At 71.6% G+C, this 112,794-nt stretch carries 107 protein-coding genes and 1 pseudogene (2 of these 108 running past the window's edge); 55 read left to right on the forward strand and 53 right to left on the reverse strand.

Going from position 1 to position 112,794, the window contains the following annotated elements; genetic code table 11:
- From AAFN69_RS09065 to AAFN69_RS09075, 3 genes are all read right to left on the reverse strand, one after another.
- A protein-coding gene (locus tag AAFN69_RS09065) for a S8 family serine peptidase (protein ID WP_347727829.1) crosses the window boundary here: on the reverse strand, window positions 1-733 show its beginning. The gene continues 1,877 nt to the left of window position 1, outside the view; 733 of the gene's 2,610 nt are visible here — the first part of the coding sequence; its start codon is at window positions 731-733; its stop codon lies beyond the left edge, outside the window.
- A gap of 463 nt (window positions 734-1,196) precedes the next feature.
- Window positions 1,197-2,204, reverse strand: coding sequence for a 1-aminocyclopropane-1-carboxylate deaminase (locus tag AAFN69_RS09070; protein ID WP_347727830.1), 1,008 nt, complete (start codon window positions 2,202-2,204; stop codon window positions 1,197-1,199).
- A 52-nt stretch (window positions 2,205-2,256) separates the two neighbouring features.
- Window positions 2,257-2,913: a GntR family transcriptional regulator gene (locus AAFN69_RS09075; protein WP_347727831.1), complete on the reverse strand. Its 657-nt coding sequence runs from the start codon at window positions 2,911-2,913 to the stop codon at window positions 2,257-2,259.
- Between the two features lie 191 nt (window positions 2,914-3,104).
- Here AAFN69_RS09075 and AAFN69_RS09080 point away from each other — a divergent pair, with 191 nt between their 5' ends.
- Window positions 3,105-4,130 (forward strand): threonine/serine dehydratase, encoded by a 1,026-nt coding sequence (locus AAFN69_RS09080; RefSeq protein ID WP_347727832.1) that lies wholly within the window; start codon window positions 3,105-3,107, stop codon window positions 4,128-4,130.
- A gap of 90 nt (window positions 4,131-4,220) precedes the next feature.
- Here the strand turns inward: AAFN69_RS09080 and AAFN69_RS09085 are convergent, their stop codons facing one another.
- From AAFN69_RS09085 to AAFN69_RS09105, 5 genes are all read right to left on the reverse strand, one after another.
- Complete coding sequence (locus AAFN69_RS09085) at window positions 4,221-4,712, reverse strand: peptidylprolyl isomerase (RefSeq protein ID WP_347727833.1); 492 nt, start codon at window positions 4,710-4,712, stop codon at window positions 4,221-4,223.
- A gap of 265 nt (window positions 4,713-4,977) precedes the next feature.
- Complete coding sequence (locus AAFN69_RS09090; RefSeq protein ID WP_347727834.1) at window positions 4,978-5,757, reverse strand: phosphatase; 780 nt, start codon at window positions 5,755-5,757, stop codon at window positions 4,978-4,980.
- Window positions 5,758-6,066: 309 nt separating this feature from the next.
- Window positions 6,067-6,717 (reverse strand): ATP-binding cassette domain-containing protein, encoded by a 651-nt coding sequence (locus AAFN69_RS09095; RefSeq protein ID WP_347727835.1) that lies wholly within the window; start codon window positions 6,715-6,717, stop codon window positions 6,067-6,069.
- Between the two features lie 40 nt (window positions 6,718-6,757).
- A complete protein-coding gene (locus AAFN69_RS09100; protein ID WP_347727836.1) occupies window positions 6,758-8,860 on the reverse strand; it encodes a hypothetical protein in 2,103 nt (700 codons plus the stop codon).
- A gap of 180 nt (window positions 8,861-9,040) precedes the next feature.
- Window positions 9,041-9,331 (reverse strand): lactococcin 972 family bacteriocin, encoded by a 291-nt coding sequence (locus tag AAFN69_RS09105; RefSeq protein ID WP_347727837.1) that lies wholly within the window; start codon window positions 9,329-9,331, stop codon window positions 9,041-9,043.
- A 588-nt stretch (window positions 9,332-9,919) separates the two neighbouring features.
- Here AAFN69_RS09105 and AAFN69_RS09110 point away from each other — a divergent pair.
- Window positions 9,920-11,335 (forward strand): glycosyltransferase family 39 protein, encoded by a 1,416-nt coding sequence (locus AAFN69_RS09110; RefSeq protein ID WP_347728095.1) that lies wholly within the window; start codon window positions 9,920-9,922, stop codon window positions 11,333-11,335.
- 82 nt (window positions 11,336-11,417) lie between these two features.
- On the opposite strand, the gene AAFN69_RS09115 is transcribed toward AAFN69_RS09110, so the two are convergent.
- Entirely contained in the window at window positions 11,418-12,029 is a 612-nt protein-coding gene (locus tag AAFN69_RS09115) for a TetR/AcrR family transcriptional regulator (protein ID WP_347727838.1), read from the reverse strand.
- An 81-nt stretch (window positions 12,030-12,110) separates the two neighbouring features.
- Here AAFN69_RS09115 and AAFN69_RS09120 point away from each other — a divergent pair, with 81 nt between their 5' ends.
- The 5 genes from AAFN69_RS09120 (at window position 12,111) to AAFN69_RS09140 (ending at window position 18,739) form a co-directional block, all read left to right on the forward strand.
- Complete coding sequence (locus AAFN69_RS09120) at window positions 12,111-13,724, forward strand: carboxyl transferase domain-containing protein (RefSeq protein WP_347727839.1); 1,614 nt, start codon at window positions 12,111-12,113, stop codon at window positions 13,722-13,724.
- Window positions 13,725-13,773: 49 nt separating this feature from the next.
- Window positions 13,774-15,717: a biotin carboxylase N-terminal domain-containing protein gene (locus AAFN69_RS09125; RefSeq protein WP_347727840.1), complete on the forward strand. Its 1,944-nt coding sequence runs from the start codon at window positions 13,774-13,776 to the stop codon at window positions 15,715-15,717.
- Complete coding sequence (locus AAFN69_RS09130; protein ID WP_347727841.1) at window positions 15,710-16,678, forward strand: hydroxymethylglutaryl-CoA lyase; 969 nt, start codon at window positions 15,710-15,712, stop codon at window positions 16,676-16,678. The genes AAFN69_RS09125 and AAFN69_RS09130 overlap by 8 nt, the downstream gene beginning before the upstream one ends.
- A gap of 6 nt (window positions 16,679-16,684) precedes the next feature.
- Window positions 16,685-17,851: an acyl-CoA dehydrogenase family protein gene (locus AAFN69_RS09135; RefSeq protein WP_347727842.1), complete on the forward strand. Its 1,167-nt coding sequence runs from the start codon at window positions 16,685-16,687 to the stop codon at window positions 17,849-17,851.
- A gap of 315 nt (window positions 17,852-18,166) precedes the next feature.
- On the forward strand, window positions 18,167-18,739 hold the full coding sequence (locus tag AAFN69_RS09140) for a GNAT family N-acetyltransferase (RefSeq protein ID WP_347727843.1): 573 nt from the start codon (window positions 18,167-18,169) through the stop codon (window positions 18,737-18,739).
- Between the two features lie 723 nt (window positions 18,740-19,462).
- Here the strand turns inward: AAFN69_RS09140 and AAFN69_RS09145 are convergent.
- Both AAFN69_RS09145 and AAFN69_RS09150 read right to left on the reverse strand, forming a co-directional pair.
- Window positions 19,463-20,497: a DeoR/GlpR family DNA-binding transcription regulator gene (locus AAFN69_RS09145; RefSeq protein WP_347727844.1), complete on the reverse strand. Its 1,035-nt coding sequence runs from the start codon at window positions 20,495-20,497 to the stop codon at window positions 19,463-19,465.
- Window positions 20,498-20,672: 175 nt separating this feature from the next.
- Window positions 20,673-22,112 (reverse strand): NAD(P)H-quinone dehydrogenase, encoded by a 1,440-nt coding sequence (locus AAFN69_RS09150; protein WP_347727845.1) that lies wholly within the window; start codon window positions 22,110-22,112, stop codon window positions 20,673-20,675.
- A 212-nt stretch (window positions 22,113-22,324) separates the two neighbouring features.
- On the opposite strand from AAFN69_RS09150, the gene AAFN69_RS09155 reads away from it, so the two are divergent.
- From AAFN69_RS09155 to AAFN69_RS09170, 4 genes are all read left to right on the forward strand, one after another.
- Window positions 22,325-22,762 (forward strand): gamma-glutamylcyclotransferase, encoded by a 438-nt coding sequence (locus AAFN69_RS09155; protein ID WP_258785081.1) that lies wholly within the window; start codon window positions 22,325-22,327, stop codon window positions 22,760-22,762.
- 123 nt (window positions 22,763-22,885) lie between these two features.
- Window positions 22,886-23,704, forward strand: a complete 819-nt coding sequence (locus AAFN69_RS09160) for a purine-nucleoside phosphorylase (RefSeq protein WP_347728096.1) — start codon at window positions 22,886-22,888, stop codon at window positions 23,702-23,704.
- A gap of 96 nt (window positions 23,705-23,800) precedes the next feature.
- Complete coding sequence (locus AAFN69_RS09165) at window positions 23,801-25,465, forward strand: phospho-sugar mutase (protein ID WP_347727846.1); 1,665 nt, start codon at window positions 23,801-23,803, stop codon at window positions 25,463-25,465.
- Window positions 25,466-25,648: 183 nt separating this feature from the next.
- Window positions 25,649-26,854: a hypothetical protein gene (locus AAFN69_RS09170; RefSeq protein ID WP_347727847.1), complete on the forward strand. Its 1,206-nt coding sequence runs from the start codon at window positions 25,649-25,651 to the stop codon at window positions 26,852-26,854.
- A gap of 13 nt (window positions 26,855-26,867) precedes the next feature.
- Here AAFN69_RS09170 and AAFN69_RS09175 read toward each other — a convergent pair whose 3' ends face one another.
- Window positions 26,868-27,494: a PH domain-containing protein gene (locus tag AAFN69_RS09175; RefSeq protein WP_347727848.1), complete on the reverse strand. Its 627-nt coding sequence runs from the start codon at window positions 27,492-27,494 to the stop codon at window positions 26,868-26,870.
- A 289-nt stretch (window positions 27,495-27,783) separates the two neighbouring features.
- On the opposite strand from AAFN69_RS09175, the gene deoC reads away from it, so the two are divergent.
- Genes deoC through AAFN69_RS09190 form a run of 3 tightly spaced genes read left to right on the forward strand, consistent with a single transcriptional unit; the run spans window position 27,784 to window position 31,106 of the window.
- On the forward strand, window positions 27,784-28,734 hold the full coding sequence (gene deoC / locus AAFN69_RS09180; protein ID WP_347728097.1) for a deoxyribose-phosphate aldolase: 951 nt from the start codon (window positions 27,784-27,786) through the stop codon (window positions 28,732-28,734).
- Between the two features lie 10 nt (window positions 28,735-28,744).
- Window positions 28,745-30,220 (forward strand): aldehyde dehydrogenase family protein, encoded by a 1,476-nt coding sequence (locus AAFN69_RS09185; RefSeq protein ID WP_347727849.1) that lies wholly within the window; start codon window positions 28,745-28,747, stop codon window positions 30,218-30,220.
- A complete protein-coding gene (locus tag AAFN69_RS09190; protein ID WP_347727850.1) occupies window positions 30,213-31,106 on the forward strand; it encodes an aldehyde dehydrogenase family protein in 894 nt (297 codons plus the stop codon). Before AAFN69_RS09185 ends, AAFN69_RS09190 begins: the two co-directional genes overlap by 8 nt.
- Before the next feature lie 82 nt (window positions 31,107-31,188).
- On the opposite strand, the gene AAFN69_RS09195 is transcribed toward AAFN69_RS09190, so the two are convergent.
- On the reverse strand, window positions 31,189-31,608 hold the full coding sequence (locus tag AAFN69_RS09195) for a hypothetical protein (protein ID WP_347727851.1): 420 nt from the start codon (window positions 31,606-31,608) through the stop codon (window positions 31,189-31,191).
- Between the two features lie 118 nt (window positions 31,609-31,726).
- On the opposite strand from AAFN69_RS09195, the gene AAFN69_RS09200 reads away from it, so the two are divergent.
- Window positions 31,727-32,425 carry an ATP-binding protein gene (locus tag AAFN69_RS09200; protein WP_347727852.1) on the forward strand — a complete coding sequence of 233 codons (699 nt, stop codon included), beginning with the start codon at window positions 31,727-31,729 and terminating at the stop codon, window positions 32,423-32,425.
- A gap of 230 nt (window positions 32,426-32,655) precedes the next feature.
- Here the strand turns inward: AAFN69_RS09200 and AAFN69_RS09205 are convergent, their stop codons facing one another.
- Window positions 32,656-33,399: a SigE family RNA polymerase sigma factor gene (locus tag AAFN69_RS09205; protein WP_347727853.1), complete on the reverse strand. Its 744-nt coding sequence runs from the start codon at window positions 33,397-33,399 to the stop codon at window positions 32,656-32,658.
- Between the two features lie 261 nt (window positions 33,400-33,660).
- On the opposite strand from AAFN69_RS09205, the gene afsQ1 reads away from it, so the two are divergent.
- From afsQ1 to AAFN69_RS09230, 5 genes are all read left to right on the forward strand, one after another.
- Complete coding sequence (gene afsQ1, locus AAFN69_RS09210) at window positions 33,661-34,338, forward strand: two-component system response regulator AfsQ1 (protein WP_323371832.1); 678 nt, start codon at window positions 33,661-33,663, stop codon at window positions 34,336-34,338.
- Between the two features lie 37 nt (window positions 34,339-34,375).
- Window positions 34,376-35,935 (forward strand): HAMP domain-containing sensor histidine kinase, encoded by a 1,560-nt coding sequence (locus AAFN69_RS09215; protein ID WP_347727854.1) that lies wholly within the window; start codon window positions 34,376-34,378, stop codon window positions 35,933-35,935.
- Window positions 35,936-35,979: 44 nt separating this feature from the next.
- Complete coding sequence (locus tag AAFN69_RS09220) at window positions 35,980-36,606, forward strand: hypothetical protein (protein WP_347728098.1); 627 nt, start codon at window positions 35,980-35,982, stop codon at window positions 36,604-36,606.
- Window positions 36,607-36,759: 153 nt separating this feature from the next.
- Window positions 36,760-37,374, forward strand: coding sequence for a VanZ family protein (locus AAFN69_RS09225; protein WP_347727855.1), 615 nt, complete (start codon window positions 36,760-36,762; stop codon window positions 37,372-37,374).
- A gap of 93 nt (window positions 37,375-37,467) precedes the next feature.
- Window positions 37,468-37,674: a PspC domain-containing protein gene (locus AAFN69_RS09230; RefSeq protein ID WP_347727856.1), complete on the forward strand. Its 207-nt coding sequence runs from the start codon at window positions 37,468-37,470 to the stop codon at window positions 37,672-37,674.
- Window positions 37,675-37,812: 138 nt separating this feature from the next.
- Here AAFN69_RS09230 and AAFN69_RS09235 read toward each other — a convergent pair whose 3' ends face one another.
- Both AAFN69_RS09235 and AAFN69_RS09240 read right to left on the reverse strand, forming a co-directional pair.
- Window positions 37,813-38,247 (reverse strand): ATP-binding protein, encoded by a 435-nt coding sequence (locus AAFN69_RS09235; RefSeq protein WP_347727857.1) that lies wholly within the window; start codon window positions 38,245-38,247, stop codon window positions 37,813-37,815.
- Between the two features lie 131 nt (window positions 38,248-38,378).
- Window positions 38,379-39,527 (reverse strand): adenosine deaminase, encoded by a 1,149-nt coding sequence (locus AAFN69_RS09240; protein ID WP_347727858.1) that lies wholly within the window; start codon window positions 39,525-39,527, stop codon window positions 38,379-38,381.
- A gap of 225 nt (window positions 39,528-39,752) precedes the next feature.
- On the opposite strand from AAFN69_RS09240, the gene AAFN69_RS09245 reads away from it, so the two are divergent.
- Entirely contained in the window at window positions 39,753-40,442 is a 690-nt protein-coding gene (locus AAFN69_RS09245) for an alpha/beta hydrolase (RefSeq protein ID WP_347727859.1), read from the forward strand.
- 973 nt (window positions 40,443-41,415) lie between these two features.
- On the opposite strand, the gene AAFN69_RS09250 is transcribed toward AAFN69_RS09245, so the two are convergent.
- Entirely contained in the window at window positions 41,416-42,378 is a 963-nt protein-coding gene (locus tag AAFN69_RS09250; protein ID WP_347727860.1) for a LysR family transcriptional regulator, read from the reverse strand.
- Between the two features lie 63 nt (window positions 42,379-42,441).
- On the opposite strand from AAFN69_RS09250, the gene AAFN69_RS09255 reads away from it, so the two are divergent.
- The 3 genes from AAFN69_RS09255 (at window position 42,442) to AAFN69_RS09265 (ending at window position 45,795) form a co-directional block, all read left to right on the forward strand.
- Window positions 42,442-43,800, forward strand: coding sequence for an MFS transporter (locus AAFN69_RS09255; RefSeq protein WP_347727861.1), 1,359 nt, complete (start codon window positions 42,442-42,444; stop codon window positions 43,798-43,800).
- Window positions 43,801-44,076: 276 nt separating this feature from the next.
- Window positions 44,077-44,709 (forward strand): L,D-transpeptidase family protein, encoded by a 633-nt coding sequence (locus AAFN69_RS09260; protein ID WP_347728099.1) that lies wholly within the window; start codon window positions 44,077-44,079, stop codon window positions 44,707-44,709.
- Window positions 44,710-44,778: 69 nt separating this feature from the next.
- Window positions 44,779-45,795, forward strand: coding sequence for a sigma-70 family RNA polymerase sigma factor (locus AAFN69_RS09265; RefSeq protein ID WP_347727862.1), 1,017 nt, complete (start codon window positions 44,779-44,781; stop codon window positions 45,793-45,795).
- A gap of 28 nt (window positions 45,796-45,823) precedes the next feature.
- On the opposite strand, the gene AAFN69_RS09270 is transcribed toward AAFN69_RS09265, so the two are convergent.
- From AAFN69_RS09270 to AAFN69_RS09305, 8 genes are all read right to left on the reverse strand, one after another.
- Window positions 45,824-46,186, reverse strand: a complete 363-nt coding sequence (locus AAFN69_RS09270) for an STAS domain-containing protein (RefSeq protein WP_347727863.1) — start codon at window positions 46,184-46,186, stop codon at window positions 45,824-45,826.
- 188 nt (window positions 46,187-46,374) lie between these two features.
- Window positions 46,375-47,652 carry a thymidine phosphorylase gene (locus AAFN69_RS09275; protein ID WP_347727864.1) on the reverse strand — a complete coding sequence of 426 codons (1,278 nt, stop codon included), beginning with the start codon at window positions 47,650-47,652 and terminating at the stop codon, window positions 46,375-46,377.
- A gap of 202 nt (window positions 47,653-47,854) precedes the next feature.
- Window positions 47,855-48,253, reverse strand: a complete 399-nt coding sequence (locus tag AAFN69_RS09280; RefSeq protein ID WP_347727865.1) for a cytidine deaminase — start codon at window positions 48,251-48,253, stop codon at window positions 47,855-47,857.
- Window positions 48,250-49,539, reverse strand: a complete 1,290-nt coding sequence (locus AAFN69_RS09285; RefSeq protein ID WP_347727866.1) for an ABC transporter permease — start codon at window positions 49,537-49,539, stop codon at window positions 48,250-48,252. Before AAFN69_RS09285 ends, AAFN69_RS09280 begins: the two co-directional genes overlap by 4 nt.
- Entirely contained in the window at window positions 49,536-50,648 is a 1,113-nt protein-coding gene (locus AAFN69_RS09290; protein WP_347727867.1) for an ABC transporter permease, read from the reverse strand. Before AAFN69_RS09290 ends, AAFN69_RS09285 begins: the two co-directional genes overlap by 4 nt.
- On the reverse strand, window positions 50,645-52,294 hold the full coding sequence (locus AAFN69_RS09295) for an ABC transporter ATP-binding protein (protein WP_347728100.1): 1,650 nt from the start codon (window positions 52,292-52,294) through the stop codon (window positions 50,645-50,647). The genes AAFN69_RS09290 and AAFN69_RS09295 overlap by 4 nt, the downstream gene beginning before the upstream one ends.
- Window positions 52,295-52,498: 204 nt before the next feature.
- The gene (locus tag AAFN69_RS09300) at window positions 52,499-53,542 is read right to left on the reverse strand and encodes a BMP family ABC transporter substrate-binding protein (protein ID WP_347727868.1); all 1,044 of its coding nucleotides are present in this window, start codon (window positions 53,540-53,542) and stop codon (window positions 52,499-52,501) included.
- A 407-nt stretch (window positions 53,543-53,949) separates the two neighbouring features.
- Window positions 53,950-55,287: an amidohydrolase gene (locus AAFN69_RS09305; RefSeq protein WP_347728101.1), complete on the reverse strand. Its 1,338-nt coding sequence runs from the start codon at window positions 55,285-55,287 to the stop codon at window positions 53,950-53,952.
- 556 nt (window positions 55,288-55,843) lie between these two features.
- Here AAFN69_RS09305 and AAFN69_RS09310 point away from each other — a divergent pair.
- Window positions 55,844-56,563: a CBS domain-containing protein gene (locus AAFN69_RS09310; protein WP_347727869.1), complete on the forward strand. Its 720-nt coding sequence runs from the start codon at window positions 55,844-55,846 to the stop codon at window positions 56,561-56,563.
- A gap of 112 nt (window positions 56,564-56,675) precedes the next feature.
- Here the strand turns inward: AAFN69_RS09310 and leuE are convergent, their stop codons facing one another.
- Together leuE and AAFN69_RS09320 are read right to left on the reverse strand one after the other, a co-directional pair.
- The gene (gene leuE / locus AAFN69_RS09315) at window positions 56,676-57,329 is read right to left on the reverse strand and encodes a leucine efflux protein LeuE (protein WP_347727870.1); all 654 of its coding nucleotides are present in this window, start codon (window positions 57,327-57,329) and stop codon (window positions 56,676-56,678) included.
- A 173-nt stretch (window positions 57,330-57,502) separates the two neighbouring features.
- Window positions 57,503-59,083 (reverse strand): methylmalonyl-CoA mutase family protein, encoded by a 1,581-nt coding sequence (locus AAFN69_RS09320; protein ID WP_347727871.1) that lies wholly within the window; start codon window positions 59,081-59,083, stop codon window positions 57,503-57,505.
- Between the two features lie 154 nt (window positions 59,084-59,237).
- Here AAFN69_RS09320 and AAFN69_RS09325 point away from each other — a divergent pair, with 154 nt between their 5' ends.
- Window positions 59,238-60,176: a L,D-transpeptidase family protein gene (locus AAFN69_RS09325; protein ID WP_347727872.1), complete on the forward strand. Its 939-nt coding sequence runs from the start codon at window positions 59,238-59,240 to the stop codon at window positions 60,174-60,176.
- 260 nt (window positions 60,177-60,436) lie between these two features.
- Here AAFN69_RS09325 and AAFN69_RS09330 read toward each other — a convergent pair whose 3' ends face one another.
- From AAFN69_RS09330 to AAFN69_RS09350, 5 genes are all read right to left on the reverse strand, one after another.
- Window positions 60,437-61,732: a hypothetical protein gene (locus tag AAFN69_RS09330; protein ID WP_347727873.1), complete on the reverse strand. Its 1,296-nt coding sequence runs from the start codon at window positions 61,730-61,732 to the stop codon at window positions 60,437-60,439.
- On the reverse strand, window positions 61,732-62,664 hold the full coding sequence (locus AAFN69_RS09335) for an RNA polymerase sigma factor (protein ID WP_347728102.1): 933 nt from the start codon (window positions 62,662-62,664) through the stop codon (window positions 61,732-61,734). Before AAFN69_RS09335 ends, AAFN69_RS09330 begins: the two co-directional genes overlap by 1 nt.
- A gap of 868 nt (window positions 62,665-63,532) precedes the next feature.
- Entirely contained in the window at window positions 63,533-64,171 is a 639-nt protein-coding gene (locus AAFN69_RS09340; protein WP_347727874.1) for a hypothetical protein, read from the reverse strand.
- A gap of 365 nt (window positions 64,172-64,536) precedes the next feature.
- Window positions 64,537-65,169 carry a DUF4328 domain-containing protein gene (locus AAFN69_RS09345; RefSeq protein ID WP_347727875.1) on the reverse strand — a complete coding sequence of 211 codons (633 nt, stop codon included), beginning with the start codon at window positions 65,167-65,169 and terminating at the stop codon, window positions 64,537-64,539.
- A gap of 405 nt (window positions 65,170-65,574) precedes the next feature.
- Window positions 65,575-67,245, reverse strand: coding sequence for a glycoside hydrolase family 20 protein (locus AAFN69_RS09350; protein WP_347727876.1), 1,671 nt, complete (start codon window positions 67,243-67,245; stop codon window positions 65,575-65,577).
- A 501-nt stretch (window positions 67,246-67,746) separates the two neighbouring features.
- Here AAFN69_RS09350 and sdhC point away from each other — a divergent pair.
- From sdhC to AAFN69_RS09375, 5 genes are all read left to right on the forward strand, one after another.
- Window positions 67,747-68,127 carry a succinate dehydrogenase, cytochrome b556 subunit gene (sdhC, locus tag AAFN69_RS09355; RefSeq protein WP_347727877.1) on the forward strand — a complete coding sequence of 127 codons (381 nt, stop codon included), beginning with the start codon at window positions 67,747-67,749 and terminating at the stop codon, window positions 68,125-68,127.
- A gap of 8 nt (window positions 68,128-68,135) precedes the next feature.
- Window positions 68,136-68,621, forward strand: coding sequence for a succinate dehydrogenase hydrophobic membrane anchor subunit (locus AAFN69_RS09360; RefSeq protein WP_347727878.1), 486 nt, complete (start codon window positions 68,136-68,138; stop codon window positions 68,619-68,621).
- Window positions 68,622-68,640: 19 nt separating this feature from the next.
- Window positions 68,641-70,395, forward strand: coding sequence for a succinate dehydrogenase flavoprotein subunit (gene sdhA / locus AAFN69_RS09365; RefSeq protein ID WP_347727879.1), 1,755 nt, complete (start codon window positions 68,641-68,643; stop codon window positions 70,393-70,395).
- On the forward strand, window positions 70,395-71,153 hold the full coding sequence (locus AAFN69_RS09370) for a succinate dehydrogenase iron-sulfur subunit (protein WP_347727880.1): 759 nt from the start codon (window positions 70,395-70,397) through the stop codon (window positions 71,151-71,153). The genes sdhA and AAFN69_RS09370 overlap by 1 nt, the downstream gene beginning before the upstream one ends.
- A 152-nt stretch (window positions 71,154-71,305) precedes the next feature.
- Complete coding sequence (locus AAFN69_RS09375; RefSeq protein ID WP_347727881.1) at window positions 71,306-71,896, forward strand: hypothetical protein; 591 nt, start codon at window positions 71,306-71,308, stop codon at window positions 71,894-71,896.
- A 45-nt stretch (window positions 71,897-71,941) separates the two neighbouring features.
- Here AAFN69_RS09375 and AAFN69_RS09380 read toward each other — a convergent pair whose 3' ends face one another.
- From AAFN69_RS09380 to AAFN69_RS09390, 3 genes are all read right to left on the reverse strand, one after another.
- Window positions 71,942-72,973 carry a hypothetical protein gene (locus tag AAFN69_RS09380; protein ID WP_347727882.1) on the reverse strand — a complete coding sequence of 344 codons (1,032 nt, stop codon included), beginning with the start codon at window positions 72,971-72,973 and terminating at the stop codon, window positions 71,942-71,944.
- Window positions 72,974-73,219: 246 nt separating this feature from the next.
- The gene (locus AAFN69_RS09385) at window positions 73,220-74,629 is read right to left on the reverse strand and encodes a GNAT family N-acetyltransferase (RefSeq protein WP_347727883.1); all 1,410 of its coding nucleotides are present in this window, start codon (window positions 74,627-74,629) and stop codon (window positions 73,220-73,222) included.
- Window positions 74,619-75,407, reverse strand: a complete 789-nt coding sequence (locus AAFN69_RS09390) for an alpha/beta hydrolase (RefSeq protein ID WP_347727884.1) — start codon at window positions 75,405-75,407, stop codon at window positions 74,619-74,621. Before AAFN69_RS09390 ends, AAFN69_RS09385 begins: the two co-directional genes overlap by 11 nt.
- Before the next feature lie 134 nt (window positions 75,408-75,541).
- On the opposite strand from AAFN69_RS09390, the gene AAFN69_RS09395 reads away from it, so the two are divergent.
- From AAFN69_RS09395 to AAFN69_RS09405, 3 genes and pseudogenes are all read left to right on the forward strand, one after another.
- Window positions 75,542-75,988, forward strand: a complete 447-nt coding sequence (locus AAFN69_RS09395) for a hypothetical protein (RefSeq protein ID WP_347727885.1) — start codon at window positions 75,542-75,544, stop codon at window positions 75,986-75,988.
- Between the two features lie 5 nt (window positions 75,989-75,993).
- Window positions 75,994-76,359, forward strand: a pseudogene (locus AAFN69_RS09400) (DCC1-like thiol-disulfide oxidoreductase family protein); the annotation flags it as partial.
- A gap of 347 nt (window positions 76,360-76,706) precedes the next feature.
- The gene (locus AAFN69_RS09405) at window positions 76,707-77,513 is read left to right on the forward strand and encodes a TetR family transcriptional regulator (protein ID WP_347727886.1); all 807 of its coding nucleotides are present in this window, start codon (window positions 76,707-76,709) and stop codon (window positions 77,511-77,513) included.
- A 26-nt stretch (window positions 77,514-77,539) separates the two neighbouring features.
- Here the strand turns inward: AAFN69_RS09405 and AAFN69_RS09410 are convergent, their stop codons facing one another.
- The 3 genes from AAFN69_RS09410 to AAFN69_RS09420 all read right to left on the reverse strand — a co-directional run bounded on the left by AAFN69_RS09410 (window position 77,540) and on the right by AAFN69_RS09420 (window position 80,835).
- On the reverse strand, window positions 77,540-79,093 hold the full coding sequence (locus tag AAFN69_RS09410; protein ID WP_347727887.1) for an ABC transporter substrate-binding protein: 1,554 nt from the start codon (window positions 79,091-79,093) through the stop codon (window positions 77,540-77,542).
- Between the two features lie 111 nt (window positions 79,094-79,204).
- Window positions 79,205-80,581, reverse strand: coding sequence for a metallophosphoesterase (locus tag AAFN69_RS09415; protein ID WP_347727888.1), 1,377 nt, complete (start codon window positions 80,579-80,581; stop codon window positions 79,205-79,207).
- 11 nt (window positions 80,582-80,592) lie between these two features.
- On the reverse strand, window positions 80,593-80,835 hold the full coding sequence (locus tag AAFN69_RS09420) for a hypothetical protein (RefSeq protein ID WP_347727889.1): 243 nt from the start codon (window positions 80,833-80,835) through the stop codon (window positions 80,593-80,595).
- A gap of 361 nt (window positions 80,836-81,196) precedes the next feature.
- On the opposite strand from AAFN69_RS09420, the gene AAFN69_RS09425 reads away from it, so the two are divergent.
- Complete coding sequence (locus AAFN69_RS09425; RefSeq protein ID WP_347728103.1) at window positions 81,197-82,471, forward strand: D-alanyl-D-alanine carboxypeptidase; 1,275 nt, start codon at window positions 81,197-81,199, stop codon at window positions 82,469-82,471.
- Window positions 82,472-82,478: 7 nt separating this feature from the next.
- Here the strand turns inward: AAFN69_RS09425 and AAFN69_RS09430 are convergent, their stop codons facing one another.
- The 3 genes from AAFN69_RS09430 to AAFN69_RS09440 form a co-directional block, all read right to left on the reverse strand.
- On the reverse strand, window positions 82,479-83,381 hold the full coding sequence (locus AAFN69_RS09430; protein WP_347727890.1) for a YihY/virulence factor BrkB family protein: 903 nt from the start codon (window positions 83,379-83,381) through the stop codon (window positions 82,479-82,481).
- Between the two features lie 86 nt (window positions 83,382-83,467).
- Window positions 83,468-84,445, reverse strand: coding sequence for a decaprenyl-phosphate phosphoribosyltransferase (locus tag AAFN69_RS09435; RefSeq protein WP_347727891.1), 978 nt, complete (start codon window positions 84,443-84,445; stop codon window positions 83,468-83,470).
- A 5-nt stretch (window positions 84,446-84,450) separates the two neighbouring features.
- Window positions 84,451-85,017 carry a phosphatase PAP2 family protein gene (locus AAFN69_RS09440; protein ID WP_347727892.1) on the reverse strand — a complete coding sequence of 189 codons (567 nt, stop codon included), beginning with the start codon at window positions 85,015-85,017 and terminating at the stop codon, window positions 84,451-84,453.
- A gap of 153 nt (window positions 85,018-85,170) precedes the next feature.
- Here AAFN69_RS09440 and AAFN69_RS09445 point away from each other — a divergent pair, with 153 nt between their 5' ends.
- Both AAFN69_RS09445 and AAFN69_RS09450 read left to right on the forward strand, forming a co-directional pair.
- On the forward strand, window positions 85,171-86,637 hold the full coding sequence (locus tag AAFN69_RS09445; RefSeq protein WP_347727893.1) for an FAD-binding oxidoreductase: 1,467 nt from the start codon (window positions 85,171-85,173) through the stop codon (window positions 86,635-86,637).
- 81 nt (window positions 86,638-86,718) lie between these two features.
- Entirely contained in the window at window positions 86,719-87,474 is a 756-nt protein-coding gene (locus AAFN69_RS09450) for a decaprenylphospho-beta-D-erythro-pentofuranosid-2-ulose 2-reductase (RefSeq protein ID WP_347727894.1), read from the forward strand.
- 15 nt (window positions 87,475-87,489) lie between these two features.
- Here AAFN69_RS09450 and AAFN69_RS09455 read toward each other — a convergent pair whose 3' ends face one another.
- Window positions 87,490-88,077: a 2'-5' RNA ligase family protein gene (locus tag AAFN69_RS09455; RefSeq protein WP_347727895.1), complete on the reverse strand. Its 588-nt coding sequence runs from the start codon at window positions 88,075-88,077 to the stop codon at window positions 87,490-87,492.
- Window positions 88,078-88,290: 213 nt separating this feature from the next.
- The gene (gene trpS, locus AAFN69_RS09460) at window positions 88,291-89,304 is read right to left on the reverse strand and encodes a tryptophan--tRNA ligase (RefSeq protein ID WP_347727896.1); all 1,014 of its coding nucleotides are present in this window, start codon (window positions 89,302-89,304) and stop codon (window positions 88,291-88,293) included.
- Window positions 89,305-89,627: 323 nt separating this feature from the next.
- Between trpS and rocD the strand changes: the two genes are divergently transcribed.
- From rocD to AAFN69_RS09475, 3 genes are all read left to right on the forward strand, one after another.
- Window positions 89,628-90,866 (forward strand): ornithine--oxo-acid transaminase, encoded by a 1,239-nt coding sequence (gene rocD / locus AAFN69_RS09465; protein ID WP_347728104.1) that lies wholly within the window; start codon window positions 89,628-89,630, stop codon window positions 90,864-90,866.
- A gap of 124 nt (window positions 90,867-90,990) precedes the next feature.
- Window positions 90,991-91,659, forward strand: a complete 669-nt coding sequence (locus tag AAFN69_RS09470; RefSeq protein ID WP_347727897.1) for a polysaccharide deacetylase family protein — start codon at window positions 90,991-90,993, stop codon at window positions 91,657-91,659.
- Window positions 91,660-92,167: 508 nt separating this feature from the next.
- Complete coding sequence (locus AAFN69_RS09475) at window positions 92,168-93,445, forward strand: hypothetical protein (RefSeq protein ID WP_347727898.1); 1,278 nt, start codon at window positions 92,168-92,170, stop codon at window positions 93,443-93,445.
- A gap of 227 nt (window positions 93,446-93,672) precedes the next feature.
- Here AAFN69_RS09475 and AAFN69_RS09480 read toward each other — a convergent pair whose 3' ends face one another.
- Together AAFN69_RS09480 and AAFN69_RS09485 are read right to left on the reverse strand one after the other, a co-directional pair.
- Window positions 93,673-94,854, reverse strand: a complete 1,182-nt coding sequence (locus tag AAFN69_RS09480; protein ID WP_347727899.1) for a glutathionylspermidine synthase family protein — start codon at window positions 94,852-94,854, stop codon at window positions 93,673-93,675.
- Window positions 94,855-94,869: 15 nt separating this feature from the next.
- Window positions 94,870-95,151, reverse strand: coding sequence for a hypothetical protein (locus AAFN69_RS09485; RefSeq protein WP_347727900.1), 282 nt, complete (start codon window positions 95,149-95,151; stop codon window positions 94,870-94,872).
- Window positions 95,152-95,672: 521 nt separating this feature from the next.
- Here AAFN69_RS09485 and AAFN69_RS09490 point away from each other — a divergent pair.
- The 8 genes from AAFN69_RS09490 (at window position 95,673) to AAFN69_RS09525 (ending at window position 105,023) form a co-directional block, all read left to right on the forward strand.
- Window positions 95,673-96,167, forward strand: coding sequence for a carboxymuconolactone decarboxylase family protein (locus AAFN69_RS09490; protein ID WP_347727901.1), 495 nt, complete (start codon window positions 95,673-95,675; stop codon window positions 96,165-96,167).
- A 176-nt stretch (window positions 96,168-96,343) separates the two neighbouring features.
- Window positions 96,344-97,081, forward strand: coding sequence for an isocitrate lyase/phosphoenolpyruvate mutase family protein (locus AAFN69_RS09495; RefSeq protein WP_347727902.1), 738 nt, complete (start codon window positions 96,344-96,346; stop codon window positions 97,079-97,081).
- 271 nt (window positions 97,082-97,352) lie between these two features.
- Entirely contained in the window at window positions 97,353-98,711 is a 1,359-nt protein-coding gene (locus tag AAFN69_RS09500) for a DUF1254 domain-containing protein (RefSeq protein ID WP_347727903.1), read from the forward strand.
- Between the two features lie 104 nt (window positions 98,712-98,815).
- On the forward strand, window positions 98,816-100,204 hold the full coding sequence (locus AAFN69_RS09505; protein ID WP_347727904.1) for a DUF1254 domain-containing protein: 1,389 nt from the start codon (window positions 98,816-98,818) through the stop codon (window positions 100,202-100,204).
- Window positions 100,205-100,471: 267 nt separating this feature from the next.
- The gene (locus AAFN69_RS09510; RefSeq protein WP_347727905.1) at window positions 100,472-101,686 is read left to right on the forward strand and encodes a serine hydrolase domain-containing protein; all 1,215 of its coding nucleotides are present in this window, start codon (window positions 100,472-100,474) and stop codon (window positions 101,684-101,686) included.
- Between the two features lie 157 nt (window positions 101,687-101,843).
- Window positions 101,844-102,719 (forward strand): SDR family NAD(P)-dependent oxidoreductase, encoded by an 876-nt coding sequence (locus AAFN69_RS09515; RefSeq protein ID WP_347727906.1) that lies wholly within the window; start codon window positions 101,844-101,846, stop codon window positions 102,717-102,719.
- A gap of 64 nt (window positions 102,720-102,783) precedes the next feature.
- Complete coding sequence (locus AAFN69_RS09520; RefSeq protein ID WP_347727907.1) at window positions 102,784-103,644, forward strand: helix-turn-helix domain-containing protein; 861 nt, start codon at window positions 102,784-102,786, stop codon at window positions 103,642-103,644.
- Window positions 103,641-105,023 carry an MFS transporter gene (locus AAFN69_RS09525; protein ID WP_347727908.1) on the forward strand — a complete coding sequence of 461 codons (1,383 nt, stop codon included), beginning with the start codon at window positions 103,641-103,643 and terminating at the stop codon, window positions 105,021-105,023. The genes AAFN69_RS09520 and AAFN69_RS09525 overlap by 4 nt, the downstream gene beginning before the upstream one ends.
- Window positions 105,024-105,041: 18 nt before the next feature.
- On the opposite strand, the gene AAFN69_RS09530 is transcribed toward AAFN69_RS09525, so the two are convergent.
- Both AAFN69_RS09530 and AAFN69_RS09535 read right to left on the reverse strand, forming a co-directional pair.
- On the reverse strand, window positions 105,042-105,494 hold the full coding sequence (locus AAFN69_RS09530; protein WP_347727909.1) for a hypothetical protein: 453 nt from the start codon (window positions 105,492-105,494) through the stop codon (window positions 105,042-105,044).
- A gap of 148 nt (window positions 105,495-105,642) precedes the next feature.
- Window positions 105,643-106,101 carry an ABA4-like family protein gene (locus AAFN69_RS09535; RefSeq protein WP_347727910.1) on the reverse strand — a complete coding sequence of 153 codons (459 nt, stop codon included), beginning with the start codon at window positions 106,099-106,101 and terminating at the stop codon, window positions 105,643-105,645.
- Between the two features lie 256 nt (window positions 106,102-106,357).
- On the opposite strand from AAFN69_RS09535, the gene AAFN69_RS09540 reads away from it, so the two are divergent.
- Window positions 106,358-106,651: a metalloregulator ArsR/SmtB family transcription factor gene (locus AAFN69_RS09540; protein ID WP_347727911.1), complete on the forward strand. Its 294-nt coding sequence runs from the start codon at window positions 106,358-106,360 to the stop codon at window positions 106,649-106,651.
- Entirely contained in the window at window positions 106,648-107,034 is a 387-nt protein-coding gene (locus tag AAFN69_RS09545; protein ID WP_347727912.1) for a VOC family protein, read from the forward strand. Before AAFN69_RS09540 ends, AAFN69_RS09545 begins: the two co-directional genes overlap by 4 nt.
- 15 nt (window positions 107,035-107,049) lie before the next feature.
- Here the strand turns inward: AAFN69_RS09545 and AAFN69_RS09550 are convergent, their stop codons facing one another.
- The 4 genes from AAFN69_RS09550 to AAFN69_RS09565 all read right to left on the reverse strand — a co-directional run bounded on the left by AAFN69_RS09550 (window position 107,050) and on the right by AAFN69_RS09565 (window position 108,450).
- A complete protein-coding gene (locus AAFN69_RS09550) occupies window positions 107,050-107,556 on the reverse strand; it encodes a hypothetical protein (RefSeq protein ID WP_347727913.1) in 507 nt (168 codons plus the stop codon).
- 69 nt (window positions 107,557-107,625) lie between these two features.
- On the reverse strand, window positions 107,626-108,051 hold the full coding sequence (locus tag AAFN69_RS09555; RefSeq protein WP_347727914.1) for a hypothetical protein: 426 nt from the start codon (window positions 108,049-108,051) through the stop codon (window positions 107,626-107,628).
- Between the two features lies 1 nt (window position 108,052).
- Window positions 108,053-108,274, reverse strand: a complete 222-nt coding sequence (locus AAFN69_RS09560; protein WP_347727915.1) for a hypothetical protein — start codon at window positions 108,272-108,274, stop codon at window positions 108,053-108,055.
- Window positions 108,271-108,450, reverse strand: coding sequence for a hypothetical protein (locus AAFN69_RS09565; RefSeq protein ID WP_347727916.1), 180 nt, complete (start codon window positions 108,448-108,450; stop codon window positions 108,271-108,273). Before AAFN69_RS09565 ends, AAFN69_RS09560 begins: the two co-directional genes overlap by 4 nt.
- A gap of 121 nt (window positions 108,451-108,571) precedes the next feature.
- Between AAFN69_RS09565 and AAFN69_RS09570 the strand changes: the two genes are divergently transcribed.
- From AAFN69_RS09570 to AAFN69_RS09590, 5 genes are all read left to right on the forward strand, one after another.
- Window positions 108,572-109,402, forward strand: coding sequence for a helix-turn-helix transcriptional regulator (locus AAFN69_RS09570; RefSeq protein ID WP_347727917.1), 831 nt, complete (start codon window positions 108,572-108,574; stop codon window positions 109,400-109,402).
- Window positions 109,399-109,644: a DUF397 domain-containing protein gene (locus tag AAFN69_RS09575; RefSeq protein ID WP_347727918.1), complete on the forward strand. Its 246-nt coding sequence runs from the start codon at window positions 109,399-109,401 to the stop codon at window positions 109,642-109,644. Before AAFN69_RS09570 ends, AAFN69_RS09575 begins: the two co-directional genes overlap by 4 nt.
- A 13-nt stretch (window positions 109,645-109,657) precedes the next feature.
- Window positions 109,658-109,879 (forward strand): DUF397 domain-containing protein, encoded by a 222-nt coding sequence (locus tag AAFN69_RS09580; RefSeq protein WP_347727919.1) that lies wholly within the window; start codon window positions 109,658-109,660, stop codon window positions 109,877-109,879.
- Between the two features lie 141 nt (window positions 109,880-110,020).
- Window positions 110,021-110,335 carry a type II toxin-antitoxin system prevent-host-death family antitoxin gene (locus AAFN69_RS09585; protein ID WP_347727920.1) on the forward strand — a complete coding sequence of 105 codons (315 nt, stop codon included), beginning with the start codon at window positions 110,021-110,023 and terminating at the stop codon, window positions 110,333-110,335.
- Window positions 110,332-110,583 carry a type II toxin-antitoxin system RelE/ParE family toxin gene (locus AAFN69_RS09590; protein ID WP_347727921.1) on the forward strand — a complete coding sequence of 84 codons (252 nt, stop codon included), beginning with the start codon at window positions 110,332-110,334 and terminating at the stop codon, window positions 110,581-110,583. The genes AAFN69_RS09585 and AAFN69_RS09590 overlap by 4 nt, the downstream gene beginning before the upstream one ends.
- 159 nt (window positions 110,584-110,742) lie before the next feature.
- On the opposite strand, the gene AAFN69_RS09595 is transcribed toward AAFN69_RS09590, so the two are convergent.
- Together AAFN69_RS09595 and AAFN69_RS09600 are read right to left on the reverse strand one after the other, a co-directional pair.
- Entirely contained in the window at window positions 110,743-111,732 is a 990-nt protein-coding gene (locus AAFN69_RS09595; RefSeq protein WP_347727922.1) for a malate dehydrogenase, read from the reverse strand.
- 348 nt (window positions 111,733-112,080) lie between these two features.
- Window positions 112,081-112,794 carry the 3' portion of a DUF2690 domain-containing protein gene (locus AAFN69_RS09600; protein WP_347727923.1) on the reverse strand. 414 nt of this gene lie beyond the right edge of the window, so 714 of the gene's 1,128 nt are visible here — the last part of the coding sequence; the start codon falls outside the window, past its right edge; it ends in the stop codon at window positions 112,081-112,083.

The following is a 112,794-nucleotide window of genomic DNA, read 5'->3' on the forward strand; positions in this document are numbered from 1 at the left end:
CGGTCGCGTCGTACCAGTTGTAGGCGTGGTCGTGGGTGCCGTCGGCCTTGCGCCCCCGGTAGGAGTCGCTGAGGTCGGGGTGGGTGTGGTCCACCCCGGCCTGGATGGTCGCGACGACGGCGCCCTCGCCCCGTACCCCGAATTGGGACCACACCTTCGGTGCGCCGATCCGGTCGATGTTCCATTCGACGGTGCCCGTGGCCGCCTTCGGCGCGCGGCCCTGCTTCGGCGGGTCGGTGTGGCGGAAGGAGTCGTCCGCTTCGAGGGCGGCGACCTCGGGGCGGGCGGCGATCCGCTGTGCGAGCGCCTTGTCACCGGTGACCTTGACGGTGTTCGCGATCCAGAATGACTCGTACGGTGCGCCGGCGTTCCTCAGCAGGGCGGTGAGCGGGGCCTGGGTCTTGCGGGCGTGGGCGCGTTTGATCTTGTGGAGCATGCGCGCCTTGCCGGCCTTGGCGCGCTGGGCGCGGGCCTCCGAGGTGTTCGCCTCGCCGGTGAGGGTGACCCAGAAGGTCACCCCCTTGCCGCCGTCGCGCCCGGCGCCGAGGGCGTCGAGCCGCGCGGCGACCCTGGCGTCGGTCTTCATCCGGTACGGGGAGGAGGCGCCGGATCCGGTGGTGTCGGGCGGGGGTAACGCCTGGGCCGGGGTGGTGCCGGCGATGAGGGGCAGGGCCATGAGCACGGCGGTCAGGGCGGCGGGGATTCCGCGCCGCACCCGGGTACTTCTCGCCATGAACTCTCCTGTGGGTGGGGGGTGTTCACATGGGCAATCGAATGGTGGGCGCCTTGACGGGTCCATGTAAAGATTGCCCCATGGGCAAGTTCAGGCCGATTACGCACCATCAGCACCTGTGGTCACAGCACAGGTCTCGGCCAGTTCGGCGGGCCGGTCCTCCCGACGGGGGCGGCCGGGAAAACCGGGCCGATGCCGGCCGGCGGCGGCGCGTCCGCACGGGCCGGCGCAGGGCGCCGTGCGGCCGGGGGGTGCCGCCGAGACGGCCGGCGGCGGTCCCGGAAGAGCGGTGATGAGACATTGTTCCGGGGTGACCACATGCCGTCACGCGGGACGGCTCGCACCGGCGGCGGGGCGGTGCGGAGCCCGTCTCGGGGGCGTTCCCCGGCGCGCCGGGACGTCACGGCCGGACGCGAACGCGGCACCGGTCACGCGTCGCCGCGCCGAGGAGACGCCCTGCCCCTCAGCCGAAGAGACCGCTGTACGCGTTGAGCGCGGGCTGTCCGCCCAGATGCGCGTACAGGACATTCGAATCCCGGGGAATCCCGCCGTCGCGCACCAGGTCGATCAGTCCGGCCATCGACTTGCCCTCGTACACCGGGTCGATGATCATCCCCTCCAGGCGGCCGGTGAGCCGGATCGCTTCCCGTGTGGACTCGACGGGGATGCCGTAGACATCACCGGCCCAGCCCTCCAGTACGGTGATCTCGTCGTCGCGCAGCTCCCGCCCGAGGCCGATGAGTTCGGCCGTGGCGCGGGCGATCTTCTCCACCTGGGCGCGGGTCTCGGGGAGCCGGGCGGAGGCGTCGATGCCCAGGACGCGGCGCGGGCGGTCCTGGCCCGCGAAGCCGGCGATCATTCCGGCCTGGGTGCTGCCGGTGACACTGCACACCACGATGGTGTCGAAGAAGACACCCAGCTCCCGCTCCTGCCGGCGCACCTCCTCCGCCCAATTGGCGAAGCCGAGGCCGCCGAGCGGGTGATCGGAGGCGCCGGCCGGGATCGCGTACGGCGTGCCGCCGGCCGCGCGGACCTCCTCCAGGGCCTGCCGCCAGGTCTCCTTGAAGCCGATGCCGAATCCGGCGCGCACCAGGCGTATGTCGGCGCCCATGACGCGGGAGAGCAGGATGTTGCCGACCTTGTCATTGACCGGGTCCGGCCAGTCCACCCAGCTCTCCTGGACCAGTACGGCCTTCAGCCCCGTACGGGCGGCGACCGCGGCGACCTGGCGGGTGTGGTTGGACTGCACCCCGCCGATGCTGACCAGGGTGTCCGCGCCCTGTGCGAGAGCGTCGGGCAGCAGATACTCCAGCTTCCGGGTCTTGTTGCCGCCGAAGGCGAGTCCGCTGTTGCAGTCCTCCCGCTTGGCCCAGATCCGGGCCCCGCCGAGATGGGCGCTGAGCCGGTCCAGGGGGTGCACGGGGCTGGGGCCGAAGAGCAGCGGATGGCGTTCGAAGGCGTCGAGGGACATCGTGAACTCCTTGATCGATGCGCGCCCGTGCGGGCGGATCCGGGTCAGGGCTTCAGGGCGTGTCGAACAGCGGTACGAGAGTTGACCAGTTGGCCCGGGCGGCGGCGGCCGCGGCCTCGGTCTCGCCCGCCGCGCAGAGGGCGATGATCCGGTCGTGCTGGGCCACCGATTCCCGGCCGCCGAGCGAGGAGAAGCGCAGCCGCTCCAGCCGGCGCAGAACCGGGGTGTACTGATCGAGGACGGTGCGGACGGCCCCGTTGGCGCAGGCCGTGACGGTGACGCCGTGGAAGTCGTCGTCGGCGGCGATCGCCGCGTCGACATCGCCGCGGCGCAGGGCATCGGCGAAACGGGCGTTGGCGTCCCGCATGTCGTCCAGCTCGGCGGCGGAGAGTCCGGGCACCGCCTCCCGGACGGCGAGTTCGTGCATGGCCGCCGTCACCGACTGCGCGGCCCGCACATCGCGGACGTCCAGCGGGCTGACGATGGTGTGCCGTCCCGGCTTGGTCTGTACGAGCCCGGCCTGCTCCAGCCTGGCCAGCGCCTCCCGGACGGGGGTGCGGCTGACGCCCAGCCAGGCGACGAGATCACCGTCGTGGAGCCGCTCGCCCGGGGCGAGGGTGCCGTCGACGATGGCGTCCCTGATCGCCCGGTAGGCGCTCTCCCGCAGAAGCGATCGTGATACGAGCCCTCGGCTCCCTGGTACCGGCATGCAATATATTGCACGCCGGTCGATCAGGGGTGTCAAGGGGCGGGGCACCGAGCTGTCCGCCCCGGGGCGCGCGCCCGCAGGCCGACGTGTGCGGGGCCGGGGCGGTACTCTGCCGGGAATCCACCGATACGGGAGCGTCCCGGCCGGCCGCCCGGCGGACCGGTGCCGAAGCGCTCAGCAAGGAGTCCGCCGTGCAGCCGCTCACTTATGGCGATGTGAAGGCCGCCGCCGAACGGATCGCCGGGCGGGTCCGGCCGGTCACCGTGACACCGGTCGACTCGGGAGCCATCCGGACCGGATACCGCGAGGGCTCCGGGGACCGCGAGCCGGAGCCGTCGGAGATCTGGCTGGCGCTGGAGCAGATGCAGCACACCGGGTCGTTCAAGGCGCGCGGCGCGCAGAACTTCCTCCGCGCGCACCGGGAGGCCGGGACGCTGCCCGACGCCGGTGTGACCATCGCGTCGGGGGGCAACGCGGGGCTGGCGTGCGCCTGGGCCGCGCGGTTGCAGGGAGTGACCGCGACCGTCTTTCTGCCCGAGACCGCGCCCGAGGTGAAGGTGGCCCGGCTGAGCGCGTACGGGGCGGAGGTGCGGCTGGTGGGGAGTGAGTACGCGGAGGCGCTGGCCGCCTGCGAGGAGTTCGCCGCGAGCAGTGGCGCGCTGGCGTCACACGCGTACGACCATCCGCTGATCGCGGCGGGCGCGGGCACCCTGCTGGAGGAGATCCGGCTGCGGATTCCCGGGCTCGACACGGTGGTGGTGGCGGTGGGCGGCGGCGGGCTCTTCGCCGGTGTGGAGGCGGCGGCCCGGCACCACGGAATCCGCACGGTCGCGGTGGAGCCGGAGAACAGCCGGGCGCTGAACGCGGCGATCGAGGCCGGCCGGCCGGTCGATGTGCCGGTGGACTCGGTGGCCGCCGATTCGCTGGGGGCCCGCCGGGTCACACTGATGGCGCTGTACGGGGCCCGGCAGGACGGTGTGCGGTCGGTGCTGGTCACGGACGCGGAGATCGTACGGGCGCGGCAGGCGCTGTGGGATCACCGGCGGCTCGCGGTCGAGCACGCGGCGGCCACTGCGCTGGCGGCGGTCACCGCCGACGGTGATCCGGAGGCGGGCCGGGCGTACCGGCCCGGCGAGGGGGAGAAGGTCGCCATCGTGCTCTGCGGGGCCAACACCGACCCGGGCTCGCTGATCGCGCGGCCCGGCGACGGGGGCTGAGCGGCGGAAGGCGGGACGGGCCCGTCCGGGGTCCACACGGTGCCGCTTCGGCACAGTGCGGGCCCCGGACGAGCCTGAGGCCGGACCGGACTAGACCGTTCCGGACTTCGCGATGAGGATCTTCGCGCTGGGGGTGCCCGCACGGCTGCCCAGGGACTCGATCTTCTTGACCAGGTCCTGGCCCGTGACGACCTCACCGAAGACGACATGGGCGCCGTCCAGCCAGGACGTCACGACCGTGGTGACGAAGAACTGCGAGCCATTGGTGTTCTTGCCCGCGTTGGCCATGCTCAGCAGGAACGGCCGGTCGTGCTTCAGGTTGAAGTTCTCGTCGGGGAAACGGTCACCGTAGATGCTCTTGCCGCCGGTGCCGTTGTGACGGGTGAAGTCGCCGCCCTGGAGCATGAACTCGGGGATGACGCGGTGGAAGCCGGAGCCCTCGTAGCCGTAGCCGTTCTCGCCGGTGGCCAGCTCGCGGAAGTTGCGGGCGGTCTTCGGGACGACGTCGTCGAAGAGCTTGAATTCGATCCTTCCGGCGTCCTCGCCGTCGATGGTGATGTCGAAGTAGACGTTCTCGCTCATCCTGCTCTTCCTCTCGTGTCGGACGACCGGCCGCCGCCGTCACGGTGAGGCGGCTCCGCCGTCGCCCGGAGTCCTCTTAGGGCGCCGCAGATCATAGGCGGTCCGCACCGGATGACCCGCATCGCGCCACGTGGGCGGGGGTCCGGGCGGATCGGCGCGGGAGCCGCACCGGGTGGAAAATTGCCCGGATTGCACCATTAGAACAGGCGCCGCGCCGGCCGGGGATCCCGGGTGCGGATCCGGCCCGGACCCATCCGCCGGAGGGTCAGCCCAGACCCGCCGCGTCCAGCAGGAACTCCGTCATCGGCCCGTAGAACCGGGGGTCCGTGACATGGTCGTCCAGCGGTACGGTCACCTGGAGGGTGCCCTCGGCCTCCCCGATGAAAAGGGCCGGGTCATTGGAGTCCGCGTATCCGACGGCGTCCAGACCCCGCCCGCCCGCACAGCCCGCCCAGCCGTGGTCGGCGACGACCAGATCGGGCTGCGGCCTCCCGTCCCGCTCCAGGCCGTCCAGGATCGCGGCCATCGGGGCCGGGGAGTGGGTGTGCCACAGGGTCGCGCCCCGCTCCAGCACCGCCACACCGCCGAACTGGAAGACGGATGCCTCGTCGGCGATCAGCCCGCCCGGGATGTCGACGATCTCGCACCCGGCCGCCGCCAGGGCCTCGCCCGTGCGCCGGTGGACATCGAGCAGGCCGCCGGGGTGCCCGGTGGCGATCAGTACGCTCTGCCGGCCCTCCGCGGCCTTACGGAGCCGGGCGGCCAGCCGCTCCAGGGCGGCAACGGTCAGTTCGGGATCGATGGTGTCCTGGCCGGAACGGTGCCGGGGGTCGTCGCTCACCCCGCACCGCTCGGCCATCACCGCCAGCACGTCCTGCTCATCGGTCCACCGGTCGCCCAGTTCGAGGCCCAGCCAGTAGTGGCGGTCGCCATTGGCGAGTTTGCGGTAGTGGGAGAGGTTGTTCTCGCGGGGTGTGGCGACATTCCCGGCGATACGGGTGCGGCGGAGGTGCTCGATGAGTTCTGCACGGCTGGGTATCGGCATGATTCCCATTCTGCCGCCGCCGGGTGAAGTGTGCGGGATCCCGCCGGAACCGACGCCCCGGAGACCCTCGCGCCCCCTCGGGACTCCCGCCGGAATGATCTCCGAGGCGGTTCGCCCGCCCCGGGAGCGTGGAGCGGGGTTCGGGGGGCGGCCGGGCGCCGGGCCGAGAGGAACCGGGGCATTGCCCGGGCCGCGCTCCTCGCGTCCCGGAGTCGCGGTGCCGCCGTACGCCGGGGCGAGTCGGGGCGCCCGTTCAGCCGTCCCACGGGCCACTGAAGGCATCCCGACTCGACCGCCTGTTTGTCCGGCTCACCGGGCCGCGAGCGGCGCTCCCACGGCAAACACGTTGTCACAGGCGTCACGGACGGTGTCGTTGTGTGTGGCGATCACCACCGCACACCCGGCTTGACTCATCTCCCGCAGGGAGTCCAGAACCATGCCGGTGTTGTCATGGTCCAGAGCGGCGGTCGGTTCGTCCGCGAGGACGAGTGCCGGCTGCTGGACGATGAGACGGGCGAGAGCCACACGCTGTTGCTCGCCGCCACTGAGGCGGTGGACCGTCTCCTTGTGCCGGCCGGCCAGTCCGACACGCTCCAGTGCTTCCGCGAGGGACGGGCCGGCCTTGTCCCGCGGCGCACGACGCGGCTTCACCGCAACTTCCAAGTTCTCCTCGACCGTGGCGTTCTCGATGAGGGCGTACCCCTGGAAGAGGTAGCCGAGAACGTCCCTGCGGAACAGGCGGGCCTCACGCCTGCCAAAACGGGTGATGTCATTCCCTTCGTGGCGAATAGCCCCCGAATTCGGTCTGTCGAGAAGCCCCAGGCAGTTCAGGAGGGTCGACTTTCCGGAGCCGCTCGGACCAATGAGGGCAAGCATTTCGCCACGACTGACCGTCAGGCTGACATCACGCCAGAGCATGCGCTTGCCGAAACCCTTCGACAGTCCCTCAATGTCAATCACAATTGCACTCCGGATGATGGGGGTTGTTTCGGTTCTGACGTCATGCCTCGGATGCGCCTTCCTTCACGATCCGGCGGTGGAAAGCCGACAGCGCAAGAAGGACAACGGCGAGTTCGACCACGGCAAGGCCGGCGATGACACTCAGATCTGCCAGTTCGACGCGCAACGGAGGGAAGGGAGCCGGCAGACCTGCTGCGGTGAATTCTGCAATCTCCCGGTTCTTCTGCCACACCTCGATGGGAATCCGTACCGCGAAGACGATCGCGATTGCCGTCTCCACCGCGAGAATGAAGCGATGGGATGCGGTGAACGTCCAGCCACTGATGTGCCGCACGAAGATGGCTTGGGCGTTCTTCCTCGTGTAGATGATGCAGATGCCGACCCCCGCGACCAGGAGCACCGCCACCGCGAGGGCCAGGTTGAACATCTGCAGCCGGAAGTCACCCACAGCGTCGTTCAGCTCCGCCGCGATCCGCTGCCCGACCGGGGAGACGGACGACACGTGGTCCCGCAGGCCTTCCGACGCGATGGCGTTCAGGACGTCATCGGGGTCGGAGAAGATGACGCCTTCCTGCGTTGCGAAGGTGGCGTAGGCGTCATTGGTGAGGAAGTCGGATCCGTTCGGGACCACGACCACGATCGGATCGCGCATCAGCGATCTGTCCTCGTCGGCAGGGTGTGTCGAGCTGTAGACCAGGGCACCTGTGTTGTACCCGAAGAGCTGCTGCCCGTTCTTCGCGCCGAGCGTCTCGATGGGGATGTTCCGGCTGCTCCCCGGGTCGAGCTTCCTGGACACCGCTTTGGTGATCGCTTCCGTGTGCGGGGCGTGGGACGCGGGAATGATCACCCGCACGGGGCGGGGCTGTGAGGCTCTCGTGCCATCCGCCGCAGGGAGGTACCGCCGGCCCTCTTGGTCGAGAACCGTCTGCTTCCGGACGTAGGTCTCGTTGACGATGAGGATCTCACCCGGCGGCAGGTTCGCATCCGGTGCCGTCATCCGGAGATCCCCTCGGCCGGCTACGACGATCTCGCCTCTCGCATCCGCCGCGCGGAGCCACGGCCCGACCTTTTGGTCCAATTCGTCGAGCCGGGTGGCGAACGCACCGCTGAGACGAATCGAGACGGCGTCTCCCACGCTTCGGTAGACGTCGCGGTTCTCCTGCCGTCTCAACAGGTCCTGGCCGGCCGTGGCGACGCTCAGCGCAATACTCAGAGCCAGGAGGAGAGCCGGCAGGCGCACTGCGTAAAGGCTGATGGTCGCCGCTCGTGAAGGCAGTTCGCCCTTCAGCGACGAAAGGATTCCGACCCGGAAGACGAGCGCGAGCACCGCGGCGTGGGAGCCGAGCACAAGGAGCGTCAGCAGGGCGGCGATTCCGAGGGCGAGCGAGCCGAAGAGGCCGAGCCCGGCCCAGCCGTTGTAGAGACCCAGAGCGCTGAGCGTCACCACCGCCACGCCACCGAAGCAGAGGACCCAGAAGCCCGCGGTCTGTTTCAGGTCGCGCTTCAGGATGTCCGTGTACGACATGCCCTGCAGACGCAGGACGGCGTATGTCTTCGCCCGGAGCAGCACACTCGCCCCGGTCAGCGTCACTACGGCGAGGGCCATGACGCCCAGCGACCAGAGCAGGGGATCGCCGGAGTAGTCGGTCGCCAGCGTCGCGTAGGACAGCGGGTGGGCCACATTCACGCGGAGCCCGAGCCCGCCGAACTCGCGGACGAGGGCGTCGACGGATTCCTGCGTCCCGAAGACGTGGTAGGCACCGCGGGGATCGAGGTGCTCGATCTCGGACAGGGGGTGGACACGGGTCTCGACGTTCCGGCTGAAGGACGGGTAGCCCTCCTTCAGCCACGCCGCCGTCGCCGAACCGCGGTCTCCCGTGGCGAGGTACAGATGCCGGAGACCCTCCGGGTTCCTCAGATCCGGAACCTCGCGGGCCACTCCGGCACGTCTCTCGGCCGCGAAGGACTCGACGGCGTCCACGACGCGCGCGGAGCTCACCGAGCCATCGGCGTCGATCACGTCGACCAGGGCGACACTTCCCAGAACTCGGCTCTCGTCGAGTCCTCGCACAAAGAGGAAGGAAAGGAGGGCGGAGAAAGCCAGTACGACGACGTGAACGAACCTAATACCTCGCTGAAGCATTGCCCATCTTATTTCGGAGTTCCGGGTATTCCTGCATTTCAGGCGAAAAGGGCGCGGCATGACGGGGCTGCGGGTGCGCAGCATGGCCTCACACCCGCAGCCGCGTCGGGGCCGGAGTCTCTGTTCACTCGGCGAGATCTACCGGCGGCACGCTCTCACGATCTGTGCGTGCGGGTGGAATCAGCAGCTGGGGTCGTAGTACCAGCTGATGGAACCACCGTTCTTGCCGCCGGACGCCAGCGACCAGCTACCGGGCGAGGTGCAGCCACTTCGGAAGATGTTGGAGCCTATCTTCACCGAGGACGCGTGGTTGTTGTTCGCGTGGTAGTAGTTGGACCAGGCGCTGTTCGCACCCTGATCGTAGGTCCACCGGCCGCCGCCGACGTCCACCGTGATCGCCATCGCCGGAGCGGCCGCTCCCATAATCAGCGCCGCGGAGGCGAGCGTGGCCTTCAAAGCACTTCTCTTCATCATGAACGCTTCCCCTTTACGTGGTGACCAATTTGCCACGACGAGATCTTGGGCGACGACCCAATAGGCAGTCAACCTGTATTACGTGGTGATCAATTGACCAAGGCGGAGCCCGTACCGGCGACCCAACCACCGGTCAACCCCTCGATGGCGGCAAACCGGATCACCGCGAAATTTCCACCACGCAGCGACCTCATATTCAGCCACCCCGGCCCAACTCGACGAACCCGGCTGGAATCCGTCGACACATTCACGCCACAACTATCATTTTCGAGCCGGCTCGCATACATCGTGGCGTGAAACAGTCACCCCACGCCGAGCCCCGACCCATGCCCTCGATCATCCCCCACCGCAGCTGCCTGTTCGGGCATGAAAGCCGACGAGCCCGGGGTGTTCCGGAAACCCTCGGGAGGGCCGGCGTTTCCTTGTCGGTAAGATCACGACCGCGCTGCCGACGTGCCGTCATTCGGATTCACGCCGAGCATCACATTTTGCGAACGACTGCGTAGATTGTCCGGCGCCGGGGGGCGACTGATTTTGACAGGACTGACCGATCTCCGCTCTCTGCGTGGCATTGCAATTTGGCTTATTCCATTCTTGTGGACTGTTGCGCTTGGCCTGTGGGGGCTGTCGCGGGAGAACAGTGTCTGGCGGGACGAGGCCGCGACCTGGCAGGTAGCACTCCGGTCCACCGGCGATATCACGCACATGCTGGAGCATGTCGACGTCGTCCACGCCCTCTACTACCTGTTCATGCACGCGCTGTTCGAGTGCTTCGGCCCTTCGACCACCGTGTTGCGAATACCCTCCGTGCTGGCGGTCGCGGCGGGAGCGGCATGTGTCGCGGAAATCGGCCGGCGGCTCTCCGGGAATCCGGTGGGCCTGGGCGGAGGCATGGCGTTCGGCCTGTTTCCCTCGGTGCAGTTCCACCTTCAGGAGGGCCGTCCGTACGCCCTGGTGGCGGCGGGCGCCGGGCTCTCGACCCTGCTGCTCGTGGCGGTGCTGCGGGGCGGGCGCGACCGGTGGTGGCACTGGACCGCCTACGGTTGCACGGTCCTGGTGTGCGGCCTGCTGAACTGGCTCTCGCTGCTGATACTGCCCGCGCATCTGGCGACCCTGGCGTGGGCGCGGGTGGCGCGCGGGACGTGGGTTCGCTGGACCGCGGCATCCGCGGCGGCGACGGCGGGCGTCACACCGCTGATCCTCTTCAGCCGTTCCCAGTCCGGACAGGTGTCCTGGATCCCGCCACTGACCTGGCACATGATGATCGGGCCGGCCGTCCTGCTCGCCATCGCCGGCGCGGGGGCCCTGCTGGACCGGCCCCGGGCGGGACGGCTCTCGGCGGCCGCCGTCGGACTGCCCCTGCTCGCGGTCCCGCAGCTCTCTCTGGCCGGGCTCTCGCTCTTCAAGCCGCTCTTTCTCGATCGGTATGTGCTCTTCAGCCTGCTGGGCGCGGCTCTGATGATCGGTGTCCTGCTCGGCGCGCTGGCGGGAGCGGTGCGGCGGCGGTCGCGGAGCGCCGCGCGCTGGGTCGTTCCCGTCGCGGTCGTCGTCGCATCGGCCGTGCTCCTTCCGCAGGCACTCGTGAAGCGTTCGCCGCAGAGCCGGGTGGACGACGTCCTGGCCGCCGCGGCTCAGGTGGAGCGGCTGAAGAGGTCCGGGGACGCCGTGCTGTTCGTCCCGGCGGCCCGGCGCGACACCGGGCTGGTCTCCCCGCGCCCGTTCGCGGACCTGCGGGACATCGCGCTGAGGGAGACGCCGATACGTTCCGGGACGCTCAAAGGAGTGGAGTGGGATGCCGCGCGCATCCGGACCGAGATGCTCGCCCGGCAGCGCGTCATTCTTGTCACCGACGCCGAGGACGTGTCCGGGCCGCCGCGTTCGGCGCGGGACAGAGCCAAGATCTCCACACTTCGGAAGCACTTCCGGCCGGTGGCCGATGAGCAGATCCGCGGCAGAAGAGTGACGGTCTATGAGATACGCCTGCCCGGGCGGCCGTCGTGACCTCGGGCCTCCGTACCGCGCGGGTCAGCGCCTCCCGTCCGGGCCGGCCGGCGCCCCTGAGGTGACCGGACCGTCTCCGAGATCATTCGGCCGGCTGTTCCTGCTCCCCCAGCGCCGCGAAAGCCCCGTGCGCCAGCCGCCGCAGCAACGTTTCGGTCGCCGCGCGGCCCGGCAGCCCGTCCCCGTACGAACCGAGGTGCGGGGTGGAGTTCAGCAGGCCGAAGACGGCGTGGACCGCCGCCCGGGCCTCCGCCTCCGCCACCCGGGGATGGAGCTCGCGCACGGCCGCCACCCACAGCTCCGCGTACTTCCGCTGGAGCTGGCGGACCAGCTTGCGGTCGCTGTCCCGCAGCCGGTCCAGCTCCCGGTCGTGCAGGGTGATCAGCGGGCGGTCGTCCAGCGCGAAGTCGATATGGCCGTCGATCAGCGAGGCCAGCAGCGCGGGAGGGTTCCCGGCCGATTCCGACACCCGCAGCCGGCCGCCGTCCAGCAGCCGCTCGCTGATGCCCACCAAGAGCTCGGCGAGCATCGCGTCCTTGCCGGCGAAATGGCGGTAGAGGCCGGGGCCGCTGATGCCGACGGCCGCCCCTATCTCGTCGACCCCGACGCCGTGGAAGCCGCGCTCCGCGAAGAGTCGAGCGGCCTCCCTGAGGATCTGCTCGCGACGGGTGGGCGCATCGGTCCGGGTGCTCATGGATCCGATTCTAGACAATGCCGTTAGCGGTCGTTAACCTGAAGACATACGTTAACGCTCATTAACAGGAGTGGGGCGACGATGCAGGCACCCGTGCTGACCGGCGCGGCCGACCCCGCCTCGGCCGCCTGGCAGGCCAATGAGGCGGCACACCAGGAGCTCGCCGGCGTACTGCGCGCCAAGCTCGCCGAGGCGGCGCTGGGCGGCGGGGAGCGGGCCCGCGCCCGGCACACCGCCCGGGGGAAGCTGCTGCCGCGCACCCGCGTGGACACCCTGCTCGACCCCGGCTCCCCCTTCCTGGAGCTGGCACCGCTCGCCGCGCACGGAATGTACGACGGACAGGCCCCGGCCGCCGGAGTCATCGCCGGAATCGGCCGGGTCAGCGGCCGGGAGACCGTGATCGTCGCCAATGACGCCACCGTCAAGGGCGGCACCTACTACCCGATGACGGTCAAGAAGCATCTCCGCGCGCAGGAGATCGCCCTGGAGAACCGGCTCCCCTGTGTCTATCTGGTCGACTCCGGCGGCGCCTTCCTGCCGATGCAGGACGAGGTCTTCCCCGACCGCGACCACTTCGGGCGGATCTTCTACAACCAGGCCCGGCTCTCCGGGGCCGGGATTCCGCAGATCGCGGCCGTGCTCGGCTCCTGCACGGCCGGCGGCGCCTATGTCCCGGCGATGAGCGACGAGGCCGTGATCGTACGGAACCAGGGCACCATCTTCCTCGGCGGTCCGCCGCTGGTGAAGGCGGCGACCGGGGAGATCGTCACCGCCGAGGAGCTGGGCGGCGGCGAGGTCCACTCCCGGGTGTCCGGGGTCACCGACCATCTCGCCGAGGACGACGCGCACGCCCTGCGGATCGTGCGGAACATCGTCGCCACCCTCCCCGCGCGCGGCCCGCTCCCCTGGTCCGTGGAGGCTCCCGAGGAGCCGAAGGCCGATCCGGCCGGGCTGTACGGCGCGGTGCCGGTGGATTCCCGTACCCCCTACGACGTGCGCGAGGTGATCGCGCGGATCACCGACGGCTCGCGGTTCGCCGAGTTCAAGTCCGAGTTCGGGCAGACCCTGGTCACCGGCTTCGCCCGGATCCACGGCCATCCGGTCGGCATCGTGGCCAACAATGGCATCCTCTTCTCCGAATCCGCCCAGAAGGGCGCGCACTTCATCGAGCTCTGCGACCAGCGCGGCATCCCGCTCCTCTTCCTCCAGAACATCTCCGGCTTCATGGTCGGCCGGGATTACGAGGCCGGGGGCATCGCCAAGCACGGCGCGAAGATGGTCACCGCCGTGGCCTGTACCCGGGTCCCCAAGCTGACGGTGGTCATCGGCGGTTCGTACGGCGCGGGGAACTACTCGATGTGCGGACGTGCCTACAGCCCCCGCTTCCTGTGGATGTGGCCCAACGCCAAGATCTCCGTGATGGGCGGCGAGCAGGCCGCCTCCGTGCTCGCCACCGTCAAGCGCGATCAGTTCGAGGCGCGCGGCGAACAGTGGCCGGCCGATGCCGAGGAGGCGTTCAAGGCGCCGGTCCGGGAGCAGTACGAGCGGCAGGGCAGCGCCTACTACGCCACCGCCCGGCTCTGGGACGACGGGGTGATCGACCCGCTGGAGACCCGCCAGGTGCTGGGGCTCGCGCTGACCGCCTGCGCCAACGCCCCGCTGGGCGAACCCGGCTTCGGCGTCTTCCGGATGTGAGGGGCCGACCATGACGCATTCGACACGGCAGCAAGGAGCGCGGGGCGCGATGTTCGAGACCGTACTCGTGGCCAACCGGGGCGAGATCGCCGTCCGGGTGATCCGTACCCTGCGCGCCCTGGGGGTGCGCTCCGTGGCCGTCTTCTCCGACGCGGACGCCGGCGCCCGGCATGTCCGGGAGGCCGACACGGCGGTACGCATCGGGCCCGCACCGGCCGCCGAGTCCTATCTCTCGGCGGAGCGGCTGCTGGAAGCCGCCGCCGCGACCGGGGCGCGGGCGGTCCATCCCGGTTACGGCTTCCTCGCGGAGAACGCCTCCTTCGCCCGCGCGTGCGCGGACGCGGGGCTGGTCTTCATCGGGCCGCCGCCGGAGGCGATCTCCCTGATGGGCGACAAGATCCGGGCCAAGGAGACGGTCCGGGCGGCCGGGGTTCCGGTGGTGCCCGGGTCCACCGCCGCCGGGCTGACCGACGCCGAACTCGCCGCCGCCGCGCGGGAGATCGGGCTCCCGGTCCTCTTCAAGCCGTCGGCCGGCGGCGGCGGCAAGGGCATGCGGCTGACCAGGCTGGAATCGGAGCTGGCGGCGGACATCGCCTCCGCCCGGCGCGAGGCGCGCTCCTCCTTCGGCGACGACACCCTGCTGGTGGAGCGGTGGATCGACCGGCCCCGGCACATCGAGATCCAGATCCTGGCCGACGCGCACGGCCGGGTGGTGCATCTCGGGGAGCGCGAGTGCTCGCTCCAGCGGCGGCACCAGAAGGTCATCGAGGAGGCGCCGTCCGTCCTGCTGGACGAGCGGACCCGGGCCGCGATGGGCGAGGCGGCGGTGTCGGCGGCCCGCTCCTGCGGCTACACCGGCGCGGGGACGGTGGAGTTCATCGTCCCGGGCGACGACCCGGACGCGTACTTCTTCATGGAGATGAACACCCGCCTCCAGGTCGAACACCCCGTCACCGAGCTGGTCACCGGGCTCGATCTGGTGGAGTGGCAGCTGCGCACGGCGGCCGGCGAGCCGCTGCCGTGGGCCCAGGACGACATCACCCTCACCGGGCATGCGATCGAGGCCCGGATCTGCGCCGAGGACCCCGCACGCGGGTTCCTGCCCTCCGGCGGTACGGTGCTGGCGCTCTCCGAACCGCGGGGCGGCGGGATCCGCACGGACTCCGGGCTGAGCGAGGGCACCGAGGTCTCCAGCCGCTACGACCCGATGCTGTCGAAGGTCATCGCGCACGGCCCCGACCGGGCCACCGCGCTGCGGCTGCTGCGCACCGCCCTCGCCCGCACAGTGACCCTGGGCGTACCGACCAACGCGGGCTTTCTGCGGGCGCTGCTGGCCCACCCGGCGGTGGTCGCGGGCGAGCTGGACACCGGGCTGGTGGAGCGCGACGCGCGGGACCTCGTCCCGGACGGGGTGCCTGACGAGGTGTACGCGGCGGCGGCGGCCGTCCGGCTGGCCCGGCTGGCCCCCGCGCCGGGCCCCGGCTGGGTCGACCCCTTCTCCGTGCCCAGCGGCTGGCGGCTCGGCGGCACCCCCGCCCCACTCGCCTTCCCGCTGCGGGTGCCGGGCCAAGAGCCGGTGCTGCGGGCGGCACCCGCCGGGGCGCGGGTCACGGACACCGAGGTCACCGTGGTCTCCGGCACGGTCGCGCACACCTTCCGGTACGCGGCCGACTGGCTCGGCCGCGACGGCGACTCCTGGCAGGTCCGCGACCACGACCCGGTGGCCGCCTCGCTCACCGGCGCCGCGCACGCGGGGGCGGACACCCTGGCCGCGCCGATGCCGGGCACGGTCACCGTGGTCAAGGTGGCCGCCGGCGAGAAGGTGTCGGCGGGGCAGAGCCTGCTGGTGGTGGAGGCGATGAAGATGGAGCATGTGATCACCGCGCCGCACGCCGGGACGGTGAGCGAGCTGGACGTGGTGGCCGGATCCACGGTCGCGATGGATCAGATCCTCGCCGTGGTCACCCCGGAGGAGGTGGCCTCCGATGAGTGACGGGCTGCCGATGCGGGTACCGGCAGAGGGGCTGCCGGCCCGGGTCCGGATCCATGAGGTGGGTCCCCGCGACGGCCTCCAGAACGAGAAGACCACCGTCCCGACCGGGGTGAAGGCCGAATTCATCCGCCGGCTCGCCGGCGCCGGGCTGACCACCATCGAGGCGACCAGCTTCGTCCACCCGAAGTGGGTGCCGCAGCTCGCCGACGCGGAGAAGCTGTATCCGGCGCTCACCGGCATCGAGGGCGTGGCGCTGCCCGTCCTCGTACCGAACGAACGCGGGCTGGAGCGGGCCCTCGCCCTCGGCGCGCGCCGGATCGCGGTCTTCGGCTCGGCGACCGAGACCTTCGCCCGGCGGAATCTCAACCGGAGCGTCGCGGAGTCGCTGGCCATGTTCGCCCCCGTGGTGGACCGCGCGAAGAGGGAAGGGGTGCATGTCCGGGGCTATCTGTCGATGTGCTTCGGCGACCCCTGGGAGGGCGCGGTCCCGGTCGGACAGGTCGTGGACACCGCCCGCCGGCTGCGCGACCTCGGCTGCGACGAGCTCTCGCTCGGCGACACCATCGGCGTGGCCACCCCCGGCCATGTCCGCGCCCTGCTCACCGCCCTGAACACGACGGGCGTCCCCACCGCCGCGGTCGGGGTGCACTTCCACGACACCTACGGCCAGGCCCTGTCCAACACCTTCGCCGCGCTGGAGCACGGTGTCACCACCGTGGACGCCAGCGCGGGCGGCCTCGGCGGCTGCCCGTACGCCAGGAGCGCGACCGGGAATCTCGCCACCGAGGACCTGGTGTGGATGCTGCACGGCCTCGGCATCGAGACCGGGGTCGATCTCGGCCGGCTCACCGCCACCAGTGTGTGGCTGGCCGGACGGCTGGGGCGGCCCAGCCCCTCCCGTACGGTCCGCGCCCTCTCCCCCGCCGGCACCCCCGGCTCCGCCGACTCCCACAAGGAGTGACGCACCATGTCCCTGGACCACCGGCTCTCACCCGAGCACGAGGAACTGCGGCGCACCGTCGAGCGGTTCGCGCACGAGGTGATCGCGCCGAAGATCGGCGATCTCTACGAGCGCCATGAGTTCCCCTACGAGATCGTCGCCGAGATGGGCCGGATGGGTCTCTTCGGGCTGCCCTTCCCCGAGGAGTACGGCGGGATGGGCGGCGACTATCTCGCCCTGGGCATCGTCCTGGAGGAGCTGGCCCGGGTGGACTCCTCGGTGGCGATCACCCTGGAGGCCGGGGTGTCGCTCGGCGCGATGCCGATCTTCCGCTTCGGCACCGGGGAACAGAAGCGCACCTGGCTGCCGAAGCTGTGCTCCGGGGAGATGCTGGGCGCCTTCGGGCTGACCGAGCCGGAGGGCGGCTCGGACGCGGGCGGCACCAGGACCACGGCGGTACGGGACGAGGCGGCCGGCGAGTGGGTGATCAACGGCTCCAAGTGCTTCATCACCAACGCCGGCACGGACATCACCGGCCTGGTCACGGTCACCGCGGTGACCGGCCGCACCCCGGAGGGCAAACCCCTCATCTCCTCGATCATCGTCCCCTCCGGCACCCCCGGTTTCACGGTCGCGCCCGCCTACTCCAAGGTCGGCTGGAACGCCTCGGACACCCGTGAGCTCTCCTTCGACGAGGTCCGGGTGCCGCTCGCCAATCTGCTGGGCGAGGAGGGCCGGGGGTACGCGCAGTTCCTGCGCATCCTGGACGAGGGCCGGATCGCCATCTCGGCGCTGGCCACCGGTCTCGCCCAGGGCTGTGTGGACGAGTCGGTGAAGTACGCCGGGGAACGGCATGCCTTCGGGCGGCCCATCGGCGCCAACCAGGCCATCCAGTTCAAGATCGCGGACATGGAGATGCGGGCCCACATGGCCCGGGTCGGCTGGCGGGACGCGGCCTCCCGGCTGGTGCTGGGCGAACCGTTCAAGAAGGAGGCCGCCCTGGCGAAGCTGTACTCGTCGACGGTGGCGGTGGACAACGCCCGGGAGGCCACACAGATCCACGGCGGCTACGGCTTCATGAACGAATACCCGGTGGCGCGGATGTGGCGCGACTCCAAGATCCTGGAGATCGGGGAGGGGACGAGCGAGGTGCAGCGGATGCTGATCGCCCGTCATCTGGGGCTGCCGGACTGACGGTGCCGCCAGGGGGTGACATGAATGGTTAGGTTAGGCTAACCTTCCTTTCACGTTGATCGTCCGGCTCCCGGCCTCACCGGGGGCGAGCGCTCACCTCACCTCCGACCCGCAGGACAAGGACACCGCCATGCGCGCACAACCGCCCGGCCCCGGTACGGCGGCCGTACGCCGCGTCGCCGCACGGGGTGCGGGCGCGCTCACGCCGGCGGTTGAGGGGTCCGGCGTTCCGGTGCGGCCCGGGCCCGGGCGGGCGGGGCTCCGGCTGGTGGCCGGGGGCCGCGCGGGGCGCCCCGGCCGGCCCGGGTGCACCGCGTGAGCGCCGCTCCCGGTCTGCGCACCGGCTCCGTCCGCGCCGCCGAATTCACCCTCCGCCCGCTCGACCCCTTCACCGACTGCGAGCTGGTCCTCTCCTGGGTCACCCACCCCAAGTCCGTCTTCTGGATGATGCAGGACGCCCGCCTCCAGGACATCGAGCGCGAGTACATGGCCGTCGCCGCCCACCCCCACCAGGACGCCTTCATCGGCTCGGCGCGCGGGCGGCCCGGCTATCTGATGGAGCGCTACGACCCCCGCCATGTCTGCCTCGCGGGCCTGTACGACGCCCGGCCGGGCGACATCGGCATGCACCTCCTGGCCGCGCCGACCGACACCCCCGTACCGGGCTTCACCCGGGCCGCGCTCGCCTCGGCGCTGCGGGAGCTCTTCGCGGATCCGGCGGTGGAGCGGGTGGTGGTCGAGCCCGACATCCGCAACACCCGGGCGCATGCGCTGTTCGCGCACGCCGGGTTCGAGATCCTCGGCCTGATCGAGAAGCCGGAGAAGGACGCGTATCTGGGTGCGTGCACCCGGGAGTCCTTCGAACGGAGCGCCTCGGGCGCCCTCTGAGCCGGGCGGGCGCGCGTGAAACGGTCCCTCACGCGCGCCCGCCCTTACCCGTGGCGGAGTGTTGTGCGCCCTCTCCCCGGGTGCCGGTCCTCTCCCGGGCCTCCGCCCCGGCCCCAGCGCGGCTGCCTCCGGCGGGGCGGAGTGTTGTGCGCCCTCGCCCTGGGTGCGGGTCCCTTCCCGGGGCTCCGCCCCGGACCCGGCGCCTCAAACGCCGGCGAGGCTGAGTTTGCGCGCCCTCGCCCCGGGCGTCGCCCGATAAGCGGCCCCCCACCGCCCCCGGGCTTGTTCTCGTACGGGAGCGCCCGCCCAGAAGCACCCGCCCACTCTGACGCCCATCACCCACCCACCCACGGGTGACGTTCCGGACCCGGCTTCCTCACCGCAAATCCGCTTCATCGGGACGCACGGACGGGCAGAGCACTGTCATCACGCACTGGGCTTACTCGCGGAAAGGGGGACGCGCAGGAGCGGTACTGGGGCGTCAAGCGTGATTTGTGGCGCAAACCCGAGTGAACAGAACAAGACCGGGTGCGCGCGCCGTAAATCATGCAGCCCCAGTACCGAACCGGAGCGGCACCCAACCCGCACCAACAAGCACCCGGCCCGGAGAAACAGGCAACCCGCACACCCAAGAGCCCCGCCGGCGATTGAGGCGGCGCCACCCCCGCGCAAGGGCGACCAAACCAAGCCCCACCAGAGGCACCCGCCCCGGAAGAACCCCGGCTACCGGCGACGCAGATCCGCAACCCGCGCCGCCCGCTCCATCCCCCCCACCCCCGAAGACGGACCCGGCGCCGGAGACGGCGACGGCTCCACTCCCCCCGCCGCCCCCAGCCTCTGCGGCCCCGCCCCACCCCGCGTGCGGCGCTGCACGGGAAGGGGGACATCCCGGCGCGGCGGACGCCCCGGCACCGTGCCGGGCGGCGCGGGCGCGGCGGCCGGGGTGTCCGGGTCGCCCGGCGCCGAGGAGGACGGGCCCGTGCCCGCCACGCTGATCTGAACGCCCTGGTCGGCAAGGGCCTGCAACTCGGTCACGGCCCGCTCGTCATGCGCGGGGGGCTCGTCGGTCACGAGGCGGGTGATCACATCCGTGGGCACGGTCTGGAACATGGTGTCCGTGCCGATCTTGGTGTGGTCCGCGAGGACCACCACCTCCCCCGCGGCCTGCACCAGCGCGCGGTCCACGCTCGCGGAGAGCATGTTGGAGGTGGAGAGCCCGCGCTCGGCCGTGAGACCGCTGCCGGAGAGGAAGGCGCGGGAGACCCGCAGGCCCTGGAGGGACTGCTCCGCCCCGCTGCCCACCAGCGCGTAGTTGGATCCGCGCAGGGTGCCTCCGGTCATGACGACCTCGACCCGGTTGGCGTGGGCGAGGGCCTGGGCGACCAGCAGGGAGTTGGTGACGACGGTCAGGCCGGGGACCCGCGCGAGCCGGCGGGCCAGCTCCTGCGTGGTCGTGCCCGCCCCGACGACGATGGCCTCGCCTTCTTCGACCAAGCCGGCGGCGAGGTCGGCGATCGCCGTCTTCTCGGCTGTGGCGGACAGCGACTTCTGTGGGAAACCGGCCTCCCGGGTGAAGCCGCCCGGGAGTACCGCGCCACCGTGACGGCGGTCGAGGAGTCCTTCGGCCTCGAGCGCCCGCACGTCGCGCCGTACGGTCACTTCGGAGGTCTGGACGACACGGGCGAGCTCTCGGAGCGACACGGCTCCATTGGCACGCACCATTTCAAGGATCAACTGGCGACGTTCTGCAGCGAACACGAAACTGACAGTAACGTGAACGGCCGATAGTTTTCAGCAGTATGCGCCGAATAACAAGTAATGCGCTCACCAAGAGCGGTCAAGTGGTATGTGGGAGCCAGGAGTTGACCGGGGGCCGGCCTTGGCTCCCGGGGATGTTCACATTAATCCCCGGGAACACCCGGCCGGTCGGAAATCATCCCTCGCCGGCCGCCTTGCGGGTGTGCAGCTGCCGCGCCACCTCGGCGATCGACCCGGAGAGGGAGGGGTAGACGGTGAAGGCGTTGGCGATCTGCTCCACGGTCAGATTGTTGTCGACGGCGATCGAGATCGGGTGGATCAGCTCGCTCGCGCGGGGGGCGACGACACAGCCGCCGACGATGATCCCGGTGCCGGGACGGCAGAAGATCTTGACGAAGCCGTCGCGGATGCCCTGCATCTTCGCCCGCGGGTTGCGCAGCAGCGGCAGCTTGACGACCCGGGCGTCGATCTTGCCCGCGTCCACGTCCGCCTGGGTGTAGCCGACGGTCGCGATCTCGGGGTCGGTGAAGACGTTCGAGGAGACGGTCTTCAGATTGAGCGGGGTCACCGCGTCGCCGAGGAAGTGGTACATCGCGATCCGGCCCTGCATGGCCGCGACGGAGGCGAGCGCGAAGACGCCGGTGACGTCGCCGGCCGCGTAGACGCCGGGCGCGCTGGTGCGGGAGACCTTGTCCGTCCAGATGTGGCCGGAGTCCTTGACGCGTACGCCGGCCTCCTCCAGGCCCATGCCCGCGGAGTTCGGGATCGCGCCGACCGCCATCAGGCAGTGGGTGCCGGAGATGACCCGGCCGTCGGCGAGGGTGACCTCCACCCGGTCGCCGACCCGCTTGGCGGATTCGGCGCGGGAGCGGGCCATGACATTCATCCCCCGGCGGCGGAAGACGTCCTCCAGGACGGCCGCGGCGTCGGGGTCCTCGCCGGGCAGCACCCGGTCGCGGGAGGAGACGAGGGTGACCCGGGAGCCGAGTGCCTGGTAGGCGCCGGCGAACTCGGCACCGGTGACACCGGAGCCGACCACGATCAGCTCCTCGGGGAGCTCGTCGAGGTCGTAGACCTGGGTCCAGTTGAGGATCCGCTCGCCGTCGGGGAGGGCGTCGGGGATCTCCCGGGGGTGCCCGCCGGTGGCGATCAGCACGGCGTCGGCGGTGAGCCGCTCCTCGGTGCCGTCCGCGGCCCGGACGACGACCGTGCGGGAGCCGTCGAGGCCCTGCTGGCCCTCCAGCCGGCCGCGGCCCCGCAGCACGCGTGCGCCCGCCCGGGTGACGGAGGCGGTGATGTCGTGCGACTGGGCGAGCGCGAGGCGCTTCACCCGGCGGTTGACCTTGCCGAGGTCCACGCCGACCACACGGGCGCTCTGCTCTATGTGCGGGGTGTCGTCGGCGACGATGATGCCGAGTTCTTCGTACGAGGAGTCGAAGGTGGTCATCACCTCCGCCGTGGCGATCAGGGTCTTGGAGGGCACGCAGTCCGTCAGCACGGACGCGCCGCCGAGGCCGTCGCAGTCGACGACGGTCACCTCCGCGCCGAGTTGGGCGCCCACCAGGGCCGCCTCGTATCCGCCGGGTCCGCCGCCGATGATCACGATTCGGGTCACTGGGGTTACGCCTCGCGCTCTCGTTGCTGCCGGGTGGGGGTCCGCTGGGCTGGAGTACGTACCCCATTCTCCCGCACGCTTCAACTCGCCCGCCTCCGGGGCCCTCCATTCGGCCCCGGCGGGCCCCGGCGCTCCCCGCGGCGTCCCGGGAGGGCCCCGTATACACGTCGGGAAAAGGCGACCACCCGCACCCCTCCCGTACCCTCAATCCCATGTCGCTCTATGCCGCGTACGCCGGCAACCTCGACGCGCGGCTGATGACCCGCCGCGCTCCGCACTCCCCGCTGCGCGGCACGGGCTGGCTCAACGGCTGGCGGCTGACGTTCGGCGGGGAGCAGATGGGCTGGGAGGGCGCGCTGGCCACGATCGTGGAGGCGCCGCGCTCACAGGTCTTTGTCGCGCTCTATGACATCGCTCCGATGGACGAGGACTCGATGGACCGCTGGGAGGGTGTCGGACTGGACATCTACCGGCGGATGCGGGTCCGGGTGCACACCCTGGACGGCGAGGAGCCCGCCTGGGTGTATGTCCTGAACGGATACGAGGGCGGCCTGCCGTCGGCCCGCTATCTCGGCGAGATCGCGGACGCGGCGGATTCCGCGGGCGCGCCGCACGACTATGTGATGGAGCTGCGCAAGCGTCCCTGCTAGCGCCTTCCACAGAGGTCACCGGCCCTTTGTCGGAAACGACAAGACAACGATCCGAGGACCGTACGCCCTGGCATCTACGCGCGTAGGGAATCAGCGGCTACCCTCATTCGCGTGAACGCACATGTGAATCCGGACCCCGCCGGCGCTACCGCCGACCCCCACGACACGGCCGGCGCCGCTGCCGCGCGCCTGCGCGAGCTGACCGGTGCCGAGACGCACGATGTCGCCCTGGTGATGGGCTCCGGCTGGGCACCCGCCGCGGACGCGCTCGGTGCCCCCGAGGCCGAGTTCCCGGTCACGGAGCTCCCCGGCTTCCCGCCCCCCGCGGTCGAGGGCCACGGCGGCAAGATCCGCTCGTACCGCATCGGCGACAAGCGCGCCCTGGTCTTCCTCGGCCGTACGCACTTCTACGAGGGCCTCGGCGTCGCCTCGGTCGCGCACGGGGTGCGCACGGCGGTCGCCGCCGGCTGCAAGACCATCGTGCTGACCAACGGCTGCGGCGGCCTGCGCGAGGGCATGCGCCCCGGCCAGCCGGTCCTGATCAGCGACCACATCAATCTGACGGCGGCCTCGCCGATCGTGGGCGCGAACTTCGTGGACCTCACCGATCTGTACTCGCCCCGGCTCCGGGCGCTGTGCAAGGAGGTCGACTCCTCGCTGGAGGAGGGCGTCTACGTCCAGTTCCCCGGCCCGCACTACGAGACGCCCGCCGAGATCAACATGGTCCGGGTGCTCGGCGGCGACCTGGTCGGCATGTCCACCGTGCTGGAGGCCATCGCGGCCCGTGAGGCCGGTGCCGAGGTGCTGGGCATCTCGCTGGTCACCAATCTGGCGGCGGGCCTCTCCGGCGAGCCGCTCAACCACGAGGAGGTCCTCCAGGCCGGCCGCGACTCGGCGGCACGGATGGGCGATCTGCTGACGCGGGTGCTGGCCCGCCTCTGAGACACCGGTTCCCGTGCGGGCGCGCCGCATCCGCGCGGGAACCGCGGCGCCGCCTCCTCCCGGACGGAGAGGGCGGCGTCTCCCCCGGACGGACAGATGGACACGAGAGGCGGAGCGACCGTGCAGCAGGACGTCATCGCGCGGGCCCGGCAGTGGCTGGCGGAGGACCCGGACCCCGAGACCCGCGAGGAGCTGGCCGGGCTGATCGAGGCGGGCGACACCGGCGAGCTGACCGCCCGTTTCAGCGGCACCCTCCAGTTCGGCACCGCCGGGCTCCGCGGTGAGCTCGGCGCCGGTCCGATGCGGATGAACCGCTCCGTGGTGATCCGCGCGGCGGCCGGCCTCGCCGCGTACCTCACGGCGCGGGGCGAGCGGGGCGGCCTGGTCGTCATCGGCTACGACGCCCGGTACAAGTCCGCCGATTTCGCCCGTGACACCGCCGCGGTGATGGTCGCCGCCGGACTCCGCGCCGCCGTTCTGCCGCGCCCGCTCCCCACCCCCGTGCTGGCCTTCGCCATAAGGCGGCTCGGCGCGGTGGCCGGGGTGGAGGTGACCGCCAGCCACAATCCGCCGCGCGACAACGGCTACAAGGTCTACCTCGGCGACGGGTCCCAGATCGTGCCGCCCGCCGACACCGGGATCGCCGCCGAGATCGACGCGATCCGCAGCCTGCACGACGTGCCGCGCGCCGAATCGGGCTGGGAGATCCTCGGTGACGAGGTGCTGGACGCCTATCTGGAGCGCACCGACGCCGTCCTGACCCCGGGCTCCCCGCGCACCGCCCGGGTCGTCTACACCGCTCTGCACGGCGTCGGCAGGGACGTCCTGGTGGCCGCCTTCGCCCGGGCCGGCTTCCCCGACCCCGTACTCGTGGCGGAACAGGCCGAGCCCGACCCCGCCTTCCCGACCGTGGCCTTCCCCAACCCGGAGGAGCCGGGCGCGATGGATCTCTCCTTCGCGACCGCCCGCGCGGCACGCCCCGACATCGTGATCGCCAATGACCCCGACGCCGACCGGTGCGCGGTCGCGGTCCCGGACGGCGCCGACTGGCGGATGCTCCGCGGCGACGAGGTGGGCGCGCTGCTCGCCGCCCACCTGGTGCGCTCCGGCGCGCGGGGCGTCTTCGCCGAGTCGATCGTCTCCTCCTCCCTGCTGGGCCGGATCGCGGAGGCGGCCGGGGTCGGATACGAGGAGACCCTGACCGGCTTCAAGTGGATCGCCCGGGTCGAGGGTCTGCGGTACGGATACGAGGAGGCCCTCGGCTACTGCGTCGACCCGGACGGCGTCCGCGACAAGGACGGCATCACCGCCGCGCTGCTGATCACGGAGCTGGCCTCCGTCCTCAAGGAGCGGGGCCGCACGCTCACCGACCTCCTCGACGACCTCGCCGTGGAGCACGGTCTGCACGCCACGGACCAGCTCTCCGTCCGGGTGGAGGATCTGGGCGTCATCGCCGGCGCGATGAGCACCCTGCGCACCTCGCCCCCGGCGGCGCTCGCCGGACTGACCGTGACCGGTGCGGAGGATCTGGCCGAGGGCTCCGGGGCGCTGCCCCCCACGGACGGGCTCCGCTACCACCTCGACGGCGAGTTCCGGGCCCGGGTCATCGTCCGCCCCAGCGGCACCGAGCCCAAGCTGAAGTGCTATCTGGAGGTCGTGGTCCCCGTCTCGGGCACCGACGCGCTCCCGGCCGCCCGGGAACAGGCCGTGGCGGTCCTCGCCGCGCTGAAGACCGACTTCGCGGCGGCCGCCGGCATCTGACCGGCCGGCTCCGCCCGCCCGCGACCGCCCCGGACACACCTTGTCCGGGGCGGTCGCGGTGTGCCGGGCCCGGCGGACCGTACGGGTGAATCTCGCCCGGCTCCGCCGCCGCGCGCCCCGCCGGCCGGCGCGGGCGGGCAATGGTGGCCCGGTAGCCGCACCGAGCCCCAGGAGCAGCCGCCGTTGTCACCCGCCGCGACCGTTCACGCCTTCGTCCCCGCCTCCCGCCGCCCCCCGGCTCCGGGTGGCGGCGGCACACCGGGCGTACGGGACCGGCTGCTCCGCTCCCTGCGCGCCGCCGCGCCCGCGCTCGCGGCGTATCTCGCGGTGCGGCTCTGCGGGCTGCTGGCCGTGGCCCGGCTGGCACACGCCCAGGGCCACGGGGTCTGGCCGACGCTGGCCGCCTCCTGGGACTCGAACTGGTATCTGGGCATCGCCGAGCACGGCTACACCGACGCCCTCGGCACCCGGGTCAACGCCAACAACCTCGCCTTCTTCCCGCTCTACCCGCTGCTGGTGAAGGCGGTCGCGGCCGTCACCCCCGGCTCGGCGGCCACCGCCGGACTGCTGCTGGCGATCGGCTGCTCGCTGGTCGCGGCCTGGGGAATCTTCGCGGTGGGCGAGCGGCTCCACGACCGCCGCACCGGCACCGTGCTCACCGTGCTCTGGGGTGCGCTGCCGGTGGCGGCGGTGCAGTGGATGGGCTACACGGAATCGCTCTTCACCGCCCTGTCGGCCTGGGCGCTCCACGCGGTGCTGGCCGGCCACTGGCGCTGGGCCGGTGCCCTGGCGTCACTGGCCGGGCTGACCCGCCCCACGGGCATCGCGGTGGCCGCCGCGGTCACCGTCGCGGCGCTGCTGGCGTGCCGCGCGGCACCCGGCCGCCGGGCCGCCGCGCTCACCGGCGCGGCCGTCGCCCCGCTGGGCTGGCTGCTCTTCGTCGCGTGGGTGGGCCTTCGGGTGGGCAGGATCGACGGCTACTTCGCCGTCCAGCGGCTCTGGAAGAACGAGTGGGACGGCGGCCGGGCGACCCTGCTCGAACTGCGCCAGCAGTTCGTCTACGCCAGCCGCCCGCAGCTCTTTCTGCTGATCGTCTCGGCCGTACTGATCGTCTCGGCCGTGCTCTTCGTGCTCTGCGCGCTGGACCGCCAGCCGGTCGCGCTGCTGGTCTTCACCGGCGTACTGCTGCTGGTGGTGCTGGGCAGCGCCGGTGTGTACTTCCCCCGGGCGCGCTTTCTGCTCCCGGGCTTCCCGCTACTGCTCCCCCTGGCCCGCGCCCTGGCCGGGGCCCGGCGCCGGGGCCCGGTGGCCGTGCTGCTGCTCTCGGCCACCCTGCTCTCGGCGTGGACCGGAGCGCACATGCTTCTCGTCTGGCCGGGGCCGCCGTAGCCCTTCGCCTCCGCTATCCGATCGCGAAGAGCACCGCGAGCAGGACGATCCCGGCGGCGGCGGGCGCCATCACCTCGTACGCCCAGCGCACCGCGACACTGCCCTGCGCGGCCGGCCGGGCGCCCTGCATCTCGACAAGCTGGCGGATCTCATCCACCGCGACATCGGAATCCGCCCGGCGCACCGGTACCGACACCCCCGTACCGTCACCGGAACGCCCGGCCTCGCGGGCCTGGCGCATCTGCTGCCGGTTGGCCTTCTTCCGCTGCCGCAGGGAGACGGGCACGGCCCACATCTGGTACTTGGCCCCGCTCTTGCTGAAGATCTCGGTGGAGTACCCCGCGCGGACGTCCTCGACCTCCCCCAGCGGCAGCGTGACCGTACGGAGCGGATTCCGGATCCGCACCCGGTCGTGATTGACGAACACGGCGGGCCGCAGCGTGAAGGCGACGATCACCGGCGCGGCGAGCAGCACGGCGGCGACGGCGAACCAGGGGGTGCGGCCGTATCCGCGTACGACGGCGTCCCCTCCGAGCCAGACCACGAGCGCGAGCAGCAGCACGCCGCCGGCCATTCCGGCGGGTGATCGGTAGACCCGATCGGCGTACGTGGGCTCCACGGGCGACTGCGAGCTGCTCATACCCCGATTCTGCCCCACCCCCGGGCCGGGGGCCCTCCCGGGGCGGGGCCCCTGCGGGTGCGGATGCCTGTGGGGCGGTGTCGTGTCCGCCGCGTGCTGTTCGGGTCGCCCGGGGTGCGGGCCTTCAGGCACCTTCGGCGCCTTGCGGTGCCCCGGGCCCTTGTTCCGTTTACTCCCTCCGGGTCCACCCTCGCCCGATAAGCGGCCCCGGTCGCCGTCCCGCGTAGGCGCGGGAGCGCCCGCCCCCTATACACACCGCTACGCGCGTAGATATGCTCATGTGGTGAGTATGCCCACCGCACCCACCCCCGCCCTCCCGGACATCACCGCCTCCGACCAGACCCTCCGCCGCTTCCTTCACGGGCTCCCCGGAGTCGATCCCGTCGGGCTCGAAGCGCGTGCCGCCTCCCTCGGTACCCGGTCGATCAAGACCACCGCCAAGGCGTACGCCATCGACCTCGCCATCTCGATGATCGACCTGACGACCCTCGAAGGCGCCGACACCCCGGGCAAGGTCAGAGCGCTCGCCGCCAAGGCGGTCCGGCCCGATCCGACCGACCGGCAGACCCCGGCCACGGCGGCGGTCTGTGTCTATCCGGACATGGTCGCCACCGCGAAGGAGGCCCTGGGCGACAGCGGGGTCAAGGTCGCCTCCGTGGCCACCGCCTTCCCCGCCGGGCGGGCCGCGCTGCCGGTCAAGCTCGCCGACACCCGGGACGCCGTCGCCGCCGGCGCGGACGAGATCGACATGGTCATCGACCGGGGCGCGTTCCTGTCGGGCCGGTACATGAAGGTGTACGAGGAGATCCTGGCCGTCAAGGAGGCGTCCGGCGCCGCGCGGCTGAAGGTGATCTTCGAGACCGGTGAGCTGTCGACGTACGACAACATCCGCCGCGCCTCCTGGCTCGGCATGCTCGCCGGCGCGGACTTCATCAAGACCTCCACCGGCAAGGTCGCGGTCAACGCCACCCCGGCCAATACCCTCCTGATGCTGGAGGCGGTGCGCGACTTCCGCGCCCAGACGGGTGTGCAGGTGGGTGTGAAGCCGGCGGGCGGCATCCGCACCACCAAGGACGCGGTCAAGTTCCTGGTGCTGGTGAATGAGACCGTCGGCGAGGAGTGGCTGGACAACCACTGGTTCCGCTTCGGCGCCTCCAGCCTGCTGAACGACCTGCTCATGCAGCGCCAGAAGCTGGCCACCGGCCGGTACTCCGGCCCCGACTACGTGACCGTGGACTGAGCGGACCGACATGACGAAGACGACGAACACCCAGACGAACACCCCGGCGAGCGGCGGCGCCTTCGCGTACGCCCCGGCCCCCGAGTCCCGCTCGGTCGTCGACATCGCCCCCTCGTACGGGCTCTTCATCGACGGAGAGTTCACCGAGAGCAGCGGCCAGGACCGGAACAAGACCGTCTCCCCGGCGACCGAGGAGGTGCTGGCGGAGTACACCCAGGCCAACGCCGAGGACGTCGACCGCGCGGTGCGGGCGGCCCGGAAGGCGTTCGAGAAGTGGTCGGTGCTGCCCGGTGCCGAGCGGGCGAAGTATCTCTTCCGGATCGCCCGGATCATCCAGGAGCGCAGCCGTGAGCTGGCGGTGCTGGAGACGCTGGACAACGGCAAGCCGATCAGGGAGACCCGGGACGCGGACCTTCCGCTGGTGGCGGCCCACTTCTTCTACTACGCGGGCTGGGCCGACAAGCTGGACCACGCGGGCTTCGGCCCGAACCCGCGCGCGCTGGGCGTCGCGGGCCAGGTCATCCCGTGGAACTTCCCGCTGCTGATGCTGGCGTGGAAGATCGCTCCCGCGCTGGCGACCGGCAACACCGTGGTGCTGAAGCCCGCCGAGACGACCCCGCTCTCCGCACTGTTCTTCGCGGACATCTGCCGTCAGGCGGGGCTGCCGAAGGGCGTGGTCAACATCGTGACCGGCGATGGCCGCACCGGTGAGGCCATCGTGTCGCACCCGGGCGTCGACAAGGTCGCGTTCACCGGCTCGACGGCCGTGGGCAAGGCCATCGCCCGGCAGATCGCGGGCACGGAGAAGCGCGTCACCCTGGAACTGGGCGGCAAGGGCGCCAATATCGTGTTCGACGACGCGCCGGTCGACCAGGCCGTCGAGGGGATCGTCAACGGCATCTTCTTCAACCAGGGCCAGGTCTGCTGCGCGGGCTCGCGCCTCCTGGTGCAGGAGTCGGTGCAGGAGGAGGTGCTGGACTCGCTGAAGCGGCGGCTCTCCACCCTCCGGCTGGGCGATCCGCTGGACAAGAACACGGACATCGGCGCGATCAACTCCGCCGAGCAGCTCGCCCGGATCACCGGGCTGGTGGAGACGGGTGAGGCGGAGGGCGCCGAGCGCTGGTCCCCGGCGTGTGAGCTGCCGGAGAGCGGCTACTGGTTCGCGCCGACCCTCTTCACCAATGTGACGCAGGCGCACACGGTCGCCCGGGACGAGATCTTCGGCCCGGTGCTGTCGGTGCTGACCTTCCGTACCCCGGACGAGGCCGTCGCCAAGGCCAACAACAGCCAATACGGCCTGTCGGCGGGCATCTGGACGGAGAAGGGCTCGCGCATGCTCGCCGTCGCGAGCAAGCTCCGGGCGGGTGTCGTCTGGGCCAATACGTTCAACAAGTTCGACCCGACCTCGCCGTTCGGCGGTTACAAGGAGTCGGGCTTCGGCCGCGAGGGCGGCCGTCACGGCCTGGAGGCTTACCTCGATGTCTGAGACAGCGCGACTCTCCGTTTTCAAGACCTACAAGCTGTATGTGGGCGGGAAGTTCCCGCGTTCCGAGAGCGGCCGGGTGTACGAGGTGACGGACTCGAAGGGCAAGTGGCTGGCGAACGCGCCGCTCTCGTCCCGCAAGGACGCCCGGGACGCGGTCGTCGCGGCCCGGAAGGCGTTCGGCGGCTGGTCGGGCGCGACCGCGTACAACCGGGGCCAGATCCTCTACCGCGTCGCCGAGATGCTGGAGGGCCGCCGGGAGCAGTTCGTCCGTGAGGTGGCGGACGCCGAGGGGCTCTCGAAGTCCAGGGCGGCGGCCCAGGTGGACGCCGCGATCGACCGCTGGGTCTGGTACGCGGGGTGGACCGACAAGATCGCACAGGTGGTCGGCGGGGCGAACCCGGTGGCGGGTCCGTTCTTCAATCTCTCCACACCCGAGCCGACCGGTGTGGTGACGGTGCTGGCGCCGCAGGAGTCGTCCTTCCTGGGGCTGGTCTCGGTGATCGCGCCGGTGATCGCGACGGGCAACACCGCCGTGGTGATCGCGAGCGAGAAGGCGCCGCTGCCCGCGCTCTCCCTGGGCGAGGTGCTGGCCACCTCCGACCTGCCGGGCGGTGTGGTCAATGTGCTCTCCGGCCGTACGGCGGAGATCGCGGCCCCGCTCGCCGCGCACCAGGATGTCAACGCGATCGACCTGACGGGCGCGGACGAGGCGCTGGCGAAGGAGCTGGAGATCGCCGCCGCCGAGAATCTGAAGCGTGTGCTCCGCCCCGGGGCGGGTACGGACTTCTCCGCGGACCCCGGCACCCGCCGGCTGACCGCCTTCCTGGAGACGAAGACGGTCTGGCATCCGACGGGCGCGCTGGGCGTGTCCGGCTCGTCCTACTGAGATCCGGGGACGACACCTGATCGGGAGCCCCGGCCGTCCCGCCCGGCGGCCGGGGCTCCTTTCTGTCCGGGGTCCCGGGCGGCTACAGCGGGAGCGACTGCGCCACGGAGCCGATCAGGGGCAGGTCCTGGATCGAACCGCCCCTGGCGAGAGGTCCGGTGACCAGCTCGGTGGAGATGGGCTTGAAGTCGGCGACCTGGGTGCCGACACCATTGGCGAGCGGGTCGCTGCCGGTCTTGGCCAGCGGGTTGAGCTGGTGGTCCTTGAGGTAGCCGACGCCGGCGACCGAGTTGGTGACCGCGCCGAGGACCCCTTCGGCCGGGCCGGTGAGGACCGGGCCGAGCGCGTCGGTGCCGGCGAGCGGGATGGGGGCGGCCGGAAGTGCCGCGGGGGCCGCGTGCGCGGTGCCCGCCATGCCGAGGCCGGCGGCCACCGCCGCGGCGGTGGTCAGTCCCGCGCGGAGCGGAAGGCGCCGGGGGTGAGGAGCTTTGTGACGTGCCATGAGGTTCCCGCCTGAGTGGGTAATCGGACGAGCACTCAGAGTAGTTGAGGTGTGATCCTCAATCCACCGCCCTCCCCGTGGGTCCCCTTCACGGGTCAATGCCTCAGACTGGTGTCCCGTGACCGCATCCCCCGCTTCCCCGTCCGCGCCCGCGCGCGTGCTGCTCCTCACGGGACCCTCCGGCTCCGGAAAGTCGTCGCTCGCCGCGCGCACCGGACTGCCCGTGCTCCGTCTCGACGACTTCTACAAGGACGGCGACGATCCCACGCTTCCGCTGGTCGCGGAGAGCCGGGACATCGACTGGGACTCACCGCTGTCCTGGGACGCCGAGGCGGCCGTCGCCGCGATCGCCGAGCTCTGCCGCACCGGACGGACCACGGTTCCGGTGTACGACATCTCCGCCAGCGCACGGGTGGACCGGGAGGCGTTCACCATCGGCCGCGCGCCCCTGTTCGTGGCGGAGGGCATTTTCGCGGCGGACATCGTGGCGCGCTGCGAGGAGCTCGGCATTCTGGCGGACGCGCTCTGTCTGCGGGGCCGCCCGTCGACCACCTTCCGCCGCCGGCTCGCCCGCGATCTGCGGGAGGGCCGCAAGTCGGTCGCCTTCCTGCTGCGGCGCGGCCTGCGGCTGATGCGGACCGAGCGGGGCATCGTGGCCCGTCAGGCCCGTCTGGGGGCGTACCCCTGCGGCAAGGAGGAGGCGCTGAGCCGGGTGGCGGCGGCGGACCGGCGCTGTGCCTCGCGCGCGGGCGGGAGTGCGCTGCCGCATGCCGGTGTGCCCCGTACGGCGGGATCCGCGCCGGCCGCCGAGGTGTGACCTCCCCGGCCGGGAACAGCCGGGAACAGCCGGCACACAAGAAGAGAGCGGGACCGGACAAGACCCCCCGGCCTGTCCGTTCCCGCTCGCTTCCCCCGTTGAACCACGTGACCCGGCGGGTTCCGGGAGCCCCCACGACTCCCATGAACCCCCGCGGGTCTCCCCCGTGATCCCCCCACATGCCCGCCGTCTCCCCCGAGACCGCGGCCCCCGCTCTTTCCCCCGTAGCCTCAGGCCACCAGCTCGCCGAAGGACTCCTCCTCGTCACGGCCGAAGCTGAGGACCTCGTCCTCGCGCAGCCGGCGGAGCGACCGCCAGATGCTCGACTTCACCGTGCCGACACTGATGTCCAGGATCTCCGCGATCTCCGGGTCGGTGCGGCCCTCGTAGTAGCGCAGGACCAGCATCGTCCGCTGGAGTTCGGGCAGCCTGGCCAGCGCCTGCCAGAGCACCGCTCGCAGCTCCGTGCCCCGCATCGCGTCGGTGTCGCTCGCCGTCTCCGGCAGCTCCTCCGTGGGGTACTCGCTGAGCTTGCGCCGGCGCCAGGCGCTGATGTGCAGATTGGTCATGGTGCGGCGCAGATATCCCCCGACCGCCGCCTTGTCACTGATCCGGTCCCACGCCCGGTAGGTGGAGAACAGCGCGCTCTGGAGCAGATCCTCCGCCTCGAAGCGGTCGCCGGTCAGGTGGTAGGCGGTCGCGTACAGAGAGGAGCGCCGCTCCTGTACGTAGGCGGTGAACTCCGCCTCCGACAGACCCGGCTTTCCCCCGTCCTCCCCGTACGCCGCCCCCGTACCCATGACGCCGGCCCCCGTGCCGGTGTCCACAACCGTCATGTACGACGGCTTGTGCTGACGGCCGATACCGCGAACGCACCCCCGTCCGTTCACGGCACCGGACTTCTCGGTACTCCGCCCGACGTCGTGGAGACGCGTGACAACTGCGCTTGAGGTGGTGCTGTGCAGTGCGTTCATCTCGCGCCCCCCGTCGAGTGGAGTGTGTTTCCGTCCGTGTGCCACAAAGCTTGCCCAGGCGATTTCATGGCGGTGTCCGCTCACTGTCACAGCACTGTCACAGGGATACGGCTGAGGCCGGCGCGGCCTCACGGGCCGTACGGGGAGAGGCGGACGGACCGCTTCCGGCGGGTGGCCGGACTCCGCCGCGAACCGCCCCCGGCGGGCGGGGGAAGGGGCGGCAGTCGTACTCCGGCGCAACCATGGGCCAGAATGACCTCCGTGCCTTTCCTGTTGCTGATCGAGGACGACGACGCCATCCGCACGGCCCTCGAACTCTCCCTGTCCCGCCAGGGCCACCGTGTGGCCACCGCGGCGACGGGCGAGGACGGCCTGAAACTGCTGCGCGAGCAGCGGCCCGACCTGATCGTGCTGGATGTGATGCTGCCCGGGATCGACGGTTTCGAGGTGTGCCGCCGCATCAGACGCACCGATCAGCTGCCGATCATTCTGCTGACCGCCCGCAGCGACGACATCGATGTGGTCGTCGGCCTGGAGTCGGGCGCCGACGACTATGTGGTGAAACCCGTGCAGGGGCGGGTGCTGGACGCCCGTATCCGGGCCGTACTCCGCCGAGGTGAGCGGGAATCGACCGATTCGGCCACCTTCGGATCGCTGATGATCGACCGCTCCGCGATGACCGTCACCAAGAACGGCGAGGATCTGCAGCTCACGCCGACCGAGCTGCGTCTCCTGCTGGAACTGAGCCGGCGGCCCGGTCAGGCGCTCTCCCGGCAGCAGCTGCTGCGGCTGGTCTGGGAGCACGACTATCTCGGGGACTCCCGGCTGGTGGACGCCTGTGTGCAGCGGCTGCGGGCGAAGGTGGAGGACGTGCCGTCCTCACCGACCCTGATCCGTACCGTGCGCGGTGTGGGCTACCGGCTGGACGCGCCCCAGTGACGGCTCCGGCACCGGCCGGCGGCACGGGAGGTGCCCGGTGACCGCGCCGGCGAAACGCGCGATAGTCGCCGGTCTGCGCCTGACCAGTCTGCGGCTGCGGCTGGTCGTGGTCTTCGCGGTGGTCGCGCTGACCGCCGCGGTCTCCGCCTCGGGGATCGCGTACTGGCTCAACCGCGAGGCCGTGCTCACCCGCACCCAGGACTCGACCCTGGACGACTTCCGCGACCAGATGCAGGACAGGGCGGCCTCCCTGCGGCTCTACCCCACCCAGGGCGAACTCCAGGCCGCCGCCGACCAGATGGCGGGCGGCAAGGCCGGCTACAGCGTGCTGCTGCTCGGGGAGCGCGCCAAGGACAAGCCGATCGTGGCCACCTCCGACGCGGACGCCTTCACCTATGACGACGTGCCGGTGCGGCTGCGCGAGGCGGTCAATGACAAGCAGGCGGTCGGCAAGGGCAATTCCGCGCCGTACCACCTCTACTGGCAGCGGATCCAGCGCGACGGCACACCGTATCTGGTGGGCGGTTCGCGGATCGTCAACGGCGGGCCCACCGGCTATCTGCTCAAATCCCTGAACCAGGAGCGGGAGGATCTCAACTCGCTGGGCTGGTCGCTGGCGATCGCCACCGCGCTCGCGCTGATCGGCTCGGCACTGCTCGCGCAGGCCGCGGCGACCACCGTGCTGAAGCCGGTGCACCGGCTGGGCGAGGCGGCCCGGCGGCTCGGCGAGGGCAAGCTGGACACCCGGCTGCGGGTGTCCGGCACGGATGAACTCGCCGAACTGGCGCGGACCTTCAACAAGACGGCGGAGTCGCTGGAGAAGAAGGTCGCGGACATGAGCGCGCGGGAGGAGTCCAGCCGGCGCTTCGTCGCCGACATGTCCCATGAGCTGCGTACGCCGCTGACCGCGCTGACCGCGGTCACCGAGGTACTGGAGGACGAGCTCGACAGCCTCGACCCGATGATCGCGCCCGCCGTGAAGCTGGTGGTCAGCGAGACCCGCCGGCTGGGTGATCTGGTGGAGAACCTCATGGAGGTGACGCGCTTCGACGCGGGCACCGCCAAGCTCGTCGTGGACCGGGTCGATGTGGCCGACCAGGTCACCGCCTGCATCGACGCGCGGGCCTGGCTGGACGCGGTGGAGCTGGACGCCGAGCGCGGGATCATGGTGCGGCTCGATCCCCGGCGCCTCGATGTGATCCTGGCGAATCTGATCGGGAACGCCCTCAAGCACGGCGGCTCACCCGTCCGCGTCTCCGTGCGGCGCTCCGGCGAGGAGCTGCTGATCCGGGTGCGCGACCACGGCCCCGGGATCCCGGCCGAGGTGCTGCCGCACGTCTTCGACCGCTTCTACAAGGCGAGCGCCTCCCGGCCGCGCTCGGAGGGGTCCGGTCTGGGCCTGTCGATCGCGATGGAGAACGCGCACATCCACGGGGGGACCATCACCGCCGAGAACTCCCCCGACGGTGACGGCGCCGTCTTCGTTCTGCGGCTGCCGCTGGACGAGTCCGGCCCCGATGACGAAGGGGACGGCACCGCCGCCGAGGCGGACGGCCTGCCGGAGGGAACCGAGCGGGGAGAGGAAGGCACTCAGTGAGGAAGTCCGCCCGCCCGGGCCGCCGGCGCACGGCCGGACCGGGGATAGGCACGGGGCCGGGCCGCTCCGCCGGGCGCGGGGCGGCGGCACTGCTGGCCGGTGCCGCGGTGCTGCTGGCCGCCGGGTGCGGCATCAGGACCACCCAGGTGCCGGTGGACGCCGGTCCGGCCCCCTCCCGTATGCCGTGCGAGGTCAGCGGCGAGAACGTCACCGACAGCCGGCCGCTGCCCGTGCGGGTGTATCTGGTCTGCGCGGCCCAGCTGAAGTCGGTGGACCGTACGACCAGTCCGCCCGCGGTGGGCTCCGCCGGGACCCGGCTGCAGATGGCGCAGGCACTCCTGGCCGAGCTCCAGCGCGATCCCTCGGCGGAGGAGCGCGAGGCCGGGTTCGACACCTTTGTGCGCGGGCCGATGGTGATCGGACCGGCGCGCGCGGGCGATCCGGACGGCACCCTGCGGCTCAGCCGTCAGCCGGAGGATCTGCCGGACGCGTCGCTGGCGCAGATCGTCTGCACCTTCGCGGACAGCCAGGCGGCGGCGCCGGGCGGCTCGGTGATCCTCGGGGGGCCCGGGGAGTATCCGCCGCGGACGTACGCCTGCACCGACCGGATCAAGAACCGTCCGGAGCGGGCCGTGCCGACGGTGGGGCCGGAACCCTCCCCCTCGTCCTGAGGCGGCGGGGGCGGCCCCGCCGTTCCCCGCCCGCCGTTCCCCGCCCGCCGTTCCCCGCCCGCCGGGCCGCGCCCGGATGTCCGGGCCCGGTGGTCGTCCGGGGCCCGGAAACGGAGCGGAACCGAAGCACCCGCGCCATGCGTCTTGTGTGTCGTGCAGCGTCAAGGTACAGGCGGCAGCGTCGCCATCCGCTCGCGCGCGGCGGGGATTCTTCTCCTCGCCGCGCATCTGCTGCTCGTCTCCTGGCTGGCCCTGCGGCCCCTGGACGTGCCCTGGGTGTCGGCCGCGAATCTCGAACCGCTCGCCGGGATCAAGGCGAATCTGGCGCTCGGCCCGGCCGAGGCCGTCCACCGGATCGGCGGGGGGCTGCTGCTGCTGGCGCCGCTGGGGATACTGCTCCCGATGGCGGGCGGGCGGCTGGCCGTCTCCCCGCTCTGGTCGCTGGCCCGGACGGTCACCGCGGGGGCCCTGATCTCGCTCACCATCGAGCTTCTCCAGACCGGGGTGCCGGGCCGGGTGCTCGATGTCGATTCGCTTCTGCTGAACACGGCCGGGGTGGCCATCGCCCATCTGCTGGTGGTGCCGCTCGGCCGCGCCCGGCTCCGCCGCCGCGGGCGGCCGGGTCCGCCGGTGCCGCGCGGACGGGGGCCGCGGCCGGCGCCGCGCCGGACGGCGGCCGGGCGCGGCCCCGAGGCCGGTGCCGTCCTCAGGGAGGGTGCCGCTCAGGGTGCGACCCCGACGATTACCAGGGTCGGTATCGCACCGTAGGCCGATCCGCCGGGGGTGGGGGCCGGGGCACCATGGATGTATCGGGAGCAGCCGCTCACCGAAACCACGAACGGTCTCGCGAAGGAGCCCACCATGGCCGCACTTGTCCGCCCCCGCGAAGGACGCATGATCGGTGGAGTGTGCGCGGCGCTGGGACGGCGCTTCGGCATCTCCGCACTGGCGATGCGAGGGATATTCCTGGCCTCGTGTCTGCTTCCGGGGCCGCAGTTCCTGCTCTATGCCGTGCTCTGGATGATGCTGCCCGCCGAGGGGCGGACCAGCCCCAAGACCGCCTGGTAGCCCGCTCGCGCCGACGCGTGAGAGCGGGGTGCGTGTCCTTCGACGGGACACACACCCCGCTCCACTGCCGAAACCGTGCGGGACGGTACGGCACCGGCCGGCAGCCGTTCAGGGGAAGGTTCGGCGGACGGCCCTGGATCAGATGAGGCCGGTTCCCACGGGAAGCCCGCCGGTCGGGAGGCCGCCGGTCGGCAGACCACCGGTGACGGCGTCGGTCGGCAGACCGCCGCCCGGGAGCACCTTGGTGAGGGAGTTGACCGGCAGACCGCCGAGCAGGCTGCCCACCAGGTCGGTGGGGGCCTCCGGGGCGAGCGCGCGCTGCCCGGCGCCCTGGAGGGTGCCCGGCGCGGTGGCCAGACCCTCCTGAAGAGCGCCCTGCGCGCCGGCCAGGGACTCGGGAGCACCCGCCGGAAGCTTGGTGAGCGTGTCCCCGACCGGCACCGCACCGGCGACGGAGTCCAGGGAGGGTTCGGGGAGACCGGCGGGCGCGGCGGTGGCCGTACCCGCGGCGGCGGCGGCGAAGGCGGCACCGAGCGCGGCGACGGCGAGAGTCTTGGCAGCAGACTGCTTCATCAGGGGTTTGTCCTTGGGACGGGGAATATGAGCGGCTCAGCAAGCTAGCCATACGCCCAGGGCCGAGGCAAACACCCGGAAGCGGCCGGGTGTTGCGTTTCCCGGCCGCTCCCGAAAATGTTCCGCGGCTGCTATTCGGCGGAAGAATCGCTGGTCGTGGCCGTCTGCCGGAACAGCCATTCGGATTTCAGCTCGGCATATCCCGGCTTGATGACGTCATTGATCATCGCGAGTCGTTCATCGAAAGGGATGAACGCGGACTTCATCGCGTTGACGGTGAACCACTGCATATCGTCGAGCGTGTATCCGAAGGTATCGGTCAGCAGCTCGAATTCACGGGACATGCTGGTGCCCGACATCAGACGGTTGTCCGTATTGACGGTGGCCCGGAAGTGCAGCCGCCGCAGCAGCCCGATCGGGTGCGTCGCGTACGACTCGGCCGCACCGGTCTGGAGATTGGAGGTGGGACAGAGCTCCAGCGGGATGCGCTTGTCACGCACATACGAGGCGAGCCTGCCGAGCCGCACCTGGCCGTCCGCGGAGACCTCGATGTCGTCGATGATCCGCACACCGTGCCCGAGGCGGTCGGCGCCGCACCACTGAAGTGCCTGCCAGATCGACGGCAGGCCGAACGCCTCGCCCGCGTGGATGGTGAAGTGGTTGTTCTCCCGCTTGAGGTACTCGAAGGCGTCCAGGTGCCGGGTGGGCGGGAAGCCGGCCTCCGCGCCCGCGATGTCGAAACCGACGACACCCGTGTCGCGGTAGCGGTTGGCCAGCTCGGCGATCTCCAGCGCGCGGGCGGCATGCCGCATGGCGGTCAGCAGGGCGCCGATCCGGATGCGGTGGCCGCTCTCCCGGGCGATGCGCTCACCCTCCCGGAAGCCCTCGTTGACCGCCTCGACGACCTCTTCGAGGGTGAGGCCGGCTTCCAGGTGCTGCTCGGGGGCGTAGCGGATCTCCGCGTACACCACGCCGTCCTCGGCGAGGTCCACCGCGCACTCGGCGGCCACCCGGATCAGCGCGTCACGGGTCTGCATCACGGCGCAGGTGTGCGCGAAGGTCTCCAGATAGCGCTCCAGCGAGCCGGAGTCGGCGGCCTCCCGGAACCAGACGCCGAGCTTGTCCGGCTCGCTCTCGGGGAGAGCGTCATAGCCCTGTTCACGGGCGAGTTCGATGATCGTGCCGGGACGCAGCCCGCCGTCGAGGTGATCGTGGAGGAGCACCTTCGGAGCGCGGCGGATCTGTTCCGCGGTGGGCGTATTGAGGGTCTGGCTCGTCATTTGCGCACTCTAGCCCCTACGCGCGTAGAGCGCCCCCGGTCGATACGTAACAGTGACCGCGCGTACGGGTGGCGTACCCCCGTACTTCTGAGACTGTTCTGGCATGGCACACGGTGCGCGGCCCCGACAGCGGGGCGTCCAGGCGAATGTCGGGCGGCAGCGGTGAGGCGCGAGGTCCGGCTGGGCCGGGCATACGGCCCACGCGGTGCGGAACCGGACCGGACGGTGGGCGGAGTCGTCCTGCTGCTCCCGGACGGCGAGGCGGAATCCGACCGGCCGCCCTCCCCGCTCTCCTTCACCCGGCTCCTCCCGCTCGGCCGGACACTGGCACGGGCGGGACGCCCGGAGGGGCTGGTGGTGCACTCGGTGCACTACGGCTCCCGGGGCTGGAACGGCACGGACGCCCGGCTCGCGGTGGACACCACCGAGGCGGCGGACGAGGTCGTGCGGCGGTACGGGGACGTCCCGGTCTGCCTGGCCGGCCACGGCTTCGGAGGCCGCGCCGCGCTCGCGGCGGCGGACCACCCGGCGGTCCAGGCGGTGCTGGCGATGGCGCCCTGGCTGCCGGCGGACGAGCCGGGGGCGGAGCAGGAGCCGGTGAAGCAGCTGGTGGGCCGCCAGGTGCTGATCGTGCACGGCACCAATGACCACCGGACGGATCCGGACCTCTCCTATCGGCTCGCCGAGCGCGCGAAGAAGGTGAACCGGAACATATGCCGGTTCGAGGTCCACACGGACGGGAACGCGCTGCGGCAGCACCATGCGGAGGTGCTCGCCCTCGCGCGGGACTTCGTGCTGGGCTCGCTCTTCCCGCACCCGTACTCGCGCCCGGTCGCGGACGCGCTGGCGGCGCCGCCGCCACTGGGCCTGCGCATGCCCTTGGCCGCGGGCTTCGGCAAGTCCCTCCGCCCGTAGGCCGCCTTCCTGTTCCTGGGGCTCGGCCCGGGGGTGTCCACCGGCGGCGGGGCGGTTTTGGTCACCCTGGTCCGGGGGTGCCGCCGCCTCAATCGCCGGCTGGGCTTGTGTGTGCGGGTTGCCTGATTCCCCGGGCCGGGTGCTTGTTGGTGCGGGTTGGGTGCCGCTCCGGTTCGGCACTGGGGCTGCATGATTTACGGCGCATGTACCGCCCTTGTTTTGGTCTTTCTCCTGTGCGCCACAAATCACGCTTGACGCCCCAGCACCGCTCCTGCGCGTCCCCCCTTCCGCGAGTAAGCCCAGTGCGTGATGACGGTGCTCTGCCCGTCCGTGCGTTCCGAGTCGGTTTCACAAGGCGGGGAACCCGGGTCCGGAAGGTCACCCGGGGGTGGGTGGGTGAGGGGCGTCAGAGTGGGCGGGTGCCTCTGGGCGGGCGCTCCCGCACCAGAAACAAGCGGTTCCGGGCCGGGGGCCGCTTATCGGGCGACGCTCGTGGAGGGGGTGTGCAGGGTCGTCCCCGGAAGAGCCGGCGGCAATACCCGGGTACGCAGGACAAGGACCCGAGTTCCGCCGGCTCTGAGGAGTCGAGCCCGGAGGACCCCCGGGCCGTCACGGAACAAGGTGTCCCGCTCCGTACCAACAGCACCAAACCAAGCCCCGCCGGCGTTTGAGGCGCCGGGTCCGGGGCGGAGCCCCGGGAAAGCACCGCACCCCCGGGACCCCGAACAACACGGGCAACGACGCGACACCGCCCCCACACCAACCCGCACCCGCGAACAAGGGCAAGCAAAATCAAGCCCCGCTGGGGGTACCTCCCAGGCGAAGCTCTGGGGGAGATTGAGGCGCCGGGTCCGGGGCGGAGCCCCGGAAAGGTACCCGCGCCCACGGGCGAGGGCGCACAACACTCCGTCCCGCCGGAGGCAGACGTCGCAAGGGCCCGGGGCGGAGCCACGGGAAAGGGGCCGCGCCCCCGTTAGTCCGGGAGGAGGCGGCCTCGCCGGGAGAGGAGGAACTTTTTGAAGGCGGCCACAGGGGCCGTGTCGGGGTGGCCGTCCAGCCACGCGACCCCGATCTCTCGCACCGCCCTCGGCGCGGTGACGGTCAGCTCGACCACACCGGGCCGCGCCACCGCCGGCGGTGGCAGCAGCGCCACCCCGAGCCCCGCGGCGACCAGCCCGCGCAGGGTCTCCGCCTCCTCGCCCTCGAAGGCGACCCGGGGAGTGAAGCCCGCCTGCGCGCAGAGGTCGTCGGTGATGCGGCGCAGCCCGTACCCGGGCTCCAGGGTGACGAAGACGTCGTCGGCGGCCTCCGCGAGCCTGACCCGCCGGCGCCCGGCGAGGCGGTGGTCGTCGGGGACGACCAGCCGCAGCCGCTGCTCGTCGAGGCGGCGCGCCACGAGATCGGGCGCGTCGGGCACGGGCGAGGTGAGGCAGAGGTCGAGATCGCCCGAGCGCAGCCCGCCGAGCATGGCCTCGCCGTAGTTCTGCACCAGGGTGAAGCGGATCCGGGGATGGTCGGCGCGGAAGGCGCGGAGCAGGCTGGGGACGGTCTCGGAGCCCATGGTGTGGAGAAAGCCGAAGGCGACCTTCCCGGCGTGCGGGTCGGCGTCGGCGCGTACGGAGTCGGCGGCCCGCTCGACCTCGGCGAGGGCGCGTTCCACCGAGGTGAGGAAGGTGCGGCCGGCCGGGGTGAGGGAGACGGTGCGGCCCTTGCGGGCGAAGAGGGCCACCCCCAGGTCCTGCTCCAGCCGGACGACGGCCCGGGAGAGCGTGGACTGGGGCACGCCGAGTTCCTGTGCGGCGCGGGTCACATGCTCGTGGCGGGCGACCCCGGCGAAGTACGCGAGGCGGGGGGCGAGCAGAAGCGATGTGTCCTCTTCGAATTCTGCGTAACTGCCCTGTGACAGCCGAGGCTGTGAGCTCTGCTTATGCACCATGGGAACGATTATCGCCGTTTCATGCATTGGACGCATGATCCTGGTCGGTCGTACGTTCGGGACATGCCTGCCAGTACCAAGGCGTCCACCGAGGTGGGCGCCGTCGCCATTGACCTGAACACCTCTTCTCCGGACGGGCCGCCCGCCGGGCGCGCCCCGCGCGGCGACTGCGCGGCGGAACCGCCCGCCCCGGCCTCCGGGCAGCTCTCCCCCGGCCGTCCCGGCTACCGCCGGATGAGCCTGGCCCTCTTCGCGGCCGGCCTGGCCGCCTTCGCGCTGCTGTACTCCACCCAGTCGGTGCTGCCCGCGATCTCGGGCGAGTTCGGTGCGAGCGCCTCGGCGGCGAGCTGGACGGTGTCGGCGGCCACGGGCGCGCTGGCCCTCTTCGTACTGCCGCTGAGTGTCCTCTCCGAGCGGTTCGGGCGGCGGACCATGATGACCGCCTCGCTGACGGTGGCGGTCGGGGTCGGGCTGCTGGTGCCGTTCGCGCCGAATCTGGAGTGGCTGGTGGTGCTGCGGGCCGTGCAGGGCGCGGCGCTCGCCGGGCTGCCGGCCTCGGCGATGGCGTATCTGGCGGAGGAGGTGCGCCCCCGGGCGCTGATCGCGGCGATCGGGCTGTTCGTCGCGGGCAACAGCATCGGCGGGATGAGCGGCCGGGTGGTCACCGGCTGGGCGGCGCAGCTGTGGGGCTGGCGGGCCGGGCTGGTGGCCGTGGGCGTGATGGCGCTGGTGTGCGCGGTGGCCTTCCGGCTGCTGCCGAGGGCCCGGCACTTCACGCCGGGGACCCTGAGCCCGAAGGCGCTGGCGGTGACGGTGCGCGGGCATCTCTCCGATCCGCTGCTGCGGCGGCTGTACGCGATCGGCGCGCTGTTCATGACGGTGTTCGGCGCGGTCTACACGGTGATCGGCTACCGGCTGGCCGAGGCCCCGTTCGGTCTGCCGCCGGGGGTCATCGGCTCGGTCTTCGTGGTGTTCCTGGTGGGTACGGTCTCGTCGGCGGCGGCCGGAAAGCTGGTGGGACGGCTGGGACGGCGCGGGGCGCTGTATCTGGCGGTCACCACGACCGCGGCCGGACTGCTGCTGTCGCTGGCGGACTCGCTGACCGCGGTGCTGCTCGGCCTGGTGCTGATCACGGCGGGCTTCTTCGCGGGGCACGCGGTCGCGTCGGCCTCGGTGAGCCGTACGGCGAAGACGGGCCGGGCCCAGGCGTCGGCGCTGTACCAGTCGGCGTACTACCTGGGCAGCAGCGTGGGCGGCACCCTCGGTGCCATCGCCTTCCACGCGGCGGGCTGGGCCGGGACGGTGGGTCTGGGCCTGCTGGCGGTGACCGGCGTCGTGTCGATCACGCTGTACGGGACGCGGGTGGCGCGGGCCGCCCGGCGGCGGACGCCGCTCGCGACGGTGCCGGCCACCGCCCGCTGAGGGTCCGGACAGGCCCGAAAAGCGGTGTCCGAAAATGCCGTATCCGGGGGCGGGCGCCGACTGTAGCCGGATTGAGACTGATTTCGCACAACTACGTCCCCGATCCACATGTCCAATAGGGCAACCGGCGTATTCGCGGCGGTTGTTGTTCCGGATGAGGATCGAGGGGGCGTGGCGACGGTGGGGAACGCGGTGAGAGGGACACGGGCGAAGCGGGCAGCGGGCCGCCGGGCCGGGGTGGCTCTGGGGCTGACCGGTCTGGTGGTGCCGCTGACCATGGCGCTGGGCAGCACTCCGGCCGCCGCGGCGGCGGCCTGCACGGCGGGCAAGGGCCCGTATCAGAAGCAGGTCGAGAAGTTCCTGGGACGGCCGGTGGACGGCAAGCAGTCGTCGGCCGACTGCAAGGCCATCCGGTCCTTCCAGACCAAGCACGGCATCGCCCCGGCCTCGGGTTTCGCGGGGACGCTGACCTGGCAGGCGATGGACACGATGCTCCAGCAGAAGGCCGCCGGGAAGACCCCGAACAAGGCCGGGAAGTGCCCGGTGAACAAGGGCCGGATCGCCTGTGTCGACCTGACCCGGCAGCTCTCCTGGATCCAGGACGGCAAGAAGCTGGTGTACGGCCCGGTCCCGGTGCGCACCGGGAAGAAGGGGACCGAGACCCGTACGGGCGCGAGGAAGATCTACTGGCGGAACATCGACCATGTGTCGTCGATCTACAAGGTGAAGATGCCGTACGCCCAGTTCTTCGACGGCGGGCAGGCGTTCCACTCGGTGACGAAGTCGATGTGGAATCCGCCGGGCTCCGCGGGCTGCGTCAACATGCGTCCGGCCGAGGCGAAGGCATACTGGAAGCTGTTGAAGAAGGGCGACGACGTGTACGTCTACGGGCAGAAGCCCGGTACCTGAGCTCCCGTTGTCAGTGGCGTCTTGTAGGTTCACGGAAGCTGGTGCCAATGGGCGACAGGGGTGGACCCGATGAGTGATCTGGCAGCACAACAGGATCTGGATACCGAGCTGGAGAAGTACCGGCGCGAGCTGACCGGTTACTGCTATCGCATGCTCGGCTCGTCCTTCGAGGCGGAGGACGCCGTCCAGGACACGATGGTCCGTGCCTGGCGGAACATCGAGAAATTCGAGGGGCGTTCGTCGCTGCGGTCATGGCTCTACCGCATCGCGACCAATGTCTGTCTGGACATGCTCAACGCGGGCAATCGGCGGGCCCGTCCGATGGATCTCTCCGGCCCCACGCCGGTGGCGCAGGCGCAGCTCAATGCCCGCCCCGAGGCCACCTGGCTGGAGCCGGTTCCCGACGGGCGGGTGCTGCCGGCGGTCGCCGATCCGGCGGAGCGCGCGGTGGAGCGGGAGACGATCCGGCTGGCGTTCGTCGCGGCGCTTCAGCATCTGCCGCCGAAGCAGCGGGCGGTGCTGATCCTCCGTGAGGTGCTGGCGTGGAAGGCAGCCGAGGTGGCGGAGTTGCTGGACACCTCGGTCGCCTCCGTCAACAGCGCGCTCCAGCGGGCGCGGGCGACCCTGGCCGAGTCGCCGCCGACCGCGAGTGATCCGGCGAATCCGCTGGACGAGGAGCAGCGGGAGCTCCTGGAGCGGTATGTGGCCGCCTTCGAGGGATATGACATGGAGGCCCTGAAGAAGGTCCTCCATGACGACGCCACCCTCTCCATGCCGCCGTTCGATCTCTGGCTCCAGGGCCACGAGAACATCGTGGGCTGGATGCTGGGCGTGGGCGCGGTCTGCCGCGGTTCGCGGCTCATTCCGACGGTGGCCAATGGCATGCCGGCCTTCGCGCACTATCACGCCGCCGAGGACGGCCGCGGTCACACGCCGTGGGCGCTGATGGTCATGGACATCCGGGACGGCAAGATCGCCGGTATCAATTCCTTCCTGGACACCAAGCGCTGGTTCCCGCTCTTCGATCTGCCGGCGTGGCTGGAGCCCCTCGCGCCGATGGAGCCCGCGCGGCCGGCCGAGTCCTGATGTCCGCCGGTCCGGCCCGGGAGTTCGCTCACCCGGGCCCGGACCGGGGCCGGGTGACGGTGTGCGGGCCGGGCGGCACCGTGTCGTCCGCTCCTGTCGCGCCGAGGCCCACGAGTTCGAGCAGGGAGAGCAGTTCGGGCCGGGCATTGCGCAGGGTCACTCCCCGCCCGGCCCGGCGGGCGGTGAGCCGCAGCCGGGCCACCGCCTCCACCGAGGCGAGGTCGGCCCGGGTCAGCGCGGCCAGATCGCACACCACCTCGCCGGCCCCGTCCCCGTAGAGCTCGCGCAGCCGCTCACAGAGCGGCGGCACATCGGCGAGGGTGACCTGCGCGGGCATGACGAGGACATAGGGCCCGGGGGGCACACCCGGGCCGGCGGTTTCCATGCTCATGTCTCATGAGACCGGCCGGGCGGGATGAACTCATCGGTGGGGGTCAGCCGAGGGGGGAGGGGCGGGGAGATGGATCATCTCCCCGCCCCTCCGCGCCCGGAGCCACGGGTCCCGAAGTGGCTCGGGCCGGGGCGCGGGCGCTGGGCCGGGGCGGTCGTCGGGGGCCGCTCCGCGTGAGCAACCGCAGGTCAGGCGATGCGGTCCAGCACGATCGGGTTGGCGGTGAAGCCGGTGCCGGCCGGGGCGATGTCGAAGGCGGACTTCAGGGAGTCCAGGGCCCAGCCGAACTTCTCGGGGGTGTCCGTGTGCAGGGTCATCAGCGGCCGGCCCGCCGTCACCGTGTCGCCCGGCTTGGCGTGGAGCTCGACACCCGCGCCCGCCTGGACCGGGTCCTCCTTGCGGGCGCGGCCCGCGCCGAGGCGCCAGGCGGCGAGGCCGATGTCGTACGCGTCGAGGCGGGTCAGCACTCCGGAGGACGGGGCGGTGACGACATGCGTCTCGCGGGCGACCGGGAGTGCCGCGTCCGGGTCGCCGCCCTGGGCGGCGATCATGCGGCGCCAGACATCCATGGCCGAGCCGTCGGCCAGGGCCTTCGCCGGGTCGGCGTCCCTGATGCCCGCGGCGTCCAGCATCTCGCGGGCCAGCGCCAGGGTCAGCTCGACCACATCGGCCGGGCCGCCGCCCGCCAGGACCTCCACCGATTCGCGGACCTCCAGGGCATTGCCCGCGGTGAGACCGAGCGGGGTGGACATGTCGGTGAGCAGGGCGACCGTCCTGACCCCGCTGTCGGTGCCGAGCGCGACCATGGTGGAGGCCAGCTCGCGGGCGTCGTCGATGTTCTTCATGAAGGCGCCGCTGCCGACCTTGACGTCCAGCACCAGGGAGCCGGTGCCCTCGGCGATCTTCTTGGACATGATCGAGGAGGCGATCAGCGGGATGGCCTCCACGGTGCCAGTGACATCGCGGAGCGCGTACAGCTTCTTGTCGGCCGGGGCGAGTCCGTCACCGGCGGCGCAGATGACCGCGCCGGTGGTGTCCAGGACGTGCAGCATCTCCTCGTTGGAGAGCAGGGCCCGCCAGCCGGGGATGGACTCCAGCTTGTCCAGGGTGCCGCCGGTGTGGCCGAGGCCCCGGCCGGAGAGCTGCGGCACGGCCGCGCCGCAGGCGGCGACGAGCGGGGCCAGCGGCAGGGTGATCTTGTCGCCGACGCCGCCGGTGGAGTGCTTGTCGGAGGTGGGGCGGGAGAGGGTGTCGAAGGACATCCGCTCGCCGGAGGCGATCATCGCGGCGGTCCAGCGGGCGATCTCCGTCCGGTTCATGCCGTTGAGCAGGATCGCCATCGCCAGGGCCGACATCTGCTCGTCGGCCACCTCACCGCGGGTATAGGCGTCGATGACCCAGTCGATCTGCTCGGGGGTCAGCTCGCCGCGGTCCCGCTTGGTGCGGATGACGGAGATGACGTCCATGGGGTTCCTCCAGATTGGCAGCACAGGTTCGCTGTGCGCTCCATGGGCTCTACGCGCATAGAGACGCTTGATGACGAGGGTAGACGAGGGAAAAGAACAAGGAGCGGGGAGGCAGGCGGCACCCCGGCGGGGAAACCGGCGGAGCACCGGCCGGGAAAGGTCGCGGCCCCTCCGCCGGGAGCGGAGGGGCCGCGAGAGGGTGCTACGCGAGATGGGCCGGCCCGAAGGGCTGCGGAAGTATCTCCAGCAGCGGCACGATCCCGGCGGGGCTGTCCACCAGGAGGGTGTCACCGCCGAATTCGTACAGCAGCTGCCGGCAGCGCCCGCACGGGACCAGTTTCGCGCCCTGGCCGTCCACACAGGTGAAGTGGGTCAGCCGGCCGCCGCCGGTGGCCTGGAGCTGGGAGACCAGCCCGCACTCGGCGCAGAGCGAGAGGCCGTAGGAGGCGTTCTCGACATTGCAGCCGGTGACCGTGCGCCCGTCGTCGACGAGCGCGGCCACCCCGACCGGGTAGCCCGAGTAGGGCGCGTACGCGTGGGTCATCGCCTCACGCGCCCGCTCCCGCAGAGCCTCCCAGTCGGCGGGCGGGGCCGTCGTCACTTGCCCTGGCCCTTCCGGTAGCGCATACCGTCCGCCTTGGGCATTCTCAGCCGCTGTGCGGAGAGGGAGAGGACGAGCAGGGTCACCACATACGGGGTGGCGGTCACGAACTCGTTCGGCACCGTGTCGGTGGAGAGGTACCAGACCAGGACCAGGGCACCGATGACCGCGCTGACCACTGCCTGGATCATGCTCTTGCGGTAGAACTTCCAGACCGCCAGGCCGATCAGGACGACGACCAGAAGCAGCAGCAGCGCGTGGACGGACTCGCCGCCGTTGCGGAGCTGGAGCGCGTCGGCGAAGCCGAAGAGGCCCGCGCCCGCGGCGAGACCGCCGGGCCGCCAGTTGCCGAAGATCATGGCGGCGAGACCGATGTAACCGCGTCCGCCGGTCTGTCCCTCGTTGTAGATGTGCGAGGTGACCAGGGCGAGGAAGGCACCGCCGAGGCCGGCCATACCGCCCGAGATGATCACGGCGATGTACTTGTACTTGTAGACATTGACGCCGAGCGATTCGGCGGCGATCGGGTTCTCACCGCAGGAGCGCAGCCGCAGACCGAAGGCGGACTTCCACAGCACCACGAAGGTGAGTACGAAGAGCAGCGCGGCCACGATGGTCAGCAGCGAAAGATTGGTGACCAGTCCGCCGAGGACACCGGCAAGGTCCGAGATGAAGAACCAGTGGTGTTTCTCGATCGACAGCAGCCAGTCGGAGAGCCCCGGAATGGTGATGTCGGTGATGCTCTCCGCGGGCGGGGACTGCTTGGGGCTGCCGCCCTTGGCCTGCGCCTCGCCGCTGTTGAACCAGAGCTTGGCGAAGTAGGTGGTGAAGCCCAGCGCCAGGATGTTGATCGCGATGCCGGAGATGATGTGGTCGACTCCGAAGGTGACCGTGGCGACCGCATGGAGCAGACCGCCCAGCATGCCTCCCGCGACACCGGCGAGGACACCGATCCACGGATCGGTCTGCCAGCCGGCCCAGGCGCCGAAGAAGGTGCCCAGGATCAGCATGCCCTCGAGACCGATGTTGACCACACCGGCCCGCTCGGCCCAGAGACCGCCGAGACCGGCGAGACCGATCGGCACGGCCATCGAGAGCGCGGCGCTGATCTGGCCCGCCGAGGTGATGTCCTGTGCGCCGGTGATGGCGCGGACCGCGGAGAGGGCGAGCAGACCGCCCGCGATGATCAGCAGGATGACCGGGAAGGAGAGCCGCTTGCGGCCTCCCTTGGCGCCGCTGACCCTGGGGGCCGTGGGCGGCGGGGTGGAAGTCGCCGTGGCGCTCACGCCGACACCTCCTGCTTGTCGGAGTTACGGGCCTGGGCGGCGAGTTTCGCGCCGACCTGCCGCTGCTGGCGCTTGAGACCGTAGCGGCGCACCACCTCGTAGGCGATGACGACACAGAGGACGATGACGCCCTGGATGACGCCGACGATCTCCTTGTCGTAGCCCTCGAATTCGAGCTGGCCGCTGCCGCGCTCCAGGAAGGCCCAGAGGATCGCGCCGAGGGCGATGCCGATCGGGTGGTTGCGGCCGAGGAGGGCGATGGCGATACCGGTGAAGCCGATGCCGACCGGGAAGTCGCCGCTGTACTCGTAGGAGTCGTTGAGCAGGGTCGGCATACCGATCAGACCGGCCATGGCGCCGGAGATCAGCATGGACGTGACGATCATCCGCTTCACATTGACACCGCTGGCCTCGGCGGCGGAGCCGGACTGGCCGACCGTCCGCAGATCGAAGCCGAAGCGGGTACGAGAGAGGGTGAACCAGTAGCCGATACCCGCGGCGACCGCGACCACGATGAAGCCCCAGATGGGCGCCGGGGTGGTCGGGAACTCGAAGAAGTGGGCGGATTCCGGGATCGGGTTGGTGGAGATCTTCGTACCGGCCTCGTCGAGGTGACCGAGGCGGCCGACCTGGAGGAGGTAGCCGATGATCGCGGTGGCGATGGCGTTCAGCATGATCGTGGAGACGACCTCGCTGACTCCCCGGGTGACCTTGAGAACGCCGGCGATGCCGGCCCACATCGCGCCGACGATCATGGCGCAGAGGATCATCAGCGGAATCTGGACCGGGCCGGGCAGCGTCAGCGCGCCGCCGAGAGCGGCGGCGAAGAAGGCCGCGAGCCGGTACTGGCCGTCGACACCGATGTTGAACAGATTCATCCGGAAGCCGATGGCGACCGCGAGACCTGCCAGGTAGTAGGTGGTGCCCTTGTTCAGGATGTAGACCTGGCTGTCCGACTTGGTGCCGTAGTCGAACATGATGCCGAACGCCTGGAACGGCTCCTTGCCGGTGGCGGCCAGCACCAGCGCGGTGACCAGGAAGGCGACCACGATCGCGAGAAGGGGGGCCGCGAGCCCCAGGAGCACCCGCTCCTTGTCGAACTTTTTCATCGGTCCTCTTCCCCGTGCCGGGGGGTGTCGCCCTGTGTGCCGGATTCGGTGCCGGACGCCGTGCCGGTGGCATTGCCGTGGCCGCCGGCCGAGCCGCCGGTGCCGGTGTCCTCCAGATGGCCGCTGACCGCACCGGTCATGGCCGAGCCCAGTTCCTCCGGGGTGATCGCGGCGGGGTCGGCGTCCGCGACCAGCCGGCCGCGGTACATCACCCGCAGACTGTCGGAGAGTCCGATCAGCTCGTCCAGGTCGGCCGAGATCAGCAGTACGGCCAGTCCCTCACGGCGCGCCTCCCGGATCTGGTCCCAGATCTGGGCCTGTGCGCCGACGTCCACACCGCGGGTGGGGTGGGCGGCGATCAGCAGCTTGGGGGCATGGCTCATCTCGCGGCCGACGATCAGCTTCTGCTGGTTGCCGCCGGAGAGCGAGGCCGCGGTGACGTCGATACCGGGGGTGCGCACGTCGTACTCGCGCACGATCCGCTCGGTGTCGGCGCGGGCGGCCTTGATGTCGAGGAAGGCGCCCTTGCTGTTGGGCTTCTCGGTGACATGGCCGAGGATGCGGTTCTCCCAGAGCGGGGCTTCCAGCAGCAGGCCGTGGCGGTGGCGGTCCTCGGGGATGACGGCCATGCCGTCCTCGCGCCGCTTGCGGGTCGGCCGGTGCGAGATGTCCTGGCCGTCGAGGGTGAGTGTGCCGTGGTCCGGGTGGCGCATACCCATGATCGCCTCGACCAGTTCGGACTGGCCGTTGCCCTCCACACCCGCGATTCCGAGAACCTCGCCCTTGTGGATCGTGAAGTCGATGCCGTCGAGCACCGCGCGCACGACCCCGTCGGGGTCGGTGGCGGTCAGCCGCAGATCCGCCACGGTGAGCATGGGGACATCGGTGACGGTGGACTCGCGGGTCTCGGGCGAGGGCAGCTCGCTGCCGACCATCAGTTCGGCGAGCTGCTTGGGGGTGGTGGTGGCCGGGTCGGCGGTGCCGACCGTGGTGCCCCGGCGGATGACCGTGATCTCGTCGGCGACCGAGAGCACCTCGCCCAGTTTGTGCGAGATGAAGATGACGGTCAGGCCCTCGGCCTTGAGTTCCCGCAGGTTGTCGAAGAGCGCGTCGACCTCCTGGGGCACGAGCACGGCGGTCGGCTCGTCCAGGATGAGAGTGCGGGCACCCCGGTAGAGAACCTTGAGGATCTCCACGCGCTGGCGGTCGGCGACACCGAGATCCTCGACATGGACGTCGGGGCGGATGTTGAGACCGTACGCGTCCGAGATCTCCTTGATCTTGGCGCGAGCCCGGTCGCCGATCCCGTACAGCTTCTCGGAGCCGAGGACGACATTCTCCAGAACGGTGAGGTAGTCGGCGAGCATGAAGTGCTGGTGCACCATGCCGATGCCGCGCGCGATGGCCTCGCCCGGGTTGGAGAACGTCACCTGCTCGCCGTCGATCGCGATGGTGCCCTCGTCCGGCTTCTGCATGCCGTACAGGATCTTCATCAGGGTGGATTTGCCGGCGCCGTTCTCGCCGACAAGGGCGTGGACGGTGCCACGGGCCACGGTGATGTCGATGTCGTGGTTGGCCACGACCCCGGGGAATCGTTTGGTGATGCCGCGCAGCTCTACGGCATGGGGACTGCTGGACGCTTTGATGGCGCACTCTCCAGGGCAGGGAGCGGACGAGCAGAGGCGGTGGTGGCGAAAACTACCGTGTAGCAGAAAAGCTACGCGCGTAGCTCCGCCAAATCGTTGAAGAGCCGGACTGGAACCGGCCCGTCAACGGAGAGCGGACGTGAGTCGGGGCCCGGAAGAGCGGCACATGGCCACTCATTCCGGGCCCCGATTCGGCGGGCCGGATCAGGTGGTGGTGCGAACCTTGATCGTGCCGTCGACGATCTTCTTCTTCGCCTCGTCCAGCTTCGCCTGGATGTCGGCCAGGTGACCACCGGTGGTGACCAGGCTGACGCCGTCCTCGGCGAGGGAGTAGGTGTGCGTACCGGTCAGCGGCTTGCCGTCCTTGACGGACTTGGCCAGCTCGAAGACACCGGCGTCGACGTTCTTGACGACGGAGGTGAGGATCGAGGCCGAGTACTTCGACAGGGCCGGGTCCTTGGCCTGGTCGGAGTCGACACCGATCGCCCAGGTGCCCTTCTTGGCGGCGATGGCCTCGATCGCACCGGCGCCGGAACCGCCGGCCGCCGCGTAGATCACGTCAATGCCCTTGTCGAGCATGCCCTGGGCGGCGGCCTTGCCCTTGTCGGGGGAGCCGAAGCCGGAGAGGTCCGTACCCGTGGTCAGGTACTGGATCTGCACCGTGGCCTTGGGGTTGGTCTCCTCGACACCCTGCTCGAAGCCGGCGGCGAACTTCTTGATCAGCGGAAGGTCGACACCGCCGATGAAGCCGATCTTGCCGTCCTTGGACTTCAGCGCGGCGGCGACACCGGCGAGGTAGGAGCCCTGCTCCTCGGTGAAGACGATGCTGTCGACGTTCTTGGCGTCGGAGACCGAGTCCACCAGGCCGAAGCTGGTCTTCGGGAACTTGGGCGCGATCTTGTCGATCGTGTCCTTGTACGCGAAGCCGACGGCGATGACCGGGTTGTAACCGCTCTGGGCCAGCGAGGAGAGACGGGCCTCGCGGTCCGCGGGGGTCTCGCCGTGCTTGGCGGTCAGCTCCTTCGTCTGGGCGCCCAGCTCGGACTTGGCCTTGTCCAGGCCGCGCGCGGCGGAGTCGTTGAACGAGTTGTCGCCACGGCCGCCGACGTCGTAGGCCATGCCGATCTTCAGCTCGCCGCTGTCCGAACCGGAGGACTCACCGGTCGAGGACTCACCACAGGCGGTGGCGGTGAAGGAAAGGGCCGCGGTCGCGATGCACGCGGCAGTGATCTTGGATACCCGGCGCAAGAGGAGGGGTCCCTTCGAGACTGACCGAAAGCGCCTCTTCCGGCGCTGGTTTTGCGGCGATCGTAACGCGCGTAGATGTCAGTTAAAGACCTGTTCATGAGTCGTTATAGGATCGTCGCAACCCGGCGGCGGATGCGACGCTGCGCAGCGCTCCCGGCACATGCGGCGACAGCGTACGGGAGGGGCCGCGGGGACCCCGCGCCGGAGGCGGCCGGGGTGCGGAACCCGGAGGGACGGAGAAGCGCGCAGCCGGGCCCGGTGGGGCGTGGTGGGCCCGGTGGTGAGCCCCGGTGGTGAGCCCCGGTGGGGCCGACCGCGCGGAGGGTACGCGGCAGGCCGCGCGGGTCGTCGGCTTCACGGGCCGGGTGGGCGGCCGGGGGTGGTCCGGCCGCGCGCCCGGGTCCGGGTCAGGAGCGCGCGGCGTCCAGCAGGACCGCCGCCGTGAAGAGCTCCACGCCGACCTGGATCGCGTACTCGTCCGCGTCGAAGTCGCCCCGGTGCAGATCACGCTTCGCGGTGTCACCCGGGGTGCGCACCCCGAGCCTCGCCATCGCGCCGGGGATCAGTTCCAGGTACCAGGAGAAGTCCTCGCCGCCCAGGCTCTGCTCGGTGTCCTCGACGGCGAGCGCGCCCCGGCGCGCGGTCTGCGCGTCCCGGAGGAGTTCGGTGACGACCGGGTCATTGACCACCGGCGGGACACCGCGGACATAGGTGATCTCCGACTTGGCGCGGTGCAGGCCGGCGATCTCGTCGATGGCGGCGTGGACCAGGTCGGGGGCGGCGCGCCAGCCGGGGAGGTCCAGGCAGCGCACGGTGCCGGAGAGCTCGGCCCGGCCCGGGATCACATTGCAGGCGTGGCCGGACTCGATGCGGCCCCAGGTGACCGCGAGACCCGAGCGGGCGTCCACCCGGCGGGCGAGCAGGGCGGGCACCTCGGTGACGACCTTCGCCGCGGCCGTGACCAGGTCGGTGGTCAGATGAGGCCGGGCGGTGTGGCCGCCGGGGCCCTCCAGGGTGACTTCGAGCCGGTCGCAGGCGGAGGTGATGGGGCCGGGGCGCAGTCCGATGATCCCGGCGTCGACCCGGGGGTCGCAGTGCACCGCGATGATCTTCCCGACGCCGTCGAGGGCACCCGACTCGATGGCGTCCGACGCGCCGCCGGGCAGCACCTCCTCGGCGGGCTGGAAGATCAGCCGGACCGGGCGCGGCAGGAGCCCCTGGCGGTGCAGCTCGGCCAGGACGAGCCCGGCGCCGAGGACGACGGTGGTGTGCACATCGTGGCCGCAGGCATGTGCCCGGTCGGGGACGGTGGACCGGTAGGGCACCTCGGTCTTGGTGTCCGGGATGGGCAGGGCGTCGATGTCGGCGCGGAGCGCGAACAGCGGGGTGTTCCCGGCCCGGCCCGGGCCCTCCCCCGAACCGCCGGCCGCGATGTCCGTGCTGTCGCCCGTGTCGTCGATGCCGGCGCCCGCGCCCGTGCCCGCGTCCAGGCCGATGTCACACACCAGGCCGGTGCCGACGGCGAGTACCCGCGGCCGGAGACCGGCCTGTTCCAGCCGGGCCTTGATGGCGGCGGTGGTGCGGAATTCCTGGTTGCCCAGTTCGGGGTGCATATGCAGATCGCGACGGAATGCGATCAATTCGGCACAGAGAGATTCGGACAGCGTGCCCGGCAGTGTGACGCTCCTGGGCAGGCCGGCCTTGTCGGATTCGCTGGACGCGTCGGCTTCGGACTCACGGGACATCAGTTGGTTCACCTGTTGAAGAGTAGGCCCAGGCGGGGTCCAACTGACCACTGATCAACAAAAGTTCAATCCGATAGGGGAAGGAAAGTTGGTCCCGGAGGCGCATGATCGCGCGCCTCTGTGGGTACACTCACGCCTCCTTTGACGGTACCTCGGCCACCGGGGCCGCGCCCGGGTCTTTCCCCGGCCTCCGGCGGTCCTTCAGCCCGGCCCGTGCCGGATACCACTCCGGCGCGATATCGACTCCAGGCCGGGTCCCCTCGGGGGCCATGACGGCTCCACGGGGTCCCACGCGCCGCTCACGTCGATTTCCAGCCGGTCGGCAGCCCGGCGGGCGGCTCCGCTCCACACGGCCGCGAGACCGGCCCCGGGCGGCTCCGGCGCCGGGCCGCAGGACCGGACACGGGTCGGACGGAGCCGCGCACTCGGACGAATGGGGCCTAAGGTCCCTGTGCGGAGGAGTCCCGGCGTATCAGGCTGGGGACCGTACGCCTCGGTGTCCGGAGAACACGGCCACCGAGCACGATGTCAAGAGTGCGGAAGGGACCGGCAAGCCATGAGGCACCGCAGGGTCGCCGACCTGATGACCCCCGTCGCCGTGAGCGTTCAGCGCGGGACGGCCTTCAAGGAGATCGCGCGGCTGCTGGACGAGTACGGGATCACGGCGGTGCCGGTGGTCGATGACGACGGGCGGCCGGTCGGGGTGGTCTCCGAGGCGGATCTGCTGCGCCGGCAGACCGCCAGGACCACCGCGAGCACCGCCGAGGCGCTGATGTCCAGCCCGGCCATCGTGGCGCAGCCGCAGTGGAGTGTGGTCCGGGCGGCCCGCGCGATGGAGGAGTACCGGATCAAGCGGCTCCCGGTGGTGGACGGCGCGGGGCGGCTGACGGGGGTGGTGAGCCGCAGCGATCTGCTCCAGCTCTTCCTCCGCCGGGACCGGGCGATCCAGGAGGAGATCCTGGAGGACGTCCTCACGCAGACCCTCGGGCTCTCGCCCTCCGCGCTGACCGTGGATGTCACCGACGGGCGGGTCACCCTCAGCGGCACGGTGGAGCACCGCAGCCTTCTCCCCGTCTTCGTCCGGCTGTGCGAGTCGGTGGACGGGGTGGTCGAGGTGATCGACCGGCTCTCCTGGCGGCTGGACGACACCGGCACGGCGGGCAGGGCGGGAGCGGTGCCCGGCCCCTCCCCCGCGGGGACGGTGGATGTCACCGGCGGGCCCCGCCCCGGGGACACCGGCGCCGGGTCGCGGCCGGACCCGGCACGCGAGGGCTGACGCGGCCGGCGCACGCGGCGGGGTCGTACGCGGGCCGGCGCACCCGGACAGGCGTACGCGGGCCCGGCAGCCCGACGCCGGCGCCGCGCTCACCACGACACGCCGGTGCGCTTCAGGCGCTGCTGAGCGAGAGCTTCACCGCGAAGCCGAGGAAGAGCGCGCCCACCGCCGAGGTGGCCCCGGCCGAGAGGCGCCTGCGGCGGCGGAAGGCCGCCGCGAGATGGGTGCCGGTGAAGATCAGCAGGGTGAGATAGAGGAAGCTGGCGATCTGGAGAAGGCCGCCGAGCACCACGAAGGTGATCGCGGGATAGGCGTAGGCCGGATCCACGAACTGCACGAAGAAGGCGACGATGAAGAGGATCGCCTTGGGGTTGATCAGGCTGATCAGCAGCGCCCTGCGGAAGGGCCGTTCGGTGTCCTTCTCCGCCTCCGCGGCCGGGGTTTCGGGCGCTTCCGCATGCCGGTTGACCCACATCGACCAGGCGGAGCGCAGCAGTCCTATCGCGATCCAGGCCAGATAGGCCGCGCCCGCGAACCGCACGATCGCGAAGAGCAGCTCATTCGTCCGGAAGAGCGAGGAGACGCCCAGCGCGGAGAGCACGATCAGGGTGGTGTCGCCGCACCACACGCCGGCGGCGGCGCGGTATCCCGTGCGCACACCGCGCCGGGCCGCGACCGAGAGCACATAGAACGAATTCGGCCCGGGGAGCAGGACGATGAGGATGAGACCGGCCAGATAGGCCGGAAGATCGGTGACACCCAGCATGAAAGGGAGTCTCGCACACAGGTACGACACTCCGGTCCTGTGTTCTTCCTCACGACATCCGGGGCGTGCGGGGCAGAAGGGACCAACCGCCGGCGGCGGGGGACGGAACGCCGGCAGCAGCGGCCCGTACCCCGGAACGCCGGCAACCGCGGTCCGGGGCACGGGCCGCCGGATCAGAAGCTCTCCGCCGGGACATGGGTCCCCCAGATCTCCCGCAGGGCGTCACAGACCTCGCCGACCGTGGCCCGGGCGCTCAGCGCGTCCTTCATCGGCGGCAGCACATTGCCGGTGCCCGCCGCCGTCTCCCGGAGCCGGTCGAGCGCCCCGCTCACCGCGGTCCCGTCGCGCTCCTCCCTCAGCCGGGCCAGCCGCTCCGTCTGCCGGGCCCCGATCTCCGGGTCGACCCTCAGCGGTTCATAGGGCTCCTCCCGGTCGAGCACATGGCGGTTGACGCCCACCACGACCCGCTCGCCGGACTCCGTCTCCCGCGCGATCCGATAGGCGGAACGTTCGATCTCGCCCTTCTGGAAGCCGCGCTCGATGGCGCTCACCGCACCGCCCAGCTCCTCCACCCGGCCCATCAGGGCGAGCGCCTCCTCCTCCACCGCGTCGGTCATCCGCTCGATCGCGTACGACCCGGCGAAGGGGTCGACGGTGGCGGTCACATCGGTCTCGTGGGCGAGTACCTGCTGGGTGCGCAGGGCGAGTCTGGCGCTCTTGTCGGTCGGCAGCGCGATGGCCTCGTCGAAGGAATTGGTGTGCAGCGACTGGGTGCCGCCGAGGACGGCCGCGAGTCCCTGCACGGCCACCCGGACCAGATTCACCTCGGGCTGCTGGGCGGTCAGCTGCACTCCCGCCGTCTGGGTGTGGAAGCGCAGCATCAGCGATCTCGGATTCCGCGCGCCGAATTCCTCCCGCATCAGCCGGGCCCAGATCCGGCGCGCGGCCCGGAATTTGGCGACCTCCTCCAGAATGGTCGTCCTGGCCACGAAGAAGAACGACAGGCGGGGTGCGAAGTCGTCGATCTCCATACCTGCGGCGAGCGCGGTGCGGACATATTCGATGGCGTTGGCGAAGGTGAAGGCGATTTCCTGTGCGGGTGTGGCACCGGCCTCCGCCATATGGTATCCGGAGATCGAGATGGTGTTCCATCTCGGCATTTCGGTACGGCAGTAGCGGAAGATATCGGCGGTCAGCCGCAGCGACGGGCCGGGCGGGAACACATAGGTTCCCCGGGCGATGTACTCCTTCAGCACGTCATTCTGGACGGTGCCGGTGAGCCGGTCCGCCGCCGTGCCCTGTTCCGCGCCGACCAGCTGGTAGAGCAGGAGCAGAAGCGCGGCCGGGGCGTTGATCGTCATCGAGGTGGAGACCTGGTCGAGCGGGATTCCGTCGAACAGGACACGCATGTCCTCGATGGAGTCGACGGCCACCCCGACCTTGCCGACCTCGCCGTGCGCGATCGGGGCGTCGGAGTCGTAACCCATTTGGGTGGGAAGGTCGAAGGCGACCGAGAGCCCGGCGGTGCCATGGGCGATCAACTGCCGATAGCGGGCATTCGATTCGGCGGCGGTCCCGAATCCGGCGTACTGCCGCATCGTCCACGGCCGGCCGGTGTACATCGTGGGGTGAATACCGCGGGTGAAGGGGTACGCGCCCGGCTCCCCCAGCTTCTCCACCGGGTCCCAGCCCTTGAGCGATTCCGGCCCGTACACCGGTTCGACGGGCAGCCCGGATTCGGAATGGCGTGTCATTTCTCTGCCTCCCCTTGATCCGCTCCGGAGTCTCTTCCCCATAATGCGCGCCATTGTGCAACCGGGCAGGACCCGATTCCATCTGGGGAGGAGGAGAAACCACGGAGCACCCGCGGGGGACGGCGGGAACCGTGCGGAACCGCAGGGGGTCACCATGCCGACCACACCATTCGGAACCTACGCCGCCGCCGCGCACCGGGCGGGCTTCCACCGGAGCCGGGCACACGGAGCGCTGATCCGCCGGGCCATCGCCGTACTCACCGTCCTGACCGTGGCCGGCGGCTGTACGGCGCGGGCCACCGAGCCGTCCGCCGGACCCGGCGGCTCCGCCTCCGCCGCACCGGGGCGGAACGACGCCGGGCTCTGGAGCCCGTCCGGAGATCCCGGCGCCGCGCCCCGCCGGACGGCCGGGGCGCGCCAGAGCCCGGGCTCATCGGCGGACACGGCGCCGGAACCCGCCGACGCGCTGATGCGCCGGGGGGACAGCGACCCGCTGGTACGGGAACTCCAGGCCCGGCTCGCGCAGATCGGCTGGTTCGACCACGCCCCGACCGGGTTCTACGGGCGGATCACGGCCGTCGCCGTCCAGGGTTTCCAGGGCAGGCGCGGACTGCCGGCCACCGGCGCGGTGGACCCCGTCACCTGGCGGCGGCTGCTCGCCATGACCACCGCGCCGACCCCGGACGAACTCAGCGGCACGGCCGCGGACAAACCGGCCGCCCGGCTGGATCCCCGGTGTCTCCGGGGCCGGGTGATGTGTGTCAGCAAGACCGGCCGCACACTCTCCTGGGTGGTGGAGGGCGTGGTGCGGTCGACGATGGATGTGCGCTTCGGCTCCCAGTACACCCCCACCCGCGAGGGCACCTTCACGGTGTTCCTGAAGTCGCGGAACCATGTCTCGACGCTCTACGACACCCCGATGCCGTACGCGATGTTCTTCAGCGGCGGCCAGGCGGTGCACTACTCGGCGGACTTCGCGGCCCGCGGCTACGGCGGGGCCTCGCACGGCTGCGTCAATGTCCGCGACCGGGGAGCGATCGCCGCCCTGTTCGCGGAGATCCGTACCGGGGACCGGGTCGTCATTCACTGGTGAGAACGGCCGGCGGGACGGGCGCGCGCCCGTGGCGGCGGCGGTACGGGAAGAGGTGGCGCGGACGGGACCGGGGGAACGTGTCCCGCCCGCGCCAATGCGCCCAGCCGCAGGTACGGGGGGAACCCCGGCTTCTGGCGCCGCCGATGACCAGTCGGCTCACTCCGTACTGCGTCACGCGCCCGGAAAATGTCACACCCGGCCGAGGTGCCCCGCGAAGCAACCGCCGGGAGACGGCCGCGCGCGGGACGGAGCGGGACGGGTCAGACCGTGTTCCGGGCCGGTTCGGCCGGGTCTCCCGGCGGGACGGGCCGGGTGAACCGGACGGTACGGACGGTCCCGGTGACGGTATGGACCACCGCGCCGGGGAGCGCCGTCACGGAGCGGGCCGCTCCGGCGGTGCATCCGTCCCGGGAGACGGTGAGGGCGGGCCCGAGGTCCTCGGCACGCGGAGCGGCTCCGGGCAGCGCCTTGGCCTTGCCGGGCTTGCTTCCCTTGCCGGGCTTGCTTCCCTTGGCGGGCTTGCTTCCCTTGGCGGGCTTGCTTCCCTTGGCGGGCTTGGTTCCCTTGGCGGGCTTGTTGGTCTTGCCCGGTCCGGTGTCCGCGGCGGGCCCGCCGCCGGCGGCCGGGCCCTTGCCCGGCAGGGACGGCTTGGCGGCATTGCCCGCGCCCGCACCCGCACCCGCACCCGCACCGGGCCGGCTCTTGTGACCGCTCTCCGCCTTGCTCCCGGGCTCCGGCTCCGCGCGCAGCACATGGTCGCAGAACTGCTTCACCTTCCCGGGCCCCTTCGCGGCACGCTCCAGCCGCCGCTCCCGGTGCGGTTCGAGCGTTCCCGCCCGGTGTTCCCGGCAGGCGGAGACAATCTTGCGGTGGCGCTTGGCCTTCCACTCCGCCCGCTCCCGGTCGGATCTGTCGCCCTGCCACCCCTCCCCCGGGTCCGCGGGCGCCGCGCCGCCGGGCCCGCGCCGGCCCGCGGGGCCGCCCGACTCCGCGTCCGGACCGCCGGCGGGGGGAGTGACCAGCGGATCCGTGCCCTCGGCACCCGGCCCGCCCGTACGTCCGCCGGAGTGTTCGCCGGCCGGGGGTCCGTGGTCGCCGGACCCCGAGACCGAGGTGGTCCGGCCGCCGAAAGGAGAGGGCAGCACCCCGGCGGCCACCGCGACCGCGCCCACGGCGAAGGCGGCCACCGCGGCGGCCATCGCGAACCGGGCGGAGGCGAGCCGGGGATTGGTGGAGCGGCGGGCGGGGAGCGGTGCCGGAGCCAGGCGTACGACTCCCAGACTGCCGCTCGGGGCGGTGTCGGCCTCGTGCCCGGTGCGGGGGCGCGGCACGGTGCCGGCCGCGCGGGCGTCCCTGGCCTTCCGGAAGGCGGCCGCGGCGGCGGCTTCGCCGGCCTGCTCACCGGCGGGGGTGTCCAGCCGGGCGGCCTCGCGCAGCACCCGGTTCAATCGTGCGGCCTCGGTACGGGGTTCGCCCTCGGGAGCTTCGACCGGCTCACCGCGCAACAACCGTTCCGCCGTGTCCTTGTCGAGCCACTCGTACCGCTCGTCGGCCATCACATGTCCTTCTGCGTCCTCAGCCGTGTATGCGTCACACCGGCGGGTGCCACCGCACCCGGACGTGGAACGCGTTGCGGAGGCAGACCGTTCAGATCCGCCCGGCGACCGGCGGGGCCGCCGCCCAGGTGTCCGCCGCCCTCGGAGGGGCCGTCAGAACCGTACGCTCCGGTGCCCGGATCCGTGTATTCCGGCCGTGCGCGACCGTCATATCCGGTCATGGCCGAATCGCTGTATCCGGACCTGGAGCGGCTCCCGTACCCCGTCCCCGGCGAGTCGTCGCCGAAGCCGGATCCGCCGCGCCCGGGGGTGTACCCCGCGCCGGTTCCGCCCGCCGGCCGAGGTGCGGCGGGCCCGTGTCCCCGGCGGCCGGGACTCTCGTACGGGGGAGGCGGGGCGGGCCGGCCGTCGGCGTACTCCATGCGCTCCCGGTTCCCGGCCGGTCCGGCGGGCTCGGCCCGGTCGGGGCTCTCGGGGCCCAGCAGCTCGGCGAGGCGCTTGAGTCCCCGGTGCGCCGCGGTACGGACCGCGCCGGGCCGTTTTCCCAGCGTCCGGGCGGCGCTCTTGGCGTCGAGGCCCACCACCACCCGCAGCACGACGGCCTCGGCCTGGTCCTGCGGGAGCTGGGCGATCAGCGCCATGGCGCTGCCCGTGGAAAGCGCTTCCATCGCCTCGTCGGCCGTGTCGGACCGGGCGGGCCGCCCGGTCAGCTCGGTCTCGTCGCCGCCGACCGCCGGGCGGCGACCGCGCATCCGTATGTGATCGAGCGCCCTGTTGCGGGCTATTCGGGCGGCCCAGCCCCGGAAACGGTCGGCGTCACCGCTGAACCGGTCCAGATCGCGGGCTATCTGGAGCCACGCCTCGGACGTCACGTCCTCGGCATCCGGATCCCCGACAAGCGTGCGTACATATCCGAGCAACCGCGGGTGCACTGAGCGGTACACAGTACGGAAAGCGCATTCGTCCCCGTCCTGCGCCGCGAGCACCGCGGCGGTCAGCTCCGCGTCGTCCCCCAGCACTACCTCAACCTGTTCCGAATCGCAGCTGGTCACCACTGCTCGCGTCCCCGGTACGCGCATCAGCACGCTACGGCGTGCGCCCGGGTCGCGTCCATGGCTTGGTACAACTTGCAACAATATGCCCACTCAGGGGGGTGTGACAGAAAAAGCCGACCCGGCGCTGAGTGAAGTACGGGGACGCACCGCGACCCCGTCGGACGGCGACCGGGGCCTCTCCTGTGGGGGGTGGCGGCCCCGGTCGTCCTTCCATCTGCCACACCACACGCGCGATAAACCTCGCGGCCCGGGACCGGATGTGCACACTCCGGCCCGGTGGGGCCGTACCGGGCGGGATGTCCGGGCGGCGGGTGGGCGGGCGACCTCGCCGGCGGGGGCCCATCGATCGGGCCCGGACCGCCACACCCCTGGAATCACGGGCCCCGGAGCGCTCGGGCGGCCGGGCCGCCGGCGATTCTCCCCGGTCTTCCCCGGTCTTCTCGGGCCCTTCGGACGGTCTCGCGGTGACGGAGTCCCGCGGCGCACCGCGACCGGCGCACTGTCGGCAGTTCGGGCGTGCGCAAAGGGCCGCGCGCCGGTACACACGCCGGAGCGCCCGGCTCGGAGTCGGCCACACCGGCGTCGGCACCGGCACGGGCACGGGTGCCGGGCGGTACGGCGGTGGTGCGGGGCAGTGGTGCCGGGGCGCCGGCCCCGGATCACGGATCACGGATCACGGACGCCAAGTGCCCCACGCCGCGCGTCAGGCGTCAGGCGTCAGGCGTCAGGCGTCAGGCGTCAGGCGTCAGCGGCGCACTCTGGCCCGGCGCGAGACCACCGCGCGCAGTACCCGCCGGCCCTCGGTGGAGACGCGCAGCACCTGCCTCAGGCCGGCCCCGCCCTCCCCCTCCGCGAGGATCTCCAGCACCCGGATCTGGCGCCGCAGTTCACCGGTGACCAGTGGTCCGGCCGTACTGGGCGCGCCCTGCCGGTATCCCTTGAGGATCTCGATCACCTCGGCCGCCGCCGGGGGCTCGCCACCGGTGCCCTGATCGCCGCCGGCCGACGAAGCGGAACCCGAAGCGGAACCGGCGTCCAGACCGTGGTGGAGTTCGAGCGCGGCGACGGAACACGCCTCGGCCCACTCCCGCAGCGCCCCGGCCTCCCAGTCGGCGGGAGCGGCGCGCAGCAGCTCCCGTACGAGCACGGCGGATTCGTCCCCGGCCTCCGGGTCCTCCGCCCGCGCCTCCCCGGCGGCGAGCGCCCCGGCGAGTGAGGCGGGCCATCGCGCCGCGCCGCCGGCCAGTCCGGCCCAGAGCGGACGGAGTACGTCCGCGTCGGACTCGGGCTGGGGCAGGCATCGCTCCAGGCAGGCGAGTCCGCTGGCGGCCAGCCCCCGCTCATCCGCCTCTGCGATCAGTTCCCTCAGGCACTTCGACGCCATCGACGCCTCCCATCGCGGATGCTTCCTCTGCGCACAGCTGCGCCCCTTGGCTCATTCGCGTCAGGCCAATCACCCGGAAAACCCGCTTCTTCCAGGGGCGGAAGAAGGATCGACCGTTACTGACCGTCGGGGCTGCTTGGCGCAAAGTACCCTCTGCGAGCCATCGGCCGCCATGGTTTCGCAGAGGCGAACGATCGCGAAGCCCCACCCGGGGCACCGATCAAGTGAGCATGAGTCACTCACAGATGCGCCACACATCTGTTACATTCTGCCCACCCGGAACTCGGTTCATGGAACATGCACTTGGTCCTCCCGAGCCCCTCCGGACGGAGCGGCGGTGTGAGCCCGCACACCCCCGGGCGGACTCACACCGCGCGCTCCCCCGCCGCCTCCGGCCGCGCCGGGAACTTGGCGAGCTGCATCCTCGTGATGGCGCGCACGACCATGATCGCCAACACCGCGGCGGTCACGAACAGGGCGTCGGAGACCATGTACTCCCTGATGGCCGAGCGCATTTCGCCGATGGTCCCGGCCTCCTGGTAGCTGTCGCTCGCGATCTGCAATCCCACGATGCTCGCCAGCCAGAGCGCCCACCAGACATTGATCAGCGCACGCGACTCGCGTCCCGTGACGGCATGGGGGTCGCGGCGGCTCGCCGCCCAGATGTCGGCGGCCACACCATAGGGAATCCAGATCATCCCGATCGGGATGAACCAGCCGCCGATGGACCAGCCGGGCCCCTTGCGCTGGAGATCCGGGGCGAAGATCCCCGCGTTCTCCCGCACCCGGCGGAACCAGAGGATGAAGGCGAACGCCGCGGTCACCAGCGCGAGGCCGTGAAGAGCGCCCGCGAACCACACGGTCTCCCCAATCAAGGTGAGCTCCGCTTCGGTGGCGTACCGCGCGCTGTCCCGGGCCCCGTCCAGCCGGTCGCCGGCCCGGACCCAGGACACGATGGACCAGAGATCGGCCGCCGCCACCAGGACGAGGGCCGCCACGGCGAACCGCGAAACCAGCAGCGGGGATCGCAGCTGACCGGCTTCCGGCAGCGACCGCCCCGCCGGCCGCTGCTTCCGCGCCCGTCCCGGCCTCCGCTCGGAAACGGCAACCGCAGCTGTACCCGCACCCTCACCCATACCGGCAGCGGTGCAGCTCGCGCAACCGGTGCCCCCGCCGCTCGACACGGTCTCCGGCCGGCCTCCGCACACGGAACACGGCATGTCTGAACCCCCCGGGAATTCAACGCCCCTCCCCAGGAGCGCCGGTGACGCGGCCACCTGCACAAACGGCCGGCCGCTCGCGGACGATATGTCCCACCACGGCGTCTCGTCCAGTGAGAATTCCCTGCTCAGAGCTGTGCGGCCCCGGCCTTGCCCCGGTGATCGCCAGCCGCGGGCCGGTCCTCAGCCCGCCAGCCGCGCCGCCAGCCGCTGGAAGCCGGCCCAGTCGCGCGCCGGGGTGCGCGCGTCCCAGAGCTTCTGCGACGTCGCCCGCAGCGGCATGGCGATACCCCGGGCGATCTGCTCCGGCGTCCGGGCGTCCGCCAGATCGCACCAGATCGCGAACCGCCCGCCCAGGATCTGCCCCGCGTACTTCTCCGGCACCGGCCGGGTGCCGCGCAGCACCAGCGGCGTCCACTGCTCGTAGATGCGCCGCCCGGTCGGATAGGCGAAGTCATTGGGCTCGCCGAGGACGTAGTACAGATACTCGTCGTTGACGTTCACCACCCGCCGGCCCTCGGCCAGATACTCCTCCGGGGGACGGGCGCCGATCTCCTTGCCGGTCCAGTACTCGACCTCGATGTCCTTGTCGACCGAGACCCGGCCGCCCCGGAAGAGGCCGTCGTTCCACACCTTCGCCGTCCGTCCCGGCAGGCTCAGCGCGGCGGCCCGGTCGTTGACCCAGCGGGTGGCGAGGTCCTGGACCCGCCCCCCGGGCCCGTACTCCCGGCGGGCGAGGGCGGCCAGCCGCGGAAAGGACGCCTCCGGGTCACGGCGGGTCAGGGCCTGGTACTCGTCGCCGCCGACATGCCAGTACGCGCCGGGGAAGAGCTCCCCGTACTCCCCCAGCAGCTCGTCCACGATCCGGGCGGAGGCGGGCTGCCCGATGTCGATGGCACCGCGCACCGCCCGTCCGGCGGCATCCCGGAGCTGGAGTCCCGGATGGCGGGCGAGCAGAGCGCCGAGATGGCCCGGGGAGTCGATCTCCGGGATGACGGTGATGTGGAGCGAGGCGGCGAGGCCGACTATCCGCCGGACCTCCGCCTTGGTCAGATGGTCGCGGGAGACGATCTCCGGGTGGGTCCGCGACTCGATGCGAAATCCCTGGTCGTCGGAGAAGTGCAGACCGAGCTGGTTGAGCTTGAGGTCGGCCATCTCGCGCACCCGGGCCTCCAGCCAGGCCGCGGTGAAGTGCTTGCGGGCGGTGTCGACCATCAGTCCGCGCTGCGGGCGGGCCGGACCGTCGCGTACGACTCCCTCCGGCATCGCGCCGCCGGAGCGCACGGCCTGCTTGAGGGTGCGGGTGCCGTAGAACACCCCTGCCTCGGCGGGTCCGGATATCCGGACCCGGCCGTCGCGGGTGGTGAGGGTGTACGACTCCGGGCCGCCCGGTACCCCGCGCGCCAGGGCCAGCTCCACATCGCCGGCCCGGGCCGGGGCCTCGCCCCGGTAGGCGATGCGCAGTTCCCGGGCGAGCAGCCGGGCCTCGTCGGCCAGGCCGGCCGCGCCCGCGGCGACGACCACGCCCGTGCCCGGACCGGGGCGCCAGCCAGGACCCCGGGCGGGCACATGGCTCCGCACGGCGGGGATGGTCGCGGGCGCGGCGGAGAGGGGGTGCGCCCGGGTGGGTGACGGGCTCGGGGTGACGGACGCCCGGCCGGTGCGCGCGGCGGCGGCCCGGCTCTCGGTGCCGGAACCCTCCGGGCGGTCGGCCGTGCCGGTGCCGGTGGCGGCGCTTCCGGTGCCGGTGCCGGCTGCCGGGCCGCCGGCGGTGTCGTCCGCGCAGCCGGCCGCCAGGACGGCCAGCACGGCCGCGGCGGTGAGGGACCGGGCGCGCCCGGTGTGCCGTATCACTCGGATACCTCCCTTGCCGCCCCGCCGGCGGGTGGGGCCCGGCGGGTCCGGATCCCCCACCGACCATCACACACGGCGCGGCCGTCGCGCACCGGGAGGCCCCCGGGCGGGGGCCGCCCGCCCCGTTCACGCACTGCCCCATTCGAGTGGTTTGCAGCCTTTGATATGACTTGTGCGGGAGTTCGGGGCGCCGGAGTCCGCACCGGCGCGCCCGGGGTCGCGGACGGGCCCGGGGCGAACCACCCGGGAGCGGCGCGGAAACGGAAGGCCGCCGCGGCAGGGGAGTAAACGGCGGGGAACCGGTACGGAGCGGTACGGACGGCCCTTCCGGGTAGCCCGTACGAGGCTGATTGATTGCCTGTTTGATCACACCTGTGGACCCGGCGCGAACGAACCGACAAGTCGTCGCTACGATGGCCGGGGCCGGTGGACCGTACCCGGCCGGGCCAGACCGACAACCCAAGCCGGCAGGCCCCAGTCCCCGCTCCCGGAGGGTCTTCCGTGCCGGCTGGAACGCTGTACCGCGGCCGGGAAGGAATGTGGTCCTGGGTGGCTCATCGAGTCACCGGCGTCCTCATCTTCTTCTTCCTGTTCGTCCATGTCCTGGACACCGCACTTGTCCGCGTCTCCCCAGAGGACTACGACAAGGTCGTAGCCGTCTACAAGACACCGATCGTCGCGCTGCTGGAGTACGGCCTCGTCGCCGCCGTGCTCTTCCACGCGCTCAACGGCCTGCGTGTCATCGCCGTGGACTTCTGGTCCAAGGGCCCGCGCTACCAGAAGCAGATGCTCTGGACCGTCGTGGGCATCTGGATCGTCCTGATGGCGGGTGCCCTGTACCCCGTCCTCGGCCACGCCGCACGCGAAGTCTTCGGGAGCTGACGCCGCACATGTCTGCTGACACCTCTTCCGCATCGGCCATCGGCCCCGTCGAGGGCGCCGCCACGCATTACGACGTGGACAATCCGGCCCCGTACATCGAGGCGCCGCGCAAGCGCACGGGCAAGACCCCGCGCGCCACCCGCGGCAATTTCGAGATGGCCGCCTGGCTCTTCATGCGCCTCTCCGGCGTGGTGCTGGTCGTCCTGGTCATCGGTCACCTGCTGATCCAGCTGGTGCTCGACGGCGGTGTGTCCAAGATCGGCTTCGCGTTCGTCGCGGGCCGCTGGGCGTCCCCGTTCTGGCAGGTCTGGGATCTGCTGATGCTCTGGCTGGCCATGCTGCACGGCGCGAACGGCCTGCGTACCGTGATCAACGACTACGCGGAGCGTCCGAACACGCGGCTGTGGCTCAAGGGCCTGCTCTACACCGCCACGGTGTTCACCATCCTGCTGGGCACGCTGGTGATCTTCACCTTCGACCCGAACATCCGCTAAAGCCGGGGCTGACGAACCAATGCAGATCCACAAGTACGACACCGTCATCGTCGGCGCCGGCGGCGCGGGCATGCGCGCGGCCATCGAGGCCACCAAGCGCAGCCGTACCGCGGTGCTGACCAAGCTCTACCCGACCCGCTCCCACACCGGCGCGGCGCAGGGCGGCATGGCCGCCGCGCTCGCCAATGTGGAGGAGGACAACTGGGAGTGGCACACCTTCGACACGATCAAGGGCGGTGACTACCTGGTCGACCAGGACGCCGCCGAGATCCTGGCGAAGGAGGCCATCGACGCGGTCCTCGACCTGGAGAAGATGGGCCTGCCGTTCAACCGGACGCCGAACGGCACCATCGACCAGCGCCGGTTCGGCGGGCACTCGCGCAACCACGGCGAGGCCCCGGTCCGCCGGTCCTGCTACGCGGCCGACCGCACCGGTCACATGATCCTCCAGACGCTGTACCAGAACTGCGTCAAGGAGGGTGTGGAGTTCTTCAACGAGTTCTACGTCCTGGACCAGCTGATCACCGAGGTCGACGGGGTCAGGAAGTCGGCCGGTGTGGTCGCGTACGAGCTGGCGACCGGCGAGATCCATGTCTTCCAGGCGAAGGCGGTCATCTACGCCTCCGGCGGCACCGGCAAGTTCTTCAAGGTGACCTCCAACGCGCACACCCTCACCGGTGACGGCCAGGCGGCCTGCTACCGGCGCGGGCTGCCGCTGGAGGACATGGAGTTCTTCCAGTTCCACCCGACCGGCATCTGGCGGATGGGCATTCTGCTCACGGAGGGCGCCCGCGGTGAGGGCGGCATCCTGCGGAACAAGGACGGTGAGCGCTTCATGGAGAAGTACGCTCCCGTGATGAAGGACCTGGCCTCGCGCGACGTCGTCTCCCGCTCCATCTACACGGAGATCCGCGAGGGCCGCGGCTGCGGTCCCGAGGGCGACCACGTCTACCTCGACCTGACCCACCTGCCGCCGGAGCAGCTCGACGCCAAGCTGCCGGACATCACCGAGTTCGCCCGTACCTACCTGGGTATCGAGCCGTACACGGACCCGATTCCGATCCAGCCCACCGCGCACTACGCCATGGGCGGCATCCCGACCAATGTGCGGGGCGAGGTGCTGGCGGACAACACCACCGTCGTGCCGGGTCTGTACGCGGCCGGCGAGGTCGCCTGTGTGTCGGTGCACGGCGCCAACCGGCTGGGCACCAACTCGCTCCTCGACATCAATGTCTTCGGCAAGCGCTCCGGCATCGCCGCGGCCGAGTACTCGTCGACCGCCGACTTCGTCGAGCTGCCGGAGAACCCGGCGTCGCTGGTCGAGGAGCAGGTCGAGCGGCTGCGCGCCGCCACGGGCAATGAGCGGGTCTCGGAGATCCGCCGTGAGCTCCAGGAGACCATGGACGCCAATGTGATGGTGTTCCGCACCGAGCAGACGATCAAGACCGCGGTCGAGAAGATCGCGGAGCTGCGCGCTCGCTACAAGAACGTGTCCGTCCAGGACAAGGGCAAGCGCTTCAACACCGATCTGCTGGAGGCCATCGAGCTGGGCAACCTGCTCGACCTGGCCGAGGTCATGGCGGTCTCGGCGCTGGCCCGCAAGGAGTCGCGCGGCGGTCACTACCGCGAGGACTACCCGAACCGCGACGACGTCAACTTCATGCGCCACACCATGGCGTACCGCGAGGTCGGCGACGACGGCTCCGAGACCGTCCGTCTCGACTACAAGCCGGTCGTCCAGACCCGCTACCAGCCGATGGAGCGTAAGTACTGATGGCTACCCCCGTACTGGACAAGGTCGAGGCAGAGGCGGCTGCCTCTCCCTACATCACCGTCACCTTCCGGATCCGCCGCTTCAATCCGGAGGTCTCGGAGCACGCGGTCTGGGAAGACTTCCCGATCGAGATCGACCCGAAGGAACGCGTTCTCGACGGTCTGCACAAGATCAAGTGGGATGTCGACGGCACGCTGACCTTCCGCCGCTCCTGTGCGCACGGCATCTGCGGCTCCGACGCGATGCGGATCAACGGCAAGAACAGGCTCGCCTGCAAGACGCTGATCAAGGACATCAACCCGGAGAAGCCGATCACGGTCGAGCCCATCAAGGGCCTGACGGTCCTGAAGGACCTGGTCGTGGACATGGAGCCGTTCTTCCAGGCGTACCGGGACGTCATGCCGTTCCTGGTCACCAAGGGGAACGAGCCGACGCGTGAGCGGCTGCAGTCCGCCGAGGACCGCGAGCGCTTCGACGACACCACCAAGTGCATCCTGTGCGCCGCGTGCACCTCGTCGTGCCCGGTGTTCTGGAACGACGGGCAGTACTTCGGCCCGGCGGCGATCGTCAACGCCCACCGCTTCATCTTCGACTCGCGTGACGAGGCGGGCGAGCAGCGGCTGGAGATCCTGAACGACAAGGACGGCGTCTGGCGCTGCCGGACCACCTTCAACTGCACGGACGCCTGCCCGCGCGGTATCGAGGTCACCAAGGCGATCCAGGAAGTGAAGCGCGCGCTGATCACGCGCCGCTTCTGAGTCCGGTCGCCGGCTGACGCGCTGAAGGGCCCCGGTCCCGGGTTGGGACCGGGGTCCTTCGCTTTCCTCCGCCGGGCTTCACCGGCCGCGGCCGGACCTGGCAGGATCAAAGAGGACTTCTGATCGAAGAAGCAGGAAGCGGGGACAGCAGGATGACCGAGCCCAATCCTTACCAGGCACCGGACGGCGAGCCCGAGTATCAGTGGGGTCCCGAGCAGCCCTACGGCTATCCGCAGAGCGGCGGTCCGGCCCACGCCCACCCGCCGGAGGCCACCCTCGGCTACGGGACTCCCGGTCACGGCACCCCCGGTTACGGTTATCCGCCGCCCGCCGCCGGCTGGTCCCCGACCCAGGCCGCGGGTGTGCCGGTGCCCGCGTACGGCCCGGCGCCGGGGGGTGCGCCGCTGGTGGGGATCGGGGACATCACGGTGCTTCAGGACTCGATCGTCACCCCGGCGGGCACCATGCCCCTGCGGGGAGCGGTGTGGAACGCGACGGATCTCTCCCGGACCGAGGAATCGATTCCGGCCTATGCCATCGTGCTGGCCATCGTCTTCTTCCTCGCCTGTCTGCTGGGGCTGCTCTTCCTGCTGATCAAGGAGCGGAAGACGACCGGCTTCATCCAGGTCACGGTGACCAGTGGCGGCAAGCACCACTCGACAATGATCCCGGCGCACAGTCCCGTCGCCTTCCAGCATGTGATGAGCCAGGTCAACTACGCCCGTTCGATCAGCAGCATGTGACGGTGCGCCGCCCGGCACCGGCCGGGCGGTGACCCGGCGCTCCTGTCAGGGCGCGGTCGAGGGCCCTCGGGCCGCGAGCGCGGTGCCCAGCAGTCTCGCCGTGGCCTTGTGGGTGACCCGGGCGGCGAGGCGTGCCAGCTCGGCCGTGGCCGCCTCGCCCTCCATCCGGGCGAGGGCGGTCACCCCCGCGGTGGCGACGCGCGGGGCCCGGGCGCCGGTCCCGGGGAGGCGCCGCAGGGCTGTCCCGACCAGATCCCCGAGGGCCTGTGCGGTGTCGGGGCCCGGGGGCAGCAGTGCGGTCAGCCGGGCGAGACCGCAGAGCGCGCCGGTGTTGAAGGGGTCGTACTGCTCGTTGGTGAGCGGGGGGTACCAGTCCGGGCATTCGGCGAGGGGCAGGGTGCGGGGGCTTCCGGCCAGTGCCAGCCAGCGCAGTGCCGCCGCCCGTACCGTCTCCCGGCCCAGCTCCGCGATGAGGTCGCCGGCCGCGCGCTCCCAGGTGCGGGTGGGTTTCGCGGGTGCGGAGCGGAGCCGTGTCAGCAGCAGCCGCCCGGGCGGCCCGAGCCGGGCGGCGTCGGCGAGAGCCAGATCCGCCCATGCCTCGCCGGGGTTGAGCACCGGATCGCCGTACCGCTCCAGCACCGCGGCGAGCCCGGCGGGCGGCGTGCGCGGCGCGGACCGGCGCAGCACCGCGATGAAGGCACCCGGCGGGGTGCGGCCGGCGGCGGACTCCGCCTCGGCGAGTACGGTCAGTTCGGCGAGGTCGTGGTGGGCATGCTGCCGGGAGAGGGCCAGGATCCGCTCCCCGCGCTCGGCCGCGAGCGCGCCGCCCGCCGGGTCGGCCGTGTGCACCAGGGTGAGTATCACCGCCCGGGCCGGATCCCCCTCGGCAAGCCGGCGGTACGCCTCGCTCCAGGCGCCCACGAGCTCCCGCCGCTGCTCGGGCGACCGGTCCCGTACCCGCTGGAGAAGTGCGGCCGGGCCGCCCTCCCACTCATGGCCGGGCTCGGTGCCGATGCGCACCAGAAGGGCGGCGAGCTCGCCCATGTCCCCCTTGGTCACGGCGGTTCTGACGGACATGAGGTGCATGACGGGCGAGGGCAGCCCGAAGGAGCGCGCGGACGCCGCCCGTACCCCCTCCGGCGGTGCGGACGGCGGCATCGGGCACCCGCCCGCGGGTGCCGGTCCCGGTGCCGGGGGGATCCCGCCCCGTGCGGTGTCGTGGTGTTCAGCCATGTCCCGTCCCCCGGCCCGGATCGCCCTTCCCATGCCGAGCACTGTAGGACCGGCCACTGACAGCCGCCTCCGGCCGGTCGGCGAAGGGCTTCAGAAGCCGAAGGAGTTGTGCGGTTCGGGCTCGACGCGGAACATCCGGGCCAGCCGTCCGATCGCGCCGTCGGAATGCGGGGTGATGCGGCCCGCGTACGCCAGGTCGTGCGCCGACATGCCTCCGAGGTAGAGCGAGCCGAGCGCCGGGACGGTGATGGTCAGATCCGCCCGGCGGCCGGTGGCGGCGCAGGTCGCCGGGGTGCCGTCCGTACGGAGAAGCCAGGTCCCGTTGTTCGCCGGGCACATGTGGTCGTCCTCGACGGTGAACACCAGCTCGTCGGCCGTGTCGTACGAGCGCTGCGCCAGGGCGAGGGGGACATCGAGCAGGCGTGCCCACAGGTTGTCCGACTGGCGGGTGATCCGCATCGCCCGGGGGTTCGCGAGCATCCACCGCAGTGGTTCGTCGCGCGGACGGCCGGGGGCCACGACGGTCCTGGTGAGGTCGAAGTCGACCAGCACACTCCACAGGGCGCGGCAGGCCGCCGGGTTCACCGCCTCCAGCGCCTCGACCACGAGCGTTCCCGCGCCGGCGGCCGTCGGGGACCACGGCAGCCGGAAGTTGGCGATCCCGTCCACCTCGCCGTGGCGGTCGCGATGGGCGAGATACCGCAGCGGACCATGGGTGCCGTCCGCGCCGTCGGAGAGCCCGTCCCAGCGTCCGGGCGAGGGGGTGAGCTCACCGACGCGGTGGGCCCGTACTCTCGCATGCACCGCGGGCCAGATGCGCCGGGCCCGCTCGGCGCCGACCAGTTCCAGCGTCCCCGGGTCGGGCGGCGCCGGAAGGAGCGCGGCCTCACGGCGGTCCAGTTCCCATCGCACGCGGTGGGTGGCCGGCGAGAAGCCGAACCGGCCGTAGATGCCGCCCTCGCTCGCGCTGAGCATCGCCAGCGGCTCGCCCCGGTCCAGCGCCCGGTCGAACACGGCCCGCATCATCAGCCGCAGATATCCGCGCCGGCGGTGGGTGGCGATCACTCCGGTGGCGGTGACGCCGGCCATCCCGACCGTGCCTCCGCCGGGGACCGTTATCCCGAGGGACACGGCGGCCGACGCGCCGGCGCAGATGCCGTCGGTGAACACCCCGATCGGGTGGAAGGACAGGTCTTGGGCGTCGGCCCGTGCCCACTCCTTCAGCCGTTCCGGGGTCGCGGGAGCGCGCTGCGGGGGCCAGGGCTCCGGGCCGCCGTGCCAGGCGGCGTCGGCCGGCTCCCACTGCGGCAGTCCGTTCGCGAGGGCAGGGCCCGGTAGTACGCGTGCATCTCGTCCGGTCTCGGCGGGCGCACCTCCGGGGCAGGGGCGGACATCGCGTCCGCCTCCGCCGGTCCCGGACAGCCGGTGATCCGCTCGCCGGCCGGTCCGGCTTCCGGGGACATCTCGCCGCCCACGCCCCGGGCCGCCTTCAGCGGCCACTCCGGGCGGCCGGCCGGGGCAGCCCGGCCAGGAAGCCGGTGAGCGCGTCGGTGATCTCCGCCGGGCGCTCCAGGCCGGGCAGATGGCCCGCCCAGGGGAGTTCGCGGTGGCGGGCGCCGGGGAGCAGGGCGGGGAGGCGGGCGGCCGAGCGGCGGAAGTCGGGGAAGTCGTGGGCGCCGGAGAGGACCAGGGCCGGGGCGCGGACCGCCGACAGGGCGGAGACGTCGAAGCCGGGGGCGGGGTCGTACTCCTCGCCGGCCGCCGATTGCACCTCGAAGGCGTGCAGCTGCATCGCGTACACCGCCTCGCGGGCCTCCGGGCCGGCCTCGGGGCCGAGCCAGGTCTCGGCGTTCAGCCGGGCGGCGCCGGAAAGGTCCCCGGCCTCGAAGAGCTCGGTCTCGCGCCGGTCGAAGGCGGCCAGTCCGGGGCTCTCGCCCTGATCGGGGAGGCCGGGGCAGAGCAGGGCCAGGGCGGTCACCCGGTGCGGGGCGCGGGCGGCGATCTCCAGGGCGGTCCCGCCGCCGTGGGACGAGCCGATGAGGACCGCGCGCTCCACGCCGAGGGTGTCGAGGAGTGCCAGCACATCCCCGGCGTCGGTGTGGGGGGCGCGGGCGGCGGGGGTTTCGCCGTATCCCCGGAAGTCGCAGCGGATGAGCCGGTGTCCGGTGGCGGCCAGGGCTTCCCACTGCGGGTCCCACATGCGCCGGTCGCAGACGGTGGAGTGGAGGAGTACGGCGGCGGGGCCCGCGCCGGCGGTGTCGTGAGCAAGTGTCGTCATCAGGGGGAGAGTACGCCCGGCGGCGGGGTGCGCGCCGCCGGTTTTCCAGCACCCCGACCACTCCTTGAACATGTTCAAAAAGAGGTCTACTGTCATCCCCGAGAGCATTTTTGAACGCGTTCAAGGAGCGTGGCATGGACGACCTCAATGTGGTCGGATACATCGTCTACCTGGTGATCAGCGTCGCCCTGACGGTCTGGGTGGCACGCACCCTCAGCCGCAACGGCCGGATCTTCCTCTCCGATGTGATGCACGGGAACGAAAAGCTCGCCGACGCCGTGAACCACCTTCTGGTGGTCGGCTTCTATCTGGTGAACCTCGGCTTCGTCGCCCTCTATCTCCGGGTGGCCGAGACCACCGAGAACGCCCGCGGGCTCTTCGAGGCCCTCTCGGTGAAGCTCGGGGTGGTCCTGCTGGTCCTCGGCGTCATGCACCTGTGCAATGTGTTCGTCCTGAACAGGATCCGCCGGCGGGGCGTCATGGAGCGTGAGCAGATCCCGCCCGTACCGCCGCAGAGCTGGACCGGGCAGGCCGACAAGGGGCCGTGGTCCCCGCCCGCCGCCGGACCGGCCGGGGTGTGAGCCCGATGGCCTCCCGAGCCCGCGCCGCGGGTGTTCCGGTCAAACGGCTCACCGTGCTCTACGACGCCCGGTGCTCCCTCTGCCTCCATCTGCGGAACTGGCTCGGGCGGCAGCGCCAGCTCGTACCGCTGGTCCTGCTCCCGGCCGGGTCCGACGAGGCCCGCCGGCTCTATCCGCACCTCGACCACCACCGGACCCTGCGGGAGATCACCGTCGTCGGGGACCGGGGGCAGGTCTTCAGCGGGGCCGCCGCCTGGATCGTCTGCCTCTGGGCGCTGGCCGAACACCGGCCCAGGGCGCACTGGCTGGCCACCCCGGCCGGAGCCCCCTTCGTACGGGCCACCATGCTCGCCGCGGCCAAGTACCGCGAGCTGGCCACCGCACAGACCGCCCCGGACACGGGTGCCGGGCCGGCGCAGGGGACCGGCCCGTCACCCGCCGGCGGGCGGCACCTCACACCGAACGAGAGCACGGCGCCATGGGTTCCGGAAACGGGCACGAGCATACAGATCGGCACGTATACGAGTACGGGCGCGGCGACCGGGCCGAGTGCCGTTCCTGGGATCCCGGGCACTGGGGGCGCCGGCCCGGCGGGAGTGGCCGGGACGGAGGGGGTGACGGCGGCGGGCCCGGGGAGTGACGGTACGGGGGCGGACGGCGCCGGGTTCGGTCCGCCCTGCGACGACCAGTGCGACCTACCCCGTTAGGCTCGGACACCGTGACCGACGAGAACGCCTCCAAGAGCGCCCCCAAGAGTGAGCAGACCCGCACACTCATCCTCGAAACCGCGCTCCGGCTGTTCCAGGAGCGCGGCTACGACAAGACGACCATGCGGGCCATCGCCAAGGAGGCCGGCGTCTCGGTCGGGAACGCGTACTACTACTTCTCGTCCAAGGAACACCTGATCCAGGGGTTCTACGACCGGATCGCCGCGGAACACCGGGCGGCGGTCCGGCCGGTGCTGGACCGGGAGACCAATCTGGAGGCCCGGCTCGCCGGGGTGCTGCTGGCCTGGCTGGAGATCGCCGAGCCGTACCACGAATTCGCGGCGCAGTTCTTCAAGAACGCCGCCGATCCGGAGAGCCCGCTCAGCCCCTTCTCGGCCGAGTCGGAGCCCGCCCGCGAGGAGGCGATCTCCGTGCACCGGGAGGTGCTCGCCGGTGCGAAGACCAAGGTCGCCGACGAATTCACCGAGGCGTTCCCGCAGCTGATGTGGCTCTCCCAGATGGGGCTCGTCCTCTACTGGGTCTTCGACCGGTCGGAGGGCCGCACCCGCAGCCGGCGGCTGGCGGCACAGGGCGCCCGGCTCACCGCCCGGGGCATCGTCCTCGCCCGGTTCCGGGTGCTGCGACCGCTCATCCTCGATGTGCACGAGCTGCTGACGGATCTGCTGCCCGGCATGGCGGAGACGGTCGCCGCGCGGAGCACCCGGGCGACGAGGAAGAACCAGAAGACGGAGAGGGACGGGAAGGCCGGGAGAGCGGAGAAGGACGGGAAGGCCGCCGCCGCCGACACCCGCGGCTGACGACGGCGCCGCCGCGCGCGGCACCGTCAGAGCCAGTCCAGCTCCCAGAGCCGCCAGACACTCGTACCGTCCGACAGATACTGAGCGCCGTTGATGTCCCGGGTGTTGACCACATAGTCCTTGCGCTGCCACAGCGGCAGCACGGGCACATCGGCGGCCACCAGGCGCTGGATCTCGCGGAACACCTTCGCGGCCCGGCCCCGCTGCTCGTACCGCTGGGTCTCGGCGATCAGTTCGTCGACGGCCTTGTTCCGGTAGCCGTTGTGCAGGGTGGAGTCGATGCCGACCAGCGGCTGGGTGAAGCTGTCCGGATCCGGGAAGTCGGGCACCCAGCCCAGGGCGTAGGCGTCGTACTTCCCGTCCGCGTACCCCTGCTGGAAGACGGTCCAGTCCTCGGCGACCACCCGTACCCGGAAGAGCCCGCTCGCCTCCAGCTGCCGCCGCAGCTCGGCGGCCTCCTGCGCGGGCTGGCTGCCCTCGCTGTGGACCAGGGTGAACGAGACCGGGAGCTCGGCCCCGGCACTCTCCAGCAGCTGCCGGGCCCGCTTGACGCTGGGCTGCGGGTCGTTGTCGAAGAAGGGGTTGCTGTGGCCGAGGGTGCCCTGCGGGATGAGGGAGTAGAGCGGCTGCACCGTGGAGCGGTGGACATCCGCGGCGATCCTCCCCCGGTCCACCACGGCCGCGACCGCCTTGCGCACCGCCTTCTTCGCCAGCGGGGCGCCGGGCCGCAGATTGAAGACCAGGCCGCGGATCTCGGCGCTCTCCGACTCGGTCATCCGCAGGCTGGAGCTGTTGGGATCGAGCGAGGCGATGGTCTCGGGCGGCAGCCGGCGGTGCGCCACATCGAGCCGGCCGTCCTGCCACGCCTTCGCCAGCTGTTCGGCCTTCTCGAACCAGCGGATCTCGACCGGCCCCCCGGTCTTCGTCAGCACCCCCTTGTACGCGGGGTTCGGCACCAGCCTGGCGCGCACTCCCGGTTCGTACTCCTCGAGCAGATACGGCCCCGACCCGTCGGCGGCGGTCCCCTCGCGCAGCGCGCCCGCCGGGTAGCGGGTGCGGTCCACGATCGAGCCGGCGCCGGTGGCCAGCTTCTGCGGGAAGGTCGCGTCACGGGCGCTGAGCCGGAAGGTGATCCGCTGCCCCTCGGCGGTGACGCTCTTCAGCGTCGGGAAGAGCGGCGCGGGCCCGACCTTGGCCTTGATGGCGAGCAGCCGCTCGAAGGAGTGCCGGACATCGGCGCCGGTGATCTTGTTGCCGTTGGAGAAGGTGAGGTCGTCCCGGAGCACACAGCTGTACGTGGTCAGGGCGCGGCCGGTGAAGGCGCAGGCGCGCGCCGCGTCGGGCACCGGGGTGACTCCGCCGGGCTTGAAGGTGAGCAGGGACTGGTAGATGTTGCTGTAGACGGCCCAGGAGCCGACGTCGTACGCACCCGCCGGGTCGAGCGTGGTGACGACATCGGTGGTCCCGATGACGATGGCCGCCCGGTCCTGCCCGTCGGACGGCCATAACCGCCAGGCCCCGGCGACCGCCGCGAGAACGACGGCACAGATGACGAATATGCGCAGACGAATCGACCGCATGACTGAATTGCTCCCCTTCACGCCTGCCCCAGTACGTGAGGGCTTCACCTCACCACAGGGGTGGGCGCGCGAGTGGCGGAATCCAGTCTTTCGCCGGGAAGCTTTACCCAACTATGCCTGTCGGGAGGCGAGTTGGACGATGGTGATGTCCGAACTCGCTCCCACCCGGACGGGCGGACCCCAGGCCCCGGCGCCCCGGGTCACATAGAGCTGGGTGTCGCCGTAGCGTTCGAGTCCCTCGACGGTGGGATTGGCGAGTCCGGCGAGGTAATTGCCGGGCCAGACCTGGCCACCGTGGGTGTGGCCGGAGAGCTGGAGGTCCACCCCGTGGGTGACGGCGTCGTGGATGACGACCGGCTGGTGCGCGAGGAGCACCGAGGCGCGGGAGCGGTCGCGGTCGCCGAGGGCGGCGCCGAAGTCCGGGCCCTTGCCGGTGGCCTCGCCCTCGATGTCATTGACCCCGGCGAGATCGAAGCCGCGCGCGATCTCCACCCGCTCGTTCTCCAGGGGACGCACTCCCAGCTCCCGCACATGGTCGACCCACTCGTCGGCGCCGGAGTAGTACTCGTGGTTCCCGGTCACGAAGAACGCCCCCTGGCGTGCTTCGAGCAGGGCCAGCGGCTCCGCGGCGGTGCCGAGGTCGGCGACGCTCCCGTCGACCATGTCGCCGACGATGGCGACCAGATCGGGCTGGGCGGAGTTGATCGTGTCGACGATCCGGCGGGTGTGGGCGTGGCCGAGGATCGGGCCGAGGTGGATGTCGCTCACCACGGCGATCCGGAATCCGTGCGCGGCACGCGGGAGTCTGGCGAGCGGGACGGTGACCCGCTTGATCCGTGGGCCGCGCAGGACGCTGTGGGTGCCGTGTCCGACGGTCGCGAGTGCCGCCGCGGCGGCGCCGCCACCGACCACGCGGGAGACGAAGAGCCGCCGGGGGACACCGCCGGGGACCGCGGGCCGGGTCTCCGGGGAGGACGGCGGATCCGGTACGGGGGAAGGGCTCACGGGTGCCGGTGCCGGTCCCGGCTCACCGGCCGGTCTCTCCCCGTGGGCCGGTCTCTCCTCACCGGCCGGTCTCTCCTCACGGACCGGGCCCTTTTCACGGACCGGGCCGCCGGCCGCCGTCACCAGGAGGCCGGGCGCGGGCGCGGCGGCGGTGTCCTCGCGGGCGGGCTCGCGCACCCGCAGCCAGATCGCCCGCACGGCTTCGCCCGCGAGCAGCCACAGGACCAGATAGAGCAGCACCACCAGCCAGAGGAACCCCGGCCAGGCCAGAATCTGCTGAAGCCGGAAGGGAAACCCCGCCCGTCCGGAGACCAGGGCGCCCACCGAGAGCACCGGGAGGATCCAGATCGCGATCGTGCCGACCCTGCGCACCGTGCCGGCACCGCGTGTCGTGTCCCGGATCAGCCTCCGCCAGACGTACCAGTGGGCCCCCGCGAGCAGGGCGATCACCGCGACCGCCACCAGCAGACCGACCAGGATCACAGCCAGCTCCCCTATCCTTCGCGCCGCAGGGCCCGTACCCCGCGCAACCCGATGACTCCGACGACCGTCCCCAAGATCAAGGACGTAATGGCGAGCAACAGATGGACCCAGAAGTAACCGGTCGGGTCGCCCGCGCCGTCAAACGCGAGCCCGCTGCCGTCCTCCCATAGATTTTTGACGAAGGTGACCCAGATGACCCAGCTCCATCCCCCGAAGGCGAGCAGGAACCAGGACACGGGGCGGCTGAGCTTCATCCCCCCAGTATCCGGGGCCCCGGCGGACCCGGCCCGGCGGGGTGGGCTGTCCCGGCGGCCTTCCCGGCGAGTCATCAAGCCGATAAACATATTTTCTTCTTTTGCCTGTACTTTCACGTGCGTGCCTGCCCTGAACAAGACCGCCACGAGCGGCGCGGACCACACCCCGGACCACGCCCCGGGCCCCGTCGCGCACCCGGCCGCGACCCCTGTCCCGCACTCCGCCGCCGCGCACCTCTCCGTGGACCGCAGTGTGAACGGTGCGACGGGAGAGCCGCTGAAGAACGGCGCGAGGGCGGAAGGGCCGGCCGGCGCGGGAGGCACCGCCGGACGCCGCGGATCCGGCCGTACGGGGAAGTGGCTGCCGGCCGCCGCGGCCACCGCCCTGCTCCCGGTCCTGCTGGCCGGCCCCGCCGCCGCGGCACCCCAGGACGACAAGCCGAAGAGCACCGCCCGCACCACCGGCAAACCGAAGAGCACCGGCGGCACCACCGACGACAAGCCGGGCCGGAAGCAGCCGCAGCCCCCCGCCGCCATGTCCACGATCGGCGGCGCGCAGCTCGGCCGGGCGGGCACCCAGGTCAGCCTGGGCGCCGGCGCCCCGGTCCTGCCCGGCGAGGTGACCGGGCGGTCCTGGATCGTCGCCGACGCCGAGACGGGCGACGTCCTCGCCTCGCACAACGCCCACTGGCGGCTGCCCCCGGCCTCCACGCTCAAGATGCTCTTCGCCGACGCCCTGCTGCCCAAGCTGCCCAAGACGGCCACCCACAAGGTGACCCCCGAGGAGCTGGCCGATGTCGGGGCGGGCAGCTCCCTGGTCGGGGTGAAGGAGGATCTGACGTACACCGTCAATGACCTCTGGCTCGGGGTCTTCCTCCGCTCCGGCAATGACGCGGTCCATGTGCTCTCGGCGATGAACGGCGGCATCGACAAGACCGTCGAGGACATGCAGGCCCACGCCGAGGAGCTCCAGGCCCTGGACACCCAGGTCGTCTCCCCCGACGGCTATGACGCGGCCGGGCAGGTGTCATCCGCGTACGACCTCACCCTGATCGCCCGCAACGGCCTCCAGAAGAAGGACTTCCGCGACTACGCCTCCACGGTCAGGGCGGAGTTCCCCGGCGAGGGGAGCGGCGCCAAGCGCGAGACCTTCGAGATCCAGAACACCAACCGGCTGCTGACCGGCGAATTCGGGATCGCCCCGTACAAGGGGATCGCGGGGGTGAAGAACGGCAACACCACCCACGCCGGCGCGACCTTCACCGGGGTCGCCGAGCAGAACGGCAAGGTGCTGCTCGTCACCGTCATGAACCCGGACTCCGAGGAGAACCACGCCGTCTACAAGGAGGCGGCGCGCCTCCTCGACTGGGGCTTCGCGGCGGCCGGGAAGGTCACCCCGGTCGGTGAGCTGGTCGCCCCCCGCTCCGCCGTACTCAAGGACACCGGCGGTGCCGGTCCGGCGAAGAACGACGGCACCGGGGCCGCGGCGGCGAAGCCGGTCGCGGCGTCCGCCCGGGAGGAGTCGTCGGGCGGGGTCGGCACCGCGCTCGGGATCGCCGGCGGGGTGCTGGTGGCACTCGCGGCGGCGGTGTTCGTGGTCAACCGCCGCTGGCCGTCCGGACGCGGCCGGAGCTGACCGGCGATCACTCCGCAGGCCGCTCCCGGGCGTCACCGGGGGCGGCTCCGGCCTTGTCGTCCGCGCGGCGGGTCGCCGTCCACGCGGCGCAGTAGAGCAGCAGCTTGGCCGTGAAGTTGATCCACAGCAGCAGGGCGATCGGGACACCGAAAGCCCCGTACAGACTCTTCGACGCGACCTCCCTCATATAGCCGCTGAGCAGCATTTTCAGCAGCTCGAAGCCGACCGCGCCGAGCAGGGCGGCCACCACCAGGCGGCGGCGCGGCGGATGCACTCCGGGCAGCAGGGTGAGCAGATAGAGCAGGATCAGGAAGTCGGCGACGACCGCGATGGCGATCGCGGCGGCGGAGAGCAGCGCGCCCCCGGCGCCGCCCTGGTCGATACCGATCCGGTCGGCCGTCCAGCCCACGGCGGTGGAGCCGATCGCGGAGGCCGCGAGCGAGGCCAGCGCGGTGGCGCCGAGGCCGAGGAGCACCCCGGCGTCCTTGAGCTTGCGGACGAACGGATTCCCCTCGTCCTCGTCGTCCCGTCCCCAGACGGCCCGCAGACAGTCCCGCATCGAGCCGACCCAGCCGATACCGGTCAGCAGCAGCAGCGCGCCGGCGACCAGCCCGACGGTGCCCGCGTTGGCGACCAGTGAGGCGATGTCCAGCTGGTCGGAGATGCCCGGCACCTGGTCGCCGAGCTTCTCCTCCAGGGTGCGCAGCCCCTCCTCGCTGAGCAGGGCGGCGGCGATGGCGGCGGCGACCGTGATCAGCGGGAAGAGGGCCAGAAAGCTGAGGAAGGTGATCGCGGCGGCGAGCCGCGTCCAGTGCACCCGTTCGAGCGTCTCGTACGAATGCCAGGCATGGGTCCGCATGAGCGCGGCGGCCCACGGGCCGACGACGGGGAGCTTGGTCAACCAGTCCATGGCCCTCGCCTACCCTCCGCACGCGATGTCACCTGCGCCGCTTCCCGCACGCCGGGGGAGGGTCCGCAGGGGGGCCGGCCGGCCGCTCACAGGCCGGCGACGGCGAGTGCGTACATCGCCGCCCACACCGCCCCGATGACCGCGAGCGCCCGGTCGCGGAGCACCACGTCCTCGGGGGCACCGGCCGTGCCCCGGTCCGCGAAGACGGCGTACCGCAGCACCGCGAGAATGAACGCGATCATCGAGAGCTGCCGCCAGGGCAGCAGCGCGGTCTCGTCCCCGCCGCCGCCCTCCAGGGCCCAGAGGCAGTAGGCGAGCACCGCGACCCCGGCCGCGAGCTGCCAGACGAACCGCAGATAGCCGGTGGTGTACTGGTCGAGCAGGGCCCGGGTCGCCCCCTTGCCGCCCTCCAGCTGGACGGCCTCGGAGTACCGTTTCGCCGCGACCATGAAGAGCGCCCCGAATCCGGTGGTGATCAGAAACCAGCGGGAGAGCGGGATGCCGAGGGCCACCCCGCCGATCATCGCCCGGAGCAGAAAGCCGGTGGTGACCACGGCCATGTCCACGACGAGCACATGTTTCAGCCAGATGCAGTAGGCGAGTTGCATGGAGAGATACGCGGTGAGCAGCGCGCCGGTCATGGCGTTGCACAGGACGGCGGCGCCGCCGATCGCACCGGCCGCGAGCAGCGCGCCCGCGGCGTGGGCGACGGGCACGGGCACGGTCCCGGCGGCGACGGGCCGCCGGCACTTCACCGGGTGGGCGCGGTCGGCCTCGGCGTCGCGGGCGTCGTTGACGAGATAGACGGCCGCGGCGGCGGCGGTGAAGAGGACGAAGACCACGGCGAGTTCGGCGGCGTTCCGCAGCGAGTCCAGCTCGCCGGCGGCGGCCGGGGCCGCGACCACCAGGAGATTCTTGACCCACTGGCGGGGACGGGCGGTTCCGAGCAGCCCGCCGGGGAGCCCGCCGCGCCGCCGGGACGGCTCCGGGCGCCCGGCCCGGCCCGGCGGCCCGGAACCGTCCCGGGGATCGGCGAGGAGCGCGGTGGTCCGGTGGTCGTCCATCCCGCTCACCGTCCGCTCCCGGTCCGGCGCCCGGCGGAGACGGTACGCGGCGGGGCGCTCGTCCAGCGGCTGCCGAGGCGGGCGGTCGCCCCGCCGAGCAGGGCGCCGGCCACGATGTCCGTCGGATAGTGGACGCCCGCGACGAGCCGTGACACACAGATGGCGGCGGCGAGCGGGGCCATCAGCCGCTCACCGGCCGGGAAGAGGGCGCCGAAGGCGATGAGGGCCGCGGCGGAGGTGGTGGCGTGCGAGCTGGGGAAGGAGTAGGGCCCGGCGGTGCGGACGAGGGGCGGGGCGGTGAGCACGGCGCCGGGCCGGGCGCGCCGGACCGACCACTTCACACCGAGGCTGGCCAGATGGGCGCCGCCGACCAGTGCCGTCGCCCGGAGCCAGGCGCGGCGGCGGCCCGCGTCGGCCGCCGCGCCGGTGAGTCCCGCGCCGAGCCAGAGGGCGCCGTGTTCGCCGGCGAGGGAGAGCCCCCGGGCGACGGCGGCGACACCGGGCCGGCCGCCGCATTCGTGCAGGGCCGCCAGCAGCCTCCGTTCGGCCGCCGCACACCGCGCATATCCCATTCGCCACCCCTTCTCATGAGCCAGGGGCGACTCTTCTGGGCGACCGGCCGACTTTTCACGTCATTCTTTGATGACACTCGTTTAATCACCCATTTCGGCGAGTCAACTGGGTACTCCTGAAATGTGGGCATACGCGGCTATACGGTCACAACCATGCCCGCCGAGACCACCAGCACCCCCATCCGTCCGGAACCACCGGCCGACGCACCGGCCCCCTCCGCTCCCGCGCCCGAACACCCCGGGGCCGCCGGTCCGGATGACGCCGGCCCGCCGGGCGAACCCTTCGTCTCCGTCTCGGGCTGGGGCCGCACCGCCCCCACCACGGCCTATCTGCTGCGCCCCCGCACCCCTGCGGAGGCGGCGGAGGCGGTACGCGACTGGGGCGCGCGCGGCGGTATCGCCCGGGGGCTCGGGCGGGCGTACGGCGACGCGGCCCAGAGCGCGGGCGGCACGGTGCTCGACATGACCGGACTCCGCCGTATCCACTCCATCGACACCGGCACCGGCACCGTCGTCTGTGACGCGGGGGTGAGCCTGCACCGGCTGATGGAGGTGCTGCTGCCGCTGGGCTGGTTCGTCCCGGTCACCCCCGGCACCCGCCAGGTCACCGTCGGCGGGGCGGTCGGAGCGGATGTCCACGGGAAGAACCACCATGTCAGCGGCTCTTTCTCGCGCCATGTGCGGGAGCTCGAACTGCTCACCGCGGATGGTTCGGTCCACCGTGTCGCCCCCGGCGACGAGCTCTTCGACGCGACCGCCGGCGGGATGGGCCTGACCGGGGTGATTCTCTCGGCGGCCGTCCGGCTGCACCGGGTGGAGACCTCCATGATGTGCGTCGACACCGAACGGGCCGCCGATCTGGACGACCTGCTGGCCCGGCTGACCGCCGGTGATCACCGCTACCGGTACTCGGTCGCCTGGGTCGATCTGCTCGCCCGGGGACGTTCGCTGGGACGTTCGGTCCTCACCCGGGGGGAGCACGCCCCGCCGGCCGCGCTGCCCGCGCGCGCCCGGCGCGCACCGCTCGGCTTCCGGCCCGGACGGCTGCCCGCGCTCCCCTCCCTGGTGCCCGGGGGGCTGCTCAGCCGGGCCACGGTGGGGGCGTTCAATGAATTCTGGTACCGCAGGGCGCCGCGGACGCGGACCTCCCGGCTCCAGCGGCTGACCTCCTTCTTCCATCCGCTGGACGCCGTGCCGCACTGGAACCGGATCTACGGCCGGGGCGGATTCGTCCAGTATCAGTTCGTGGTCGGACACGGCCGGGAGGAGACCCTGCGCCGGATCGTGGAGCGGATCGCGCACCGGCGCTGTCCCTCCTTCCTCGCGGTGCTCAAGCGCTTCGGCGAGGGGGATCCCGGCTGGCTCTCCTTCCCGATGCCGGGCTGGACGCTCGCCCTGGACATCCCGGCCGGGCTCCCCGGCCTCGGGGCGTTCCTGGACGAGCTCGACGAGGAGGTCGCGGCGGCGGGCGGCCGGGTCTATCTCGCCAAGGACTCCCGGCTCCGGCCGGAGCTGCTCGCCGGGATGTACCCCCGGCTCGCCGACTTCCGGGAGCTGCGGGCCCGGCTGGATCCGCACTCCGTCTTCACCTCGGACCTCTCCCGCAGGCTCGCCCTCTGACTGACACCCGCGAGGACCCGCGCGAGGACCCGCGAGGACACCCGCGAGCCGCTGCCACCCCCAAGAAGGAATGGAAGGTTCATGAAGGACGCTTTCGGAGCTCCCCAGTCCCTGCTCCTGCTCGGCGGCACATCGGAGATCGGACTGGCCGTGGCCCGCCGGCTGATCGCGCGCCGCACGCGCACGGTCTGGCTGGCCGGACGCCCCTCCCCCGACCTCGAAGCCGCCGCGGACGGGCTCCGCGCCCTGGGGGCCGAGGTCCGCACGGTGCCGTTCGACGCGCTCGACCCGGCCGCGCACGAGGGGGTGCTGGGCAAGGTCTTCACCGAGGGGGACATCGATCTGGTGCTGCTCGCCTTCGGGCTCCTCGGCGACCAGGCGAACGACGAGGGCGATCCGGCGGCGGCGGTCCGGGTCGCGCAGACCAACTACACCGGCGCCGTGTCGGCCGGTCTGGTCTGCGCGGCGGCCCTCCAGCACCAGGGCCACGGCTCGCTGGTGGTGCTCTCGTCGGTCGCGGGCGAGCGGGCCCGGCGCGCCAACTTCATCTACGGCTCCAGCAAGGCCGGCCTGGACGCCTTCGCCCAGGGGCTGGGGGACGCGCTGTACGGGACGGGGGTGCATGTCATGGTCGTGCGCCCCGGTTTCGTCCGCACCCGGATGACGGCGGGCCTGCCCGAGGCGCCGCTGGCCACCACGCCCGAGGAGGTCGCGACGGCGGTGGAGCTGGGGCTGCGGCGGGGATCGGAGACGGTGTGGGTGCCGGGGGCGCTGCGGCCGGTGATGGCGGCGGTACGGCATCTGCCGCGCCCGCTCTTCCGGCTGCTGCCGCTCTAGCGAGCCCTTCGCGGATCAGGCGGAGGGCGCGGGGGCGGGCTTGTCGACCGGGGAGCCCTGCGCGGGCACGGCGCCGATGCCGCCGCCGAAGGCGTAGGTGTTGAGCTTGCGCCAGACCGCGTCCGGCCCCTGCTCGTACAGCGCGAAGGAGGCGCAGGTCCAGGCGGCCTCGAAATCGGCCAGCTCGGCGTAGGCCCGGTCCATGGCCTCCTCGGAGATGCCGTGGGCGACGGTCACATGCGGGTGGTACGAGAACTGGAGCTCGCGCACGAGCGGACCGGAGGCGTCGCGGACCCGCTTCTGAAGCCGGGAGCAGGCGGCGGCGCCCTCCACGATCTGCACGAAGACGACCGGCGAGACCGGCCGGAAGGTGCCGGTGCCCGAGAGCCGCATGGAGAACGGCCGGCCCGCCATGGCGACCTGGGCCAGATGCGCCTCGATCGCCGGGAGCAGGGCGGGATCGGCCTCGGTGGGCGGAAGCAGGGTGACGTGGGTGGGAATGCCGTGCGCGGCGGGATCCCCGAAGCTCGCGCGCCGCTCCTGGAGCAGGCTGCCGTAGGGCTCCGGGACCGCGATCGAAACGCCGAGCGTTACGGTCCCCACGTCGTTCTCCTTCGTTCCGAGGCGTGTCGGGTCCACCCGGCCGGGCGAGTGGATGTACAGCCGCCAGTGTGGCGGTTGCACGGCATATGTGGCCAGAGGTGTTGACCACACTCGGGCGGGGCGGCCACCCCCCTCATGACCGGGCGAACCAGACTATCCGGGCGATCCGATCGGGCCATGGCCCGATCGGATCGCCCGGCGCGCGGCGCCGGGTCAGTGCTTCGCGGGCAGCAGACCGATTCTGTCGTAGGCCGTGGCAAGGGTCTCGGCGGCCACCGCGCGGGCCTTCTCCGCGCCCTTGGCGAGGATCGCGTCCAGCGTCTCGGGGTCGTCGAGATACTCCTGCGTCCGGCTCCGGAACGGGGTGACGAACTCCGCCATGACCTCGGCGAGGTCGGTCTTGAGCGCGCCGTACATCTTGCCCGCGTACTCCTGCTCCAGCGCGGCGATCGAGGTGCCGGTGAGGGTGGAGTAGATGGTGAGCAGATTGCTCACACCGGGCTTCTCGGCCGGGTCGAACCGGATCACCGTGTCGGTGTCGGTGACCGCGCTCCTGACCTTCTTCATGGTCGTCTTCGGCTCGTCGAGCAGATTGATCAGACCCTTGGGGGTCGAGGCCGACTTGCTCATCTTGGCCGTGGGGTCCTGGAGGTCGTAGATCTTCGCGACCTCCTTGACGATGTGCGGCGCCGGGACGGTGAAGGTGGCGCCGAACCGGGTGTTGAACCGCTCGGCGAGGTCGCGGGTCAGCTCGATGTGCTGGCGCTGGTCCTCGCCGACCGGGACGGCGTCGGCCTGATAGAGCAGGATGTCGGCGACCTGGAGTATCGGGTAGGTGAAGAGCCCGACGGTGGCACGGTCGGCACCCTGCTTGGCCGACTTGTCCTTGAACTGTGTCATCCGGGACGCCTCGCCGAAGCCGGTGAGGCAGTTCATGACCCAGCCGAGCTGCGCGTGCTCGGGGACATGGCTCTGCACGAAGAGGGTGCACCGCTCCGGGTCGAGCCCCGCCGCGAGGAGCTGCGCGACGGCGAAGCGGGTGTTCGACCGCAGCTCTGCCGGGTCCTGCGGCACAGTGATCGCGTGCAGGTCCACGACCATGTAGAACGCGTCATGGGTCTCTTGCAGCGCCACGTACTGGCGGATCGCTCCGAGGTAGTTCCCGAGGTGGAACGAGCCGGCGGTGGGCTGGATGCCGGACAGAGCGCGGGGTCGGTCTTGGGCCATGCCGCTCATTGTCTCAGGTGCGGAACCGGGATCGGTTCGCCGGTACGCCGGGCCGCGTGCACGCGCCCGGGGCCGCGACGGCAGGTCCGGGCGCGGCGCGGAGTTCCCTCCCCGCCGCACCGGCCCTCCTCGATGAGACAAGGAACACGCCGGGCCGGGGGCCCGGGGGCAGAGCCCCCGGACCGGCCGAGGTTTCCCCGTCCACCATCCGAGCGACCATAGGAACAAGGGCACCATCCGTCCCTCGGAGGTCGCCCGGCCCCAGGTGAAACGGAGACGCCGTGACCACGTCCGAGACCGCATCCCAGTCCACCGCCCCCCGGATCGCGCCCGAGGCCGGTTCACCCGGCGCGCCCGTCGGCGCCTCCGGGCACGCCATCGCCTCCGCCGAGGCGCACAGCGCGCACAACTACCACCCGCTGCCCGTGGTCGTCGCCACCGCGGAGGGCGCCTGGGTGACGGATGTCGAGGGGCGCCGCTACCTCGACATGCTCGCCGGGTACTCGGCACTGAATTTCGGCCATCTGAACCCCCGGCTGATCGGTGCCGCCAAGGCGCAGCTGGATCGGGTCACCCTGACCTCCCGGGCCTTCCACCACGACCGGTTCGCCGAGTTCTGCACCCGACTGGCGGAGCTGTGCGGGATGGAAATGGTGCTGCCGATGAACACCGGCGCCGAGGCGGTCGAGACCGCTGTCAAGACCGCCCGCAAGTGGGGGTACCGGGTCAAGGGGGTGCCGGACGGCCGGGCGAAGATCATTGTCGCGGCGAACAACTTCCACGGCCGCACGACCACAGTGATCAGCTTCTCGACGGACCCGGAGGCGCGGGCGGACTTCGGCCCGTACACCCCCGGGTTCGAGATCGTCCCGTACGGCGACCTGACCGCGCTGGAGGCGGCGGTGACGGAGAACACCGTGGCCGTCCTGCTGGAGCCGATCCAGGGCGAGGCGGGGGTGCTGGTGCCGCCGCCGGAGTATCTGGCCGGCGTCCGCCGGGTCACCCGCGAGCGGAATGTGCTCTTCATCGCGGATGAGATCCAGTCGGGACTGGGCCGGACCGGGCGGACCTTCGCCTGTGACCACGAGGACGTGGTGCCGGACATGTATGTCCTGGGCAAGGCGCTGGGCGGCGGGGTGGTCCCGGTGTCGGCGGTGGTCTCCTCCCGGGAGGTGCTGGGGGTCTTCCGGCCCGGCGAGCACGGCTCGACCTTCGGCGGGAATCCGCTGGCCTGCGCGGTCGCGCTGGAGGTGATCGCGATGCTGCGCACCGGCGAGTACCAGCGGCGCGCCGCCGAGCTGGGCGAACGGCTCCACTACGAGCTGGGCCTGCTGGTGGGCGGCGGCGCGGTGGAGGCGGTACGGGGCCGGGGGCTGTGGGCGGGGGTGGACATCGCTCCCTCGCACGGCACCGGCCGGCAGATCTCGGAGCGGCTGATGGCCCGGGGAGTACTGGTCAAGGACACCCACGCCTCGACCATCCGGCTCGCCCCGCCCCTGGTGATCGGCGAGGACGATCTGGAGTGGGGCCTGGACCGGCTCCGCGCGGTCCTGGCGGACTGACGGAAGAGCCCGCAGGCGGAGCCGGAGCCCGGGGGCGGCGGGACGGGAGGAGGGGCGCGGGCACGGCGGGGAAAATGGTTCAGACCATTGACAGCAACCCTGGTCCAGGCCAATCTGCGGTGCCATGCCGAGACCTCGCGCACTACTTGCCGCCCTCGTCCCCCTTCTCGCCGTCATCGGTCTGAGCAGCCCGGCACAGGCGGCCTCCTGGCCGCCGCCCGCCCCGGTGGTGTCCAAGGTGAACACCACGGATCCGGTCGTCTTCATCACCATCGACGACGGCTGGTACCACGACCCGGCCGCCGCGCAGATCCTGCTGGACCGCCAGGTGCCCGCCTCCCTCTTCCTGCTGCCGGGCGCGACCTCGTACGACACCGGTTACTTCCGGCGGCTCGTCGACCACGGCCCGTCCCGGATCGAGAACCACAGCGTGAGCCACCCCGATCTGACCACGCTGACCGAGCAGGGACAGCGGGCCGAGCTCTGCGGCGCGCGGCAGCAGCATCTGTCCCGCTTCGGACTGGAGCCCCGGCTGACCCGGCCGCCGTACGGGAGCTTCAACGAGCAGACCCGGACCGCCGCCCGCGCCTGTGGCTCCAAGGCCGTGGTCACCTGGACGCACGACCAGACGACATGGGGTTCCTGGACACCGCCGGCCCCGCAGCTGGCCGCGGGTGACATCGTGCTGCTCCACTTCACCGAGTCCCTGGCATCCGATCTGACCCGGGTGCTGGCGGCGGCCGACGCGGCGGGACTCAAGCCCGCCCCGCTGCGGGACTACATCGCCGACTAGCTTCCCCACCCACCCGTCCGCCACCGGACCGTGCCCGGCCGCCCCGGGCACGGTCCGCATGCGTTCCCGGCCCGGGCCGTGCCCGTTCCCGGCCCGGGCCGTGCCCGATCCCGGCCCGGGCCGGCCCCGCCGGACACCCGACAGCGCCGCGACAGCCGCCCGCCAGGTATCCGACCAGGATTCGACAAGCATCCGACAAGAATTCGAGCAGAACCCGATCCAGGTATTGCCCGAACGCATGCACCAATAGTGCGCTCCCCGACAGGGAATCGTTTCCTCGGAAATCTCACCGGGGAAAGAGGATTCGATACCGAACGACACCGCCCGCCACACCCGGGAACCCCGCCGGGGAGCACCCGGAACAACCGGCGCGCATTCTCCCCTCACCCCTCAACAACCCCATGAATAAAGGCTGTAAATAATCCTTGTTCAGTGTCATGCCCCTGCCTAGCCTCCCCCGAGAACAATTCATTCACCCCGCCCCGGCGGGGTCGGCGAGGGGGACGGAATGAACAGCGACGGACCGGAGAACAGGCCGAACAGGACACTGGCCATCGGAGTGAAACGCACCATCGCACTCGCCGGGGCGCTCGCCCTGCTGCCGCTCATGACGGCCTCGGCGGAGGCCGGAACCACCTCGGCCGCCGCCCCGCTCACCGCGGACGCGGTCGCGGCCATGACACCGGAGCAGCAGGGCAGGGTGCTCGAACCGCTGCGGCTGGCGGCCGACGCCGCGGCCGGCGTCGGACTGGGTGTCCGGGCGGACATCTACACCCAGGTGGAGCTGGCACCCACGTACCGCTCGGTCAATGTCTATCTGACCGACACCAGCCGGGGCCGCGACTTCCTGGCCGAGGTCCGCAGGGCGAACCCGGAGGTGAACACCCGTCTCATCAACATCGTCCGGGGAAAGAACACCCGCCAGGAGCTCAAGAAGGAGGTCGAACGGATCACCAGCCGCGAGGATCTGCCCTTCCGGGTCACCCTGGCGGGGAGCTCGACCGACGGCGGCACCGTCGAACTCTCCGTGGACAAACCGGCGGCGGCCCGGAAGTGGCTCGCCTCACCGGCGGTGGCGAACAAACGGAAGGCCGAGTCCGCCACCCCCGTCCGCATCAGCCAGGGCACACCGGCGAAGGCCCTGAGCCGCGAGAACGACACGGCGCCCTTCTACGCCGCCGCCGCGCTCGGCCCGGGTTCCGGCGGCCGGTCCCGGTGCACCAGCGGAATCCCGGCGATCAGCACCTGGGACGGCCGCCAGTGGCTCGTCACCGCCGGGCACTGCTACAACGTCGGCGACCATGTCCCGGCGCTCGGCGGCAACTACATCGGCCAGGTGAAGTACAAGCGGCCGGAGGTCGACTCGGCCTTCATCGAGACCCGGACCAACCGCTACACCTGGGACGGTGTGGACGCCCAGGGCTACGTCCGTTATCTCAACGGCGTCCGCAATGTCGCGGTCAATGACTTCACCTGTCAGCTGGGCTACAACTCCAAGGTGGTCTGCAACATCCGGACCACCCACGCGGGCAACCTGAGCTGGTACGTGAACGGCGTCCTGGTCTGGGGAAGCTTCGGCGTGCCGCATTACGGCGGCGTCGTCGGCCGGGGTGGCGACAGCGGCGGCCCGGTCATCACCGTCAACGACCCGAACTCCCGCCAGCTCAACGGCATCATCAGCATCGGCACCGGATGCAGCCCGGTGAAGGACTGCACCGGCGGCGTGGGCTGGGTCGATGTGTGGTCCATCTTCAACAACTTCGCCATCAAGCTCAATCCGTCCTGAGCACCAGCGGGCCACGAGCGGGCCGCGGGTGATCCACGAGCGATCCGCGAGCATCCCGCGAGTGATCCGCGAGTGACCCTGGTACGCGTGGAGCCGCGGTGCCGTCCGGCACCGCGGCTCCATCACACGGCAAGGCGCTCAGCGCCCCGCCCCCGCCGGCGAAGGCATGCCCTCGGCGGCGACGCGCCCCGCCGGCGGAGACGTGTGCTCAGCGGCGGCGCACCCCGTCAGCGGATGACATGCGGCACGAAGCGGGCGTACTCGTCCGTCACCGGCCCCGAGGACTCCCGGATGCCGAGCCCCGCCGACTCCCCCTCCACCACCCAGGCGCCGAGGACGACCCGGTTGCCGTCGAAGTCCGGCAGCGGCGCCAGCTCCTGGTAGCAGCAGGCTTCGGTGCGGATGACGGGCTCCGCGCCGGGCTCGTGGACGGTGATGCCCTCGCCCTCCCGCCCGAGGAGCGGCTTGGCGACATAGCCGGGCCCGCCGGCCAGCTCCCGGGGCCCGTCCAGATAGGCGGGGAGGAGATGGGGATGTCCCGGGTTGAGCTCCCAGAGGATCGCCAGCAGCGCCTTGTTGGAGAGCAGCATCTTCCAGGCGGGCTCGATCCAGGCCGTGGTCCCGGTGCCGCCGCCGTTGTCGATGGTGTCCAGGACATGCGGCCCGAAGCGGTCGGTGGTCAGCCACTCCCACGGGTAGAGCTTGAAGCAGGAGCGGATGAACCGCATCCGGTCGTCCACGAACCGGTTGGTTATCCGGTCCCAGCCGATCTGCTCGACCGACAGCGCCTCGGTCTTGAGCCCGGCCTGCTGGGCGGTCTCGCGCAGATACGCGACCGTCATCAGGTCCTCGCCCAGCACATCCCCGTCGGAGTGGACGAAGTGGACCGGTCCCGGCGACAGCAGATGCGCCTGGTGGCGCCAGGCGTCGACCAGGCGTTCGTGGAGGGAGTTCCACTGGTCGGCGCCCGGGAAGCGCTCCTCCATCCAGAACCACTGCGGGCTCGCGGCCTCGACCAGCGAGGTGGGGGTGTCGGCGTTGTACTCCAGCAGCTTGGCCGGACCGCCGCCGTCGTAGTGCAGGTCGAACCGCCCGTAGATGCTGGGCTGTTCGGCTCTGCGGCGCCAGGACTCGGCGACCCGGGCGGCGAGCCGGGGGTCGGTGATGCCGAGGTCGGCCATCCGGCCGTGCTCCACGATATGGGCCGCGGCGCCGAGGCAGAGCCGGTGGAGCTCCTCGACGGCCTCCTCCATCGCCTCGACCTCGGGGAGGGAGAATTCGTAGTAGGCGCTCTCGTCCCAGTAGGGGCGGAGTTCGCCGTCCGGGTGGCGGGTGAGGGGGTAGACACACCCCTGTTCCTCGACGATCCGCTGCCAGCCGGGCCGGGGATCGATCTTGTGTCGCTGCATGTCCGTCCTCCCCGCTCAGCCGCCGCCGGACCCGGAGCCGGAGCAGCCGAAGCCGCCCTTCTCGACGGCCTCCTTCCGGAAGCTGCCCTCCTCGACCGTGCCGCCGACTATCTTGCCGCCGTAGTACGTGCTGCCCCGGCCGTCCGAGGAATCGCACTCGTAGCCGGGCAGATTCTCCATGGTCACGGGATCCGCGCACCGCTTGTCCGGCTCGGAGCCACAGGAAGTGATCGTCAGTGCGAGCATCCCCATACCGCCGAGCACCACCGTGCTCGACCTCAGTCTGCGCCGTGCCATCAGAGTGCCGTCCCGTTCCCGTCGAACCGCCGTGCAAGCGGCGGTGTCGCGCCATCGCGTCAAGGTAGTGAATCGCCGACAGACTAGTGGCCCCGGCGGATGGCTCTTCCGCCCGGTCCGCTTCCTCTGTCCCGCCCGGCAGATCAGCAACCTCGTCACCTCCTCGTCTCAGGTTTCATCCGGTAATACGACCGGGATTCGGGGCACAGGCTTCCGTCGGCCCCGGTACTTCCGTTCCGCCGGCCCCCGGTACTTCCGTTCCGCCGGCCCCCGGTACTTCCGTTCCGCCGGCCCCCGGTACTTCCGTTCCGCCGGCCCCCGGTACTTCCGTTCCGCCGGCCGGCCGGTCAATCCTTCAACCGGTCCGCCGGATCCGGCCCGGATTCCCCCCGGCCGTCGGTCCTGTCTCAGCCTTGCGCATATCCGGTGTACGGCGAAAGGGAGTTGATCCGGCCGCGACTTCGGCCAACGCGGCGAAAACAAAGCGCTTCCCCGGGGCACTCCGGATTAGGTTCGTCCGTGTGAACGACAACAGAAATCCCGAACACACGCCCCGCCTCGCCTGGGCCGAGCTCGCCCCCGATGTGTACAAGGCAATGGTGAGACTCGACGCCGCCGCCCGCCGCGGCGTCGACCCGGTGATCCTGGAACTGGTGCGGATCCGCGCCTCCCAGCTCAACCACTGCGCGTACTGCCTGGACATGCACAGCAAGGACGCCCTGGCGGCGGGTGAGTCGGTGGACCGGATCATTCAGCTGTCCGCCTGGGAGGAGTCGCGGCACTTCTACACGGCGCGGGAGATCGCGGCCCTCGAACTGACCGACGCCGTGACGGTCCTCACCGAGGGCTTCGTGCCGGACGCGGTCCACGAGCGCGCGGCGAAGGTGTTCGACGGGACCGAACTCGCCCATCTCATCGCCGCTATCACCGTGATCAACGGCTGGAATCGATTCGCTGTGAGTACGCGCATGGTGGCGGGCCATTACGCCCCGGGCCAGGTCAGCCACCGTCACTGACCGCTGTGTCCTGGGGCACACACCTCGGCGCGCGCCCCCCGTGACACCGAGCGCGCCCCCATGCGCGACGCGCGCCGCCGTCAGCCGGAATGAGCCTTGCGGGGCGGGGCCGCCCGTACTCCCGCGCCTCCCCTCCCCTCCCCACCCCACTCATCGAGAAGCGAGGACCGAAGACCATGACCCCCACTCCCGTCCAGATCTTCCGCGATCTGCACCAGCGGCGTGCCGCCGGTGACCCGCTCGTCCTGCCGGGGCCCTGGGACGCGCCGTCCGCCCGCGCCTTCGCCGGCGCGGGCTTCCCGGCCCTGGCGACCCCGAGCGCCGGGGTCGCGGCGGCGCTCGGACACGAGGACGGCCGGACCCCGGCCGCGGAGATGTTCGCGGCCGTCACCCGGATCGTGCGCGCGGTGGACATCCCGGTCTCGGCGGACATCGAGCGCGGGTACGGGCTGCCCCCGAAGGAGATCGTGGACCGGCTGCTGGAGACCGGCGCGGTCGGCTGCAATCTGGAGGACTCCGTCGCGGGCGTTCTCCAGGATCCGGAGCGCCACGCCGACTGGCTGGCCGAGGTCCGCGCGGCGGCCGGCGACCGGCTGTTCATCAACGCCCGGGTCGACTCCTTCCTGCGCGGTGTCACCGACCCGGCGGACGCGATCGGGCGGGCCCGCCGCTATCTGGCGGCGGGCGCGGACTGCGTCTATCCGCTGGGGGTGCCGCCGGAGCAGTTGCCGCTGCTGCGGTCCGAGATCGGCGGCCCGATCAATGTGGCGCCCTCCCCCGGCGGCCCCTCGATCGGCCGGCTCGGCCTGCTGGGCGCCTCCAGGATCACCTTCGGACCGTATCTCCAGGAGCGGTCGGCGGCGGCGGTACGGGAGATGGCGGACCTGCTGCGCACCGGCGCGCTCCCCGCCTGATCCGCCGCGTCCTCCCCTCCCCCCGCGCCCCTGTCCCGGCGGACTCCGGCCCGCCGGGACAGGGGCCGCCCCCGCCCGCCGCTGCCGGGCCCATCCGGATGCGGAATGAACCGGCTCATGCGAGTTTGGACCGGAACGGCAGCCCGGACAGCGGCCGGGAACGGCGGCCCCGGGACGGCACCCCCGGGACGGCGGCGAGGACCCGGCGGGCCGGACCGCGACCCCGGAGGCGGAGTGCGATGAGGGACCTGACGCCCGGCGAGGCAGTGCGATGAGGGACCTGACCCCCGACGAGGCCCGGCGCACCGCCGCCGACGGCTGGATCTGGGGATTCCCGCTGCTGATGAACTACCGCACGATGTACGCCCGGGCGATCGACACCGACGACCCCCGCCATACGGGTGGTTTCGGCCGCTTCCGCCACTATTCGGAGCCCGCCGGACCCGCCGACACCGATGTGGTGACACCCAACAACGACACCCCGTACTCCTGGGCCTGGCTGGATCTGCGCGCCGAGCCCTGGGTGATCTCCGTCCCGCCGGTCGACCGCTATTACATCCTCCCCCTCCACGACCTGGACACCAGCTATGTCGGGTACATCGGCGCCCGCACCACGGACGGCCTCCCCGGTGATCATCTGGTGGCCGGTCCCGGCTGGCGGGGCGAGGTGCCGGGCTCCGTCACCGGCGTACTGCGGGCGGACAGCTTCCTCGTCGGAATCGTCGGCCGCACCTATCTGGCGGGCCGCGACGGCGGACCGGCGCTCCGTGCCCTCCAGAACCACTACCGGCTGCGCCCGCTCTCGGAATTCGCCGGCACCCCCGCACCGGCCCCGGCGGAGGAACCGGTCTGGCCGGTCTGGCGCGACGAGGTGCTCGACACGGTCGAGTTCTTCGTCGTGCTCGACTTCCTGCTGCGATTCCTGCCGGTACGGGAGGGCGAGAAGGAGCTGCGCGAACGGCTCGCCGCGCTGGGGGTCTCCGGTGCCGGGTGGGTCGCCGGCGCCCGGCCCGGCACGACCGATTCCGACGAGTTCGAACCGGCGGCGCTCCAGCCGGAGATCCGGGCCGCGATCGAGCGGGGCATCGCCGACGGCCGGGCGCGCCTCACGGAGGCGGAGAAGAACGCGGTCGAGTCCTCCCGCTGGTTCGGCACCCGCGCCGAGCACGGCACCGACTGGCTCGACCGGGCGGTCGGCGTGGACAAGGGCCTGTACGGGCTGCCGGCCGAGGAGGCGTGGTACGGCGGCTGGGCCGCCGACGACCGGGGCAACCGCCCGCCGGACGCCTCCCGCCACGACTACACCGTCCGCTTCCCGCTCGGCCGGCTGCCACCGGCCCGGTTCTTCTGGTCGGCGACCGTGTACCGGCTGCCGGAGCGGCTGCTCGTGGCGAACCCGATCGACCGGTACTCGATCGGCGACCGCACCCCGGGCCTGGTGCTGGACGACGACGGCGGGCTCACCCTCCAGGTGCGGAAGGACCCGCCCGAGGACCCCAAGGAGCTGGCGAACTGGCTGCCGGCCCCGGACGGCCCCTTCACCATCGCCATCCGGGTGTACGGCCCCGACCCCTCGGTCCTGGACGGCTCCTGGTTCCTCCCGCCGCTCGCCGTCACCGCCCGGACCTGATCACGAACGCGGCCCGCTCACGGATCCGCCTGATCACGGACCCGGCCCGATCAGGAAGCGGACCGCTCACCCCACAGGACGAACAGAGGGACGGAGGCCGGCGCATGGCACTCAGCAGGGACGAGCCGCCGCCGCAGGACGCGTCCGGCGGGCTGACCGGTCTCTCCGCGCTCGCGGCGGAGGCGTATGTCCACGGCTGTCCGCTCGTCTTCGGCGTGTCGATGGTCGCCGCCTCCCTCAGCCGGGGATTCGGCCCGCTCCCCGCCACCCCGTTCAACACCTTCGCCCATGCGACCGAGCCGGCCGGCCCGGAGGCGCGCTTCGTCTCCGTCAACAACGACACGGTGTACTCGATCGCCCAGCTCGACCTCTCCGGCGGCCCGGTTCTGCTCCATGTCCCGGCGGCGGGCCCGGCGTACCACGTCCTCCAGTTCGTGGACGTCTGGAGCAACAACTTCGCCTATCTCGGCAAGCGGGCCACCGGCGGCGCGGGCGGTGACTGGCTGATCTCCCCGCCCGGCTGGGCGGGGAGCGCGCCCGCCGGGGTGCGCGGGGTGATCGACGCGCCGACCTCGGTGGTGACCATCGTGGGCCGCTGGGCGTACGAGGGACCGCGCGACATGCCCCGGGTCCGGGCCCTCCAGGAACAGCTGATGATCACCCGGCTCGACCCGGCCGCCCACCGTTCCGGACTGCCGGGCCCCGAGGCCGGCGTACCGGAGGAGCTGATCTTCTTCGAGCGGCTGCGGGTGCTGATGGCCGACTTCCCGCCGAGCCCGGCGGACCAGGAGTACGAGGCCCGCTTCCAGCCGCTGGGGCTGCTGGAGGAGGGACCGTCGCCGTACGCCGGTGCCGCGCCCGAGCTCGTGCGCGCGCTGACCGAGGGGCAGTCGGCGGGGCGGGCCCGGGTGGAGGAGGCGAGCCGCCGGCCGGCCGGGGACAGCCGGCCGGGCGACTGGTCGCTGAACGCCCATCTCTTCGACTACAACCTCGATCACCTCGGCATCGGAACCATCGATTCCGTCCAGTGGCGGATCCCGGACCGGGTGGACTCCTATCTGGCCCGCGCGGTGGCGGCGCGGATCGGGCTGTGGGGCAACCACGGTTACGAGGCGGTGTACGCACAGACCTTCACCGATTCCGGCGGGCGCCGGCTCAATGGGTCGCACTCCTACACCCTGCGCTTCGACCGGCCGCCGCCGGTGGCCGCGTTCTGGTCGGTGACCATGTACGACACCCCGCACTACTACCTGGTGGAGAACCCGGCCCGGCGCTATTCGATCGGCGACCGCACCCCCGGGCTGGTGTACGGCGAGGACGGCTCGCTCACCCTCGTACTCCAGCGGCGTCGCCCGGCGGATCCGGCGGAGGCGGCGAACTGGCTCCCGGCGCCCGAGGGGGATTTCCGGCCGATGATCAGGCTCTACATGCCGGGCGAGCCGGTGCTCGACGGCACCTACCGGCTGCCGCGCATCGAGGTGCGCGACGGCTGACGGACCGGGGCGCGGAGGAGCGAGGTGCACGGGAGCGAGGCGCAGGGGCGCGAGGCGTACGGGAGCGGGCTACACCATCCGCCGGGTGCGGGCTCCCGTGCGCGGCGGGGAGCGGGCGTCATGGTCCCGGGGGGCCACTCCTTTCTAGGGTCGAGGTGTTGGCGACCGGTACGGGGAGGGGCGGGCGATACCCGTGTTCCCCGGGCCGGTCCCCGGGGGCGCGATCCCGCCCGCCGGGATTCCGCCGGCACCCGACCGAGGAGAGTCATGAAGAACGCCCGACCGCGGAACGCCCTGCCCCGACGGGTCGCGATACGCGCCGGAGCGGCCGTGCTGGCCGCCGCCGCCCTGTCCGTGACCATCACACCGTCCGCAGCGGCGGCCCCGGCCGCAGCGGCGACAGCGGCGGCGGCGGAACGCGGGGCGGACGGGGCGCGCCTGGCGGCGCTGCGGTCGCTGACCGACAGCAGGGCCGCCACCTGGGGCCAGGCCAGGATCGTCGAGAACGGCCGGACCGTGTGGAAGGGCACGGCGGGCGTCTCCCGTCTCGGCACCGGGGCACCCGTCAACCCGGACGGGCGGTTCCGGATCGGCAGCATCACCAAGACCTTCACGGCCACGGCGGTGCTCCAGCTGGTGGGCGAGGGCCGGATCGGCCTGGACGATCCGGTCGAGAACCATCTGCCCGGGGTGCTCCCGAACGGCGGCGGGATCACCGTCCGGCAGTTGCTCAACCACACCAGCGGCCTCCACGACTACACCGAGAACCCCAAGTACGGCTACGGAAGCGAGCGGTGGGTGCGGATCGACCGCTGGCTCAGCCACTCGGCGAAGGGGATCGTGGCCGAGGCGACCGCGAAGCCGCCGTATTTCGCGCCGGGCGAGGGCTGGCGTTACTCCAACACCAATTACACCGTCGCCGGGATGCTCATCGAGAAGGTGACAGGACGCCCCTGGAACAAGGAGGTGGAGCGGCGGATCGTCCACCCCCTGGGCCTGCGGGGCACCTCCATGCCCCATACCTCGCCGCTGCTCCCCGGCCCGCATGCCCGCAGTTACACCGAGCTGCCGTCCGGGCCGGCGGACACCACCCTGATCAACCCCTCGGTCGCCGGGGCGGGCGGGGCCGGCATCTCGACCACGGCCGATCTGGCGCGCTTCCACTCCGCCCTGCTCGGCGGCAGGCTGCTCCGGCCGGCCGAGCTGACCGAGATGAAGCGCACGGTGGATACCCGCCTGGGGATCGAATACGGCCTGGGCATTCAGCGGATGGACGATCTCGACCATCTGGGCTGCGGAAAGGTCTGGGGTCACGGCGGCTTCATCCAGGGGAATCTGGCCTATCTGTTCGGTGACGAGCAGGGCCGGCGCCAGTCGGTGAGCGCGGCGGGCCTCTACGGGAAGCAGGACCTCACGGCGGTGGGGAAGAAGCTGAGCGAAACGGGGAAGTGCGGGACCAACGGGCGGGGCACACCCCGCTGACCTCGCACGGCGGAGTGACTTCCGAACGCCCCCGCGACAACAAGACGATACGTACCGTCTTGCATGCTGGGGCTTATCGATCTACAGTGATCGACAGAGCGAGACGAACCGTCTCGCATCACTTCGGGAGTCCCCGCCCGGCCCGCGAGAGGCACACATGACCACCACCGCACCCACACCGTCCGCCGGCCGCGTCTGGTTCATCACCGGAGCGAGCCGCGGCCTGGGCCGGGCCTTCGCCGAGGCCGCCCTCGCCGCCGGCGACCGGGTCGCCGCCGCGGCCCGCACCACCGGCCCGCTCGAACCGCTGGCCGGGGAGTGGGGCGACCGGCTGCTCGTGCTCCCGCTGGACGTCACCGACCGCGCGGCCGTGCACACCGCGGTCGACCGCGCGGCAGCCCACTTCGGCCGGCTGGACATCGTCGTCAACAACGCGGGCAACATGGCCATGGGCATGGTCGAGGAGTTCACCGAGGAACTGGCCCGCGCCCAGATGGAGACGAATTTCTTCGGCGCGCTCTGGGTCGGCCAGGCCGTACTGCCCCGGCTGCGCGCACAGGGCAGCGGCCACATACTCCAGATCTCCAGCATCGGCGCGCTCGGCGGTTTCCCGTCGACCGGGCTCTACAGCGCGAGCAAGTTCGCCCTGGAGGGACTGAGTGAGGCACTCGCGGCCGAGGCGGCGGCCTTCGGCGTCAAGGTCACCATCGTGGAGCCGGGCGGGTACTGGACCGGCCTCTACACCAAGGGCCTCACCATGACCGAGCCGCTGGAGGCGTACGCCGGGCTCCGCGAGCGGCTGGCCGAGCAGTTCGCCGAGGGCTCGGTGGACAGCCTGCCGGAGCTCGCCGCCGAGGCGGTGATGAAGCTGGTCGCCGCCGATGAACCGCCGCTGCGGCTGCTCCTCGGCAGCATGGCGTACGACCTGGCCTTCGAGAGCTCCCGGCAGCGGATGGACACCTGGGCGGCCTGGGAGGAGACCAGCCGCGCGGCCGAGCGGGCGGTCCCGGCCCCCGAGGGCTATGGCGCGTGAGCGGTTCGACAGAACCCCAAAAGAACTGTTTGACAGTGGGCCGGGTCCGGTGCAGACTGCGCACATGCCCTCAGGCGACCGCGCACCCGGCCCCGCTGATCCCTCCGGCCCTGATTCCCCCGGGCCCGATTCCCCTCCCGGGCCCGCCGGCCCCGGGGACGCACCCGGCCCCGGGGACGCACCCGATCTCACCGGCCTCCGGGCCCTCGCCCACCCCCTGAGGCTGCGGCTGCTCTCGCTCCTCACCGCCGCGCCCATGAGCTCCGCCGAGGCCGCCCGGCATCTCGGCCAGTCGCAGGCCAATGTCAGCTATCACATGCGCCGGCTCCATGCGGCCGGGCTGCTCCGGCTGACCGAGGAGACCTCGGTGCGCGGCGGCCGGGCCAAGCGCTACCGCCATCTCGCCGACAGCGGCGAACTCCTGTCGGGGGGCTCGCGGGACGAGTACGCGGTGCTCGTCTCCGCCCTCGCCGAGGAGCTGGTGCGACGGAACCGGGAACGCCTGGTGGAGGTGGCGGGCGACTTCACCGACGCCGACATGACCATCTCGGCGGAGACCTGGGAGCGGGTCCGGGGACTGGCGGACGAACTGGGCCGGATCATGCACGACGAGGCCCTGCCGCCGGGGACGGCGGGCGCGGTGCGGGCGAGTGCCACGGTGATGCTCTTTCAGATGGCACCGGACGGCGCGGCACGGGAAGCCGGCCCAGAGGCCCGCCCGGACGGCGGCGCGCCGGGGGCCGGCGGGGTGTCCGCTGTACGGGAGGGCGGCGCGGAGACCGCCGCACAGGAAGCCGCACAGGAAGCCGCACCGGGCGGCGCGGCGCCGGAAGCCCGCACGGAGACCGCGTATCGGGAGACCGGCGCGGGCTCCACCGGATCGAGAGCCGGCGCGAACGGCGCGGCACCGGAGGGCGGCCGGTGAGCGGCGGCCGGAGCGCGCTGCTGAGTCCGCTGCGCCACAGCGCCTTCCGCAATCTCACCATCGGCCGCACCCTGACCCATCTCGCCAATGCCATGGCGCCGGTCCTGCTGGCCTTCGCCGTGCTGGACCTCACCGGCTCGGTGACAACCCTCGGCCTGGTCGTCGGCGCGCGGTCGATCGCCAATGTCGCCCTGGTCCTCTTCGGCGGACTCCTCGCCGACCGGCTCCCCCGGGCGGTGATCCTCCAGGGCGCCAGCGTGGGTGCGGCGGCGGCTCAGGCGGCCGTCGCCGCGAGTCTGCTGCTCGGCTTCGCCTCCGTACCGCTGCTCGTCGGACTGAGCGTCGCCAACGGCGCGATGGCGGCGCTCTCGATGCCCGCGACGGCCGCGCTCGTCCCGCAGACCGCCCCGCCGGACGAGCTGCGCGGCGCGAACGCGGTGGCCCGGATGGGCGTCAACCTCGGCACGATCTCCGGGGCTTCGCTGGGCGGGCTGCTGGCCGCGGTGCTCAGCCCGGGCCGGGGCATGGCGTTCAACACGGTCGCCTTCCTGTGCGCGGGCGTGGCCTACCACCGGGTGCGCCTCCCCCGCCGGCCCCGCGCCGACGGCGCTGCGGCGCTCCGCCCGCTCGCCGAACTGCGCGAGGGCTGGCGCGAGTTCACCTCCAGGACCTGGGTGTGGGTCGTGGTGGCGCAGTTCTTCGTGGTCAATGCGGTGGCCTCCGGCGCGATCCAGGTACTCGGACCGGTGATCGCCGATGACACCATCGGGCGCACGGCCTGGGGGTTCGTCCTCTCCGCCCAGATGATCGGCGCGCTGGTCGCGGGCTTCTTCGTGGCCCGCTCGCGCTCGCGGCACATACTGCGCATCGGTGTGGCCGTGATCGCCCTGGACGCGCTCCCGCTGGTCGCCATGGCCGAGGCCGCGCCGCTCGTCCTGCTCATCGCCGCCATGTTCGTCAACGGGATGGCGCTGGAGCAGTTCGGCGTCGCCTGGGATCTCTCCCTCCAGGAGAACATCCCGGCGGACCGGCTCGCCCGGGTCTATTCGTACGACATCCTCGGCTCGGTTCTCGCGCTCCCGCTGGGGGAGATGGCCGCCGGGCCGCTCGCGGAGCGCTTCGGTGTACGGGCGACCCTGCTGGGCGGGGTGGCGCTGAGCGTCGCGGCGACCTGCGCGGCACTGGCGAGCAGAGAGGTCCGTACGCTCACGGTCCGCGCGGGCGGACCGCCGATGGCGGGAGCGGCGGGTACGACGGGGGCGGCCACCGGCAGCGGGACCGTGGCCGGTCCCGGTCCCGGTCCCGGTCCCGGTCCCGGTCCCGGTCCCGGTCCCGGTCCCGGTCCCGGGAAGAGCCTCGCGCCGCCCGCCGAGGGGTGAGGGCCCTCCCCCGCGCGGCTACTCGGGCGGGAGGGCGAGGAGTACCGGCCAGTCGTCGGGGCCGGAGAGCGGGTCGCCGGACGGGTCGTCCGGGCCCATGGTGAAGGCGGCGGTCACGGGCGCCGCCCGCGCGTACAGCTCCGGGTCCACCGCCGTCTCCGCGCGCAGCACCACCACGGCGGCGGGGTGGGCGGGCGGGTGCTCGGGGAAGTCCGCGAGGTCGGCTCCGGTGCGCGCCAGCACGGCCGGGTGGAGGACGACGGTGACCGTCAGGCGCCCGCCGTCCAGGGAGTGTTCGGCCCAGCCGTCCGTCCGCACCAGATAGAGGACTTCGTCCCCCTCGTAGCAGTGGTCGGCGAGCCGGGCGACGACCCGGTCACCGGGCGGGCCGTCGGGATCGGCCAGCAGGGTCACCACCGGCGTGTCCGGCTCCTCGGGGTCGACGCCGGTACGGACATGGAGCCTGGCCACGGGCGGCCTCCGGTGACGGGTGGGGCGGGCGGGGCCTCAGTAGAGCACGGCCCGCCCGCCGGCTTCCCTCGGCCCCGCCCGCCGGCTCGGTGCGGCCCCGGGCGCCAGCTCGGTGCGCCCCCGGGGCGGCCCGTGGCGCCCCGGGGCGCTACGGCGACGGCACTCCGGCCGGTACGGGCCGGGCGCGGGCCGTCCGCAGCTTCACCGCGCGCAGCACCAGGAAGACCGGGAGCGCGAAGGGCGACAGCAGGATCGTGAAGACCAGCAGGGGCCCCATCACCAGGGGGTGGATGCCCAGCCGCCGCGCCTCCAGGAAGATCCACTGACCGATCAGCAGATCCCAGGCGATGATCTGCGCCCAGACGGCGGCGGCGCCGTCCGGGATCGCCACCAGGTCCTGGAGTCTCTCCAGTGACGGCTCGCTGACCAGGGTCCACAGCTCCGGCAGGACCGGCACCGCGAGGGCGGTGTAGACGACGAGGATCGGCAGCACGGTCAGCGGCGAGGCGGCGACCCGGGCGGTCCACCGCCAGGCCGGCGCGAAGATCATCAGCAGCCACACCGGAGCCGCCAGCAGGAAGGTGAGACCGAAGAGGAAGTCGGTCACGGCGCGGCCCTCCTCATTCGGCCGGGCTCACCGGTCGCAGATGGCAGATACCGGGAAGGCATGGGAATCCCCGTCCGATCATATGGATAGCGGCACTTTCCATTATTGGTGAGCGCCACTATCCATGACGGCGGGACCGGAAGCAAGGGACGTTGAACGAACGCGCCGCACCCCGGGGCGAGTTGGGAGGCGGACGCCGGCACCCGGTGGTCCGCCCGACTTGATAGGCAAGTCACCACTTGCCTATGGTGGCGGCATGGCAGAGGATGTGTTCAGGGCACTGGCCGACCCCACCCGCCGGCGCATCCTGGACGAGCTGGTGGAGAGAGACGGCCAGACCCTCTTCGAGATCTGCGCGCGGCTGGCCGCCAAACACGGTCTGGGGCTCTCCCGCCAGGCGATCAGCCAGCACCTGGCCGTACTGGAATCGGCGGGCCTGGTCAGCACCCGGCGCGAGGGACGCTACAAGTTCCATGATCTGAACACCGACCCCCTTGAGCTGATCGTGACCCGATGGCTCAGGACCGACGCACCGGAGGGCACCCCATGAGGATCAATCTGACCAGCGTCTTCGTCGACGACCAGGACAAGGCCCTGCGCTTCTACACGGAGGTCCTGGGCTTCGTGAAGAAGCACGAGGTCCCGGTCGGCGAGGACCGGTGGCTGACCGTGGTCTCACCGGAGGACCCCGAAGGGACCGAGCTGCTGCTGGAGCCCGACGGCCACCCCGCCGTGAAGCCGTACAAGACGGCGCTGGTCGAGGACGGCATCCCGGCCACCGCCTTCGCCGTGGACGACGTCCACGCGGAGTTCAAGCGGCTGCGCGGGCTCGGGGTGCGCTTCACCCAGGAGCCGCTGGAGATGGGCCCGGTCACCACGGCGGTCCTGGACGACACCTGCGGCAATCTGATCCAGATCATGCACACCGCGTAGCCGGTCGGCGGCGTGCTACGGGCCGTCCGGCAGCGGCTTCCCGGCGGCGGGCCGTCCGTGATCGATCGTGAAGAGCCGCCCCGCAGGATCGACCAGCGCGAACAGCACCTCGCCGACCTGCGGCGACGGACTCTTGCCGCACTCGTGCACCGCGTCGAAGGACGGCAGTCCGGGCCCGCTGATCCGCAGGGTGAGAGCGACGCCCGCCCCCTCCCCCACAGGGGTCTCCACACTGGCGAGCACCTCGGCGGCGGCCGGGATCCCCGACCGGTCGAGCCGCCTGGTCCTCGCCCTCGCCCGGCCGGCCGCCCGCCACGCCCAGACGCACACGGGGGTGAAGACGGCGGTGAACAGCCCGCCGACGATCGCCTGCGTACGCGGACTCTCGTCGATCCGGCCGATGGTGGCCAGCGTGACCGGCCCCACCAGCATCCCGAACAGGATCATCGCCCGGAGGAAGAAGACGCCGAACGGACCGATCCTCGGCACGTATTCCGGTTCGGGGCCGGGACGAAGCGACATGGCCCGGATCGTAACCGCCCACCGGGGCGCGGCCCAGGGCATGGACCGCGCCGGTGTGCGCCGGGCACCTCAGAGGCCGGTGCCGTACCGCTCCGCGCAGGCGAGAACCGCGTCGTAATCCGGGTCGGAGAATTCGAAACTGTGACCGCCCGCATGCCCGTCGAAGAGTGTGCAGGCTTCATTGGCCCCTTCGGGCTCGCCATTGTCGGATTCGCAGTCCGCCAGAATTTCGACCACTCGGGGCGGACGCCCGTCCTTCCAGTGCGCCCAGACCGCGCCCGCGTCCATCTCGTCGATTTCATGGACGAGATCACTGTGGAATCCGGTGGAATGCGCCTCCAGTCCGCACCGGAGGCCGGTCATGATCCTGAGCGGGTGAGCTCCGGCGTCGGGTGCGATTTCGATCGCCAGTACGGTGAGCTGAAGCGGGAGCGTCGCGCTCGCCCCGCAGATCCGGCGGTCGGGTGCGGTGCCGTCCCCGCTGTCGTCGGCCATCTCAGAGCCCCCATTTGCTGAGCGAATTGACCTCGGCGACGGCGGTACTGAGCGCGTCGGACTGCGCGGCCGGACTCAGGTCCTCCGGCAGGGCGTCCCATTCCCGCCCGCCGTTGAGCGGCCGGAGCTGAATCCGCCCGCCGACGTCCCCCATGACCCGCCCGATCCGATTCCCGGCGGCGTCCCGGACGACCGCCCCCGTCTCGTACCCGGTCGCACTCATCCGTCCGCCCTCCGCAGCCCGTCCGCGACCAGCCGGAGCAGATCCGCCGTGGGCCGCGCGTACCCGGTACGGGGAACCCAGTCCGGGGCGAGCGCGAAGACACCTTCGGCCTGTATGAGCGCGGCCAGCTCGGCCTGGTGATCAACCGGCCCGGCGGACGCTTTCCAGTCGGTCATATGACTTTTCCCTTTCCGTTTCCGTCGCCAATTTCCCCGTACGGCAATATCGTTGCGTGCTCGGAAGCCCCTGGGGGGCGGTTGATGTTCCACTCCGGGACTGGGAACAGAGGAGGCAGGGATGGTCGCACGTTCGCGCGAATTGACACCCGATCGGTCGGCCCGCCATCTATTCGGCGCGGAGATGCGCCGGTTACGGCTGGAGGCGGGTATGTCGCTCGACCGACTGGCCGACGTATTGAAGTACGGCAAGACGTCGCTGCACCGTTTCGAGACGGCGGAGTCGATGATCCCGCCGGACCTGGCACCGAAACTGGACGCGGCGTTCGGGGCGGGAAAGTTCTTCGAAAAGCTGTACGTACTGGCCCGCAAGGAAATCCATCCGGACCAGTTCCGGAGGAGGATGGAGCTGGAGACTCGGGCCCGGGTCATCGAGGAATACAGCGGACAGCTCGTTCCGGGCCTGGCTCAGACCGAGGACTATGCTCGCGCACTGTTCACACTGCACAACCCACGAGCGAGCGCCGACAGTATTCAAGATCTGGTCACAGCGCGGATGAGCCGCCAGACAACGCTGCGATCCGAGAACCCCCCTGACCACTCGATGATCCTTGACGAAGAAGTGCTGCGTCGATCATTCGGTGGAGCAGCGGTTATGTATGCCCAGTTGGCGTACCTCGCAGAGATCGCTCTGACGCCCACCGGCATGGTGCAGGTTGTCCCGTTCAGTCTTGGAGGGCACGCGCTCACAGGGGGGTCGCTGGCCCTGCTGACCTTGGATGACGGGACGAGGGTCGCTTGGGAGGAAAGTATCTCAACAGGCACTCTGCTGGAAGAATCGGAGGGTGTCGCCAGACGCAAGCGGGCATACGATCGGCTCAGGGCTTGCGCCCTGCCGCCGCAAGAGTCGGCGGCCTTGATCCGGTCCGTTATGGAGGCGCTACCACGATGAGCAGCAACCCCATGCACTCCTCCGGGGAGTGGGTGAAGTCCTCGTACAGCGGCAACGGTGGGGCCAACTGCGTGGAGTGGGCGCCAGCTCACGCAAGGGCACACGGAGTCGTTCTGGTTCGGGACAGCAAGCAGACGAATCGCCCGCCCCTGACGCTCTCACTTCAGGGATGGATAGGACTCGTCGAATATGCGCGGAACACGCACACTTGGTCCGCACAGAGCTCGCAGTCGCTCGACTGAAGGGATCTCCCACGTGGGCGTCGATTCGAGCCCGGCAGCCACCAGTGCGGTATGGGTGAAGTCCACCTACAGCGGCAACGGCGGCAGCAGTTGCCTTGAGTGGGCCCCCGCCCACGCCCAGGCCCATCACGTCGTCCCCGTACGGGACAGCAAGCAGCCCGAAGCCCCGGCCCTCATGCTCTCCCCGGGCAGCTGGGCCGGACTCGTGGCGTACGCGCGCGGCACCGAGCTCTAGCCGCTGCGGGAGCCCCGCCGCCGCGCAACAGTCCTCGCGGCGGCGGGACTTCCGCCACCGGCCGGCCCCGTGCGCAACCCGCGCGCACCGGCCCGGTATGCCACCTTGCACAGGGAGTGCCCCTCCTCCTACCTTCCCCGCATGAACCTTCTCGACCAGCTCTCCGAGATGCCCTCGGTGGACGCGGCAGCCACGGCGGACAAGCTTGACCTCATCCTCGGCCGGGCTCGGGAAACCGGGATCCCCACCACGCTGACCAGCGATGGCAAGCCCGTGGCAGTGATCATGTCCTGGGACACCTTCGAACAGCTGGAGTCGGCCGCAGCCGGGCTGCGGCACGCGGAACACCAGCTGCGGGGATGCCGCTTCGGCCCGGTCAAGCCTGCGGAAGGCATCGACTGCGGCTGCCGGACGGCGGACGAAGTCGCAGCGGAGACATCACCGGAGGAAGAGTGAGCACTTTCAACATCACCTGGGAGAGCGCCGCGCGTACGGCCTACCAGAGGTTCCTCAAGGACGACCGTGAAGGCGCCAAGCTGTTGACCGCAGCGATCAATCGTCTCGCGCACAACCCCCAGCCGCCGGACAGCCGCCCCATGGGCGGCGCGGGCCACCGTCGTTTATCGGTCGGCCGCTACCGATGCCAGTACCACGTGAACGGAACGACGATCATCATCACCGTCATGACCGTGGGACGGGTCTGACGAGCCAGGCCCCGGTCTCGCGCCTGTGCGCAGCCGTCTGCCGGGCGGTCGTGCCGTCCGGCCGGTGCCGGACACAGTGCGGAACGGGAACCGCCCCCGGCTGCCGGGGCAACCAGGGGCGGACACACACGTACAGCCGCGCGGGCGTACGCGTACAGGTCAGAGCAGGCCGAGCGCGCGGACCGCTTCGCGCTCCTCCGCCAGCTCCTGGACCGACGCGTCGATGCGCGGGCGGGAGAACTCGTTGATCTCCAGACCCTGGACGATCTCGTACACACCGTTCTTGGTGGTGACGGGGAAGGAGGAGATCAGGCCCTCCGGGACGCCGTAGGAGCCGTCCGACGGGATACCCATGGAGGTCCAGTCGCCCTCGGCGGTGCCGTTGACCCAGGTGTGGATGTGGTCGATCGCGGCGTTCGCGGCCGACGCGGCCGAGGACGCGCCGCGGGCCTCGATGATCGCGGCGCCGCGCTTGGCGACGGTCGGGATGAAGGTGTCGGCCAGCCACGCCTCGTCGCCCACGACCTCGGCGGCGTTCTTGCCCGCGATCTCCGCGTGGAAGATGTCCGGGTACTGGGTGGCGGAGTGGTTGCCCCAGATGGTCAGGCGCTTGATGTCGGAGACCGCCGCACCCGTCTTCGCCGCGAGCTGCGAGATCGCGCGGTTGTGGTCGAGGCGGGTCATCGCGGTGAAGCGCTCGGCCGGTACGTCCGGGGCCGCCGCCTGGGCGATCAGGGCGTTGGTGTTGGCCGGGTTGCCGACGACGAGGACCTTGATGTCGTCCGCGGCGTGGTCGTTGATGGCCTTGCCCTGGGGCTTGAAGATGCCGCCGTTGGCCTCCAGGAGGTCACCGCGCTCCATGCCCTTGGTGCGGGGGCGGGCGCCGACGAGGAGGGCGACGTTGGCGCCGTCGAAGGCGACATTCGGGTCGTCGGTGATCTCGATGCCGCGCAGCAGCGGGAACGCGCAGTCGTCCAGCTCCATCGCGGTGCCCTGGGCGGCGCCGAGGGCCGGGGTGATTTCGAGAAGGCGCAGCTTGACCGGCACGTCCGGGCCGAGCAGGTGGCCGGAGGCGATGCGGAAGAGCAGCGCGTAGCCGATCTGGCCGGCCGCGCCGGTCACGGTGACGTTGACGGGAGTGCGGGTCATGGCGATCTCCGTAAGACAGCTGGCGGTGGGGGTCCCTGCCCCGGGTCCGGAACGCCCCTCCACCACGAATCTTGACGTGAAGAGACATCCAGCGGTCAGGCTATCGGACCCTGTGGCCGGGCGGCCCGCTGCCCCTTGTGGCGCGGCTCACGCCGTGGAGCGCCTCGCGACAGGGCCGGCATACCCGCTGGTGGAGGGCCGTGGCGGCACGGGACGGCCTTCGCGGGGCGGGAGTGTGGCCGGATTTCGCGCCGTCGGCGGTGCGCCGGAGCCGTACCGGCCGGCCGGGTGACCGGCCGGCGCGCGGCGGGGCGGCCGGGACGGAAACGGAGCGGCGGCCCGGCCGGGCTACTTGTCCGTGCAGGACCTCGCGCCGGTCGCCTTGAAGAGCGCGCAGGCCGTCGCCTGCTTCCCCTTCGGGACCGAGGTCATCGGGGTGTACGCGTCGTTGTCCGCGTTCACCAGGCCGTTCTGCTTGCCCTTCCCGGCCACGTTGATCTCCACCGTGTCGCCCGGGGCCGCGTCCTTGATCCGCGCCCACGACGCGGCACAGACATCGCTGTGCCGGACCTCCACGACCGCCTTGCCGAAGGTCGCGGACGCCACGGTCTTGGCGAACTCGCCGCCACAGCCCATGATCTCCGGGTCCTGGCCCGCGCAGTCGTCGCCGGTGCACTTGACCCCGGCGGGGAGCTCCGCGCCTTCGGTCGGGGCGGTCGGCACGACGGCCTTGACCGCCTTCTCCGTCTTCTCGCCCTTTCCGCCCAGATCGGTGAGGAGGAAGGCGCCGACGATGACGACGAGCGCGCCGACGACACCGGAGAGGAACATGATGATCCGGCGCTTGCCGCCGGCCCGATTCGGCCCGCCCCGGCCCGGACCGGAACCGGAATCACGGCGCCCGGGCGCGGCCCGGCGGCCGGTGCCGGCCGGGGCGGTCGACCGGCGCGCGGACCGGCCGCCGGGGGCGCCCGGCGGCGGCGTGGGCCGGGTGAACGAGGACGAGAGCGCCTCATCCGTGTCGTACGGGGGCCACCCGGTGGGGGTGGCCGGCTCGGATCC

It is taken from the genome of Streptomyces sp. CAU 1734 (assembly GCF_039888735.1).
In the GTDB taxonomy this organism is placed as follows: Bacteria; Actinomycetota; Actinomycetes; order Streptomycetales; family Streptomycetaceae; genus Streptomyces.

Bases quoted from the DNA above. Each gene is read 5' to 3' on its own strand.
- AAFN69_RS09070 (WP_347727830.1), bottom strand. From the start codon at position 2,204: ATGTCCCTCGACGCCTTCGAACGCCATCCGCTGCTCTTCGGCCCCAGC.
- AAFN69_RS09075 (WP_347727831.1), bottom strand. From the start codon at position 2,913: ATGCCGGTACCAGGGAGCCGAGGGCTCGTATCACGATCGCTTCTGCGG.
- AAFN69_RS09085 (WP_347727833.1), bottom strand. From the start codon at position 4,712: ATGAGCGAGAACGTCTACTTCGACATCACCATCGACGGCGAGGACGCC.
- AAFN69_RS09090 (WP_347727834.1), bottom strand. From the start codon at position 5,757: ATGCCGATACCCAGCCGTGCAGAACTCATCGAGCACCTCCGCCGCACC.
- AAFN69_RS09100 (WP_347727836.1), bottom strand. From the start codon at position 8,860: ATGCTTCAGCGAGGTATTAGGTTCGTTCACGTCGTCGTACTGGCTTTC.
- AAFN69_RS09105 (WP_347727837.1), bottom strand. From the start codon at position 9,331: ATGAAGAGAAGTGCTTTGAAGGCCACGCTCGCCTCCGCGGCGCTGATT.
- AAFN69_RS09115 (WP_347727838.1), bottom strand. From the start codon at position 12,029: ATGAGCACCCGGACCGATGCGCCCACCCGTCGCGAGCAGATCCTCAGG.
- AAFN69_RS09120 (WP_347727839.1), top strand. From the start codon at position 12,111: ATGCAGGCACCCGTGCTGACCGGCGCGGCCGACCCCGCCTCGGCCGCC.
- AAFN69_RS09125 (WP_347727840.1), top strand. From the start codon at position 13,774: ATGTTCGAGACCGTACTCGTGGCCAACCGGGGCGAGATCGCCGTCCGG.
- AAFN69_RS09130 (WP_347727841.1), top strand. From the start codon at position 15,710: ATGAGTGACGGGCTGCCGATGCGGGTACCGGCAGAGGGGCTGCCGGCC.
- AAFN69_RS09135 (WP_347727842.1), top strand. From the start codon at position 16,685: ATGTCCCTGGACCACCGGCTCTCACCCGAGCACGAGGAACTGCGGCGC.
- AAFN69_RS09155 (WP_258785081.1), top strand. From the start codon at position 22,325: ATGTCGCTCTATGCCGCGTACGCCGGCAACCTCGACGCGCGGCTGATG.
- AAFN69_RS09165 (WP_347727846.1), top strand. From the start codon at position 23,801: ATGGACACGAGAGGCGGAGCGACCGTGCAGCAGGACGTCATCGCGCGG.
- AAFN69_RS09175 (WP_347727848.1), bottom strand. From the start codon at position 27,494: ATGAGCAGCTCGCAGTCGCCCGTGGAGCCCACGTACGCCGATCGGGTC.
- deoC (WP_347728097.1), top strand. From the start codon at position 27,784: ATGCCCACCGCACCCACCCCCGCCCTCCCGGACATCACCGCCTCCGAC.
- AAFN69_RS09185 (WP_347727849.1), top strand. From the start codon at position 28,745: ATGACGAAGACGACGAACACCCAGACGAACACCCCGGCGAGCGGCGGC.
- AAFN69_RS09190 (WP_347727850.1), top strand. From the start codon at position 30,213: ATGTCTGAGACAGCGCGACTCTCCGTTTTCAAGACCTACAAGCTGTAT.
- AAFN69_RS09195 (WP_347727851.1), bottom strand. From the start codon at position 31,608: ATGGCACGTCACAAAGCTCCTCACCCCCGGCGCCTTCCGCTCCGCGCG.
- AAFN69_RS09205 (WP_347727853.1), bottom strand. From the start codon at position 33,399: ATGAACGCACTGCACAGCACCACCTCAAGCGCAGTTGTCACGCGTCTC.
- AAFN69_RS09230 (WP_347727856.1), top strand. From the start codon at position 37,468: ATGGCCGCACTTGTCCGCCCCCGCGAAGGACGCATGATCGGTGGAGTG.
- AAFN69_RS09235 (WP_347727857.1), bottom strand. From the start codon at position 38,247: ATGAAGCAGTCTGCTGCCAAGACTCTCGCCGTCGCCGCGCTCGGTGCC.
- AAFN69_RS09240 (WP_347727858.1), bottom strand. From the start codon at position 39,527: ATGACGAGCCAGACCCTCAATACGCCCACCGCGGAACAGATCCGCCGC.
- AAFN69_RS09250 (WP_347727860.1), bottom strand. From the start codon at position 42,378: ATGGTGCATAAGCAGAGCTCACAGCCTCGGCTGTCACAGGGCAGTTAC.
- AAFN69_RS09255 (WP_347727861.1), top strand. From the start codon at position 42,442: ATGCCTGCCAGTACCAAGGCGTCCACCGAGGTGGGCGCCGTCGCCATT.
- AAFN69_RS09260 (WP_347728099.1), top strand. From the start codon at position 44,077: ATGGCGCTGGGCAGCACTCCGGCCGCCGCGGCGGCGGCCTGCACGGCG.
- AAFN69_RS09265 (WP_347727862.1), top strand. From the start codon at position 44,779: ATGAGTGATCTGGCAGCACAACAGGATCTGGATACCGAGCTGGAGAAG.
- AAFN69_RS09270 (WP_347727863.1), bottom strand. From the start codon at position 46,186: ATGAGCATGGAAACCGCCGGCCCGGGTGTGCCCCCCGGGCCCTATGTC.
- AAFN69_RS09275 (WP_347727864.1), bottom strand. From the start codon at position 47,652: ATGGACGTCATCTCCGTCATCCGCACCAAGCGGGACCGCGGCGAGCTG.
- AAFN69_RS09290 (WP_347727867.1), bottom strand. From the start codon at position 50,648: ATGAAAAAGTTCGACAAGGAGCGGGTGCTCCTGGGGCTCGCGGCCCCC.
- AAFN69_RS09305 (WP_347728101.1), bottom strand. From the start codon at position 55,287: ATGTCCCGTGAGTCCGAAGCCGACGCGTCCAGCGAATCCGACAAGGCC.
- AAFN69_RS09310 (WP_347727869.1), top strand. From the start codon at position 55,844: ATGAGGCACCGCAGGGTCGCCGACCTGATGACCCCCGTCGCCGTGAGC.
- leuE (WP_347727870.1), bottom strand. From the start codon at position 57,329: ATGCTGGGTGTCACCGATCTTCCGGCCTATCTGGCCGGTCTCATCCTC.
- AAFN69_RS09320 (WP_347727871.1), bottom strand. From the start codon at position 59,083: ATGACACGCCATTCCGAATCCGGGCTGCCCGTCGAACCGGTGTACGGG.
- AAFN69_RS09325 (WP_347727872.1), top strand. From the start codon at position 59,238: ATGCCGACCACACCATTCGGAACCTACGCCGCCGCCGCGCACCGGGCG.
- AAFN69_RS09330 (WP_347727873.1), bottom strand. From the start codon at position 61,732: ATGGCCGACGAGCGGTACGAGTGGCTCGACAAGGACACGGCGGAACGG.
- AAFN69_RS09340 (WP_347727874.1), bottom strand. From the start codon at position 64,171: ATGGCGTCGAAGTGCCTGAGGGAACTGATCGCAGAGGCGGATGAGCGG.
- AAFN69_RS09360 (WP_347727878.1), top strand. From the start codon at position 68,136: ATGTCTGCTGACACCTCTTCCGCATCGGCCATCGGCCCCGTCGAGGGC.
- sdhA (WP_347727879.1), top strand. From the start codon at position 68,641: ATGCAGATCCACAAGTACGACACCGTCATCGTCGGCGCCGGCGGCGCG.
- AAFN69_RS09370 (WP_347727880.1), top strand. From the start codon at position 70,395: ATGGCTACCCCCGTACTGGACAAGGTCGAGGCAGAGGCGGCTGCCTCT.
- AAFN69_RS09375 (WP_347727881.1), top strand. From the start codon at position 71,306: ATGACCGAGCCCAATCCTTACCAGGCACCGGACGGCGAGCCCGAGTAT.
- AAFN69_RS09380 (WP_347727882.1), bottom strand. From the start codon at position 72,973: ATGTCCGTCAGAACCGCCGTGACCAAGGGGGACATGGGCGAGCTCGCC.
- AAFN69_RS09390 (WP_347727884.1), bottom strand. From the start codon at position 75,407: ATGACGACACTTGCTCACGACACCGCCGGCGCGGGCCCCGCCGCCGTA.
- AAFN69_RS09395 (WP_347727885.1), top strand. From the start codon at position 75,542: ATGGACGACCTCAATGTGGTCGGATACATCGTCTACCTGGTGATCAGC.
- AAFN69_RS09410 (WP_347727887.1), bottom strand. From the start codon at position 79,093: ATGCGGTCGATTCGTCTGCGCATATTCGTCATCTGTGCCGTCGTTCTC.
- AAFN69_RS09420 (WP_347727889.1), bottom strand. From the start codon at position 80,835: ATGAAGCTCAGCCGCCCCGTGTCCTGGTTCCTGCTCGCCTTCGGGGGA.
- AAFN69_RS09430 (WP_347727890.1), bottom strand. From the start codon at position 83,381: ATGGACTGGTTGACCAAGCTCCCCGTCGTCGGCCCGTGGGCCGCCGCG.
- AAFN69_RS09435 (WP_347727891.1), bottom strand. From the start codon at position 84,445: ATGGACGACCACCGGACCACCGCGCTCCTCGCCGATCCCCGGGACGGT.
- AAFN69_RS09440 (WP_347727892.1), bottom strand. From the start codon at position 85,017: ATGGGATATGCGCGGTGTGCGGCGGCCGAACGGAGGCTGCTGGCGGCC.
- AAFN69_RS09445 (WP_347727893.1), top strand. From the start codon at position 85,171: ATGCCCGCCGAGACCACCAGCACCCCCATCCGTCCGGAACCACCGGCC.
- AAFN69_RS09450 (WP_347727894.1), top strand. From the start codon at position 86,719: ATGAAGGACGCTTTCGGAGCTCCCCAGTCCCTGCTCCTGCTCGGCGGC.
- trpS (WP_347727896.1), bottom strand. From the start codon at position 89,304: ATGGCCCAAGACCGACCCCGCGCTCTGTCCGGCATCCAGCCCACCGCC.
- AAFN69_RS09470 (WP_347727897.1), top strand. From the start codon at position 90,991: ATGCCGAGACCTCGCGCACTACTTGCCGCCCTCGTCCCCCTTCTCGCC.
- AAFN69_RS09475 (WP_347727898.1), top strand. From the start codon at position 92,168: ATGAACAGCGACGGACCGGAGAACAGGCCGAACAGGACACTGGCCATC.
- AAFN69_RS09480 (WP_347727899.1), bottom strand. From the start codon at position 94,854: ATGCAGCGACACAAGATCGATCCCCGGCCCGGCTGGCAGCGGATCGTC.
- AAFN69_RS09485 (WP_347727900.1), bottom strand. From the start codon at position 95,151: ATGGCACGGCGCAGACTGAGGTCGAGCACGGTGGTGCTCGGCGGTATG.
- AAFN69_RS09495 (WP_347727902.1), top strand. From the start codon at position 96,344: ATGACCCCCACTCCCGTCCAGATCTTCCGCGATCTGCACCAGCGGCGT.
- AAFN69_RS09500 (WP_347727903.1), top strand. From the start codon at position 97,353: ATGAGGGACCTGACCCCCGACGAGGCCCGGCGCACCGCCGCCGACGGC.
- AAFN69_RS09505 (WP_347727904.1), top strand. From the start codon at position 98,816: ATGGCACTCAGCAGGGACGAGCCGCCGCCGCAGGACGCGTCCGGCGGG.
- AAFN69_RS09510 (WP_347727905.1), top strand. From the start codon at position 100,472: ATGAAGAACGCCCGACCGCGGAACGCCCTGCCCCGACGGGTCGCGATA.
- AAFN69_RS09515 (WP_347727906.1), top strand. From the start codon at position 101,844: ATGACCACCACCGCACCCACACCGTCCGCCGGCCGCGTCTGGTTCATC.
- AAFN69_RS09520 (WP_347727907.1), top strand. From the start codon at position 102,784: ATGCCCTCAGGCGACCGCGCACCCGGCCCCGCTGATCCCTCCGGCCCT.
- AAFN69_RS09540 (WP_347727911.1), top strand. From the start codon at position 106,358: ATGGCAGAGGATGTGTTCAGGGCACTGGCCGACCCCACCCGCCGGCGC.
- AAFN69_RS09545 (WP_347727912.1), top strand. From the start codon at position 106,648: ATGAGGATCAATCTGACCAGCGTCTTCGTCGACGACCAGGACAAGGCC.
- AAFN69_RS09550 (WP_347727913.1), bottom strand. From the start codon at position 107,556: ATGTCGCTTCGTCCCGGCCCCGAACCGGAATACGTGCCGAGGATCGGT.
- AAFN69_RS09555 (WP_347727914.1), bottom strand. From the start codon at position 108,051: ATGGCCGACGACAGCGGGGACGGCACCGCACCCGACCGCCGGATCTGC.
- AAFN69_RS09560 (WP_347727915.1), bottom strand. From the start codon at position 108,274: ATGAGTGCGACCGGGTACGAGACGGGGGCGGTCGTCCGGGACGCCGCC.
- AAFN69_RS09565 (WP_347727916.1), bottom strand. From the start codon at position 108,450: ATGACCGACTGGAAAGCGTCCGCCGGGCCGGTTGATCACCAGGCCGAG.
- AAFN69_RS09570 (WP_347727917.1), top strand. From the start codon at position 108,572: ATGGTCGCACGTTCGCGCGAATTGACACCCGATCGGTCGGCCCGCCAT.
- AAFN69_RS09575 (WP_347727918.1), top strand. From the start codon at position 109,399: ATGAGCAGCAACCCCATGCACTCCTCCGGGGAGTGGGTGAAGTCCTCG.
- AAFN69_RS09585 (WP_347727920.1), top strand. From the start codon at position 110,021: ATGAACCTTCTCGACCAGCTCTCCGAGATGCCCTCGGTGGACGCGGCA.
- AAFN69_RS09595 (WP_347727922.1), bottom strand. From the start codon at position 111,732: ATGACCCGCACTCCCGTCAACGTCACCGTGACCGGCGCGGCCGGCCAG.